General features: G+C 68.1%; 99 protein-coding genes, 2 pseudogenes and 1 riboswitch (1 of these 102 running past the window's edge). Of the genes and pseudogenes, 64 read left to right on the top strand and 37 right to left on the bottom strand.

Going from position 1 to position 102,277, the window contains the following annotated elements:
- Nucleotides 1-91: pseudogene (locus EV657_RS07940) on the top strand (IS5/IS1182 family transposase); the annotation flags it as partial.
- Between the two features lie 151 nt (nucleotides 92-242).
- On the opposite strand, the gene EV657_RS07935 reads toward EV657_RS07940, so the two are convergent.
- From EV657_RS07935 to EV657_RS07875, 13 genes are all read right to left on the bottom strand, one after another.
- Nucleotides 243-806, bottom strand: a complete 564-nt coding sequence (locus EV657_RS07935; protein ID WP_113670818.1) for a chemotaxis protein CheD — start codon at nucleotides 804-806, stop codon at nucleotides 243-245.
- Complete coding sequence (locus EV657_RS07930) at nucleotides 803-2,092, bottom strand: CheB methylesterase domain-containing protein (RefSeq protein ID WP_134077574.1); 1,290 nt, start codon at nucleotides 2,090-2,092, stop codon at nucleotides 803-805. The genes EV657_RS07935 and EV657_RS07930 overlap by 4 nt, the downstream gene beginning before the upstream one ends.
- 143 nt (nucleotides 2,093-2,235) lie before the next feature.
- Nucleotides 2,236-2,583: a hypothetical protein gene (locus tag EV657_RS07925; protein ID WP_134077573.1), complete on the bottom strand. Its 348-nt coding sequence runs from the start codon at nucleotides 2,581-2,583 to the stop codon at nucleotides 2,236-2,238.
- A 17-nt stretch (nucleotides 2,584-2,600) separates the two neighbouring features.
- Nucleotides 2,601-2,987 (bottom strand): response regulator, encoded by a 387-nt coding sequence (locus tag EV657_RS07920; RefSeq protein WP_134077572.1) that lies wholly within the window; start codon nucleotides 2,985-2,987, stop codon nucleotides 2,601-2,603.
- A gap of 31 nt (nucleotides 2,988-3,018) precedes the next feature.
- A complete protein-coding gene (locus tag EV657_RS07915; RefSeq protein WP_134077571.1) occupies nucleotides 3,019-3,888 on the bottom strand; it encodes a CheR family methyltransferase in 870 nt (289 codons plus the stop codon).
- Nucleotides 3,885-4,352 (bottom strand): chemotaxis protein CheW, encoded by a 468-nt coding sequence (locus EV657_RS07910; RefSeq protein WP_075787114.1) that lies wholly within the window; start codon nucleotides 4,350-4,352, stop codon nucleotides 3,885-3,887. The genes EV657_RS07915 and EV657_RS07910 overlap by 4 nt, the downstream gene beginning before the upstream one ends.
- On the bottom strand, nucleotides 4,327-6,501 hold the full coding sequence (locus EV657_RS07905; protein WP_134077570.1) for a chemotaxis protein CheA: 2,175 nt from the start codon (nucleotides 6,499-6,501) through the stop codon (nucleotides 4,327-4,329). Before EV657_RS07905 ends, EV657_RS07910 begins: the two co-directional genes overlap by 26 nt.
- A 3-nt stretch (nucleotides 6,502-6,504) precedes the next feature.
- Nucleotides 6,505-6,873 (bottom strand): response regulator, encoded by a 369-nt coding sequence (locus EV657_RS07900; RefSeq protein ID WP_075787116.1) that lies wholly within the window; start codon nucleotides 6,871-6,873, stop codon nucleotides 6,505-6,507.
- Nucleotides 6,870-7,163 carry an STAS domain-containing protein gene (locus tag EV657_RS07895; protein WP_075787117.1) on the bottom strand — a complete coding sequence of 98 codons (294 nt, stop codon included), beginning with the start codon at nucleotides 7,161-7,163 and terminating at the stop codon, nucleotides 6,870-6,872. The genes EV657_RS07900 and EV657_RS07895 overlap by 4 nt, the downstream gene beginning before the upstream one ends.
- Before the next feature lie 293 nt (nucleotides 7,164-7,456).
- The gene (locus EV657_RS07890; RefSeq protein ID WP_081382223.1) at nucleotides 7,457-8,335 is read right to left on the bottom strand and encodes a transglutaminase family protein; all 879 of its coding nucleotides are present in this window, start codon (nucleotides 8,333-8,335) and stop codon (nucleotides 7,457-7,459) included.
- A gap of 19 nt (nucleotides 8,336-8,354) precedes the next feature.
- Nucleotides 8,355-10,757, bottom strand: a complete 2,403-nt coding sequence (locus EV657_RS07885; RefSeq protein ID WP_075787118.1) for a circularly permuted type 2 ATP-grasp protein — start codon at nucleotides 10,755-10,757, stop codon at nucleotides 8,355-8,357.
- A 1-nt stretch (nucleotide 10,758) separates the two neighbouring features.
- Entirely contained in the window at nucleotides 10,759-14,157 is a 3,399-nt protein-coding gene (locus tag EV657_RS07880) for a transglutaminase family protein (RefSeq protein WP_134077569.1), read from the bottom strand.
- 158 nt (nucleotides 14,158-14,315) lie between these two features.
- The gene (locus EV657_RS07875) at nucleotides 14,316-15,944 is read right to left on the bottom strand and encodes an FAD-dependent oxidoreductase (protein WP_113670681.1); all 1,629 of its coding nucleotides are present in this window, start codon (nucleotides 15,942-15,944) and stop codon (nucleotides 14,316-14,318) included.
- A 192-nt stretch (nucleotides 15,945-16,136) separates the two neighbouring features.
- Here EV657_RS07875 and EV657_RS07870 point away from each other — a divergent pair, with 192 nt between their 5' ends.
- Genes EV657_RS07870 through EV657_RS07860 form a run of 3 tightly spaced genes read left to right on the top strand, consistent with a single transcriptional unit; the run spans nucleotide 16,137 to nucleotide 19,284 of the window.
- Nucleotides 16,137-16,664 carry a TRAP transporter small permease subunit gene (locus EV657_RS07870; RefSeq protein ID WP_075787121.1) on the top strand — a complete coding sequence of 176 codons (528 nt, stop codon included), beginning with the start codon at nucleotides 16,137-16,139 and terminating at the stop codon, nucleotides 16,662-16,664.
- On the top strand, nucleotides 16,661-18,199 hold the full coding sequence (locus EV657_RS07865; RefSeq protein WP_134077568.1) for a TRAP transporter large permease: 1,539 nt from the start codon (nucleotides 16,661-16,663) through the stop codon (nucleotides 18,197-18,199). Before EV657_RS07870 ends, EV657_RS07865 begins: the two co-directional genes overlap by 4 nt.
- A 20-nt stretch (nucleotides 18,200-18,219) precedes the next feature.
- Nucleotides 18,220-19,284, top strand: a complete 1,065-nt coding sequence (locus EV657_RS07860) for a TRAP transporter substrate-binding protein (RefSeq protein ID WP_075787123.1) — start codon at nucleotides 18,220-18,222, stop codon at nucleotides 19,282-19,284.
- Nucleotides 19,285-19,384: 100 nt separating this feature from the next.
- On the opposite strand, the gene EV657_RS07855 is transcribed toward EV657_RS07860, so the two are convergent.
- Nucleotides 19,385-20,284: a UTP--glucose-1-phosphate uridylyltransferase gene (locus EV657_RS07855; protein ID WP_134077567.1), complete on the bottom strand. Its 900-nt coding sequence runs from the start codon at nucleotides 20,282-20,284 to the stop codon at nucleotides 19,385-19,387.
- A gap of 186 nt (nucleotides 20,285-20,470) precedes the next feature.
- On the bottom strand, nucleotides 20,471-21,322 hold the full coding sequence (locus tag EV657_RS07850) for a glycosyl hydrolase (protein ID WP_134077566.1): 852 nt from the start codon (nucleotides 21,320-21,322) through the stop codon (nucleotides 20,471-20,473).
- 346 nt (nucleotides 21,323-21,668) lie between these two features.
- Here EV657_RS07850 and EV657_RS07845 point away from each other — a divergent pair, with 346 nt between their 5' ends.
- From EV657_RS07845 to EV657_RS07815, 7 genes are all read left to right on the top strand, one after another.
- Nucleotides 21,669-22,367 (top strand): paraquat-inducible protein A, encoded by a 699-nt coding sequence (locus EV657_RS07845; protein ID WP_113670675.1) that lies wholly within the window; start codon nucleotides 21,669-21,671, stop codon nucleotides 22,365-22,367.
- A 14-nt stretch (nucleotides 22,368-22,381) separates the two neighbouring features.
- The gene (locus tag EV657_RS07840) at nucleotides 22,382-22,990 is read left to right on the top strand and encodes a paraquat-inducible protein A (RefSeq protein WP_113670674.1); all 609 of its coding nucleotides are present in this window, start codon (nucleotides 22,382-22,384) and stop codon (nucleotides 22,988-22,990) included.
- Complete coding sequence (locus tag EV657_RS07835) at nucleotides 22,987-25,071, top strand: MlaD family protein (protein WP_134077565.1); 2,085 nt, start codon at nucleotides 22,987-22,989, stop codon at nucleotides 25,069-25,071. The genes EV657_RS07840 and EV657_RS07835 overlap by 4 nt, the downstream gene beginning before the upstream one ends.
- Nucleotide 25,072: 1 nt before the next feature.
- The gene (locus EV657_RS07830; protein WP_134077564.1) at nucleotides 25,073-25,645 is read left to right on the top strand and encodes a PqiC family protein; all 573 of its coding nucleotides are present in this window, start codon (nucleotides 25,073-25,075) and stop codon (nucleotides 25,643-25,645) included.
- 80 nt (nucleotides 25,646-25,725) lie between these two features.
- Nucleotides 25,726-27,102: an aminotransferase gene (locus EV657_RS07825; protein WP_134077563.1), complete on the top strand. Its 1,377-nt coding sequence runs from the start codon at nucleotides 25,726-25,728 to the stop codon at nucleotides 27,100-27,102.
- Complete coding sequence (locus EV657_RS07820; protein WP_134077562.1) at nucleotides 27,099-27,581, top strand: aminoacyl-tRNA deacylase; 483 nt, start codon at nucleotides 27,099-27,101, stop codon at nucleotides 27,579-27,581. The genes EV657_RS07825 and EV657_RS07820 overlap by 4 nt, the downstream gene beginning before the upstream one ends.
- A gap of 92 nt (nucleotides 27,582-27,673) precedes the next feature.
- Nucleotides 27,674-27,916 (top strand): FmdB family zinc ribbon protein, encoded by a 243-nt coding sequence (locus EV657_RS07815; protein ID WP_113670670.1) that lies wholly within the window; start codon nucleotides 27,674-27,676, stop codon nucleotides 27,914-27,916.
- A gap of 15 nt (nucleotides 27,917-27,931) precedes the next feature.
- Here the strand turns inward: EV657_RS07815 and EV657_RS07810 are convergent, their stop codons facing one another.
- The 5 genes from EV657_RS07810 to EV657_RS07790 all read right to left on the bottom strand — a co-directional run bounded on the left by EV657_RS07810 (nucleotide 27,932) and on the right by EV657_RS07790 (nucleotide 31,792).
- Entirely contained in the window at nucleotides 27,932-28,156 is a 225-nt protein-coding gene (locus EV657_RS07810) for a hypothetical protein (RefSeq protein WP_075787131.1), read from the bottom strand.
- Nucleotides 28,157-28,227: 71 nt separating this feature from the next.
- Complete coding sequence (locus EV657_RS07805) at nucleotides 28,228-28,551, bottom strand: phosphoribosyl-ATP diphosphatase (protein WP_075787132.1); 324 nt, start codon at nucleotides 28,549-28,551, stop codon at nucleotides 28,228-28,230.
- Nucleotides 28,548-29,309: an imidazole glycerol phosphate synthase subunit HisF gene (gene hisF, locus EV657_RS07800; RefSeq protein WP_075787133.1), complete on the bottom strand. Its 762-nt coding sequence runs from the start codon at nucleotides 29,307-29,309 to the stop codon at nucleotides 28,548-28,550. The genes EV657_RS07805 and hisF overlap by 4 nt, the downstream gene beginning before the upstream one ends.
- Nucleotides 29,310-29,514: 205 nt before the next feature.
- Nucleotides 29,515-30,768, bottom strand: coding sequence for an acetate/propionate family kinase (locus EV657_RS07795; RefSeq protein WP_113670668.1), 1,254 nt, complete (start codon nucleotides 30,766-30,768; stop codon nucleotides 29,515-29,517).
- Between the two features lie 112 nt (nucleotides 30,769-30,880).
- Nucleotides 30,881-31,792, bottom strand: a complete 912-nt coding sequence (locus EV657_RS07790; RefSeq protein WP_075787134.1) for a DUF7973 family transport facilitator — start codon at nucleotides 31,790-31,792, stop codon at nucleotides 30,881-30,883.
- 755 nt (nucleotides 31,793-32,547) lie between these two features.
- Between EV657_RS07790 and EV657_RS07785 the strand changes: the two genes are divergently transcribed.
- The 19 genes from EV657_RS07785 to EV657_RS07695 all read left to right on the top strand — a co-directional run bounded on the left by EV657_RS07785 (nucleotide 32,548) and on the right by EV657_RS07695 (nucleotide 50,913).
- Nucleotides 32,548-33,108: a DJ-1/PfpI family protein gene (locus EV657_RS07785; protein ID WP_279587385.1), complete on the top strand. Its 561-nt coding sequence runs from the start codon at nucleotides 32,548-32,550 to the stop codon at nucleotides 33,106-33,108.
- Nucleotides 33,109-33,167: 59 nt separating this feature from the next.
- Complete coding sequence (locus EV657_RS07780) at nucleotides 33,168-35,705, top strand: glycyl radical protein (RefSeq protein WP_134077560.1); 2,538 nt, start codon at nucleotides 33,168-33,170, stop codon at nucleotides 35,703-35,705.
- A 132-nt stretch (nucleotides 35,706-35,837) separates the two neighbouring features.
- Nucleotides 35,838-36,956: a 1-propanol dehydrogenase PduQ gene (locus tag EV657_RS07775; RefSeq protein WP_075787137.1), complete on the top strand. Its 1,119-nt coding sequence runs from the start codon at nucleotides 35,838-35,840 to the stop codon at nucleotides 36,954-36,956.
- An 87-nt stretch (nucleotides 36,957-37,043) separates the two neighbouring features.
- On the top strand, nucleotides 37,044-37,334 hold the full coding sequence (gene pduA / locus EV657_RS07770; RefSeq protein ID WP_075787138.1) for a propanediol utilization microcompartment protein PduA: 291 nt from the start codon (nucleotides 37,044-37,046) through the stop codon (nucleotides 37,332-37,334).
- Nucleotides 37,335-37,363: 29 nt separating this feature from the next.
- Nucleotides 37,364-38,185 carry a propanediol utilization microcompartment protein PduB gene (pduB, locus tag EV657_RS07765; RefSeq protein ID WP_075787139.1) on the top strand — a complete coding sequence of 274 codons (822 nt, stop codon included), beginning with the start codon at nucleotides 37,364-37,366 and terminating at the stop codon, nucleotides 38,183-38,185.
- 21 nt (nucleotides 38,186-38,206) lie between these two features.
- On the top strand, nucleotides 38,207-38,944 hold the full coding sequence (locus EV657_RS22855) for a BMC domain-containing protein (RefSeq protein ID WP_134077559.1): 738 nt from the start codon (nucleotides 38,207-38,209) through the stop codon (nucleotides 38,942-38,944).
- A 155-nt stretch (nucleotides 38,945-39,099) separates the two neighbouring features.
- Entirely contained in the window at nucleotides 39,100-39,768 is a 669-nt protein-coding gene (locus EV657_RS07755) for a phosphate propanoyltransferase (protein WP_237399668.1), read from the top strand.
- 31 nt (nucleotides 39,769-39,799) lie between these two features.
- On the top strand, nucleotides 39,800-40,639 hold the full coding sequence (eutJ, locus tag EV657_RS07750) for an ethanolamine utilization protein EutJ (RefSeq protein ID WP_134077558.1): 840 nt from the start codon (nucleotides 39,800-39,802) through the stop codon (nucleotides 40,637-40,639).
- Nucleotides 40,639-41,430, top strand: a complete 792-nt coding sequence (locus EV657_RS07745; protein WP_134077557.1) for a hypothetical protein — start codon at nucleotides 40,639-40,641, stop codon at nucleotides 41,428-41,430. Before eutJ ends, EV657_RS07745 begins: the two co-directional genes overlap by 1 nt.
- Before the next feature lie 11 nt (nucleotides 41,431-41,441).
- Nucleotides 41,442-41,708, top strand: coding sequence for a EutN/CcmL family microcompartment protein (locus EV657_RS07740; protein ID WP_075787144.1), 267 nt, complete (start codon nucleotides 41,442-41,444; stop codon nucleotides 41,706-41,708).
- Nucleotides 41,709-41,721: 13 nt separating this feature from the next.
- Complete coding sequence (locus EV657_RS07735) at nucleotides 41,722-42,204, top strand: GlcG/HbpS family heme-binding protein (protein WP_134077556.1); 483 nt, start codon at nucleotides 41,722-41,724, stop codon at nucleotides 42,202-42,204.
- A gap of 37 nt (nucleotides 42,205-42,241) precedes the next feature.
- Complete coding sequence (locus tag EV657_RS07730) at nucleotides 42,242-43,927, top strand: aldehyde dehydrogenase family protein (RefSeq protein WP_113670662.1); 1,686 nt, start codon at nucleotides 42,242-42,244, stop codon at nucleotides 43,925-43,927.
- Between the two features lie 88 nt (nucleotides 43,928-44,015).
- Nucleotides 44,016-44,279 (top strand): BMC domain-containing protein, encoded by a 264-nt coding sequence (locus tag EV657_RS07725; protein ID WP_237399667.1) that lies wholly within the window; start codon nucleotides 44,016-44,018, stop codon nucleotides 44,277-44,279.
- Nucleotides 44,280-44,327: 48 nt separating this feature from the next.
- A complete protein-coding gene (locus EV657_RS07720; RefSeq protein ID WP_075787147.1) occupies nucleotides 44,328-45,245 on the top strand; it encodes a glycyl-radical enzyme activating protein in 918 nt (305 codons plus the stop codon).
- Between the two features lie 36 nt (nucleotides 45,246-45,281).
- Nucleotides 45,282-46,424: a methionine adenosyltransferase gene (gene metK / locus EV657_RS07715; RefSeq protein ID WP_113670661.1), complete on the top strand. Its 1,143-nt coding sequence runs from the start codon at nucleotides 45,282-45,284 to the stop codon at nucleotides 46,422-46,424.
- A gap of 107 nt (nucleotides 46,425-46,531) precedes the next feature.
- Complete coding sequence (locus EV657_RS07710; protein WP_075787149.1) at nucleotides 46,532-47,758, top strand: sensor histidine kinase; 1,227 nt, start codon at nucleotides 46,532-46,534, stop codon at nucleotides 47,756-47,758.
- A gap of 27 nt (nucleotides 47,759-47,785) precedes the next feature.
- Nucleotides 47,786-48,865, top strand: coding sequence for a response regulator (locus tag EV657_RS07705; protein WP_134077555.1), 1,080 nt, complete (start codon nucleotides 47,786-47,788; stop codon nucleotides 48,863-48,865).
- 176 nt (nucleotides 48,866-49,041) lie between these two features.
- Nucleotides 49,042-50,145, top strand: coding sequence for a glycerophosphodiester phosphodiesterase family protein (locus EV657_RS07700; protein WP_134077578.1), 1,104 nt, complete (start codon nucleotides 49,042-49,044; stop codon nucleotides 50,143-50,145).
- Between the two features lie 60 nt (nucleotides 50,146-50,205).
- Nucleotides 50,206-50,913, top strand: a complete 708-nt coding sequence (locus EV657_RS07695) for a VPLPA-CTERM sorting domain-containing protein (RefSeq protein ID WP_166673673.1) — start codon at nucleotides 50,206-50,208, stop codon at nucleotides 50,911-50,913.
- Between the two features lie 52 nt (nucleotides 50,914-50,965).
- Here the strand turns inward: EV657_RS07695 and EV657_RS07690 are convergent, their stop codons facing one another.
- The 6 genes from EV657_RS07690 to EV657_RS07665 all read right to left on the bottom strand — a co-directional run bounded on the left by EV657_RS07690 (nucleotide 50,966) and on the right by EV657_RS07665 (nucleotide 57,276).
- A complete protein-coding gene (locus EV657_RS07690; protein WP_134077553.1) occupies nucleotides 50,966-52,285 on the bottom strand; it encodes an acetamidase/formamidase family protein in 1,320 nt (439 codons plus the stop codon).
- Between the two features lie 95 nt (nucleotides 52,286-52,380).
- A complete protein-coding gene (locus tag EV657_RS07685) occupies nucleotides 52,381-53,298 on the bottom strand; it encodes a hypothetical protein (protein ID WP_075787154.1) in 918 nt (305 codons plus the stop codon).
- A 36-nt stretch (nucleotides 53,299-53,334) separates the two neighbouring features.
- Nucleotides 53,335-54,648, bottom strand: coding sequence for a TRAP transporter large permease (locus EV657_RS07680; RefSeq protein WP_134077552.1), 1,314 nt, complete (start codon nucleotides 54,646-54,648; stop codon nucleotides 53,335-53,337).
- Nucleotides 54,648-55,196, bottom strand: coding sequence for a TRAP transporter small permease (locus EV657_RS07675; protein WP_134077551.1), 549 nt, complete (start codon nucleotides 55,194-55,196; stop codon nucleotides 54,648-54,650). Before EV657_RS07675 ends, EV657_RS07680 begins: the two co-directional genes overlap by 1 nt.
- A 71-nt stretch (nucleotides 55,197-55,267) precedes the next feature.
- Entirely contained in the window at nucleotides 55,268-56,242 is a 975-nt protein-coding gene (locus EV657_RS07670; RefSeq protein WP_134077550.1) for a TRAP transporter substrate-binding protein, read from the bottom strand.
- A 167-nt stretch (nucleotides 56,243-56,409) separates the two neighbouring features.
- Nucleotides 56,410-57,276: a formate/nitrite transporter family protein gene (locus EV657_RS07665; RefSeq protein ID WP_075787158.1), complete on the bottom strand. Its 867-nt coding sequence runs from the start codon at nucleotides 57,274-57,276 to the stop codon at nucleotides 56,410-56,412.
- 148 nt (nucleotides 57,277-57,424) lie between these two features.
- On the opposite strand from EV657_RS07665, the gene EV657_RS07660 reads away from it, so the two are divergent.
- Complete coding sequence (locus EV657_RS07660) at nucleotides 57,425-58,930, top strand: bifunctional aminoglycoside phosphotransferase/ATP-binding protein (RefSeq protein ID WP_134077549.1); 1,506 nt, start codon at nucleotides 57,425-57,427, stop codon at nucleotides 58,928-58,930.
- Here EV657_RS07660 and EV657_RS21865 read toward each other — a convergent pair.
- Nucleotides 58,923-59,999 (bottom strand): methylglyoxal synthase, encoded by a 1,077-nt coding sequence (locus EV657_RS21865; RefSeq protein ID WP_113670653.1) that lies wholly within the window; start codon nucleotides 59,997-59,999, stop codon nucleotides 58,923-58,925. The genes EV657_RS07660 and EV657_RS21865 overlap by 8 nt on opposite strands.
- 11 nt (nucleotides 60,000-60,010) lie before the next feature.
- Nucleotides 60,011-60,811 (bottom strand): pyridoxal kinase, encoded by an 801-nt coding sequence (locus tag EV657_RS07650; protein ID WP_166673672.1) that lies wholly within the window; start codon nucleotides 60,809-60,811, stop codon nucleotides 60,011-60,013.
- A 481-nt stretch (nucleotides 60,812-61,292) separates the two neighbouring features.
- Here EV657_RS07650 and EV657_RS07645 point away from each other — a divergent pair, with 481 nt between their 5' ends.
- From EV657_RS07645 to EV657_RS21530, 15 genes and pseudogenes are all read left to right on the top strand, one after another.
- Nucleotides 61,293-62,726, top strand: a complete 1,434-nt coding sequence (locus tag EV657_RS07645) for a serine/threonine-protein kinase (protein ID WP_075787162.1) — start codon at nucleotides 61,293-61,295, stop codon at nucleotides 62,724-62,726.
- A gap of 46 nt (nucleotides 62,727-62,772) precedes the next feature.
- The gene (locus EV657_RS07640) at nucleotides 62,773-63,633 is read left to right on the top strand and encodes an FHA domain-containing protein (RefSeq protein WP_243628108.1); all 861 of its coding nucleotides are present in this window, start codon (nucleotides 62,773-62,775) and stop codon (nucleotides 63,631-63,633) included.
- The gene (locus EV657_RS07635; RefSeq protein ID WP_166673671.1) at nucleotides 63,617-64,567 is read left to right on the top strand and encodes a PP2C family protein-serine/threonine phosphatase; all 951 of its coding nucleotides are present in this window, start codon (nucleotides 63,617-63,619) and stop codon (nucleotides 64,565-64,567) included. Before EV657_RS07640 ends, EV657_RS07635 begins: the two co-directional genes overlap by 17 nt.
- Nucleotides 64,564-65,694 carry a P-loop NTPase family protein gene (locus tag EV657_RS07630; RefSeq protein WP_134077546.1) on the top strand — a complete coding sequence of 377 codons (1,131 nt, stop codon included), beginning with the start codon at nucleotides 64,564-64,566 and terminating at the stop codon, nucleotides 65,692-65,694. The genes EV657_RS07635 and EV657_RS07630 overlap by 4 nt, the downstream gene beginning before the upstream one ends.
- A gap of 138 nt (nucleotides 65,695-65,832) precedes the next feature.
- Nucleotides 65,833-67,902, top strand: coding sequence for a dynamin family protein (locus EV657_RS07625; protein WP_166673670.1), 2,070 nt, complete (start codon nucleotides 65,833-65,835; stop codon nucleotides 67,900-67,902).
- Between the two features lie 39 nt (nucleotides 67,903-67,941).
- Nucleotides 67,942-69,231: a dynamin family protein gene (locus EV657_RS22145; protein ID WP_243837509.1), complete on the top strand. Its 1,290-nt coding sequence runs from the start codon at nucleotides 67,942-67,944 to the stop codon at nucleotides 69,229-69,231.
- Between the two features lie 141 nt (nucleotides 69,232-69,372).
- On the top strand, nucleotides 69,373-69,804 hold the full coding sequence (locus EV657_RS07615; RefSeq protein WP_113670646.1) for a hypothetical protein: 432 nt from the start codon (nucleotides 69,373-69,375) through the stop codon (nucleotides 69,802-69,804).
- 1 nt (nucleotide 69,805) lies between these two features.
- Nucleotides 69,806-70,672, top strand: coding sequence for a hypothetical protein (locus EV657_RS07610; protein ID WP_134077543.1), 867 nt, complete (start codon nucleotides 69,806-69,808; stop codon nucleotides 70,670-70,672).
- Nucleotides 70,669-70,870: riboswitch (cobalamin riboswitch) on the top strand. It overlaps the preceding gene by 4 nt.
- Before the next feature lie 140 nt (nucleotides 70,871-71,010).
- Entirely contained in the window at nucleotides 71,011-72,876 is a 1,866-nt protein-coding gene (locus EV657_RS07605; protein ID WP_166673669.1) for a TonB-dependent receptor plug domain-containing protein, read from the top strand.
- Entirely contained in the window at nucleotides 72,863-73,717 is an 855-nt protein-coding gene (locus EV657_RS07600; protein ID WP_243837508.1) for an ABC transporter substrate-binding protein, read from the top strand. Before EV657_RS07605 ends, EV657_RS07600 begins: the two co-directional genes overlap by 14 nt.
- A gap of 89 nt (nucleotides 73,718-73,806) precedes the next feature.
- On the top strand, nucleotides 73,807-75,267 hold the full coding sequence (locus EV657_RS07595; protein ID WP_134077540.1) for a cobyric acid synthase: 1,461 nt from the start codon (nucleotides 73,807-73,809) through the stop codon (nucleotides 75,265-75,267).
- Nucleotides 75,268-75,361: 94 nt separating this feature from the next.
- Nucleotides 75,362-75,646, top strand: a pseudogene (locus tag EV657_RS22690) (glycosyltransferase family protein); the annotation flags it as partial.
- A 299-nt stretch (nucleotides 75,647-75,945) separates the two neighbouring features.
- Nucleotides 75,946-76,374 carry a hypothetical protein gene (locus EV657_RS07585; protein WP_134077539.1) on the top strand — a complete coding sequence of 143 codons (429 nt, stop codon included), beginning with the start codon at nucleotides 75,946-75,948 and terminating at the stop codon, nucleotides 76,372-76,374.
- Nucleotides 76,375-76,449: 75 nt separating this feature from the next.
- A complete protein-coding gene (locus tag EV657_RS07580; protein ID WP_134077538.1) occupies nucleotides 76,450-76,770 on the top strand; it encodes a hypothetical protein in 321 nt (106 codons plus the stop codon).
- Between the two features lie 89 nt (nucleotides 76,771-76,859).
- Nucleotides 76,860-77,171, top strand: coding sequence for a hypothetical protein (locus tag EV657_RS21530; protein ID WP_166673668.1), 312 nt, complete (start codon nucleotides 76,860-76,862; stop codon nucleotides 77,169-77,171).
- 32 nt (nucleotides 77,172-77,203) lie between these two features.
- On the opposite strand, the gene EV657_RS21525 is transcribed toward EV657_RS21530, so the two are convergent.
- Nucleotides 77,204-77,443, bottom strand: coding sequence for a hypothetical protein (locus tag EV657_RS21525; RefSeq protein WP_166673662.1), 240 nt, complete (start codon nucleotides 77,441-77,443; stop codon nucleotides 77,204-77,206).
- On the opposite strand from EV657_RS21525, the gene EV657_RS07575 reads away from it, so the two are divergent.
- From EV657_RS07575 to EV657_RS07535, 10 genes are all read left to right on the top strand, one after another.
- Nucleotides 77,335-78,291: a glycosyltransferase family 2 protein gene (locus EV657_RS07575; protein WP_166673667.1), complete on the top strand. Its 957-nt coding sequence runs from the start codon at nucleotides 77,335-77,337 to the stop codon at nucleotides 78,289-78,291. The two genes, EV657_RS21525 and EV657_RS07575, sit on opposite strands and share 109 nt — an antisense overlap.
- Nucleotides 78,176-78,622 carry a hypothetical protein gene (locus tag EV657_RS07570; RefSeq protein ID WP_134077536.1) on the top strand — a complete coding sequence of 149 codons (447 nt, stop codon included), beginning with the start codon at nucleotides 78,176-78,178 and terminating at the stop codon, nucleotides 78,620-78,622. Before EV657_RS07575 ends, EV657_RS07570 begins: the two co-directional genes overlap by 116 nt.
- A 204-nt stretch (nucleotides 78,623-78,826) precedes the next feature.
- Nucleotides 78,827-78,976, top strand: a complete 150-nt coding sequence (locus tag EV657_RS21520) for a hypothetical protein (RefSeq protein WP_166673666.1) — start codon at nucleotides 78,827-78,829, stop codon at nucleotides 78,974-78,976.
- 655 nt (nucleotides 78,977-79,631) lie between these two features.
- Nucleotides 79,632-80,351, top strand: coding sequence for a class I SAM-dependent methyltransferase (locus EV657_RS07565; RefSeq protein ID WP_134077535.1), 720 nt, complete (start codon nucleotides 79,632-79,634; stop codon nucleotides 80,349-80,351).
- Nucleotides 80,345-80,812: a hypothetical protein gene (locus tag EV657_RS07560; protein ID WP_134077534.1), complete on the top strand. Its 468-nt coding sequence runs from the start codon at nucleotides 80,345-80,347 to the stop codon at nucleotides 80,810-80,812. The genes EV657_RS07565 and EV657_RS07560 overlap by 7 nt, the downstream gene beginning before the upstream one ends.
- A 64-nt stretch (nucleotides 80,813-80,876) precedes the next feature.
- Nucleotides 80,877-82,016, top strand: coding sequence for an ABC transporter substrate-binding protein (locus EV657_RS07555; protein WP_134077533.1), 1,140 nt, complete (start codon nucleotides 80,877-80,879; stop codon nucleotides 82,014-82,016).
- Between the two features lie 58 nt (nucleotides 82,017-82,074).
- Entirely contained in the window at nucleotides 82,075-82,983 is a 909-nt protein-coding gene (locus EV657_RS07550) for a branched-chain amino acid ABC transporter permease (RefSeq protein WP_371412632.1), read from the top strand.
- A gap of 3 nt (nucleotides 82,984-82,986) precedes the next feature.
- Complete coding sequence (locus EV657_RS07545; protein WP_134077532.1) at nucleotides 82,987-83,970, top strand: branched-chain amino acid ABC transporter permease; 984 nt, start codon at nucleotides 82,987-82,989, stop codon at nucleotides 83,968-83,970.
- On the top strand, nucleotides 83,963-84,718 hold the full coding sequence (locus tag EV657_RS07540) for an ABC transporter ATP-binding protein (RefSeq protein WP_134077531.1): 756 nt from the start codon (nucleotides 83,963-83,965) through the stop codon (nucleotides 84,716-84,718). Before EV657_RS07545 ends, EV657_RS07540 begins: the two co-directional genes overlap by 8 nt.
- Nucleotides 84,715-85,404 carry an ABC transporter ATP-binding protein gene (locus EV657_RS07535; protein ID WP_075787181.1) on the top strand — a complete coding sequence of 230 codons (690 nt, stop codon included), beginning with the start codon at nucleotides 84,715-84,717 and terminating at the stop codon, nucleotides 85,402-85,404. Before EV657_RS07540 ends, EV657_RS07535 begins: the two co-directional genes overlap by 4 nt.
- 6 nt (nucleotides 85,405-85,410) lie before the next feature.
- On the opposite strand, the gene EV657_RS07530 is transcribed toward EV657_RS07535, so the two are convergent.
- The gene (locus tag EV657_RS07530; protein WP_207802487.1) at nucleotides 85,411-86,184 is read right to left on the bottom strand and encodes a phosphoadenylyl-sulfate reductase; all 774 of its coding nucleotides are present in this window, start codon (nucleotides 86,182-86,184) and stop codon (nucleotides 85,411-85,413) included.
- A gap of 241 nt (nucleotides 86,185-86,425) precedes the next feature.
- On the opposite strand from EV657_RS07530, the gene EV657_RS07525 reads away from it, so the two are divergent.
- Nucleotides 86,426-87,205 (top strand): HAD-IIB family hydrolase, encoded by a 780-nt coding sequence (locus EV657_RS07525; protein ID WP_337248279.1) that lies wholly within the window; start codon nucleotides 86,426-86,428, stop codon nucleotides 87,203-87,205.
- An 89-nt stretch (nucleotides 87,206-87,294) separates the two neighbouring features.
- Nucleotides 87,295-88,527 (top strand): glycosyltransferase family protein, encoded by a 1,233-nt coding sequence (locus tag EV657_RS07520; protein ID WP_134077530.1) that lies wholly within the window; start codon nucleotides 87,295-87,297, stop codon nucleotides 88,525-88,527.
- Between the two features lie 4 nt (nucleotides 88,528-88,531).
- On the opposite strand, the gene EV657_RS07515 is transcribed toward EV657_RS07520, so the two are convergent.
- The 4 genes from EV657_RS07515 to EV657_RS07500 form a co-directional block, all read right to left on the bottom strand.
- A complete protein-coding gene (locus EV657_RS07515; protein WP_113670632.1) occupies nucleotides 88,532-88,951 on the bottom strand; it encodes an NUDIX hydrolase in 420 nt (139 codons plus the stop codon).
- 6 nt (nucleotides 88,952-88,957) lie between these two features.
- Nucleotides 88,958-90,724 (bottom strand): sugar phosphorylase, encoded by a 1,767-nt coding sequence (locus EV657_RS07510; RefSeq protein ID WP_075787185.1) that lies wholly within the window; start codon nucleotides 90,722-90,724, stop codon nucleotides 88,958-88,960.
- 112 nt (nucleotides 90,725-90,836) lie between these two features.
- Nucleotides 90,837-92,123, bottom strand: a complete 1,287-nt coding sequence (locus EV657_RS07505) for a glycerate kinase type-2 family protein (RefSeq protein WP_134077529.1) — start codon at nucleotides 92,121-92,123, stop codon at nucleotides 90,837-90,839.
- Between the two features lie 76 nt (nucleotides 92,124-92,199).
- Nucleotides 92,200-92,637 (bottom strand): RrF2 family transcriptional regulator, encoded by a 438-nt coding sequence (locus EV657_RS07500; protein ID WP_075787187.1) that lies wholly within the window; start codon nucleotides 92,635-92,637, stop codon nucleotides 92,200-92,202.
- Nucleotides 92,638-92,779: 142 nt separating this feature from the next.
- Between EV657_RS07500 and cydD the strand changes: the two genes are divergently transcribed.
- From cydD to EV657_RS07470, 6 genes are all read left to right on the top strand, one after another.
- The gene (gene cydD / locus EV657_RS07495) at nucleotides 92,780-94,483 is read left to right on the top strand and encodes a thiol reductant ABC exporter subunit CydD (protein ID WP_243837507.1); all 1,704 of its coding nucleotides are present in this window, start codon (nucleotides 92,780-92,782) and stop codon (nucleotides 94,481-94,483) included.
- Nucleotides 94,480-96,144, top strand: coding sequence for an amino acid ABC transporter ATP-binding/permease protein (locus tag EV657_RS07490; protein ID WP_134077528.1), 1,665 nt, complete (start codon nucleotides 94,480-94,482; stop codon nucleotides 96,142-96,144). Before cydD ends, EV657_RS07490 begins: the two co-directional genes overlap by 4 nt.
- 200 nt (nucleotides 96,145-96,344) lie before the next feature.
- Nucleotides 96,345-97,943 carry a cytochrome ubiquinol oxidase subunit I gene (locus EV657_RS07485; RefSeq protein WP_113670628.1) on the top strand — a complete coding sequence of 533 codons (1,599 nt, stop codon included), beginning with the start codon at nucleotides 96,345-96,347 and terminating at the stop codon, nucleotides 97,941-97,943.
- A 6-nt stretch (nucleotides 97,944-97,949) separates the two neighbouring features.
- A complete protein-coding gene (gene cydB, locus EV657_RS07480; RefSeq protein ID WP_075787191.1) occupies nucleotides 97,950-99,101 on the top strand; it encodes a cytochrome d ubiquinol oxidase subunit II in 1,152 nt (383 codons plus the stop codon).
- A 15-nt stretch (nucleotides 99,102-99,116) separates the two neighbouring features.
- A complete protein-coding gene (cydX, locus tag EV657_RS07475) occupies nucleotides 99,117-99,242 on the top strand; it encodes a cytochrome bd-I oxidase subunit CydX (RefSeq protein ID WP_075787192.1) in 126 nt (41 codons plus the stop codon).
- 213 nt (nucleotides 99,243-99,455) lie between these two features.
- A complete protein-coding gene (locus EV657_RS07470) occupies nucleotides 99,456-100,439 on the top strand; it encodes an SLAC1 anion channel family protein (RefSeq protein ID WP_134077527.1) in 984 nt (327 codons plus the stop codon).
- A gap of 5 nt (nucleotides 100,440-100,444) precedes the next feature.
- Here EV657_RS07470 and EV657_RS07465 read toward each other — a convergent pair whose 3' ends face one another.
- The 3 genes in view from EV657_RS07465 to EV657_RS07455 are tightly spaced (each overlapping or abutting the next) and all read right to left on the bottom strand, a layout consistent with a single transcriptional unit that may run on beyond the window.
- Nucleotides 100,445-101,230 (bottom strand): metal ABC transporter permease, encoded by a 786-nt coding sequence (locus tag EV657_RS07465; protein WP_113670625.1) that lies wholly within the window; start codon nucleotides 101,228-101,230, stop codon nucleotides 100,445-100,447.
- The gene (locus tag EV657_RS07460) at nucleotides 101,223-102,011 is read right to left on the bottom strand and encodes an ATP-binding cassette domain-containing protein (RefSeq protein WP_134077526.1); all 789 of its coding nucleotides are present in this window, start codon (nucleotides 102,009-102,011) and stop codon (nucleotides 101,223-101,225) included. The genes EV657_RS07465 and EV657_RS07460 overlap by 8 nt, the downstream gene beginning before the upstream one ends.
- Nucleotides 102,008-102,277, bottom strand: partial view of a Fur family transcriptional regulator gene (locus EV657_RS07455; protein WP_113670623.1) — the 3' portion only. The gene runs 219 nt beyond the window's last position; only the last 270 of its 489 coding nucleotides appear in the window; its start codon lies beyond the right edge, outside the window; it ends in the stop codon at nucleotides 102,008-102,010. The genes EV657_RS07460 and EV657_RS07455 overlap by 4 nt, the downstream gene beginning before the upstream one ends.

Genomic DNA, 102,277 nt, shown 5'->3' with positions numbered 1-102,277 from the left:
CGCGACCCGCTACGACAAGACCGCTGAGAGCTTCCTCGGCTTCATTGACATCACGTCGATCCGTCTCTGGGTCCGCCATTTGTCAACATGACCTAAGAAATCTGGGGCACATCAGTTAGAGGACCGCAACGCCCGCAGCCCTGTCAAACCCGCCGCGTGATCCTGTCCACCCGGAAGGGCGCACTCCAGATGGGCGTCATTTTTGCATGCCGTTCTGCACACTGGCGCCAGACGTCGGAAACTCAGAACAGAGTGATATCAGTATCCGGCTTCGGCTTGGGCGCGGGAACGCGACGCTCGGGCGGCGCCTCGGTGGGCGGAAGCAGGACCAAACGAGCGGCGCCAGTCACTGGGCGAAAATGCAGGCGTCGCGCTTGCGTGCCGCCCAGGCTTTCGGACACGACTTCAAAGCCCTCTCTCCGGATGTAGGATCGGGCGAAATCGACATTTCGCGCCCCGATATCGCGGAAGGCGCCGCTGACGCGCGCGCCTCCGAACAGCTTCACCTTGAGGTCGGACCGCCGGGCTCCGGCCTTGAGAAGCTCGTTGATAAGGAGTTCCATGGCCATGGCGCCATACTTCAGTTCGGTCGACCCGGATTCGGCATCCCCCGGCAGAAGGAAATGGTTCATGCCCCCGATGGCGGCATTGATGTCGTAAACACAGGCCGCGACGCAGGAACCCAAAACCGTCGAGAGCACGATGTTCGCGTCGCGCGAAACGTGATACTCGCCCTGAACCACAGCATGGACGCGGGAGGGCCAGACATCTTTTTCGGGCGCCCGAATAGGCGTTTTCTGAGTCATGCCGCGCTCCTCCGACTACAGTTTTCAAGAACCGCCCGGCCAATGGCGTCAAGCGGCAGTCTTTCGCGGACTCCGCCAAGCTCAAAGGCCGCACGCGGCATCCCGTAGACCAGCGAGGTCTTTTCGTCCTGTCCGATGGTATAGGCACCGGCACGGTGCAGCGCGAGCATACCCTCGGCTCCGTCGCGGCCCATTCCTGTCAGAATCGCCGCACAGACCCGAGAGGCGACCGGAACCGCAGACGCAAAAAGCGCATCCACTGACGGACGATGACCCGCCTGTAGCGATCCCTCTCTCAGACGGCAGCGCAAGGCACCGGTTGCGGCGACCTCCAGGTGGTGCGTCTTGCCTGGGGCAAGAAGAACCCGGCCCGGCACCAATGGCTCCTGGTCCTGGGCCTCGACCACCGTCGCAGCACAGTTCCGATCAAGCAAACGCGCCAAGCCCGAACTGAAAGACTCGCTGGTGTGCTGTACGATGAGAGTTGGAGGACAATTCGGAGGAAATGCCTCAAGGACCTTGACCAGCGCATCGACACCGCCCGTGGACGCGCCGAGAAGGATGAGGCGTCCGTGCTGGAAAGACATGGCGGATTCTGCCTGAGGAGCCGGAACGTCCCTAGCGGCTCTGCCGAGGTGGACTCGCAGAAGGCATTGCCGCAAATCCTCGACCGAGGCGTCGCTATGGGTCACCGCCACGCCCTCACGGATCAGGGACGACGGCAGGCGCGCGATATTGGCTTCGGTTTCTGCGACAACCACACAACGGATGCCGAGAGCCTTGAAGAGCATCAGAAGAACTTCGAATTCCGCCAGCCGCGCCAAGGCTTCAGCCACGATCACGGCTTGCGGCGGCCGACTTTCCGCAATGTGGTAGGTTTCGCTAAGGTTCGAGACGCACGCACCAAGAGAAACGGCCCGCATTTGCTGAACCGCAGCGGCAAGCCTGTTCCTGGTTTCCGTCCGTTCGTCCGCGATCATCACACGCATGAACCCAATCCTTAACTCATGCTTCCAGAGGTCGGCCCAGCGCCAATCGAGACCCGATGCCATTCCACCTCGGAGAAGAAACGCCCTGCGCGCCTTTCTTTCCCCCTGGAACAGAAGAAATCCCTCAAATACTGCCCATTCCGACCAGAGACGGATCGAAAACAGACACTTGCGAAGCTGGAATTCAGTGGGAAGGCTTCGATCATCGATCCAGTCCTCATTCTCGCCCAGGCAACCGAAAACCGAGTGAAATTGTTTTGCTTCACGCGGGCAGGTGCGACACGCACCGAATTTCACTCGACTGACTGCCGCTAGGGCCGAAATCCGGCCGAAGGCCTTTGCCCCGGCCCCACCGAATTCACATCACGGCGCTCACTTGGAGCCAATCTTTACGCGGACATATTGACATAGCATTACAGTCTCCCAGGACAGCGCGCGCCCTAGAACACGTCGATATCGCCGCCCGAATGTGGCGCATCGCGTTTTTCCGCTGTCGACATGACCGCCCGCAGCTGGTCCAGCCGAAGCTGCTCGATCAGGCTGCCCGGAACCTGCGCATCCACGGGCACAAGCTTGGCCAGTTCCTGACCAAAGGGTGCCATATCTTCGAGAATCTGGATGACCAAGTCCACCAGTTGCAGTTCGCTTGCGCTTCCCATTCGTGCGGGATGCGCAGCCCGCCTTTCTAGCACGGCCTTTTCGTACCGCCGGAGAAGCTCGGCGGCGTGCAGCAACTCATGGCCAAACGTCGTCATCACGCGTTGAAGCCGAGGGCCATCTGCAACCATCTGAAGGTCGTGATGCGTCAAAGGCGCCCCACCACGGCTTCGATCGCCTTCTTCATGGTCGCCGTCGTGAAGGGCTTGCGCACCATGTTGTTGAGCCCCAACTGTTGACCTTTCTGGATGAGGTCGGGGGTGGGCGTTCCGGTCACCAAGATGTAGCCGATTCGCTGTGTGGAACGATTACGGCGGAGACCTTCGAGCAGCTGCAACCCATCCATGCCAGGCATGTTGTAATCTGCAAGCACGAGATGGACCGGGTCCGCCGCCAGCCGCGAAAGCGCCGCACGTCCGCTTGCTTCGGTTGCGACGTGGAAAATGCCGAGTTCCTCCAACGCCTGGGTTACAAGGCCGCGACTGACCGTCATGTCGTCGACAACCATGATCCGAAGACTGTCTTTGAGTGACATCCGTTATTCCTTTCCTAATGTCGCTTCGCGGTCACGAAGCGGAGCGTTTTCTATAGGCAGTCACCCCGGCCGCCTCGAGCATTCCCGTGGCGGGTCCGGAAACCCGCTCAGAGTGGCCGATGAAGAGCATGCCTCCGGGAACAAGTTGTTCCGCAAGTCTGCGCCAAAGGGTCTGCTGGGTCTGGTTATCGAAGTAGATCGCCATATTCCGGCACATGATCACGTCAAAAAGGCCAGACATTGGCCAATTGCCGTTAATGTTCAGCTGCCGGAAGGACACGAGGGATCTAACATCCGCCCGCACCCGGAAATCGGTCTTTGCACCGCCGGATTTCTCGAACACCTGGTTCGCCCATGACCCGGGCGGAATCTTGGCTTCCTCGTCGCTATAGACCGCCGCCTCAGCCCGCCGAAGTACAAACGGATCGATATCTGTCGCGAGAATCCTGACATTGAGCTTGGGCGCCTCGGGACAAAGCAGAATCACGCTGCCTGAAAGGGAATAAGGTTCGGGCCCAGACGAACAGCCGGCCGACCAGAGCCGCACACGTCCACCGGATCGCGCCCGCTCGACAAGGCGCGGCAGCACTTCCGACTGAAGCTGTTCGAAGTGGTGCTTTTCGCGGTAGAAATTCGTGACGTTGGTTGTCAGCGCCGAGATGAAGTGATCGCTTTCAGTGTCGAGATTGGCGCGCAGGAATTTGTCATATTCAGTAAAACCATCGAGATTCAGCGCTACGATCCGCTTCCCGAGGCGGGAATGGATCATCGCTTTCTTCGACGGCTCGAGATGAAGCCCGTATTCGGATTTCGCGAACGCCGCAATACGCTGGAAATCGCTTTCTCCGAAGGCGATTTCGGAGCGCCGCCGAGGCGTCAGGGATGATGTCGGAGCGTTCATGCCGCATCCGTCAGGCCGCGGGGCACCAGAATCTCGGGTGCCAGAATGCGCGACATCCCTTCCTCGATCGAAATGAGGCCAAGGATGCTGTTGGGAACGTCTCCGCCTCCCATGGTCGGCGCTTCGCAGATCTGACTTCCTTCGACCGTGAGGATCTCGGACACCGAGTCCACCAACAACCCGATCGTCTTGGAGCCGATCGCAACGACGATGATCACATGCCGAGGAGAGGCCTCGCATTCGCCAAGCCCCAGACGCGCTGCAAGATCGATGATCGGAATCACCGCACCGCGCAGGTTCATCACGCCCAGCACAGCCTCTTCCGCATGCGGGAGAGCTGTGACCGGTGTCCATCTACGGATTTCCCGGATCTGGGTGATCTCGATGCAGAAGCTCTGCCCTGCGGCCTTGAGAGTGACGAATTCCAGGACGTCATCATCACCCCATTGTTGCGGTCTGGGCATAGTCCATCTCCTCTCTGGAGGCCATTTCCCTGCCGTAGTGGCCGGCGAGGGACAGGATGGCGTCAGTGTCGATAATCAGAGCGATCCGGCCATCGCCCAGAATGGTTGCGGCAGAGATCCCTTCGATCGCGCCATAGTTGCCTTCGAGACTTTTGATGACAACTTGTCGCTGGTCCGAAATGTCGTCGACCGCTAGGGCCACAAGCCCGGATTGCTCGGACCGGATCAGGATCAAGATGTTGTCCGAGGTGATCTCCGCTTCTGTCGGGAAGCCGAGAAGCCTGGCCAGATTGACGATCGGCACATACGTGCCTCGGATTGACAGAAGCCGACCGTCTCGACCGAAAGGAAGGATATCCTTGGGCTTGGGGCGGATCGTTTCCACTACGCTGGAAAGTGGGGCAACCAGGGTTTCGCCGGCAGCATGGATCACCATGCCGTCCATCACCGCCAGCGTCAGGGGAAGGGCGATCGAGAACTTGGTGCCCATCCCCTGGCGGCTGCTGATCGAAATCCGGCCGCCGAGGGAGGTAATCGCGGTCTTAACCACATCCATACCGACACCGCGACCGGACAGGTTGGTCACCTTCTCGGCCGTCGAGAACCCCGCCATGAAAAGCAGGTTGTCGATTTCAGAATCGGCCATCTTCGCGTCGGCCGCGACCATGCCCTGGCTGACCGCTTTCTCGAGGATGCGTTTCCGGTTGAGACCGGCCCCGTCGTCGGAGATCTCGATCAGCACGTCGCCCGAGCAATGGGCGGCCGAAAGCTTGATCGTGCCTTGCGCCGACTTTCCGGCGGCCGCACGCTTCTCGGGGCCCTCGATGCCGTGGTCAACCGCGTTCCGGATCATGTGAGTCAACGGTTCGGCGAGCCGTTCGACAAGAGTCTTGTCGATTTCGGTGGCCTCACCCTCGGTGACCAGGGCGACGTCCTTTCCGAGACTGTAGGCCGCCTCGCGCACAATTCGCTGCATCCGCTGGAAGAGCGGTTTGACGGGCTGCGCTCGGATCGCCATCACACCTTCCTGCAGCTCGCGAGCCAGGTATTGGTAGTCGTCGAGATCGCTCATGATGTCGGAATTCGACGCCATGCCGGAGGCCACGAGCTTCTGCGTGATGACCGCCTGGTTGATGATGAGCTCGCCCACCGTGTTAATCAGCCGGTCGACCCGTTCCGGATCGACGCGAAGCGTGGTCTGGGGGATCGAGGCGGCGGGCTTTGCCGCCTTGGATTTCTCGGCCGCAGCCGGCTCGGACGTCGAAGACGCCACAGCGGCCGGTTCTGCCGCAGCTTCTTCAGCTGCGACCTGCGGCATGGAAGGCTTTGAGGGCTCGGCAGTGGTCATCGGACTGTCCTCGGGTTCGATCCCGGGAAGGTCGAGAGCCGGACCGGCCGATCCGCCGGAGACCTGTTCGATCTCGCAGATGTCATCAAGGAAGACGAAGGCGTCGCGGATGCTGACCTCTGTCATCGAGCCGGTAAGCGTAAGTTCCCAGGAAAGGTAGCAGCGGTTCGGGTCGAACTCGTCCGACACAGGCAACGCAGACGCGTCGCAAGAGACATCAAGCTGTCCGAGACCGACCAGTTCGGCGAACAGCAGGAAGGGATCGTGGCCGTTCCTGAACAGATCCGCGATCGCGGGCACGCGGATCTTGTAGACATCTTCCGCGTCCTCGCCCGGCTCGTCAAACGACAACGGCATGAAGGAGACGGCCGTGAATTCGAAGGCTTCGTCAGGCTCGGGCGCCCCCGGTCCGTCTTCTTCGGACCCGGAGAGACCGACCAGCAGCTCGATCAGTTCGGCCATTTGCGACGGTTCCTCGTCGCTTTCGGCCTGGGCCAGTTCGACCAGTTCGGCCAGCATGTCGCCCGAGCGCAGGATCGTCTGCAGGGCATCGGGGTCGAGCACCAGAGAGCCGGAGCGCAGACGGTCGAGAACGGTCTCGAACCGGTGCGCAAACTTGACCAGCGTGTCGAGCGCGAAGGCACCCGCCGCCCCCTTGATCGAATGGACCGCCCGGAAGATGGCGTGAACCGTCTCTTCGGTAGCCGTGCCTGCTTCCAGTTCGCCGGTCCCTTCCGAGAGCTGGTCCAGCAGGTCTTCGCACTCGGCGAAGAATGTGGCTTTGAGATCGTCGCGCGACATGGCTCAGCGCGCCCCCGTGACGCGGCGGATCACGCTGATCAAGCCCTCGTCCTGGAACGGCTTGACGATCCAGCCGGTCGCACCGGCGGCGCGGGCTCGTTCCTTCATCGCGCTGCCGCTTTCGGTTGTCAGCACCAGAATCGGCACACGGGCATTGGTGCCGCCGCCGCGGATGTGCTCGATCACGCCGAACCCGTCCATCTTGGGCATGTTTATATCGGTGATCACCGCGTCGTAGCGGTCCTTCACGAACTCGTCGACACCGGCCTGCCCGTCATTCGCCGTGGTGACAGCGAAGCCCGCCGAACTCAGCGTCTCCCGTACCATCTCGCGGATCGTGAGCGAGTCGTCGATGGCAAGGATATTGATCATTGCTGGACCTCCGCTGTGCCAAGGATCAAGTCATGCAGGCCGAGAAGGCTCAGTCCTTCGGAGAAGGCCGGCGAGGCGTCGGCGACCGAGAAGGTCCCGCCGACCGATTCGACATGTCGTCTGAGAAAAAGAAGAAGCTGGGCCGAAAGCGCGCTCTGGGCCGGGGCCTCGGCCGCCTGAACCCGGATTTCCTTCGGGGCCGCCTCAAGGACGGATTTCACGACACCACCGGCATCTTCGGACCAGGCCGGGTCGGTGATGTCGAGGTCATACTGGCATTCGGGTTCCATTCCGATCCCTCGAGTTCCTGCAACGTACGCTCTGCTCAAGATTGAATAACCCTGCGGAGCCTAAGAAGTGGTGAATGGCAGACGTCAGGATTGTCTGGCCTGTCGTCGCGAACGCCCTGCCGTCGGCTCGGGCCTACAGACAGGCGGCTCTGGCCGGATTTCTTCCGGAGCGCGTCGACGCCCGCGTATGGCGAGTCGAATCGTCGAAAATTGGCCGTAACGGCGGCGGGTTTGGGCAAGGCTTCGGGCGACGGGTCGCGACGAACCCAGAGTCGGCCCCGTCTGGGCCCGGATCAGAGCGGGATCACATCCACCCGGTGTTCGGTGCGGTGCGACCCCGAGGTGCGCGAAGAGCCCTTGACCGGCGCCACATCGGCATAATCGCGCCCGATCGCGATTGCGATGTGATCGGCGCCGACCAGCATGTCGTTGGTCGGGTCGATCTCGACCCAGCCGGTTTCCATCCCGCACCAGGCACGCACCCAGGCATGCATCGCATCGGCCCCTTCCAGACGCGGCTGGCCGGGTGGCGCCACGGTCCGGAGAAACCCGCTGACATAGCCCGCGGGAATGCCGACAGAACGCAGCGCCGCGATGGTAACCTGACTGATGTCCTGACAGACGCCACGCCGGTTCTGGAACGCCTCGATCGGCGTGGTCGAGACCTCGGTCGCCCCCGGATCGAAGTCGAACCGGTCGTGAATCGCGTGGGATACCGCCTGCAGGGCCGCCATGACCGACATGCCGGGCGCGGTCACCTCTTCGGCGAAGGCGGCGATTTCGGGTTCATGCCGGATGCGTTCGGAGTCGCCCAGAAAGTGATGAGGCGACATCGGGGTGATGCTCTGGATCCCCTGTATCTCGGCCCCAAGCGCCGCCAGCCCGCAAGAAAGATCCAGCGTCGTGCCGCGTGGAATGCGCCGAACCCGGCCCTCAAAGCGGAACAGGAACTCGGTCTTGCCCGCGTCATGGGCGATCTCGGTCGTGGCATTGCCGAAGAAATCCACCCCGTCGCGGCGGAAATCCGGAACCGGGTCGGCCGACACCAGCCCCGTGATCAGCGTCTGCTCGCCATTGGTCAGCGGCAGCATGCGCAAGAGCGTCCGCGTCGAGGCGGCCGGGCTGTCGTAGAGATAGCCGATTTCGAGGCGGATGTCGTATTCGATCGGCACGCGGGGGCCCTCCCGGAGCTCAGCTCAGATAGCGCTGGGTCAGCAGCGTCGAGATTTCGCGGATTTCGCCCTGAAGCCCGAAGAGCCGTTCGGTTGTAATATCTTCGGGCACCGCCACCGACAGTTCGGTATGCAGAAGCAGGATCGCGCGCGCCAGGTCGGACATCGGATCGGCGGCGGCATTCTGCGTCAGCAGCCGGTCCTGGTCGCGCAGCATGTCGATCTGGAAGAAGACCGACCGCGGGTTGCCCGCGTCGAGCGCCAGAAGGTCGATCACGCTGCTGCGGCTGGTATGCACGGAATACCGGCGGCGATGGGTCATCACGCTGTCGCCGACCTCGATCGCCACGTCGAATCCGCCACCGGGCTGGGCGGGATCGGCGAAGGCCGCCAAAAGCGAAATGGTCTGGTCGGCCCGTTCCAGCGCGCGTCCCATGGTCAGGAACCGCCAGCCGGACGAGCGGTACATGTTCTCGTGCACGAGCCCCGAGAACCCGGCCAGCTTGCGCAACAGCTCGCCCATCGCCTTGACCGCCTGATCGCCCGGATGCACCCGGCTGAAATGCCCCCGCGCGGTGAAGGCCAGATCGGTCAGCGCTTGCCAGCCATCGGTCGAAAACCGGTCGCGGACCTTGCCGGCGCAACCCTGGGCCGCATCGAAAAGCTCCAGCACCACGGCGGGAACCGGTTCGTCGATATCGACGCCGAATCCCTCGATGAAAGCGCCCAGACGTGCCACCAGCGGCAGAGACGGGTCGCCGCTTTCCGACAGCCGCAGGTGATAGGCGCGCAGCTCGCGCACCCGCGCCTCGGCCCGTTCGACATAGCGCCCGAGCCAGAAAAGATTGTCGGCGGCACGGCTTGGCAGCAGTCCCGGCCCGCGCCGGATGAACGGCCCCTCGGGCTCGCCGGTCAGCGTTTCAGGCTCGACCGGTCGATCTCCGACCACCCAGACATCGGCGACCGAACCGCCGTTCTTCATCGACAGCGCGGTCGGATCGCCCGACCGCCCGATCCTTGCATAACCGCCGGGCATCACCGTCCAGCCCCGGGACGTGCGGGTGGCGAAGACCCGGATCAGCGCCGGGCGCGGCAGCAGCTGGCCATCGATCATCGCGGGCGTGGTCGACAGCGTCACTGCCTCCTGCCCCACCAGATTGGGGCCGTCGCGGTCCAGCCATTCGCCGATCGGGCGCCGCGCGGTGCCGCGGAAATCGCCGCCAAGCGCGGTCAGGGCATCGACCTCGAAGGGCAGGTCCGACGACAACGCCCGGCCGATCATCATCCGGTGCAGATTCTCGTAGACATAGCCCCTTTCCAGATCCTGCCCGCACCACCAGGTGGCGATGTTGGGCAGCTTCAGCGGCTCGCCCATCAGTTTTTCGCAGATCCTCGGCAGGAAGGCCATGAGCGCCCGGGCCTCCAGCACGCCCGAGCCCAGACAGTTCAGCATGGTGACATCCTGCGCGCGCAGCGCCGCCACCATGCCCGGCGTGCCCAGCGCCGAGTTCTCGTCGAGTTCCAGCGGGTCGGCAAAGCGCGAATCGAGCCTGCGCCACAGCACGCTGACCGGCTGCGGGCCATGGATCGTGCGCACCATCAGCCGCCCGCGCTCGACCTTCAGATCCTCGCATTCCAGCAACAGCAAACCCAGATAGCGCGCGATATAGGCATGTTCGAAATAGGTGTCGGAATGATGCCCGGGCGTCAGGATCGCGACCTTGCCATCCCCGCCCGCATTCAGCGCGGTCATCGCGCCGCGATGGGCGCGGAAGAACCCGGCCAGCCGTTCAACATTGGACGTCGGGAAGAGATCCTGGAACACCCGGCTGGTTGCCATCCGGTTTTCCAGCGCGAAGCCCGAACCCGAAGGCGCCTGGGTGCGGTCGCCCAGAACCAGCCAGGACCCGTCCGGCGACCGCCCGACCTCGAAGGCCAGGAAATGCAGGAAATGGCCCGAGCGCGGCCGGATGCCCACCATCGGACGCAGCCATTCGGGGTTTCGCGCGATCAGTTCGGCCGGCAAGAGCCCGTTCGCCACCAGATCGCCCATCCCGTAGAGATCGGCCATCACCTTTTCCAGAAGCTCGGCGCGCTGCACGATGCCCTCGGCCAGCTCGCGCCATTCCTCCTCGGCGATGACCACCGGCACATGCGACAGCGGCCAGTCGCGCAGCGTCGACCCGCTCTGGGTGTGCTGGCGGTAATAGACGCCCGCGTCATGCAGGTACTGATCGCCCCGCGCGAAGCGTTCGGCCATCTCTTCGGGGCTTTGCCGCGCCAGAAGGTCGATCAGCGGCCGCCAGACCGGACGCAGTCTGCCATCGGGGCGCAACAACTCGTCGGCCACGCCGTTCGGCGGGCTGTACTCCTGCAGAAGCGCCAGAACCGGATCCTCGGCGATGTCGTCGGGCGAAGTCATGTCAGATCCCGGGTGGGCGGCGCAGATCGAGGGTCATCGGAAACTCGGGATGCGGGACCTCGAATGGGGGCCGGTAGGCGCCGGCATGATGCCCCATCTTCTCGAACCGCGCGAGCCGCCTTGCCTCGGCCTCGTTGGCATTGACCGGGAAGGTTTCGTAGTTGCGCCCGCCCGGATGGGCCACGTGATAGGTGCAGCCGCCCAGCGCCCGGCCCGACCAGGTGTCGTAGATGTCGAAGGTCAGCGGCGCGTTGACCGGCAGCACCGGGTGGAGCGCCTCGGCCGGCTGCCAGGCCTTGAAGCGCACGCCCCCGACCCGCACGCCACTTGTGCCGGTCTCGGTCAGGGGCACGGTGCGGCTGTTGCAGGTGACCGCATAGCGGCCCGGGTTCAGCGTGGTCAGCTTGACCTGCATCCGCTCGACCGAGCTGTCGGTATAGCGGACCGTGCCGCCAATGGCGCCGCGTTCTCCCAGCACATGCCAGGGCTCCAGTGCCTGACGCAGTTCCAGATGCACGCCCTCGTACTCGACCTCGCCGCAGAACGGAAAGCGGAACTCGGCCTGGGCCTCGTACCAGTCGGGGCGGAAGGCAAAGCCATGGTCCTGCAGGTCGCGCAAAACGTCCATGAAATCGGTCCAGACGAAATGCGGCAGCATGAACCGGTCATGCAGCGTCGTGCCCCAGCGCACCGGATTGCCCTTGACGGGATCGGCCCAAAGCCGGGACAGGATCGCCCGGATCAGCACCTGCTGGGCAAGGCTCATCCGCGCATCGGGCGGCATCTCGAAGCCGCGGAATTCCACCAGCCCCAGCCGTCCGGTCGGCCCGTCGGGCGAAAAGAGCTTGTCGATGCAGATCTCCGAGCGGTGGGTGTTGCCGGTCACGTCGATCAGGATGTTGCGCAACAGCCGGTCCACCAGCCAGGGCGGCGGCGCCGCGCCCTCGCCCGGATCGGGAAACTGGCTCAGCGCGATTTCCAGCTCGTAAAGACTGTCATGGCGGGCCTCGTCGATCCGGGGCGCCTGACTGGTCGGGCCGATGAAGAGCCCGGAGAAGAGATAGGACAGGCTCGGATGCCGCTGCCAGTAGAGGATCAGCGAGCGCAACAGGTCGGGCCGCCTGAGGAAGGGCGACTCCATCGGCGTGGCGCCGCCCACGACGACGTGGTTACCGCCCCCCGTGCCGCAATGCTTGCCGTCGATCATGAACTTGTCGGCGCCCAGCCGGGTCTGCCGCGCCTCTTCATAGACCCCGAAGGTGATGTCCTTGCAGTCCTCCCAGCTTTGCGCGGGATGGACGTTGACCTCGAGCACGCCCGGATCGGGTGCGACCCGGATCACGTTCAGCCGGGAATCGTGGGGCGGCGTGTAGCCCTCGACATGGATCGGCAGGCCCAGCGCCTCGGCGGTCTCTTCGGCGGCGGACAGCAGGTCGAGATAATCCTCTAGCCGCTCGACCGGCGGCATGAAGAGGCAAAGCCGCCCGTCGCGCGGCTCGACCGCGATGGCGGTGCGCACCGTGCTGCCCGCCGGATCGACGCCCTGTTCCATCAGGCGCTGGCGGGGACCCGCGTCTTTCGGCTCGGACACCGGCTGCGACCGCCCCGGCGTGGTTTCAGGCATCTCCCGCGCCTCGTCCTCGGCGGCGATGCGTTCGAACTCTTCCATCAGCGCGCGGCGGCGATCCTCGCGGGCGGCGTGGAAATCGGGCAGCGGCCCGACCGCGACCGAGGTATCGGCCGGGTAGACATAAGGAAAGGCCGAAGGCGGCACGAAGGGCAGCGCGCCCAAAGGCAGGCGGAAGCCCACCGGGCTGTCGCCGGGCACGAGAAACAGATGCCCGCGCCGGGTCTTCCAGTGTTCCGACCGCCAGCGCGCCCCGGCCGCCTTCGACTGCCAGCGCTGAACGGGAAGGATGAAACCCGCGGGCCGGTCGAGCCCGCGATTGAAGACCCGCGCGATCCGGGCGCGCGTCTCGGGGTCTTTCAGCTTGGAATCCTCGGGCGTGACATTGACCGGCAGGTCGGCCTCCTTGAGGATCCATTCGACCGGGTCCTCATAGGCGGCATGGACATAGTCCGCGCCCACGCCGATGGCATCGGCAAAGCCCGACAGGAACCGCTCGGCATCCTCGGCGGTGGCCCCGGTCTGGTTCTCTTCGGCGATCAATTCGGGGTTCTTCCAGACCGGCCGCCCGTCGCGGCGCCAGTACAGCGAGAAGGTCCAGCGCGGCAGGGTCTCGCCGGGATACCACTTGCCCTGGCCATAATGCAGAAATCCCCCGGGCGCGAAGCGGTCCCGCAGCCGCCGGATCAGCCGGTCGGCAAGCCCGCGCTTCATCGGGCCGACGGCGCCGGTGTTCCATTCGTCGGCCTCGAAATCGTCGATCGAGACGAAGGTCGGCTCGCCGCCCATGGTCAGCCGCATGTCCTGCGCCGCGATCTGCGCATCGACCTTGTGGCCGAGCGCATCCAGCGCCGACCAGGCCTCTTCGGGGAAGGGCCTGGTGATGCGGGGATGCTCGGCCGTGCGCCGCACCTCCATATGGAAGTGGAAATCGACCTCGGCCGGGCTGGCCATGCCGCTGATCGGCGCGGCGTTGCGATAATGCGGCGTGGCGGCCAGCGGGATGTGGCTTTCGCCGGTCAGAAGCCCGCTGGTCGGGTCGAGCCCGATCCAGCCCGCGCCGGGCAGGAACACCTCGGCCCAGGCATGCAGGTCGGTGAAATCGTGATCGGTGCCCGCAGGCCCATCGAGCGCCACCAGATCGGGTTTCAGCTGGATCAGGTAGCCCGAGACGAAGCGCGCGGCAAAGCCCAGATGGCGCAGCACCTGCACCAGCAGCCAGCTGGTGTCGCGGCAGGACCCCGAATGCAGCCTCAGCGTGTCATCGGGGGTCTGCACCCCGGGCTCCATCCGGATCAGGTAGTCGATCTCGCGTTCGAGCCGGGCATTCAGCCCGACCAGGAAATCGACCGTGCGGGTCGCATTGCGCGGGATCGTCGCAAGGAAAGCCGACAAGGCCTCGCCCGCGGGTTCGGGGCGGCGGTAGATCGACAGATCCTCGGTCAGCTCTGCCGGGTAGTCGAAGGGCCAGTCCTCGGCGGTCTCGTCGACGAAGAAATCGAACGGGTTGTAGACCGTCATGTCGGCGACCAGATCGACCTCTATCTTCAGTTCGCGCACCGGCTCGGGAAAGACGAAGCGCGACAGCCAGTTGCCGTAAGGGTCCTGCTGGTGGTTCACGAAATGCCCGCCCGGCGAGACCTTCAGCGAATGGGAAATCACCCGGGTCCGGCTGTGCGGCGCCGGGCGAAGGCGGATCACCTGCGGACCGAGGCTGACGGGACGGTCATAGCGGTAATGGGTCAGGTGCCGGATGGTCGCGGTGATCGCCATGGAGGATCCAAACTTTAACGGTACTGTCCGGCAGCAAAGACGGTTTTCGACGTCCTGTAAACACGGGCGCTCGCCCCGGGGTTCCCGGGGGACCGCCCCGCAGTAGCCTTCGGGGGCAGAGCCGCCTTGCCAAGCTGTCCTTTCAGACGGGTAACGGCCTATCTGCCCGTGTCTTCATCTCCGCCGGGAAGTGTCACGCCGCGTTTGTCCATGTAGGGCCGGAAATACTCGCGAAAAGCCGAAAAGCCCTCGGCCAGCATCAGGAACTCTTCGCGGTTCATCACCAGGACCTTGCAATCCTCCTTGGCGCGCACGGTCGTCTTGCGACGGGTGGCCCCGAGGATCAGCCGTTCGCCGAAATGCCCGCCCGGGCCGATGACGCGGAGCGTCGTCTCGCCGGTCTCCGGATCGGGCCGCTCCATCTCGACCGAACCCGAGATCACCGTATAGAAACCGTCCGACCTGTCGCCCGCGTTGTAGATCCGGTCGCCCGCGCGGTAATAGACATAGCGCAGCGGCGGTTTGCCGTAGAATTTCAGCTGCACCAGGCTGCGCGCGCCCAGCATGTCGAGCGACCAGTTGATCATCACCCGGATACGGGTGCCGATGCCGGGCAAGAGCGCCAGATAATAGGACCGCCAGATGAACCAGGCGGGAAAGCCCGTGATGTTGTGGCCGAAGACATTGGCGACGCCGCGCTTGGCGCCCAGAGAGGCCAGCGCCCCGCGCGAGGCATAGGCGAAGGGCTTCAGATCGCGCCCCCGGACGGCGGCGGCGATGTTGGCGGCAACCCGCTTGGCCTCGCGCACCGCGAATTGCGCGGTCGGAGGGGCGAAATCGATCCGTTCCGAGGCGCCCTCCTTCAGCGGGATCAGCGCGCAGTCGCCCAGCGCCCAGACATTGTCATGGCCCGCGACCCGCAAGGTCCGGTCGACAGGGATCCGCCCCTTGTCAAGCGGCAGGCCCATCCGCTGCACCACCGGCAGCGGTGCGTTGCCGATTGTCGCAACGATGGTCCGGGTGTCGATCACCTCGCCGTCGGTGGTCACAAGCTGGCGGTGGGTCGCGCTTTTGACGCCTGTTCTCAGCTTGATCTCGATGCCGTGACGCTCCAGATGGCCGACCGCGTAATCGGCCAGCGGCTCGGGCATCTCGTTCAGGATGCGGGGCGCGAACTCGATCAGCTGCACCCGTACCTCGGAGGGGTCGATCTTGGGATAGAAGCGCAGCGAGCGGTCGATCATCTCCTTCATCTCGCCGACCGTCTCGACCCCCGAGAAGCCGCCGCCGACCACGGTAAAGGTCAGCGCGCCGCGCTTGGTGTCAGGCAGTTCGGTGACCTGGGCATGTTCGAGCTGTTCGATGATATGGCCGCGCAGACGCCGCGCATCTTCCAGCGTCTTCATCTTCAGCGCGTGTTCCTCGAGCCCCGGCATGCGCGAGAAATCGGTGCCCTGCCCCAGCGCGATCACCAGATGGTCGTAGGGTACCTCGGTCGGGCGGCGCTGGATGCCCTGAAAAACGGTCACCACCTTGCGCTCGAAATCGACGCTGTCGACCACCGCCTTGCGGACGAACACCCCGTCAAGCACGAAGCGCAGCGGCGAGACCGCATGGGCGGGCGTGATCGAGCCGCCCGCCACCTCGGGCAGAAGCGGCTGGAAAACGAAATAGTTCTGGGCGTTGATCACCTCGATCTCGGCCTTGCGCCCGAACCGGCGGCGCAGCGCGCGGGCCGTGTACATGCCCCCGAAACCGCCCCCCAGAACCACTATCCTGGTCGCCATCGCGCTCTCCTGTGCTGCTCGGTCCTGCCTGGCTTGTGCGGCGATGCAGCATAACGCATCGCCCGACCGCCGCCAGACGGTATATTGTCCCTGCGTGCAGATCCCGGGGCAGGATCGAGGGGATGCGGGGGCGGCCTCCTGTCCAGATGTCCAATTGCGGATCGGGACGGACTGTGGCAATGCCCCTGACCAATGACACGCGCCGGCCCCATATCCGCCTATCTCAAGCTTTGCCACTGGCTCGACCGGGCCGCTCTGGCCTATTGCGTGGCGGCGGCGCTGTTTCTGACCGGCGCCACGCTGGCCATCGTCATCCTGCGCTACGGCTTCGGCACCGGGTCGATCCAGTTCCAGAACGCGGCCGACTATGCCTTCGCCAGCCTTCTGGTCTTCGCCATTCCGGTCACCCTGGCGCGCGGCGGCCATGTCCGGGTCGAGGTCATTTCGGAACGGCTCTCGCCCCGCTACATCCGCATCGCCGACATCCTCGCCGTGCTGATCTTCCTGATCCCGGTCTTCGGGCTGATGATCCGCGCGTTCTGGCCGGACCTGTCCTATTCCTGGTCGATCCGGGAAGGCGCCGTTGAAACCGGAGGGCTGGGCGGCGTCTATATCGTCAAGACCGCCCTGCCGCTGGCCTCGGCGCTGATGATCCTTCAGGGCCTCGCCATGATCCTGAAACCGGCCGAAAAGCGCAAAGACGTGCAGGAAATCCTATGACCGGCGAAGAGGGCGCCCTGCTGGTCCTGCTGCTGGGGCTGTTCGGCGGCATTCTCAGCGGCATCCCGGCGATGCTGGCGATCGCGGGCGTGCCGCTGATCACCGCGCTGATCGCCTCGGTCTTCGGGCTGTTCGACCTGAGTTTCCTCAACTTCTTCCCGGGCCGCGTCTGGGGGGTGATGTCGAACCGGCTGCTGATGGCGGTGCCGCTGTTCGTGCTGATGGGGGTGCTGCTGGAACGCGCGCAGCTGGCCGAGCGGATGCTGGGCGTGCTGGGCAAACTGACCCGGGGCTCGCCGCGCGGCATGGGGCTGAGCGTGCTGGCCTTCTCGACGCTGATCGCCGCCTCGACCGGCATCATCGGCGCAACCGTCGTGATGCTGGTGCTGATCTCGCTGCCCGCGATGCGTCAGGCCGGGATCGACAAGCGGCTGGCGGCGGGGCTGATCTGCGCCTCGGGCACGCTGGGTCAGGTGATCCCGCCCTCGATCATCCTGGTGCTGCTGGGCGACCAGATCGGCAATGTCTATCTCGAGGCGCAACAGGCCGCGGGCAATTTCGCGCCCGACCCGGTCTCGGTCGGCGACCTCTTCGCGGGCGCGCTGATCCCAGGGCTGCTGCTGGTCGCGATCTATGCCGTCTATGTCGCCCTCCGGCTTGGCCCCGCGCCCGAGCCGCGCCCGCCGCGCGAACCGGTGCCCGCCTCGGAGATCCTCTTCACCTTCCTGCCGCCGATCCTGCTGATCCTGGCGGTTCTGGGCTCGATCCTCGCAGGCGTCGCCACCACGACCGAGGCCGCGGGGCTTGGCGCCGTCGGCGCGCTGCTGATGGCCGCGCAAGCCGCCAAAGGCGGCCGCGCCGGGCGCTGGCTGATCGCCTCGGCGGGGCTGGCCGCACTGGTGCTGGTCGGTATGGGCATGGCAGGCCTCGGCCGGGCCGCGCCGGGCACCCTGCCCGGCCTGCTGGCGACGGGCGCGGCCGCGCTGATCGCGGCGGGCACGCTGATGGCAGCGCTGCGCACCTGGCGGGCGGGGCTCTTGCAGGGCGCGCTGACCGATACGGTGCGGATCTCGGGCATGGTCTTTGGCATCGTGGTCGCGGCCTCGCTGCTGTCGCTGGTGTTCCGCGGCTTCGGCGGCGACCATCTGGTCGAGGAGCTGATGGCCAGCCTGCCCGGCGGCGGCATGACCGCGATCTTCCTGGTGATGGCGGTGATCTTCCTTCTGGGCTTCATCCTCGAGGCGGTCGAGATCATCTATATCGTGGTCCCGCTGCTGGGCCCGCCGATCTTGGGCACCGACATCTCTCCGGTCTGGTTCGCGATCCTGATCGCGATGAACCTGCAGACCTCGTTCCTGACGCCGCCCTTCGGCTTTGCGCTGTTCTATTTCCGCTCGGTCGCGCCGCCCGACATCACCACGCTCGACACCTACCGGGGCGTGGTGCCCTTCGTCCTGCTGCAACTCGTGGCGCTGGGTGTTCTGGTCGCGCTTCCCGAGCTTGCGACCTGGCTGCCGCAGGCGATATTCCGGTAAGCGCAACGCAAGAGGACATCATGCATCGCAGAACCTTCCTGAAGACCGGCGCCGGGGTCGCGGCGGCAGGCACGCTGGCCAGCCCGGCGCTTGCCTCCGGCAAGATCCACTGGAAACTGCCGACCGCCTTTCCCAAGATGGCCCCCGCCGTCGGCACCAATGTCACCAATTTCGCCGAACGCGTCGCCGCGATGTCGGATGGCCGCCTGACCTTCACCGTCTATGGCGCGGGCGAGCTGGTTCCGGCCTTCGGCGTCGAGGATGCGGTGCAGGCGGGCAATGCCCCGGTCGGCCACGGCCCCACCTATTACGCCGCGGGCAAGAACCCCGCGCTGCACTGGTTCACCGGCGTGCCCTTCGGCATGACCTCGACCGAGCATACCGCGTGGCTGCGCTGGGGCGGCGGGCAGGAGGTCTGGGACGAGATCTATGCCCAGCGAAACCTCAAGCCGATCTATTCGGGCAACTCGAACACCCAGTCGGCGGGCTGGTTCAAGAAACCCGTCGACAGCGTCGAGGACCTGAAGGGCCTGAACATGCGCGTCGCGGGTCTGGCGGGCGAGGTTTACCGCAAGCTTGGCGTGAACGCCGTGCTGATGCCCCCGCCCGAGATCTTCCAGGCGCTGCAATCGGGCGCCATCGACGCGGCGGAATGGGTGGCCCCCTATCTGGACCAGGCGTTCGGACTGCAGAAGATCGCCGACATCTGCTACCTGCCCGCCTTCACCGAACCGGGCGCCGGGCTGGCGGTGGTGTTCAACAAGGATGCCTGGGCCGAACTGACCCCGGACCTGCAGGCAATCTGCGAAAGCGCGGCCTGGAGCGCGGCCTACGAGGTGCAGGCGCAGTTCGATCATTTCAACGCCAAGTCGATGGCCGAGCTCAAGGCCCAGGGCGTCGAGTTCCGCAGCTTCTCCGACGACGTGGTCGCGGCCCAGCGCGCCGCCTGGACCGAGGTGCAGGACGAACTGACCGCCGCCAATCCCGATGTGGCCAAGGTGCGCGAAACCTATGACGTCGCGCTGGCCGAGGCGCGCGACTATTCCCGCGCGATGGCGCTGCCGCTGCTGGCCGGACGGGTCTGAGCCGCAGCACCGCGCGCGACATGGACGAATGCAACGGGGCCGCCTGTCCGGGCGGCCTCTTTTTTGTCGATCAGTTCTATCCGCTGGCGCCAGAGGCCTCCTATTCTGCCGCGATCGGCAGTGTCGCCTCGGCCCGCCACTCGGCCAGCACGTCGGCATAGTCCGGATCGCGGCTGGCCACCGCAAGGGTCGCCTCCAGCATCCCCGCCTTCGAGCCGCAATCGTAGCGCCTGCCCGAGAAGGCGAACCCCGCCAGCCCCAGGCGTTCGGTGTCGCGCGCGATGGCGTCGGTCAGCTGGATCTCGTCATGGGCGCCCGGCCCCTGGCTCGCCAATGTCTCGAAAATCGCCGGATGGAGGATATAGCGCCCGACAACCGCCTTCAGCGAGGGGGCCTCTTCGGCGGCGGGCTTTTCGACCATGCCGCGGGCGCGGGTGATCGCCCCCTCCTGCCCCACCGGGTCGAGCACACCATAGCGCGACACCGCTTCCGGCGTCACATCCATCGCCGCCACCATATGCCCTGCGCCGCAGCGCGCATACGCCTCGACCATCTGGGCCAGGCAGCCCGGCCGGGACAGGATCAGATCGTCGGGCAGCACCACCGCGACCGGCCCGGGCAGCACCAGATCGCGCGCGCACAGAACCGCATGACCCAAGCCGCGCTGTTCGTGCTGCATGGTGAATTCGACCTCGTGTTCGTCCTCGTCCAGCGCCGCCGCCTCCAGCGCCTCGGCGATCCGCGCCTTGCCGCGCGCCCGCAGCGTCTCGATCAGGTCGGCATCGGCCCGCACATGACGTTCGATCGCCGTCTTCGAGGGATGGCTGACGAACACCATGCGTTCCACACCCGCCTCGCGCGCCTCGTCGATGGCGAACTGGATCAGCGGGGTGTCGATCACCGGCAACAATTCCTTGGGCGTCGCCTTGGTCGCGGGAAGAAAGCGGGTTCCAAGCCCAGCCACGGGAAAAATTGCGGTCCGCACGGGCGATGGGATCATATCTGGCTCCTGAAAATGACGAATGCACCTGCAGCATAACCGCGTCAGGAGCGGAAAGTTTCATCCAATGTCGAAATCTTCGCCACTCCCCCGCTGACACGCCTCGCGCGACCGCACAGAAGGCCCTTGCGGCGCATGCGACGGGGACACAGGGACAATGCGACAGTGTCAGGGTCAGGGACAGGGTCAGTTGGCCGAGGCGATCTCGCGGCCGCCAAGCTCGGACAACACGCGCCGGAAGGTCTCGCCCATGGGCGTCGGTTGCATCCGGTCGTCGACGAGATTGATCTTGGGAACCGTGCCCTGCCAGGGATAGGGATTGGCGGCGAACCAGGCGTGCCGTTCGACGAAGGGCAGACCGTCCATCATCTGCGCCGCCCGTTCGAAGAAGGCCGCACTTTGCCCGTAGCTGGCGGCGCCCGGGCGGTCCCAGTCGACAAGGGCGTATTCGGTGACCCAGATCGGACGGCGATATTCGCGGTGGACCGCCTGCAACCAGCGCCGGAAGGCCGCCACATCGCCGTCTGTCGAATAGTAATGCACCGCCATGAAGTCGATGCGATAGCCGCGCCGCTCGGCCTCGGTCATGAAACGCCGCTGCCACGAGCCGGGGCCGAGGGTTTCGGCCTGGGTGGTGGCCGGACTGCCGATCCGCAACCCGCGCCCCTTGGCCTCGACGCGCGGCCAGAGCGCCAGCGCACGCTCGACCGACAGCCCACCCTGATGCGATCCTTTGCCGTCGGGTTCGTTGAACGCCATCAGCGCCCGCACCGGGCGATCCGACGTGATCGGCTTGGCGAGGTCGCCCTCGGAATGGATCATCGGCACGAATTCGACGGTGCGCGAGGTGGGTCCCCGGGCCCAGAGCTGGTCGGTGCGCCAGGTGTAGTACCAGCCCAGCGCGGGCTGATCCTCGACCCAGTGGATCGTGGTGTAGCGGCTGTTCTCCCAGGCGCCGACCCCGGCCTTCTGGGCCAAGGCGGACTGCGCCAGAGACAACAGGAATACCCACAGGAAAAACAAGGTTTTCCCCACCATTGGCGCTCCCCTCGCAGGACGCTGTCTGTGCGATATCCCCAGTCTAGGGCCGACCGTGGATCAGAATATGGCCGGGCTCGTGATTTATTAAGGAATTGGCCGGGCCATTGGTTCCCGAGGCAGGAACGATCCACAGTGCCTCGCCCGGATTGTTTGCCAGACGCCTCGAAACGACCCACAAAAGGCGCCCTGAAGCGCTGTCAGGTCCGATCCACCTGCCACAATTCGGCCCCCTGCCGAAACCGCGACGGGGGCCCGCCGGACAGTGCGCACGGGACAAGACGCTGGAATAGGCGGGGCACAGGACTATGCTCTGGCATCGATTCAAGGGCCGCGACGTGACCGAATGACCGATACCCCCTCAGACCCGCGAGCCTCAGCCCCCGGCGCGGGTTCAGGCCCAGCCTCCGGCCGCGTCGCGAACCGTGTCGCGGGACGCGACCTTGCCTCGCTGATTGCCTGCCCGCATTGCGACGCGGTCTACCGGGCCGTACAGCCCGCCCCCCGCGCGCGGGCGGTCTGCGCGCGCTGTCACAAGGTGCTGATCGCCCCGCACCGGCAGGCCGGACAGCGGCTGATCGCGGTGGCGCTGGCGGTGGTGGTGCTGATCGGGGCCGCGACGCTGACGCCGTTTCTCAGGGTCGAGGCGGGCGGGATGAGCAACGCGACCTCGGTTCTGGGCGCGGCGCTGGCCTTCAGCGCCCGGCCGATGCTGATGGCGCTGGCGCTGGCGGTGGCCGCGCTGATCGTCTTCGTGCCGGTGTTGCGGGCGCTTCTGATCCTTTACGTGCTGACGCCCATCGTGCTCGACCGCCCGCCCGCGCGCCATGCCCGCGCCGCCTTCCGGCTGTCCGAGGCGTTGCGCCCCTGGTCGATGGCCGAGGTCTTCGCCATCGGCTGCGCCGTTGCGCTGGTCAAGATCTCGGACCTGGCCCAGGTCGAGTTCGGCCCGGCCTTCTGGATGTTCTCGGCCCTTGTCATCCTGATCGTGGTGCAGGACACCTTCATGTGCAGGTATTCGGTATGGACGTCTCTGGAGAAGTGAAAAGCGCACGCGACATGGGCCTTGTGGCCTGCACCCGCTGCACCCGGGTCTGGCCTGCGGGCACGCGAAGCTGTGCGCGCTGCGGCCAGCGGCTGCACCCGCGCGCGCCGCTGTCGCTGCAGCGGGTCTGGGCCTGGTGGAGCCTCGGACTGATCGCCTATGTGCCGGCGAATATCTACCCGATGCTGGAAACCCGGACGCTGGTCAGCACCCAGGACAACACCATCGTCGGCGGCGCGGTCGAAATCGCCCGCCATGGCAGCTGGGGCATCGCCGCGGTGATCCTGACGGCTTCGGTGCTGATCCCCATCGGCAAGTTCCTCGCGGTGGCGGGGCTCGCGCTCAGCGTCGCGCATGGCAGCCGCGTCAGCCGCGCCCGGCGCCAGCAGCTCTACGAGGTGGTGGAATATATCGGCCGCTGGTCGATGATCGACGTCTTCGTCGTTGCCATCCTCTCGGCGCTGGTGCAACTGGGCGCGGTGGTCTCGATCAGCCCCGGCCCGGCCAGCCTTTTCTTCGCGGTCTCGGTGATCGCCACCATGCTGTCGGCGCAAAGCTTCGACAGCCGCCTGCTTTGGGATGGTCCCGATCCGTCCCCCGCCTCCCGGAGCCGTCTGGCATGACCGATCTTCCTCCCGAAACCCCGGTCGAACCGGCCGGCCGCAGCCTGCTGGACCGCATTTCCGTCGTCTGGGTGATCCCGGCGGCGGCCTTGGCCATCGCGCTGGGCGTGGCCTGGCACAGCTATGCCGAACGCGGGCCTCTGCTGGAACTGACCTTCGAGAATGCCTCGGGCATCAAGGCGGGCGAGACCGAGCTGCACTATCGCGACGTGACCGTGGGCCTGGTCGAAAGGGTGGGCTTTACCGACAGTCTCGGCGAGGTGCTGGTCTCGGTCCGGCTCGACAAGGCGGTCGCGCCCTATGTCGATGACAGCGCCGATTTCTGGGTGGTCCAGCCCGAGGTCAGCGCGCGCGGCGTGACCGGGCTGTCGACCGTGCTGTCGGGGGTCTTCATCCAGGGCATCTGGAACGACCGACCCGACGGCTTTGTCGAACGCCACCAGGGCAAAAGCGCGGCACCGCTGAACCGCGAGGGCCGCCCGGGCCTCAGGCTGCGGCTGCGCGCCGCCACCGATGCGGGCCTGACCGAAGAGGCGCCGATCCTTTATCGCGGCATCGAGGTCGGGCGGATCGGCAAGGCCGAGGTCAGCCAGGACGGCTCGACCGTCGAGGCTGATGCCATCGTCTTCGCCCCGCATGACCGGCTGATCTCGACCTCGACCCGGTTCTGGGACAGCTCGGGCTTTTCCTTCTCGCTCGGGCCAGGCGGCGCGCGGGTCGATTTCTCGTCCGTCGCGGCGCTGCTGTCGGGCGGAGTGACCTTCCAGAGCGTGGTCTCGGGCGGGCGCGAGGTCCAGCCCGAGACCCGGTTCGAGGTCTATCCCGACGAATCCACCGCCCGGGCCAGCGTCTTTGCCGCCGATGAGGGCACCGCCCTAACCCTGACCGCCTATTTCGAGGAAAACGTCGAAGGGCTTTCGGTCGATGCGCCGGTCACGCTGGGCGGGCTCCGGATCGGCCGCGTCGCATCGCTGAACGGCATCGTCGATGCCGCGCGCTTCGGCGACGACCGGGTGCGGCTGTCGGCGACACTGGCGATCCAGCCCTCGCGACTGGGCATCGAGCAGAACGCGACGCCCGAGGACGCACTCGACTACCTCGCGGGCCGGGTGCGCGAAGGGCTGCGGGCGCGGCTGGTGACCGCTTCGATCCTGACCGGCGGGCTCAAGGTCGAACTGGTCGAGACCGCCGAGACCTCGCCGGCCGAAATTGACCGCGACGCCGACCCGAACCCGGTGATCCCGACCACGGCCAGCGACATTTCCGACGTCTCGGCCACCGCCGAGGGGCTTTACAACCGCATCAACGATCTGCCCATCGAGGACCTGATGCAAAGCGCCATCGACGCGCTGAACAGCGTCAGCACCCTGGCCGGCAGCGACGAGATCCGCGCCGTTCCGGGCGAGGTCAAGGCGCTGGTCGGCGAGGCGCGTGGCATCGTCGGCTCGGACGAGATGCAGGCCCTGCCCGGCCGCATCGACGGGGCCGTCGCCGCCATCGAGACGCTGACCCGCCAGCTGGCCGAGGCCGATGCTGCCTCCCGCCTGACCGAAGCGCTCGACGCCGCCGCCGGGGCCGCGCAAAGCATCGACGCCGCCGCTGCCGGTCTGCCCGATCTGGTCGCGCGCCTGAACGCGGTGGCCGATCAGGCGGCAACGCTGCCGCTGAACGAGCTGGCCGACCGGATCTCGGCGCTGCTCGACAGCACCGACCGGCTGATCGACACCGATCAGGCGCGCGATCTGCCGACCGATCTTTCCGCCGCCCTGCGCGAACTGGCGGCGATGCTGGCCGAGCTGCGCGAGGGCGGCATCGTCGGTAACGCCAATGCCACCCTCGCCTCGGCGCGGTCGGCCGCCGACGACATCTCGACCGCCGCGCGCGATCTGCCCGACCTGCTGGACCGGGCCAAGCGCATTCTGGGCCAGGCCTCGGCCACCATCGAGGGCTATGACGCCTCGCGCGGGATGGGCCGCGAGATCGACGCCGCACTCCGCGAGATCCAGCGCGCGGCCCAGGCCGTGACGACGCTGTCGCGGGCGCTGGAACGCAACCCCAACTCGATCCTGTTCGGACGCTGACATGAAACCGCACCTGCTACTTGCCGCCCTCGTCCCCTCCGCCCTGGCGCTGGCCGCCTGCAGCGGCAGCCCCGACCGTTACACCGTGCCCGACACGGCCGTCGCCGGGCCGCGCCTGCCCGTCGCCTGGCGCAGCGTCGCGATCCGCGAGGTGTCGCTGCCGACCTATGCCGCGTCCGAGGAAATCTACAGCCGCAGCGCCAGCGGGGCGCTGACCTCGTCCTCGGACGTGCTTTGGGCCGACGACCCGACCCGCGCCATCACCCAGGATCTGGCGCGCCTGCTGACGCAGATGACCGGCGCCCAGGTCGCCGCCGAGCCCTGGCCCTTCTTCAACCGCGCCCAGGCGACGCTCGAGATCCGCGTGGCCGACATGCTGGCCGAGCCCGACGGGACCTTCCGCCTGACCGGCCAGTTCTTCGTGGCCCCCGATGCGGGCGGGCGGAACCGCAGCGCGCCCTTCGCGATCGCGGTGCCCATCGCCGCCCCCGCCGGTCCCGCCGAAATCGCGGCGGCGCGCGGCGCGGCGCTGCGCGAGCTTGCGACCCAGATCGCCCGGACCGGGCTGCGCTGAGCCGCCCCGCGCCAAAGCCCGATTGCGCCCCGATCGTCGCGGCGCTAGCCTCTGCCCGCCACCGCCCCAAGGAGCCCAAGATGCCCGAAACCGCCCCGAACAGCTGGAAAGCCCGCGCCGAGTCGTCCAGTTTCTATGGCTTTACCGATCTGCCCTCGGTCAAGGCGCGCGGAACGGTGGTGCTGACCCATGGCGAAGGCCCCTATGTCATCGACACCGAAGGTCGGCGCTATCTCGACAGCAATTCGGGGCTCTGGAACATGGTCGCGGGGTTCGACCATGCCGGGCTGGCCGCCGCCGCCAAGGCGCAATACGACCGCTTCCCGGGCTATCACGCCTTCTTCGGGCGGATGTCCGACCAGACCGTGATGCTGAGCGAGAAGCTGATCGAGGTCTCGCCCTATGATCGCGGCCGGGTTTTCTACACCAATTCGGGCTCCGAGGCGAATGACACGCTGGTCAAGATGCTGTGGTTCCTCGCCCGCGCCGAGGACCAGCCCCAGCGCCGCAAGATCCTGACCCGGAAGAACGCCTATCACGGCGTCACCGCGGTCTCGGCCTCGATGACCGGCAAGCCCTATAACGCGCTGTTCGGCCTGCCGCTGCCCGATTTCATCCACCTGACCTGCCCGCATTACTGGCGCGAGGGCCAGCCCGGCGAGACCGAGGCCCAGTTCACCGCCCGCATGGCGGCCGAGCTGGAAGAAGTGATCGCGCGCGAGGGCGCCGAGACCATCGCGGGTTTCTTCGCCGAACCCGTGATGGGCGCGGGCGGCGTGATCCCGCCCTCGGCGGGCTATTTCGAGGCGATCCAGCCGATCCTCAAGAAGCATGGCATCCCGCTGATCTCGGACGAGGTGATCTGCGGCTTCGGGCGCACCGGCGCCGTCTGGGGCTGCGAGACCTATGATTTCGTGCCCGATGCCATCATCTCGTCCAAGGCGCTGACGGCGGGCTACTTCCCGATGGGCGCGGTGATCCTCGGCCCCGGGCTGGCCGACCGGCTGCACAGGGCCTCCGAGGCGGTCGAGGAATTTCCGCACGGCTTTACCGCCTCGGGCCACCCGGTCGGCTGCGCCATCGCGCTGAAGGCCATCGACGTGATCCTGAATGAGGGGCTTCTGGAAAACGTCCGCCGCCTGACCCCGCTTTTCGAAGAGGGCATGAAGCGGCTGGCCGAAAACCCCAATATCGGCGAGTTCCGCGGCAAGGGGCTGATGGGCGCGCTGGAAGCCGTCGCCGACAAGCCGACCAGGACGCCCTTCCCCTCCAACCTCTCGGTCAGCGAGCGGATCGCCAATACCTGCACCGATCACGGCCTGATCTGTCGGCCGCTTGGCCAGTCCATCGTGCTGTGTCCGCCCTTCATCCTGACCGAACCGCAGATGGCCGAGATGTTCGAAAAGCTCGAAGCGGCTCTGACCGAGGTCTTTGCCGGGCTGAAGGCGGGGGCGTGAGCACCGCCACCCCCGCGACCCAGGCGCTGCAACGCGCGGGCGTCGCGTTTTGGCCGATCGAATACGCCTATGTGGCCGGTCAGGACCGGATCGGGCTGCATGCGGCCGAGGCCATCGGCGCCGATCCGGGCCGGGTGCTGAAGACCCTGATGGTCGAGGTCGACGGCAAGCCCGCCTGCGCGGTGATCCCCTCGGACCGCACCCTGTCGATGAAGAAGGTGGCAGTGGCCTTCGGTGCCAAATCGGCCCGGATGATGCCGCCCGACAAGGCCGAGCGGCTGACCGGCTTTCATACCGGCGGCATCAGCCCCTTCGGCCAGAAGCGCCGCGCGCCGGTGGCCTTCGAGGCCAGCGCGCTGAGCGGGGCCGAAATCGTTCTGAACGGCGGCCGCCGCGGGCTGATGGTGGCCCTGGCCCCGGACGATGCGCTGGCCGCCGCCGGAGCACAGGCGGCCGATCTTTGCGCCGAGCACGCCTGAGGGAAGGGCGCGGCACCGGCGCGGATTGACCCCGGCCGCGAAGCCGCCAAGATGAACCCGACGCCCAGACGCCCGCGCGAGAGGACCCGACGATGCCGATGTACAACTACTGCTGCACCGCCTGCGAAGCCGAATTCGAGCTTCTGCGCAGCCTCAGCGATGACAGCGCCCCCGCCTGCCCCGACTGCGGCAGCCCCGAGGTCAGGCGCCTGCTGTCGCGCGTCGTCGCCACGGGCGACAGCGCGAAACTTATCAAGGGCGCGCGCAGCCTCGCCAAGAAGGAAGGCCATTTCAGCAACTATTCGAAGAGCGAGCGCAAGAAGGGCGGCGTCTGACCGCCCGCTTTCGGATCAGTCCTTGTCCTTGCGCCGCTTCTCGCGGTACTCGATCCCGAAGATCGCCGCCTGCGCGGCCAGAAACCCGAAGAAGACCGCCGCCGCGATCGAGGTCACGGTATGGACCGGGCCCGCCGTAAGATAGCCCCAGTCGGTCATGAGAACGGTGATCAGCGTCACCGCGATGCCCACGCCCCAGACGATCCGCCCGGTCGGAGGCTTTTTGCTGTCGTTTTCCATGCGCCGGAAAGTGGCACCGCGGCGGTCCGCAGGCAAGCGCGGCTTGCGGTCGCGGCCGGGCCGGGCCGACCTCAGCGCGACGCCTTCTCGGCGATCCCGCTGACGCCCTCGCGCCGCGCCAGCTCCGCCGCGACATCGGCCAGGGTCACGTCGCGGGCGGCAAGCATCACAAGCAGGTGATAAACGACGTCCGCCGCCTCGGAGGTCAGCCGGACGCGGTCGCCCCGGACCGCCTCGATGATCGCCTCGACCGCCTCCTCGCCGAATTTCTCGGCGCATTTCTCGGGGCCTTTCGCGAACAGCTTGGCGGTCCAGGACGTATCCGGATCGGCGCCCTTGCGCGCCTCGACCGTGGCTGCAAGACGCGCCAGCGCCTCGAGATCGGATGCGGTCATGTCAGCCTCACGGGGATGCCGGCGGCGGCCATATGCGCCTTGGCCTCGCCGATGGTGAATTCGCCGAAATGGAAGATCGAGGCGGCCAGTACCGCGCTGGCCCCGCCCTCGGTGACCCCCTCGACCAGATGGTCGAGCGTGCCGACCCCGCCCGAGGCGATCACCGGCACATCGACCGCATCGGAAATCGCACGGGTCAGCGGCAGGTTGAAGCCCGCCCGCGTCCCGTCCCGGTCCATGCTGGTCAACAGGATCTCGCCCGCGCCCTTGGCGACCACCGTCCGCGCGAACTCGACCGCGTCGATGCCGGTGGGCTTGCGCCCGCCATGGGTGAAGATCTCCCACTTGCCGGGACTGACCGTCTTGGCGTCGATGGCGACCACGATGCACTGGCTGCCGAACTGGTCGGCCGCCTCGTGCACCACATCGGGGTTGGCGACCGCCGCCGAGTTGAAGCTGACCTTGTCGGCGCCTGCCAGCAGCAGCGCGCGCACATCCTCGGCGGTCCGCACCCCGCCACCCACGGTCAGCGGCATGAAGCACTGCTCGGCCGTGCGTCGCACCACGTCGAACATGGTGCCGCGATTTTCATGAGTCGCGTGGATGTCGAGAAAGCACAACTCGTCCGCTCCGGCCGCGTCATAGGCCTTTGCGGCCTCGACCGGATCGCCCGCATCGACGAGATTGACGAAATTGACCCCCTTGACCACGCGCCCCTCGGCCACGTCGAGACAGGGGATGATACGGATCTTCAGCATGGCGGCTCCTTTCGCGCCCTCTTAGCGCGGGCGGGCGTCCGAGGAAAGACGCCCGAGAACAGCCAGCGGAAGGCCCCGGGCCGCGCCCCCGAAGGGGCACCGATGCCGGGGCCTTCGGACTGGAGCCGCCGACGACGTGCCGGGCCCGCGGAAGACAACGCTTCCGCTGCTCCCCGACACGCCGCCGGACGACGGCAGGGACGGCCTAGAGCGGCCGCGCCTGTTCGTAGCCGCGCGCAGAGACGCCGCGCGGCGTTGTCAGCAGGTGATCGGGGGTCAGACGCAGGGTGTCCATCGCGATCATCCGCTCTTCGTCGGTGGGCACGACAAGGGTCGCGACCGACGCATCGGCAGCGCTGATGTTCGGATAGCCGTCGCGCGCCACCTCGTTCGTTGCCTCGTCGATCCGGACGCCCAGGACGCCCAGCCCCGAACAGATCCGGGTCCGGATCTCGGCGCTGTTCTCGCCGATGCCTGCTGTGAAGACCAGCGCGTCGAGCCCGTTCATCGCGGCCGCATAGGCGCCGATGGTCTTCTTGATCTGATAGACGAAGATCTCGACCGCCAGCCTGCACCGGTCGTCGCCGTCAGCCGCCCGCGTCGTTACCTCGCGCATGTCGTTGCTGACGCCCGAGACGCCCAGAAGCCCGCTCTTGTGATAGCAAAGCGTCTCGACGTCCTTCAGGCTCATTCCCAGCTGGTTGACCAGATGGAAGATGATCGACGGGTCGAAATCGCCCGACCGGGTGCCCATGGGAACGCCCCCGAAGGTGCCGAACCCGATCGAGGTATCGACCGACCTGCCGCCATCGACCGCAGTCAGCGTCACGCCGTTGCCCAGATGGCAGATCACCATCTTCATGTCCTCGATGGGCCAGTTCAGCAGATCGGCCGTGGCCTGGCTGACATAGCGGCAGGACGTGCCGTGAAAGCCGTATTTCCGGATGCCGCTCTTGGCATAAAGCTCGTAGGGCAGCGCATAGACATGCGCTTCGGGCGGCACGGTCTGATGGAACGCGGTATCGAACACCACGATGTTCGGAACGCCCGGGAACAGACGCATCGCGGCCTCGATACCGGCGATGTTGCAGGGATTGTGAAGCGGCGCAAAGCCGACGCAGGCCCGAAGCTGGGCCATGACCTCGTCATCGACCACGACCGAGTCGACGAAAACGTCGCCGCCATGAACCGCGCGATGGCCGATGGCCGTGATCGCCGCCGGGCAGTCGATCACGCCGTAGTCGGCATGCATCAGGCTGGCCAGCATCAGTTCAAGCGCGGTCTTGTGGTCGGGAACCGGAAGCTCGACCTTCTCGCCGCGGCCTCCGGCCTTGTGATCCGAGTAGGAGCCGTCCTCGCCGATCCGGGCGATCAGACCCTTCGCCACGACTTCGGACAGATCGGTCGTGTAAAGCTGATACTTCAGGCTGGAACTGCCGCAGTTGATGGTGAGGATCATGGTGTCGTCCTTTCTTTGAAACGGCAAGGACGGGCGGCGCGACGGGGGGGGAGGGTGGGAGGAGGGTGTCGCGCCGCCCGTTCGGGGTGCAGGGTGTCGGTCTGCCCCCGGATCACACCGGCAGTGGGAGGAGAGCCCAGAAGCCGATGGAAGTCAGTACGTTGAAGACCAGCGTCATGGCCGCGATGGTGCAGGCCGGCGGGTCGATATGGGTATCGCCGCGGTCAAGGAAGACCCGGGCGAAGAACTCGCCCACGAAGGCGCAGACCAGCCCGGCAATGGCGGCCCAGAGGATGCTGCCCGAGGCCACGCCGACGATCGCGGCCGGAAGGGCGATGTGGTGGGTCACCGGGGTCAGAACGCCGACCGTCAGGAACAGCAGGCTCGCGGCGGCGATGCCGAAGGCCAGAAGCGCGCCAGCGGTGCCGTAGGTCACGCCCAGCCAGCCGCCCAGCAGTCCGACGCCGATGCCGATGACGGCGATCTGGCCGAAGCTGCTCTGGAACACCAGCCATTTGGTGGCATCGGTCGGGTGGAAGAACCGCTCGCCCTCGGGCGTTTTCCCGCACAGGCCGCAGGTGCCCCAGAGAAAGCGCACGATGAAGGCCGAGATCACGACGCTCATGCCGGGATAATCGGTCCAGGGCAGGCCCGGGCCCACATCGGGCACCATCGCGACGCCCCAGCAGATCACGTAGCCGACGATCCCGAAGATGCCGCCGACCAGCAGCACATCGGGGCTGTTCAGCCCCATGCCCGCCGTCACGATGTTGCGGCCGCTGTCAAGCTTGCCCTTCGAGGCCGCATAGGCCGCGGCGGCGACGCCCGAGGCGAACCCGCCCACATGCGGGCCGAAGACGCCGAACGGGATCCCGAAGAAGTCGGTGGCCGCGGGTGCGACCGCCAGCTGGATCGCGACGCCCGCGATCGTCAGGATGCCCACGAAGGCGAAGGCCGGCAATGCGCCGATCGCCGCCCCGAAGATGCCGCCCCCGAAGGCGACCAGTAAACCGAGTGCAGTCATTTATTCCTCCTTGCAACGCAATCGACATTCCTCACGCGAAATCCTCGAATGGGATTTACGCGTTCGCTTCGATTCCGCTTCCAAGTTCGCATGTCGATTTTTTCGGTTTCCGCTTGCTTCGCACCCGCGTCCGTTTTTCGAAACGCAGGTTGCCGTCTCCGGAAAAGCCGAAGGCCCTCCGGTTGGTTCAAACTGCATCCCCCGATATGTGATATCGAAAGCGAGTCCCGAATTCGGGTGCGTCGTCACAAATAATGTTGATCGAATTGGCACAGCCGGTCAACGCGGGGAACTTGGCCTCCGGTGGTAATTTCTTGCCGGAGTCGGACAAGACCCGGAATTCGCCCTCCAGAGGCCCCGGAATCGGCCCGCCAGGGCGAAAGCCGTCAAATTTTCTTGTTTTATTACTAGGCCTTACGAAGGCACCATGAGTCCTCCGCCACATGCCGAAGGCCCTGTCCGACACACCCCTGCGCGGTTCTGACCGAGGATGCCTTGTCCTCCCGATGACAAGTTTCTACCCGTCCGGGTAATTTTTTGTCATCGCGCCCGATTGCACCTCGCCGTCGCCCGGCGCCAAACCCCTTGTTTTCAAGGGCGACGCGCCCGATTTGCTGCCGTCGTCAAGGGATTACCCGTCATTGTCAAACCCTTCGCGTTGCTGATGGCCCCTGCAAAACCCTATTCTCTCTTCAACGACGCGGCCAATCGCGAAGGAAATGGAAATGTCCGGTTCCTCGAAAAAGAAAGTCCTCATGATCGTCGGCGACTATTCCGAAGATTATGAAGTGATGGTCCCCTTTCAGGCGCTCGGAATGATCGGTTTCCAGGTCGACGCGGCTTGCCCGGGGAAACGCTCGGGCGACACTGTCAGGACCGCGGTCCACGATTTCGAGGGCGACCAGACCTATAGCGAAAAGCCCGGTCACCTCTTTCAACTGAACACCGCCTTCGGACTGATCGAGGCGGACGCCTATGACGGGCTCTACCTCGCCGGGGGCCGGGCCTGCGAATACCTGCGGCTCGACGAGGACGTGCTGGCGCTGACCCGCACCGTCATGGAGGCGGGCAGGCCGGTCGCGGCGATCTGCCATGGCCCGCAAATCCTGGCCGCTGCCGGCGTTCTCGCCGGTCGCCGCCTGACGGCCTACCCGGCCGTCGCCCCCGAGATCCGCGCCGTCGGCGGCACCTATGTCGCCGTCGCGCCGGAAGACACCGTGATCGACGGAAACCTCGCGACGTCCCCGGCCTGGCCCGGACATCCGGGACTGCTGCGCGCCTTCGCGCGCCAGGTGGCCCCCGACCTCGCGATCTGAAGCAATCGGCGCCGGCGGGCCGCGAGGGCTCGGCGGGGCATCACAGCCTGGAGGAAATCATGATTGAGAAGGGCTTTACGAAACCGACGGACCGCGTGATGCGGCTCAAGTCCCAGATCATCCACGCCCGGCCCTATGTCGAGTCCGAGCGTGCGGTTCTGGCGACCGAAGCCTACAAGGCAACCGAAGGGCTGCCTGCGATCCTGCGGCGCGCCAAGGTGGCCGAGAAGATCTTCAACGAGCTTCCCGTGACCATCCGCGACGACGAGCTGATCGTCGGCGCGATCACCAAGAACCCGCGCTCGACCGAAATCTGCCCCGAATTCTCGTTCGACTGGGTGGAAGCCGAGTTCGACACCATGGCGACCCGCGTGGCCGACCCCTTCGAGATCCCGAAGGAAACCGCCGCCGAGCTGCATGAGGCCTTCAAGTACTGGCCGGGCAAGACGACCCAGGCGCTTGCCGCGTCCTACATGTCGAAAAAGGCCCATGATTGCATGGCCAACGGCGTGTTCACCGTCGGCAACTACTACTTCGGCGGCGTCGGCCACGTCTGCGTGGACTACGGCAAGATCCTCAAGATCGGCTTCCGCGGTGTCATCGAACAGGCGATCAAGCTGCTTGAATGCCTCGACGAGAAAGACCCCGGCTTCATCAAGAAGAAACAGTTCTACAACGCGGTCGTGATCTCCTACAACGCCGCGATCAACTTCGCCCACCGCTATGCGGCGAAGGCCGAAGAGCTGGCCAGGCAGGAATCGAACCCGAGCCGCAAGGCCGAGCTTGAACAGATCGCCAAGAACTGCCGCCGCGTTCCTGAAAACCCGGCCACGACGTTCTGGGAAGCCTGCCAGACCATGTGGTTCGTCCAGTGCATGCTGCAGATCGAATCCTCGGGCCACTCGATCTCGCCGGGCCGGTTCGACCAGTACATGAACCCCTATCTGCAAGCCGACAAATCCATCAGCCGCGACTTCGCGCAGGAACTGGTCGACTGCATCTGGATCAAGCTGAACGACGTCAACAAGACCCGCGACGAGGTGTCGGCCCAGGCCTTTGCCGGTTATGCGGTGTTCCAGAACCTCTGCGTCGGCGGCCAGACCGAAGACGGTCTCGATGCGACCAATGACATGTCCTACATGTGCATGGAAGCGGTCGCCCATGTGAAGCTGCCCGCGCCGTCCTTCTCGATCCGCGTCTGGCAGGGCACGCCCGACGAGTTCCTGTTCCGGGCGGCCGAGGTCGTGCGCCTCGGGCTGGGTGTGCCGGCGGTCTACAACGACGAGGTGATCATCCCCGCGCTGCAGAACCGCGGTGTCTCGCTGGCCGATGCCCGCGATTACGGCATCGTCGGCTGCGTCGAACCGCAGGCGATCCACCGCACCGAAGGCTGGCACGACGCGGCGTTCTTCAACGTGGCCAAGGTTCTGGAAATCACCATGAACAACGGCCGCGTGGGCGACACGCAGCTGGGGCCGAAAACCGGCGAGATGACCGACTGGAATTCGCTTGACGACTTCTATGCGGCCTTCAAGACGCAGATGGCCTTCTTCGTCAAATACCTGGCCGAAGCCGACAACTGCGTCGATCTCGCCCATGCCGAACGGGCGCCCCTGCCCTTCCTGTCGGCCATGGTCGATGACTGCATGGGTCGCGGCAAGTCGGTCCAGGAAGGCGGCGCGATCTACAACTTCACCGGTCCGCAGGCCTTCGGCGTCGCCGATACCGGCGACTCGGTCTACGCGATGAAGAAATTCGTCTTCGACGAAAAGAAAGTGTCGATGACGGATCTGAAGGACGCGCTGGACGCCAACTTCGGGGTCGCGCTGGGCGAGAGCGCCCAGACGTCGGGCGGCGGCACGCCGAGCGAAGAGGAAGTCTACGCGGCGGTGCGCAAGGTGCTCTCCACCAACAGCTCGGTCGATGTGGCCACGCTGAAGGACGAGGTCTACCGCACGCTGGCCGCCAAGGACACGCCGCAGTCGGGGTCGTCAAAATATGACGGCATCCGCCGCCTGATGGACTCGGCCGAGTGCTTCGGGAACGATGACGACGAGGTCGACCTGATCGCCCGGAAATGCGCCCGGATCTACTGCCTCGAGGTTGAAAAGTACACCAACCCGCGCGGTGGCCAGTTCCAGGCCGGGATCTACCCGGTGTCCGCGAACGTGCTCTTCGGCAAGGACGTGGGCGCGCTGCCCGACGGCCGTCTCGCCAAGAAACCGCTCTCGGACGGCGTGTCGCCCCGGCAAGGCAAGGATGCGAAGGGCCCGACGGCCGCAGCGAACTCGGTGGCCAAGCTTGACCACTTCATCGCCTCGAACGGCACCCTCTACAACCAGAAGTTCCTGCCTGCGGCGCTGGCCGGTGACCAGGGGCTGCAGAACTTCGCCTCGCTGGTGCGGTCGTACTTCGATCACAAGGGCATGCACGTGCAGTTCAACGTGATCGACCGCCAGACCCTGCTGGACGCACAGAAAAACCCGGATGCCCACAAGGACCTCGTGGTCCGCGTGGCCGGCTACAGCGCCCAGTTCGTCGTCCTCGCGAAAGAGGTGCAGGACGACATCATCAGCCGGACGGAACAGACGTTCTGATCCAGCGATTGGCCGGTCCCCGCATCGCAGCACGCGGGGGCCGACCGGGGAGAGGCGCGGGCGGCGGCCCCTGACATCCAGCCGCCCGTGTCCGCCCCACCCGACCGACCCGCGAAAGAACAGGTGACCCGAATGACCCGCTATCAAAGCTTCCATCCCAGGACCGAGATCGTCTTCGGCCCGGGCCTGCTGGACCGCCTGCATGCCTATCGCGGTCAGAAAGTCGGCATCGTCACCGACGCCTTCATGGCCCAGTCGGGTGCGCTTGACCGGGTGAAAGCCTCGCTGAAGGGCTGCGACGTGCTGGTCTTCGACGAAGCGATCCCCGAGCCGCCGCTCGACACCGTCTCCAGGGGCGCCCGCCTGCTGGCCGATTTCGGCCCGGACGTGATCCTAGCACTGGGCGGCGGCTCGCCGATCGACGCCGGCAAGGCGATCCTTGCCATCGTCCGGCAGATGGCCGAGGGCCGTTACATCCCGTTCGTGGCAATCCCGACGACCAGCGGCACCGGGTCCGAAGTGACCTCGTTCGCGGTGATCTCGGACCCCGCCAACGGCCGCAAGTTTCCCCTGATCTCGGAAGAGCTCGTCCCCGACGTGGCGCTTCTGGACCCCGAATTCGTGCGCACCGCGCCGCCGAAGGTGACCGCCGATACCGGCATGGACGTCATCACCCACGCCATCGAGGCCGTGGTCGCGACCGGTGCCAACCATTTCACCGACGCCTTCGCCGAAAAGGCGCTGGCTCTGGCCTTCGCCTTCCTGCCCCGCTGCTTCGCCAATGGCGACGACATCGAGGCGCGGGACGCGATGCACCAGGCGTCCTGCCTGGCCGGGCTGGCGTTCAGCGCGGCGGGGCTCGGCATCAACCACAGCCTCGCCCATGCCCTCGGCGGGCGGCTCCATGTCGTGCACGGCCGCGTCAACGCGGTTCTGATGCCGCTGGTGATCGCCTGGAACGCCGAAGAGCCCGAGGCCGCCGAACGCTACGCCCGGATCGCCCGTCTGATCGGGCTCGACGTGCCCAGCACGCGCGCCGGGGTCGGCGCCCTGATCCACGAGATCCAGGGCCTCAATGCCAGGTTCGGCATCCCGTCATCCCTCCGGGGTCTCGGGACGGACATGGAAGAATTCAGCCATGCCCGATCCCAGATCGCGGCGGCAGCGCTGGCCGATGCCTGCACGACCAGCAACCCACGCAAACCGTCCCAGGCAGACCTGGACGCCCTGCTGATGCAGGTCGGCGGTTAGGAGACGAGGGAGGATGCAGCAGAGCAAGAAGCGCGAAGACCCTAAGGCAAACTTCATCAACGAAACATCGTGAGCAAGGAGAGAGCGATGCAACAGGAAGCACTGGGAATGGTCGAAACCAAAGGTCTGGTCGGCGCCATCGAGGCGGCGGATGCCATGGTCAAATCGGCCAACGTGACGATGATCGGCTACGAGAAAATCGGCTCGGGCCTCGTCACCGTGATGGTGCGTGGCGATGTCGGCGCGGTCAAGGCCGCCACCGATGCGGGCGCCGTGGCGGCCGGCAAGGTCGGCACCGTGGCCTCTGTCCACGTGATCCCGCGGCCGCATACCGAGGTGGAACGCATTCTGCCCCATCCCGCCCCGGCCGCCGAATAACCCCTGATTAAGGACAAGGAGGATCGGTCATGAAAGACGATCTTGTCGAACAACTGATGGGGGAAGTGATCCGGAAAATGGGGGGGAGCGACAGCTCCTCCTCCTCCGAACCCCAACCCCAGGCCAAGGCGGCTCCCGCCAAAGCCCCCAAGGCGTGCCAGCTGACCGAATTCGTCGGCACCGCGATCGGCGACACCATCGGCGTGGTCATCGCCAATGTCGATCCGGCCCTGCACGAAGCGATGAAAATCGACAAGAAATACCGGTCGATCGGCATCGTCGGCGCGCGGACCGGGGCCGGTCCCCACATCTTCGCGGCCGATGAGGCGGTGAAGGCCACGAACAGCGAAGTCCTGGTCATCGAACTGCCGCGCGACACCAAGGGCGGCGGCGGCCACGGCTCGCTGGTCATCTTCGGCGCAGCCGACGTTTCGGACGCCCGTCGGGCGGTCGAGGTGATGCTCGGCGAACTGGACCGCACCTTCGGCGATGTCTACGGCAACGACGCGGGCCACCTGGAGTTCCAGTACACCGCCCGGGCCAGCTTCGCGCTGAACAAGGCCTTCGGGGCACCGGTCGGCCAGGCCTTCGGCATCACCGTGGGCTCGCCTGCCGCGATCGGCGTGCTGATGGCCGATACCGCTGCCAAGGCGGCAACCGTCGATGCGGTCGGCTACGCGACGCCCGGCAACGGCGGCACCAGCTACTCGAACGAGGTGATCTACATGTTCAGCGGCGACTCCGGCGCGGTGCGCCAGTCGATCCACGCCGCGCGCGACGTGGGCAAGCAGCTTCTGAGCACGCTTGATCCGACCACCGAGCTCAAGTCGACCACCACGCCGTACATCTGAGCGTGAAAGAGGATGACCGTCATGACCGAGCAAAGCCTTGGATTGATCGAAACCATCGGCCTGGCCGCTGCCGTTGAAGCCGCCGACGCTGCGGTGAAATCGGCCAATGTCCAGCTGGTGGGCTACGAACTGACCAACGGCGACGGCATGACGGTCGTCAAGCTTCGCGGAGAAGTGGGCGCCATCAAGGCCGCGGTCGCGGCTGGCGCCGTGGCGGCCGAACGCGTGAACCGCGTCGTGTCGACCCAGGTTATCGCGCGCCCGGCGCGGGATGTGTCCTTGCTGGTGGACAGTCCCGCGACCGTGGGCGTGGTCCCGGCGGAACCGGTTCCTGAACCGGCCGCCGGAACGGCCGCGGCGTCCGAGCCTGCGGCCGAGGTCGAGGCAGGGACCGCCAGCGCGGCTGAAGCCGCGTCGGAGGTCCCTGCCCCGGCCGAGGCCGTCTCACATACGGCCGAGGACGCCGAAGCCTCGTCGGACGCCGCTGGGACACCGGCGTCCGACGAAACCCCCGCCCCGGCTGAACCGGCGGACCCGGAAAGCGCCGCGGCCGACATGCCCGCAGCCAAGCCCGACGCCGACGACGAGACACAAAGCACAGAAACACCCTCCGAGGCGGCGGCGGCTCCCGCGCCTTCGGAGGCTGCCGCCGGACCCTCCGGTGAGACGGCAGCGACCGGAGCCGGGGCGTCTGGCGCAGGACGGCGAAATCGCCGGCGGCCCGGCCCGGCCGGAAAGCCCGGCGGTAAAGGGCGCTGAAACGAACAGCCCCCGCCGAACCGGCGGGGCAAGGACGGGAAACGGCCGGAGCCCGGGCGCGACGCGCGCCCGGGACCGGGATCCCACCGGCGCCGGAACGGCGGGGCGGGGCGGGCCGAGAAGAACAGGACAGGACGATGCAGGTGACTGGGAACATGATTGATCGGATCGTAGCCGAGGTGCTGGCCCAAGGCCGCGCCGCGGCCAAGGAGGCCGCGGCCCCGACGGCGGCTGCCGGCCCCGAGGCCGATCCCGCTCTGGTGCCGATCGGCGTGTCGAACCGGCATATCCACCTGTCGCGTCAGGACATGGACGCCCTCTTCGGCCCGGGCGCCATGCTGACCCGCAAGAAAGCGATGAAACAGCCCGGCCAGTACGCCGCCGAGGAAACCGTCATCATTCGCGGCGCCAAGGGCGAGATCGGCAAGGTCCGCGTGCTCGGGCCGCTGCGCAAGGACACCCAGGTCGAGATTTCCATCGCCGACGGCTTCGTGCTGGGCGTCAAGCCGCCGCTTCGGATGTCCGGCAAGCTGGGCGACACGCCCGGCATCGAGATCGTCGGGCCGCAGGGCACGGTCCGCAAGGACTCGGGCGTCATCGCCGCGATGCGCCACATCCACATGCTGCCCGAAACCGCGGCCCGGCTGGGTCTGGCCAATGGCGACGAGGTCAGCGTGCTGGTCGGCGGGCCGCGCGGCGGGATCATGCATCACGTCGTGATCCGCGCGGCCGAAGCCTCGGCCACCGAAATGCATATCGACGTCGAGGAGGCAAACGCCTTCGGGCTGAGGAACGACGACCTCGTGCGGATCCTCAGGGACTGATCCGGACGACGAGCGAGACGGAGACGGAACGATGAGCACCGACAGGACATTGCGCGACTTCGCCGAGCTGATCCGCTCGGGGTCTGTGGTGCCCGCCGAGGCCTGGGCCAAGGGTCCGCTGAAGGTCGGCGTCGACCTCGGCACCGCGAACCTGGTGCTGGCCGTGCTCGATGCGTCGAACCGCCCGGTCGCGGGCATCACCCACCATTCGACGGTGGTCCGCGACGGCATCGTCGTCGACTATATCGGCGCGGTCCGTGACGTGACCGCGATGAAGGCCGAGCTTGAAAAGCGGATCGGCCGGCCGCTGCTGAAAGCCGCCGCCGCGATCCCGCCCGGGGTGCATCCCGGCAGTACCAAGGCCATCGGCAATGTCGTCGAGGCCGCCGATTTCGAACTGGCCGAGATCGTCGACGAACCCGCCGCCGCCGCCCGCTTCCTGGGCGTCTCGGACGGGGCGGTCGTCGATGTCGGCGGCGGCACCACCGGCATCAGCGTGCTGAAGGACGGCAAGGTTCTCGCCTCCTTCGACGAGGCCACCGGCGGCACCCACATGACCCTGGTCCTGGCCGGTGCGCGTGGCCTGCCCTTCGACGAGGCCGAGGCCGAAAAGCTCGATCCCGCGAATGAACGCATGGTTTTCGCGGTCGTCCGCCCGGTGGTCGAGAAGATGGCCAGCATCGTCGAACGTTTCCTGCAGGCCCATCCCGATGTGGACACGGTCCATGTGGTGGGCGGCGCCTGCACCTTCAGCGAGTTCGAAAGCGTCTTTGCCAAGCAGACCGGCCGCCGGATCGTCAAACCGGCCGAGCCTCTGCTGGTGACGCCGCTTGGCATTGCCATGTTCCCGCTGGCGACAGGAGACAAGTGATGGACCGCTCCGCGCTCGACACGCTTCTGAACCGGGCCCTGCTGGACCTGCTGTCGGACCGCATCGTCGCCCGGCTGAAGGCGCGCGAACGCTCGGCGCTGCTGCTCTTTTCGGGCACCGATCTGGGGCTCGACCCGGCGCTGAAATCGCTGTCGAAACTGACCGATGCGGGCTGGAGCTTCGAGATCCGCCGCACCCCCGACGCCGCCGGGCTTCTGACCCCGGAACGGCTGCGGCTGCTGGGCGGCGCGCGGGCGATCCCGCCGATGGCGGCGCCCGGGGAAACCGATATCGACGGCGCGCTGGGCCGCAACGGCCTGGTGGTGGTGCCCGCGCTCAGCGTGGCACTGGCCGCGCGCGCCTCGCTCGGCATGGCCGAGGACGAGGTCTCGTCGCTGCTGACCGGCGCGCTCGAACGCGGCCGCCGGGTGGTGGTGGCGCGCGACGGCGTCTGCCCCGCAAGCCGCGAGCGCAACGCACGCGGGCTGACCGGAAACGCGGCCTTCCGCGAGATGCTGGCCGGACATCTGGTCCGACTGGAAAGCTATGGGGTCGAGCTGGCCTGGGCCGCGAAGCTGGGCGATGCCATCGCGTCCCCGCGGCCGGGCGACCGGGGGCCGGGCCCGGGCCGGAGGACTGCGACACCCTCCGCGCCCGGGTCGCGGGTCTTCGGCCGGAGCGAGGCCCAGACGCTGGACTCGACCGAGTTGCGGATCGGGGCGGACGTGCTGATCACGCCGCTGGCGGCGGAAGAATTGCGGGCCCGGCATGTCCGGGTCGTGCGAGTGTAAGGAGAAGGGCGATGCATCTGGGACGTGTGATCGGAACCGTCGTCTCGACCAGCAAGGACCCCAGCCTTGTGGGCTCCAAACTGCTGATCGTGGCGCGGCTGACCCCGCAGCTGGACCCGACCGGGTTCACCGAAATTGCCGTCGACACGGTCGGCGCGGGCTATGGCGAGACGGTAATCGTTTCGAAGGGCAGCGGCGCGCGCATGGCGGGCACGCTGGGCAAGTCGGTCTCGGATGCCTCGATCGTCGGCATCGTCGACACCGTCGAGACCCATTGAGGGAGACCCGGACATGCACTGCGATATCGACGCCCAACTGATCGAACGGCTGGTCACGGCCGCGCTGGAACGGCGCGCCCTGCCCGCCGCCCCGACCCCGTCGCTGACCCTGGCCGAGGCCGAGGCCATCGCGGCCCGCGCCCAGGCCGCCTCGGCGGCGATGGGCGTGCCGATGGTGATCGCGGTGGCCGACGCGACCGGCGCCCAGATCCTCTTCCACAGGATGGAGGGCAGCCTGCCCGCCAGCGCGACGCTGGCCCCAGGCAAGGCCTGGACCGCCGCCGCGTTTCGCATGGGCACCGACGAGCTGGGCCGCCAGGCCCAGCCGGGCGGGATGCTCTTCGGGGTCGAGGCGACGCTCGACGGCCGCGTCGTCCTGTTCGGCGGCGGGCTTCCGGTCCGCCGCGGCGGCACCGTGATCGGCGCCGTCGGGATCAGCGGCGGCACCGTCGACGAGGACATGGCCATCGCGCGCCAGGCCCTGAACGGAATTTGAACGGATTGGGGCTCGGCCCCGAAGAAGGAGCGGAAAGATGAACGACAAGGATATCAGCGACGCCGTGGCCCAGGTGCTGAACGGCTATGGCAGCGCGGCGGCCAATATCGGGGCGGGCACGCCCCCGGCCCAGCCGAAAAGCGGCAAGCCCATGTCCGACCTCGTGGCGCAGATCCTGGCCGAAACGGGCTCTGCCCCGGCGGCGGCAGAGGCGGCGCAACCGGACTACGTGCCCGGCTCGAAACGCTGCTGCTGGTCCAAGGCGCATCCCTCGGACGATCCGCTCGACGATATCGTCAACGGCCTCGTCGCCCGCGCGCTCGGCGACAAGCAGCCATGCACGGTCTGTCCGCATTCGGCCGGGTCCGAGGCGGTCGCCGTTTCGGACGAGGAGGCGACTACGCTCGGCGACGGCGTCTTCGCGAGCATGGACGAAGCCGTCGCGGCGGCCGAACTGGCCCAGCGGCAGTACCTCTTCTGCACCATGGCCGCCCGCAAACGCTTTACCGACGGCATCCGCGAGGTGATCCTGTCGAACGGCACGCTCGAGCGGATCTCGCACATGGCGGCCAACGACACCGGCATGGGCAATGCCGCCCACAAGATCATCAAGAACCGGCTGGCCTGCGAAAAGACCCCGGGGATCGAGGATCTGACGACCGAGGCGCTCAGCGGCGACGAGGGCCTGACGCTCGTCGAATATTCGCCCTTCGGCGTGATCGGCGCGATCTGCCCGACCACCAACCCGACCGAGACCATCATCTGCAACGCGATCGGCATGCTGGCCGCGGGCAACGCGGCCGTCTTCAGCCCCCACCCGCGCGCCAAGAAGGTCTCGCTTCTGGTGGTCAAGCTGATCAACCGCAAGCTGGCCACGCTCGGGGCACCCGCGAACCTCGTGGTGACGGTGCAGGACCCCTCGATCGACAACACCAACGCGATGATGGCCCATCCGAAGGTGCGGATGCTGGTCGCGACCGGCGGCCCGGGCATCGTCAAGACCGTCATGTCGACCGGCAAGAAAGCCATCGGCGCCGGTGCGGGCAACCCGCCGGTGGTGGTCGACGAGACCGCCGACATCGAGAAGGCGGCGCGCGACATCGTCAACGGCTGCAGCTTCGACAACAACCTTCCCTGCATCGCCGAGAAGGAAGTGATCGCGGTCAACCAGATCGCCGACTACCTGATTTCGGAAATGCAGAAATGCGGCGCCTACCTGATCAAGGACCCGGCGGTCATCAAGCAGCTTGAGGGCGTGGTCATCAACCAGAAGGGCGGGCCGCAAACCTCCTGCGTCGGCAAGAGTGCCGCGCATCTGCTGGGCCTGATCGGCATCACCGTCGGCGAGGACGTCAAGGTGATCCTGACCGAAGCCGACAAGGACCATGTCTTCGTGCAGGAAGAGCTGATGATGCCGATCCTGCCGGTGGTCCGCGCGCCCAGCGTCGACGATGCCATCGACCTGGCGGTCGAGCTGGAACACGGCAACCGCCACACCGCGATGATGCACTCGAACAACGTGCGCAAGCTGACCAAGATGGCGAAGCTCATCCAGACCACGATCTTCGTCAAGAACGGGCCGTCCTATGCCGGGCTCGGTGTCGGCGGCGAAGGCTACGCGACCTTCACGATCGCGGGTCCGACCGGCGAAGGGCTGACCTCGCCCAAGTCGTTCGCCCGCAAGCGCAAATGCGTGATGGTCGAGGCGCTGAACGTCCGCTGAGGCGGGCGTCGGCAGAAACTTTGGGGAAGAGATCAGGGGAAACGGGACCATGAACACGAGGATCATCAACGCGCCGCAAGAGAATATCATGGATATGCTCACCCGGCGCATCGCCCCGCATACCCGGAAATGGATCGAGGCGAATCCGATCTCTGCGATGGGGCTCGTCCAGACCAGCGTCCCTGATCTCTTCTACTTCGCTGACGTGGCCGGAAAGGCGGCCAACGTCTACACGGTCGAGCTTTTCGGGTCCTGCCCCCAGACCACCACGACGCTGGCGATCCTGGGCGAGACCTCGGCCGTGCGGGCGGCGATGGCGGCAATCGAGGCGGCGCAAGGCCCCGCCTTCTGACCAGCCGCCCAACGCAGCGGCGGCAAGACAAACGGAAGGGACAAAAAGATGTCCGACATCGATTTCGACAAAGAAGGCACGGTCTTCGACATCCAGCGCTATTCGATCCATGACGGCCCGGGCCTGCGCACCATCGTCTTTCTCAAGGGCTGCCCGCTGCGCTGCCGCTGGTGCTCGAACCCCGAAAGCCAGAGCCCCGAGCCGGAACTGTTCTTCCGTGCGTCGAGCTGCATCAAATGCGGCCAATGCGTGCCGGTCTGCCCGACCCAGGCGCTGGCGCCCACGAATCCGGGCTTCGTCGACCGGGACAAATGCGTCAAATGCGGCACCTGCGCCGGGGTCTGCCCGACCCAGGCGCTGACCATCTCGGGCAAGAAGATGACCGTGGCCCAGGTCATGCAGGAACTTCGCAAGGACGCGATCCACTATCGCCGCTCGGGCGGCGGCGTGACGCTGTCGGGCGGCGAGCCGCTCTTTCAGCACCAGTTCGCCAAGCATCTGCTGATGGCCTGCCACGAGCAGGGCTGGAATACCGCGATGGAAACGACGGGCTACACGACGCGCGAGATCGTGCGCGATGTGATCCCCCATGTCGATCACGTGCTGCTCGACATGAAGGCCATCGACCCCCAGGTGCACGTCGCCCAGACCGGTGTGGAAAACCGGATCATCCTGGAAAACGCGCTTTGCATCTCGTCGCTGACCCACACCGTGGTGCGCATCCCGGTGGTTCCGGGCGTCAATGACACCGTCGAGGCGGCCGAGGCCGTGGCCTGCTTCGCCAAGCTGATGCCCGGCGTCGATACCGTGCACCTGCTGCCATACCACTCGTTCGGCGAGAACAAATACGCCCTGCTCGGCCGGTCCTATCCGATGGGCAACACGCCGAACATGAAACCCGAGGAAGTGGCCCCGCTGGTCGAAAAGATCGAAAGCCACGGCCTGAAATGCGTGATCGGGGGCTGACCCCGGCCGCGCGCTACAGCGAAGAAGGCGTCGGACATGTCGTACACAAGCTCTGAATCAGTCACCGAAGGCCACCCGGACAAGGTCTGCGACCAGGTCTCCGACGCGATCCTCGATGCCTACCTGACCCGGGACCCGATGGCGCGCGTCGCCGCCGAGGTCCTGGCGTCGGGCAATACCCTGCATATCGCGGGCGAGATCACCTCGACCGCCCATGTGGACGTGGCCGCCGTGGCCCGCGGCGTGCTGCGCCGGATCGGCTATGACGATCCCGACCTCGGTTTCGATGCCGAGGGCTGCTTCATCCTGACCGACCTGCACGAACAATCGCCCGACATCGCCATGGGCGTGTCGCGCGACGCCGAACTGGGCGCGGGCGATCAGGGCATCTTCTACGGCTTCGCCTGCGACGAAACCCCGACGCTGATGCCCGCCGCGATCCATTATGCCCACCGGCTGACCGAGACCCTGGCCGAGGTGCGCCATTCCGGCCGCCTGCCCTGGCTGCGTCCCGACGGCAAGGCCCAGGTCACCTTCGAAAACGACGCCGACGGACGCCCCGCGATCCTGCGCAGCCTGGTCCTGTCGGCCCAGCACGACCCCTGCGTCACCCGCGAGGACATGCTGCGCGGCCTGATCGAAGAGGTGGTCGCGCCGGTGATGGGGCACTGGCTGCGGGCCGATACGCGGGTGCTGATCAACCCCACCGGCCGGTTCGTGCTGGGCGGGCCCGCCGCCGATACCGGGCTGACCGGCCGCAAGCTGATGGTCGACACCTATGGCGGCATCGGGCGCCACGGCGGCGGGGCGTTTTCCGGCAAGGATTCGACCAAGGTCGACCGCACGGCGGCCTACATGTGCCGCTATATCGCGAAAAATATCGTCGCAGCACGGATCGCACAAAGTTGTGAAGTATCGCTCGCATTTGCGATAGGTCAGTTACTTCCCGAGATGGTAGGGATTACCTTACCTTCTGGCTGCGAGACAGATCCGGACAAGCTTGAAAAAGCGGTCCGGTCGGTCTTCCCGCTTTCGGTGGCGGGAATGATCGAAACCTTGGAGCTTCGTCGGCCGATCTTCGAAAGAACGGCGGCCTACGGGCATTTTGGGCGGGACACAGAGGGGTTCCCATGGGAGCGGACGGATCGGGCGGTCGCCTTGCAGAAGGCTTGCAACTGACATCCGAGCCCCGTCCGAATTCATGCATAAATAATACACCTTCCCCCCGCGGCGGCGGCGAGACCCTCGAAGCAAAAGCCGCCCGCCGCCAGCGCCTTGCCGACCTCATGAGCGTCGACATGCTGCAGAAGGTACAGGACAACTTCAGCGCGGCGGTGGGGGTGGCGATGGTGATCGTCGACCCCGAAGGCGAGCCGGTCACAAGGCCAAGCGGGTTCAGTTCCTTCTGCGACACGATCCGGCACCATCCGAAATGGCGCGAGCGGTGCTATCACTGCGACGCGGTGGGCGGGCGCACGGCGCTGTCGACCGGCGATCCCTCGATCTACAAATGCCATGCGGGCCTCGTCGACTTCGCCGCGCCGATCATCATGCGGGGCGAATATCTGGGCGCGGTGATCTGCGGCCAGGTCAAGATGCGGCCCGGCGAGATGGCGCCCGACCTGGTGGACCTGTCGGGCCTCTTCCCGGTCGAGGCGTCCTGGCGCGAGGACCCGCGCCTGATGGCGCTTTACCATGACATCGGCGAGATTTCCTACGGGCGGCTCCGCTCGGCGGCCTATTCGCTGTTCTACATCGCCTCGCATATCGTCGAGGAAAGCTATTCCAGCAGCGTCACCCAGGAGCTTTACGCCAAGAACCTGCGGCTGATGGAGGAATCCAAGCGCCGGGCCGAACTGGAACGTTCGCTCCGCGAGGCGGAACTGCAGGCCCTGTCCTATCAGGTGAACCCGCATTTCCTGTTCAACGTGCTCAACACCATCGGTCGGCTCGCGCTGATCGAGGACGCGGCGCAGACCGAAAACACGGTCCATGCCTTTGCCGACATGATGCGGTATATCCTCAAGAAAAGCGGCACCCAGTTCGTGCCGCTCGCGACCGAGGTCGATCACGTCAAGAACTACCTGTTCCTGTTGCGGCTGCGGCTGGGCGACCGCTTCACCTTCTCGATCGACCTGCCCGCCGATCTGGCCGAGGTGACCTGCCCCTTCATGGTCCTGCAGCCGATCGTGGAAAACTGCATGAACTACGCGATCGAACCGCGCGAAAGCGGCGGTCTGATCGATATCACCGCCTATCGCGACGGCCATGACGTGATCGTGGACATCGTCGACAATGGCGACGGCATCCCGACCGAACGGCGGATCCAGGTTCTGGCGGGCGTTGCCGACCGCAGCGGCCGCAAGAGCATCGGGCTGCACAATGTCGACAGCCGGATGCGGCATTATTTCGGCGATGGCCACGGGCTGGAAATCGTCAGCCCGTTCCGCGGCGGCCGCGGCACGCTGGTGCGGCTGCGCCTGCCCACCGATTTCGACGAGGCCGCGGTCTAGGCCCGCGAGCGACAAGGAAGCGGAAAGATGTTCGACATCGCGATCATCGAAGACGAAGAGCTGGAACGCCGCGCCCTGCGCAGCATTCTGGAAAAGAACCTCGACGGCGCGCGGATCGTCGGCGAGGCCCGCAACGGCACCGAGGCCATGGCCCTGATCGACGGCCAGCATATCGACCTGATGCTGATCGACATCAAGATCCCGCGTCCCAACGGGCTCGAGATCATCCAGTCGGTGCGCGACCGCGGCCTGGCGACCAAGGTCATCATCCTGACCGCCTACGATTATTTCGAGATCATGCAAACCGCGATCCATCTCAAGGCGGACAATTTCCTGCTGAAGCCCATTCGCACCGACGATCTGCTGAAGGCGGTTCACGAATGCCTTGCCACGCACGAGCCGATGGCGGCCCGGGCTGCGGGGTCCTGGACCGTGACCGCCCCTGCCCCCGATGCGATCCGCGTCCCCGAACCGCCGGTTGGCGACCGCATCGCAGGCCTCGTGGATCACAGCGCCTATCGCGAATGCCTGGCTCTGGTTCGCCGTCATCTCGAAGCCATCTATGCCCAGCGCGAGGCCTCGCCGCGCCGCGCGGTGCTGGAATTCCTGCGCATCATGCTGCAGGTGGTCGAGGCGCGCGGTCTTGCCCTGCCCCCGACGCTGGCCCGCCAGGTCGAGACGCTCGAATCCCGGCGGCTCGACCTGCACAGCCATTTCCAGGTGCAGGAAGTGCTGTGCCAGCTCACCGACGTGCTGTTCGAGGCCAGCGAATCCGGCGGTGCCCATGCCTCGGGCCGCATTCAGGACGTTCTGAACTACATCGAACGGAACCTGCACAAGGGCGTCACGCTGGAAGATGCCGCGGATTTCGCCCAGATCAGCCCCTGCTATCTCAGCCGGCTGTTCCGCAAGGAGATGGACGTGACCTTCATCTCCTACCTCAAGACCCAGCGGATCGAGCGCGCCAAGGAACTGTTGCAGGACAGCGATCTGCCGATCACCAACGTCTCGCTCGACCTCTCCTTCCAGGACGCCAACTATTTCTGCAAGGCGTTCAAGAAAGAGGTCGGCCTGTCGCCTTCGGAATACCGACGCCGGTTCCGCTAGGCCGGACCCGAAGCAAGATCACCGAGAGCCGCACTGGCAGCCCACGCGCCGCAACGGCGGATGCCATGCCATTGATTAAAAATGTCATGATCCTGTGATCCGGGCAGCTTAACCGACACGGGGTCCGCACCCCCGCGGGCACGATCTGCGCCCACTTCGCAATCAGGAAGGACATCATGAAGCTCGTTTCGAACGGCGCCCTTGTCGGTGCGCTGCTGACTGCGCTTTGCCCGCTGCTGGCGCCCCCGGTCGCCCAGGCCGCCACGCTCGACTGGCAGACCCTGTCCGGTCAGGCCCCGAAGGTGATCGGCCATCGCGGTGCGCCCAACTATCTGGCCGAAAACAGCCTGCCCGGCTACGAACTGGCGGGCGATCTTGGCGCCGACATGGTTGAGACCGACGTTCAGGTCAGCAAGGACGGCGAGCTGATCGTCATGCATGACGGCACGCTCGAACGCACCACCGACATCGCCGCCAGGTTCCCGCCCCGGAACGGCGGCTACAGGGTCGCCGATTTCACCCTGGCCGAGATCAAGCAGCTGACGTTGCTGCCGACCGGCTCGGCCTCCTACAGCCATCCGGGCTTCACCCCCACCACCGATTTCAGCGTGCCGACGCTGGGCGAGTTCCTCGACACCGTGAATGCCTACAATGCCACTCACGGCACCGATCTGGGCGTGCTGACCGAGCTGAAATCGAGCTACACCCCCGAGGTCAACGCCAAGGTCGTGGCCGAGATGCTGGACAAGGGCTTCGGCGAGACCGGCTCGAACGGCGCGGTGCAATCCTTCAGCGTGACCAACGTGCGCGAGATGTCGGCGCTGTTCGATGCCGCCGGGGCCGATGTCTATGTCGATCTCCTGGGCTATGGTGGCGTGCAGACCGCCGAGGGCTGGGCGCTGGGCCTGAACGGGTCGGGCACCAGCTACGAGTTGCTGAGCGAACTGGCCGGTTACGCCGATGCGGTGGCCAGCAGCTACAGCTACATCACCGAAGATTTCGTCGCGGCGGTGCATGCGGCCGGGCTCGAAATCTATGCCTGGACCCTGCGCCCGACCGACGAGGCCTCGGCCGCAGCGCTTCTGGCCGATTTTCTGGCCTGGGGTGTCGACGGCTTCATCACCGACAACGCCGATTATGTGAACGCCGCCCTGGCCAACAGCGGCTATGACGTGGCGCCCGCCCCGGTGCCGCTTCCGGCCGCGCTGCCGATGCTGCTGGCTGGCATGGCCGCACTTGGCGGCCTCGCGCGCCGCCGTCGCCCGGCCCTCGCGGCCTGAGCCGCTGTCTTTTGCGGCCGGCATCCCCGGCCGCCCCTTCCCTGTTCCATGAGGACCCCCATGTTCACCGCCCTGTTCCGCTCTCTCTTCGCGCCCGTCCTGCGCCGCGCGCTGCCCGCCGTTCTGCCCGCCGTTCTTCTGGGTGCCCTGGCCTCGCCGGTCGCCGCCGCCAGCCTGATCGTCAACGGCACCTTCGACAACACGACCGACGGCTGGGAAGGCACCTACCGGCTGCGCTCGACCGATCCCTGGATCGACACCGGGTCCTATTTCTTTGCCGGGCCCGGCACCTTCAGCGCGATCTCGCAGACCTATGACCTGACCGGCGACGACCTCTCGCGGCTCGGCACGACCGGGCTCGACTACACCATGTCCGCCGATCTCTTCGGCTGGCACACCCAGGAAGACCGGGGCGTCATGTCGGTCTTCTTCTTCGGCGCCGACGACACCCAGCTGGGCAGCGACGCCCTGCTGTCGAGCACGCTTTACAGCGGGTCCTGGGACACCCGGGTCACCGCGGGCGGCAAGTACTATCAGGAAACCTCGGGTGCGGTGCCCCTCGGCACCGCCTACCTGACCTTCGTGCTCAGCTCGACCCGGATCAGCGGCGGCACGAACAATGACGGCTATATCGACAACGCCTATTTCGCCTTCGCCGACCCGATCGCGCCCGCGCCGGTGCCGCTGCCGGCCTCGGCACTGATGCTGCTGTCGGGCCTGGCCGGGGTGGCCGGGCTGCGCCGCCGTACCGCGAAAAAATCGGCCTGAGGAGGCCGAACCAAACCCGGAGGGCGGCACTCCCGCCCCCCGGAGCCGATCCTCACAGACCGTATTGCTCGCGCGCGTAATCGCCAAGCCCGGCCGCATCCAGCCGGTCGAGCGGCGCGAGGAAGGTGACCTGGATCACCCCCGGCGCCCGGCCGATCTCGATGGCGCCGTTGATCGTGGCGCGGTTGCGGATCTCGGCGACCGGCAGGTCCAGAAGTTTCGCCGCCCGCTCCAGCCCGTTCTCGATGGCGATGTTCAGGTTGGCCCCGGTGCCGATGACCGACACCGGCGCCACCTCTTCCAGCGCCGCCACGTCCCAGCGCCGCGCCAGCCGCTCGCCGCGCGCCTTTTCCTCGGCGGTGAAGGGCCGCGCCATCGGCGGCAGATCCTCGGCCAGCGGGAACAGCACCGGCCCGTCGATGGGATAGTCCTTCACCACCTCGACCTGCAGCGTCACGCTGCCCGCCACGTCCATGGTGTGGCCCGCGATCTCGCCATCGCCCTGGCCCGCATGCATGTCGCCCATGTAAAGCCCCGCGCCCTTCACCTTGACCGGGCAGACCAGAATGGCACCGGGACGGACCGCGTCGATATCCATATGACCGTCGGTCTTGTGCTCTGCGAGCTCCTCGGGGCTCAGCGCATAGGGGTGCGGCGCACCGACCAGGAAGGCGCCGAAATCGCCCGCATTGTGGCTGTCGGGCATGGCCTTCGACGGGCAGGTGCCAAGCTGGCCCAGGAAGGGACGCATCCGGACCAGCGCGCCCGGCATGTCCGAGGGCGCATAGACCAGGATCGAGTGCTGGCGGCTGGCATCGGGGAGCGCCGCGTAATGATCCGCGTCATGGGCGATGGTCTCGGCCGCGGCCTTGGGCAGGGTCAGGCCCACGCTGCGGGTATCGTCGAAGGTGACGGTATAGCCATGGACGATGGCGAAGGGCGTCACCGCATTGCCGCAGACATTGCAGCGCACGGCCTCCTGGCCGATCCCCTCGACATGGGTCTCGGGCCAGAGCGCGTCGCAAGTGGGGCAGCGCGCCGCGACATAGGGATCGCCGAGGCAGAACCCCTCGGGCGAGCTGTCATGGCCCGAGGCGGTCGCGACCGAGGTCACGGTGATGTCGCGAATGCGGATGGCGATGGCATCGCCCGGTTCGGCGCCCTCGACCGCGACCGGGCGGGTGACCTCGTGGCCGCCGCGCAGGCTGGGCGTGATCATCGGCCCCCAGCATCCGGGCGCTGTATTGGCGATCACCGTCCCGCCATTCTCGACCGGCCCCAACATCGGCGCGTCGGGGTCGAGCACGCTGTTGGTGAACCCGTTCACGACGAGGCTGCGGCACGCGCCGCCGGTCCTGCTTCCATCGGCCATTTCGGCTGTCTCCTTGTTGTTCGCCCCCGATACCTAGCCGCGCGCCCGCCCGTGTCGAGACCGCCGCGCCGCGGTCCGTCCCCCGACGGCCCGGCCTAGCCGCCGCGCCGTCGCCGCAGAAGCGGGGTCAGGTACATCGGCACCTGGTAGCAGGCGATGAACAGCAGCAGCGGGTCGGTCGTCTCGGGCGGCAGTGCCACCAGAAAAAGCGCGATGTTGCGGTTCCCCGCAGCAACCGACAGCGGAAGGCGCTGGTCCCTCAGCGGCCCCCGCGCCAGCAGCCGGTCGGCCACGATCTGCACCCCCAGATTGGCCGCCAGCGCCACCGCCAGCCAGCCCGCAAGCTCGGTCGGACGGGACAGAAGGGTCGGCCCGGCCTCGGCCATCAGCCCGATCACGACGATGGCCATCGCCAGCGCCGAAAGCCCGTCGAGCGCCGAGATCGTCTCGGGCCGCGGCGCCCTCAGCCAGGTCGCGCGCAGCAGGAAGGCCGCCCCCGCCGCCAGCAGGATCACCGCCAGAAGCCGCCCCGCCGCGGCCAGAACCGCCGCCGGACTGCCCAGCCCCCCGGCAAGCAGGAAGACCGGCAGCACCGTGACGGGCAGAAGCGCAGTCGCCACGATCAGCAGCCGCAGCGCCGGGGCGGGGTCGCCGCCGCTCAGGACCGTCAGGCTGGGCGCGCCGGCAATGGGCGAGGCCGCCGCCATCAGGATCAGCGCGGTCGCAACGGCGGTGCCGCCCAGACCCAGCGCCGCCGCCCCGCCCGCCACCGCCAGCGGCAGCGCCAGTTGCAACAGCAGCGCCAGTGCCAGCACCCGGGGCAGGTCGCGCACCGCGCCCAGCGCCTGGCGTGGCCCGATCCTGAGCGCCGCCAGAAACATCAGCCCCGCCACCATCTCGGGCAGCCAGGGCCGCATCGCCTGCGCCAGCGGCGGCAGCAGCACCCCGGTCGCAAGCCCCGCGACCAGCAGATAGCGCCCCCGCGCGGCCAGCGCGCCCAGAAACCGGATCATGCCGTCCCCCGACGACGTGTGAAGCTCATGCCCGCCTCAGCCCCCCGGCCGCTGGCGCAGGCTGTCGGGCAGCCAGGTCGCCAGCCCGGGCACCGCGATCAGCACGAAGACCATGACCACCATGATCAGGAACATCGGCAGCGCCGCGCGCGCGATGAACCCCATGCCATGCCCGGTCATGCCCTGCAGCACGAAGAGGTTGAAGCCGATGGGCGGCGTGATCTGCGCCATCTCGACCACCACGACGATGAAGATGCCGAACCAGATCAGGTCGATCCCGGCCGCGCGGATCATCGGCTCGACCACCGCCATGGTCAGCACCACCGACGAGATCCCGTCGAGAAAACAGCCAAGCACGATGTAGAAGACCAGCAGCGCCAGGATCAGCTGAACCCGCGACAGATCGAACCCCGCGATCAGGTCGGCCAGCCCGCGCGGGATGCCGGTGAACCCCATCGACAGCGACAGGAAGGCCGCCCCCGCAAGGATCAGCGCGATCATCGCCGAGGTCCGGACCGCGCCCATCAGGCTCGCGCCGAAGCTTGCCGCCGACAGCGAGCCCTGAGCAGCCGCCAGCGCCAGCGCGCCCAGCACCCCGAAGGCCGCGGCCTCGGTCGCGGTGGCATAGCCCAGATACATCGACCCGATCACCACCACGATCAGGCACAGCACCGGCAGCAGATGGCGCGCCGCCTTCAGCCGATCGATCAGCGACAGGGCGGGCTCGGGCGTGGGGGCAAAATCCTTCGACAGCCGCGAAGCCAGCCCGACATAGGCCATGAACATCAGCGCCAGCACCAGCCCCGGCACCACCCCGGCCATGAAAAGCCGGGTGATCGACTCGTTGATGGTGACGCCATAGACGATCAGCGTCAGCGAGGGCGGGATCATCAGCCCCAGCGTCGCCGCCCCGGCCAGCGTGCCGATCACCATCGGCTCGGGATAGCCGCGGCGGCGCAGTTCGGGGATCGACATCCGCCCGACCGTGGTCAGCGTTGCCGCCGACGAGCCCGAGACCGCCGCGAAGACGGTGCAGCCCACGATATTGGTATGGATCAGCCCGCCCGGCAGCCGCGCCATCCAGGGCGCGAGGCCGCGGAACATGTCTTCGGACAGCCGCGTCCGGTACAGGATCTCGCCCATCCAGATGAACAGCGGCAGCGCGGTCAGCGTCCAGGAGGACGAGGCCGCCCAGATCCGGGTGATCATCGCATCGCCCGCCGGGCGCGCGGTGAACAGCTCCATGCCGACATAGGCCACGCCCATCAGCGCCAGCCCGACCCAGACGCCGGACCCGAGCAGCAGGAAAAGGACGAACAGGAAAATCGCGATCGGGGCCAACTGCTCCATCAGCGCGGCCCCGCCGGAAGGTCTTCGGCCTGCTCGCTGCGAATGCCGTCATGGCCTGTCGCGATCAGCCGGATCAGATGGTCCCAGAAGCAGATCGCCAGAAGCACCGTGCCCGCCGCCATCGACAATTGCGGGATCCACAGCGGCGTGCGGTCGAGCCCCTGGCTGACATCGCCCAGTTTCCAGGACCAGTAGGTGCCCTTGACCGCATAGCGCGCGAAGAAGGTGGCGGTCACGGCGCCGACCGCCATCGCCCAGATCTCGGCCCAGCGCCGGTGCCGACCGAGCACCGTCAGCAACAGCCCCACCCGGATATGCGCGCCCCGGTCCAGCGCATGGGCAAAGGCGAAGAACGAGGCCGACGCCATGCAATAGCCCGCATAGTCCGACGCCCCCGGCACCACATGCCCGGTCCAGCGCGCCACCATCTGCGCCACGATCAGTCCGAGGATCGCCAGCAGGAAACCCGCCGCGATCACGCCCCCCGCCATATAGAGGGCATCGAGGAGGCGCCGAAGCGCCCTCAGCCCTGCCGCTGCCCGTGCCATCCGAGGCCCCCGCCGGTTCGTGCCGGACCCGCGCGCAAAGCGCGGGCCCGACCTGCCTTGTCTGCCTTGCCTCACATGCCCTGACGATAGGCCTCGACGATGGCGCGGCCCTCGTCGCCCGCCCGGTCGAGCCATTCGGCGGTCATCGTCTCGCCGATGGCCTTCAGCCCCTCGACCAGCCCCTCGGGCGCGCGGCCGACGGTCATGCCGCCCTCCTTCAGCCCCTCGACGGTGACGGCGGTATAGGCTTTCGACCGGTCCAGCCCCTCGGCCTGCGCCTTGGCGGCACAGTCGCTGACCGCCGACCGGGTCGCCTCGTCAAGCCCGGTCCAGGCGTCGAGATTGGCAAAGACCGCGTTGCGCGGCAGCCAGGCATCGACCTCGTAGAAATGGCTCAGATGTTCCCAGACCTTGCGGTCATAGCCGGTCGCGCCCGACGAGACGAAGCTTTCGGCAACGCCGGTGGCCAGCGCCTGGCTCAGCTCGGCCGCCTCGACCTGCACCGGGATCATGCCGGTCAGTTCGGCCATCCGCGCCGTCGCCGCCGAATAGGACCGGAACTTGACGCCCTTCAGATCCTCGACCGTCTCGACCGGCTTGTTGACGTAAAGCCCCTGCGGCGGCCAGGGCACAGAATAGAGGTAATGCAGGTTGTCCTCTGCCAGCGCGGCGGCGACCTTGGGCTCGGCGATGGCCCAGAGCCGTTCATGCTCGTCGAAGGACGACACCAGGAAGGGGATCGAATCCACCCCGAACAGCGGGTTCTCGTTCTCATGCGCCGACAGCAGCCGTTCGCCGATATTGGCCTGCCCGGTCTGCACCGCGCGCTTGATCTCGGCCCCGCCGAAGAGCGCGCCCGAGGGATGGGTGACGATCTCCAGCGCGCCGCCCGTGGCCTCGCCCACGCATCGGGCGAAGTCCGCGCCGACCTCGGAATGGAAGTTCGAGGCCGCATAGGCCATCGGCATGTCCCAGGTCTCGGCCGTCGTTGCGGTCGACATGGCGCAAAGCGTGGCCGCGGCCAGGGCGGTCGTCAGCATCTTCATGGATTGTCACTCCCCGTTTTGCGGCCCGCGCGGGACGGGCCTTGTCTTGTCCCGCCATGGAACCGTCCGGGCGCCGGGGAGGCAAGCGTTAACTGTCGCGACACAGGGCCCGCCTGTCCGCGGGGACCAGTCCGACCAGCAAGCGGGCAAAGCCCGCGCGCCGGAGCCTAGCGGCGCCGCGCCCGCTCGGGCGCTGTGTCGCCGACCAGTTCGCTGCGGATCTGGGCATAGGTCAGCAGCGTGAAGAAGACTGTGCCGCCGAGGATGTTGCCCACCAGCGCGGGCAGAACGAAGCCGCCCAGCGCGGCCGCGACACTCATGCCGCCGGAATAGACCATCACGGCGGCTTCGGTGGTGCCCGCGACCACATGCGAGAAATCCGCAAGCGCGATCAGGTAGGTCACCAGCACGATCAGGAACAGCTCGGAATTGCGCGCGTTCGGCTTGACCCAGACCAGCGCCGCGATCAGCCAGCCCGCGCCGATGCCCCGCACCGCCGTCTCCCACCAGCCGTAAGAGGTCGCGTGGTCGGACAGGGTAACGACCGCATTGCGCAACTCGGGCTCGTAAATCGTCCCCGCATGCAGCACCCAGCCAAAGGTGGCCGCCCCGATCAGGTTGGTCGCCAGCACCAGCGACCAGAGCCGTGCAAGGCTGGCAAAGACCCGTGGCCGGGGATCGTCCAGAACCGGGCAGACGGCGGTGATGGTATTCTCGGTGAACAGCTGAAGCTGGCCCAGGATCACCAGCACGAAGCCCACGGAATAGCCCAGATTCTCGACCAGCGGGCGCCAGGGCGCGTCGGGCAGATGGGTGCGCAGCAGCGCCTCGGACAACACCGAGAACCCGATCGCCAGACCCGCGGTCAGCCCCGACAGGGCCAGCGCCGAGGCCGGGCGGTTCAGTTCGTGCGCGCCCTCGCGGCGGATCGATTCAAACAGCGCCAAGGCCCGGATCGGCGCCTTGGACTCGATGGCCTCGCGCTGGTGTTCCGGAATGCGGTCTTCGTATTTCTTCTGCGTGGTCGCGGCCATCGGCTCTCCTGTCCTTTGGGCCGGAGCGGCCCCACATCCTTGATCTAGCCGCCGGACGGGCCGGGCCAAGGGCGCCGCCGCCGGGGCGCATCTGTCCCCTGTTCGGACCCAGAACCGGGGGCTAGGCTTGGCCCGGAGGAGAGCGCCCATGATCCTGGACGACCAGAGCGAGGTCACAGACTTTCTGCGCAGCCAGCCCTGCGGGCCCGGGCGGGAGGGCGAAACCGTGCGCGAGATCGAGACCCATATCTCGCGCATTTTCCTGGCCGGAGACCGCGCCTTCAAGCTCAAGCGCGCGGTGCGCCTGCCCTATGCCGATTTCTCGACGCCCCAGATCCGGCTTGAGACCTGCGAAAAGGAATTCGCTCTGAACCGCCCGACCGCGCCCGGCATCTATCTGGGCGTGCGGCGGATCACCCGGCAGGCCGGGGGGCTTGCCTTCGACGGCGACGGGCCGCTGGTCGATGCGGTGGTCGAGATGGCGCGCTTTGCCCAGGACGACATTCTCGACCGGGTGGCCGCGGCAGGCGGGCTGACCGAGGCCCATGCCGAAAGCCTGGCGCGCACGGTCGCCGCCATGCATGCCCGCGCGCCGGTCGTGCGCCGCCCCGGCGGCGGCGCGCTGATGGAGGGCGTGCTCGACATCAACCGCGCGGGCTTCGCCACCAGCCGGGTCTTCGCGCCCGAGAAGGTCGCGGCGCTGGACGAAGCCTTCCGCCGCGCCTTCCGGCGCCATCGCGGGCAGCTTGATCGGCGCGGCGCGCGGGGGCTTGTGCGGCTTTGCCATGGCGATCTGCATCTGGCCAATATCGTGCTGCACGAGGGCCGCCCCGAGGTGTTCGACGCCATCGATTTCAACGACGGGCTGGCCACCGTCGATGTCGCCTACGATCTTGCCTTCCTGCTGATGGACCTCTGGCATCGCGGGCTGCCCGACCTCGCGAACCGGGTGGCGAACCGCTATTTCGACACGGCGGGCGCCGAGGACGCGCAGGGGCTTCTGCCCTTCCTGATGGCGGTCCGGGCCGAGGTCCGCGCCCATGTGACCGCCACCGCCGCGACGGACGACCCGGACCGCGCCGCCATGGCACAGGGCTATTTCGACCTGGCCTGCGACCTGCTGGCGCCCGAGCCCGGCCGGGTGGTGGTTCTGGGCGGGCTGTCGGGCAGCGGCAAGACCACGCTCGCCGAACGGATCGCGCCGCATCTGGGGCCCGCGCCGGGCGCCCGGATCGTCGAAAGCGACCGCACCCGCAAGGCCATGTTCGGCGTCGAGGCGACCGAACATCTGCCGCAAGAGGCCTATGCCCCCGGCGTCTCGGATGACGTCTATGCCCGGATTGCCGCACGCGCCCGGGCGCTGGCCGAGGGCGGCGCCACGGTCGTTGTGGGCGCGGTCTTCGACAGCGCCGCGCACCGGGCCGAGCTGGACCGTCGGCTGGCGGGCCTCCGGGTCGATGCGGTCTGGCTGGAGGCCGCGCCCGACCGGCTGCGCGACCGGATCGCAACCCGGGGCGCAAGCGCCTCGGACGCCACGCTCGACGTGCTGGAAACCCAGTTGTCGCACGGGCCGGGCCGGATCGGCTGGCCCCGGATCGACGTCAACGGCACGCTCGAGGCCACGCTGGCGCGGCTGTGCGCGCGTCTCAGCTAGGCGCCTGGCCCGGCAAGAGCGCCGCGACCAGTGCATCGGCGGCGCTGGGGCTCAGGGCAAGCGGGGTGTCGTGCAGGATCGCCAGCCGGGTCAGCGCCTGCAGATCGACATCGCCCGGATGGCTCAGCGGATCGGCGAAAAAGATCACCGCGTCGAGTTCTCCCGTCGCGATCAGGGCGCCCAGTTGCTGGTCGCCGCCCCGCGCGCCGCGCTGCAGCCGCTGCACCGAAAGGCCCGGCAACGACGCGGCGACCATCGCTCCGGTCCCCCCGGTGCAGATCAGCCGGTGGCCCGCCAGGGCACGGGCATGGCGCCCGATCCAGGCCCGAAGCTGGGCCTTGCGCGCGTCATGGGCGACCAGCGCCAGCCGCCGCGGCGCGGTCGATTGCGCCCGCGCCCGTGCCGCCAGCGCCAGGATCGCGCGGACCTGACCGGCAAAGCCCGCCGCCTCGGCCGGAAAGGCCCCCGCCAGAGCCGCCGTGCCCACGGTAAAGCCCGCCGTCCCGGCCTCGGCCGCCGCCTCGATCCGGGCCGCGCGATCGATGCTGCCCGCGACGATCACCGGCTTGGCGACCGCCGCGCAGACCGCCGCCATCAGCCCGGGCACATCGCCCGCGAAGCGATAGGCCAGCAGGTCGAGCCCGTGCACATGTTCGAGATCGGCGATTGCCCGGGCCGAGTCGACAATGGCCGCCGCCGGGCCTTGCAGCACGCTCGGATGGCCGGTGACCACGCCCGGAAAGGGATAGTAACGCAGCGGATGGTCGCGGGTGACCGCGGTCACCTCGGCCGCCCGGGTGCCGCCCAGCAGGCAGTCGACATCAAGCGCGGCCGCCGCCCGGGCCGAGGCCAGTTCGCTGTCGCGGTCGAGGCTGACCACCTCCAGATAGGACCGCGCGCCCGCCGCGCGGATCGCGGCCGCGAGGCCGCAGAGATCGGCCACCGGCAGGCCCACATCCTTGAAGCCGATATGCCGGACCCCGCCCTCCAGCGCCTCGTCAAGCCGGGCGCGGGCGTCGGGGATGGTCCGGTCGTTCTCGGTCAGCATCAGGATGAAGTCGAAGGCCATGGCGTCGCCTGTCAGACCTGCGATTCAGGGCCGATCGCCGGGGCCGCGACCCAGCGCGGTGCAGAGGTGGCAATCGCCAGATGCGGGGCACCAATGCTGCACAGCACCAGCGCGTCGAGCCGCCCCAGCGCCTCGCCCGGCGCCATCCCGGCCGCGATCATCGCGGCGAAGGAATCGCCTACCCCATGCGGCACGCCGCCCCGCCGCAGGGTGCGAAACAGCGCGCTTCGCCGGCCGCGCACCGCCAGAAGTCCGGTGACCTCGGCCCCCAGCGGCGGCGACGTGACCAGCACCTCGGGCGCGAGCGGCCTCGCCGCCTCAAGGGTGGCGGCCAGATCGGGCAGCGCCCGGCCGGTCAGCCAGCCCAGTTCGAAATGGTTGGGTGTCAGCGTGTCGGCCAGCGGCACGAGCCGCTCGCGCACCGCCCGGGCCACCGCCTCGGGCACGTAAAGCCCGCCCGGCGCATCGCCGAGGATCGGATCGACCACGATCCGGGGCGCGGGGTCCATGGCGCGCATCTCGGCCACCAGATCGGCCGCAAAGGCAACGTGATCGGGGCTGGGCAGATAGCCGACCAGCACCGCGTCATGGTCTTCCAGAAGCCCGTTCGCGCGCAGCGCCCCGGCCATGTCGCGCAACTGCGACACCGGCAAGGGCCCGCCCGCCACATGCGCCCAGCCCAGGTGGTTCGACAGAACCACCGTCGGCAGCCCGGTGACGCCATGGCCCAGCGCCTGCAGCACCGCGCCCGAGGCCGAAAGGCCGACATGGCCCGAGGCCACATAGCTTGAAACGATCAGGACGCGCGCCATCCCCTGCCCCTGTCTTGCTCCGCCCAACTGGCGGGTCCTCCTTCTATAGACCGGCCTGCGGAACATGTCGAAACCCCCGTCGCAAACGCGCGCGGCAGCCCCGAGCATGGCAGCCGAAAAGCCACCGCCGGGCAGATTCAAGACCGGCCGACGGCCGCGGTCGCGCGGATGTTTCGGCATCGGCACCGGTCCATGCGTTCCGCGGGGTTTGACCTTGCGTTCACGGGAAAAGACCGGCGGACGATCTGGGAAGCGACCGGCACATTGCCTCGAATTTGCCAGAATGCGGCGGTCAACATCCATGTTTTGGTCCAAGTTTTCCGTGACAGTTCAGCCCGAGCCGCCCCGCAATCCGCAGGGCCTCGGCTGGCCGCATGGGCTGCCTGCCGCAGGCCCGGCCCGAAGGGCGGCCGACCGCCGCACGAGACCGCAACCAGAAACCGCAGACCGCAACCGCCTCCGGAAGCCACGGACCGACCGCATGACCGCTGCTCTCGACATGCACAGCCCGACGCCCCCCGAGGGCCAGATGGAAGAGCTGCGACCGGGCACAGACCTGCTGCGCGGCCAGTACCGGATCGACCGGTTCCTAAATTCCGGCGGGTTCGGGCTGACCTATCTGGCGCGCGACAGCCTGGGTCGCCGGGTGGTCATCAAGGAGTGCTTTCCCGATACGCTCTGTACCCGATCGGGGCTCGACGTGCAGGCCCGCAGCCGCGCCCACGGCCCTGAATTCGAGGCCATCGTCGAACTTTTCATCGACGAGGCGCACCGTCTGGCCTGGCTCGATCACCCCAACATCGTCGGCGTGCATCAGGTCTTCACCGACAATTCGACCGCCTACATGGCGCTCGACTTCGTCGACGGGAAGACCCTGCTCGAGATCATCGAGGATGCGCGCGAACGACCGAGCCCGGCGCAGATCGAGGACATGCTGCGCAAGCTGCTCGACGCGGTCGCCTTCGTCCACGACCGCAGCCTGCTGCATCGGGACATCTCGCCCGACAACATCCTCATTCAACGTGACGGCAATCCGGTGCTGATCGATTTCGGCGCCGCCCGCGAACGCGCGACCCGTACCAGCCGCGTGCTGTCGCGCATGCAGGTGGTCAAGGACGGCTACTCGCCGCAGGAATTCTACGTGGCCGGGATCCGTCAGGGGCCCGCCTCGGATCTTTACGGTCTCGCGGCGAGCTTTCATCATCTGATCGCAGGCACGGCCCCGCCCAACAGCCAGATCCGGACCGCCGCGCTGGCGGCGGGCGATCCCGACCCCTATCAGCCGCTCGCGGGCCGGATCGACGATCTGCCTTTGGCCCTGCTGGCCTCGATCGACCTGGCGCTGAACGTGATCCCGCGCGACCGCCCGCAATCGGCGCGGGACTGGCTGGCCCTGCTGGATGCCGCCCCGCCGCAGCCCGCCGCCGGTCCCGCACCCGCCGAGGCCTCCGACAGCGTGCTCGACAGCGCGACGCGCAGCGTTATCTCGCGGCTGGTCGACGAAACCAACCGCGCCGTCGCCGAAGCGCGCCGCCTCGCCGAGGAAGAGGCCCGGTCCCGCGGCCCGGCCGAGCCGCCGCGCCCGCCCGCACGCCGCCGTCCCTTTGCCTGGCGCACCCTCGACGACGAGGACGAAGCAACCGCCAAAGACCCCGGCCCGGCCACGCCCACCCCCGACCGGGCGCCCGATCCCCTGCCCGCCGAGCCGAACGCCAGCCCCGGCAGCGCCCCGGCGGCCCGGCCGGTCAGGCGCCTTGCGGCCTCGGCACCGCAAGCCGCGCCCCAGACCGCCCGGGCCGACGCGTCGGCCGAGCCCGACCCCGCCCCGGAGGGTGCGGCCCCTCCGCCCGGCAGCGGATTGCTCGGACGGTTCGCGTCCGGCGCCCTGACCCGCCGCACCAGGACCCGCCCGTAACCGGCCCGCGATGGGCCTGCACACCGCCGCACGGAGAAGGCACGCGATGGACTTCCTGAGACCCAAGCCCGAGGCCGAGGACGGCCCTGCCATCCGGCGCGAGGCCGGGCTGCTCGGCGCTCCCGACCCCTGGGGGAGCGATCTTGACACCGACGCGCCGATTTTCGGCACCGTCATTCCCGAGAGCCGGCTCGAAAGTGGCCTGACCGATCGTGCAGCACCGCCCGCAGGCATCCCGCCGCGAGGCAGCGACCGGCCGATGACCCGCCTGCACAGCATGGTCGAGCCCCCAGTTCCGCACGATCCGCAGCCCCGGTCCCTGCCGCCGACCGGACCGGCCGACCGCACAGCGGACCCGGCCGATCTCTCTGCGCTGGCCATGGCGGCCCCCGCCGCGCCGCAGGGTCCTCGGGTCCGCACCCGGTTTCTGGGCTTCGGCGCGCCGGAGGCCGAGACCGCCGATCCCTTCGCCGGGCATCGCCTTGCGCCGACCAAGGCCGAGACGCCCGCCGACCGTCCCGATCTCCGGCGGTTTCCGGTCGGCTGGCTGGTGGTGACCGCCGGGCCGGGGCGCGGCGCCCATTTCACGCTTTTTTCCGGCGTCTCGCAGATCGGGCGCGGCCCCGATCAGGCGGTGCGGCTCGATTTCGGCGATACCGCCATCTCGCGTTCGGGCCATGCGCTGCTGGCCTATGACGACGAACAGGGCCTCTTTTACCTCGGCAGCGGCGGCAAGGCGAACATCGTCCGCCTGAACGGCCGTCCGCTGCTGTCAACCGAAGAACTTTCCCATGAGGACGAGATCCGGCTCGGCGAGACGCGCCTGCGATTCATCGCCCTTTGCGGGCCGGGTTTCGCCTGGACCGCCCCTCAGACCGGACCCGACGCCGATGCCCGCACACGCTGATCTCAGGCTCGACACCGCCTCGGGCATCGCGCAGGGCCGGCGCGCGCATCAGGAAGACACCATCGTGTCCGACTTCCCCATCGGCGGACGCGTCGGGCTGGTGGTGCTGGCCGACGGCATGGGCGGGCACGCGGCGGGCGATGTCGCCAGCCAGATCGCCGTGACCGAAGTGTTCCGCGCGCTGAAATGCGGCGCGGGCGACCCCGACCGGGTGCTGGCCCACGCGCCCCGGCTTTTGCGGCGCGCGGCGGATACCGCCAACACCTCGATCGCGGTCCACATCCGGCGCCATGCCGAAACCTGCGGCATGGGCACCACGCTGATCGCGGCCATCGTCGCCGGAGACCGGCTGTTCTGGCTGTCGGTCGGCGACTCGCCTCTGCTGCTGTTGCGCGACGGTGCCTTGCAGCGGATCAACAAGGACCATTCGCTGGCACCGCAGATCGACGGCATGGCCCGGATCGGCCTGCTGACCCCGGAAGAGGCGCGCCGCCATCCCGACCGCAACTGTCTGACCTCGGCGATCTGCGGCACCGAGATCACCCAGATCGACTACCCCGAAACTCCGCTGGAGCTTGCCAAGGGCGACATTCTGGTCGCCGCCAGCGACGGGCTGGCCTATATCGGCCTCGACCGGATCCGCGCCATCCTTGAAGAGAACCGGACCCGGTCCAGCGCCGAGATCGCCGACGCGCTGTTCCGGGCGATCGAGGACGTCGCCGATCCCGAACAGGACAATGTCTGCTTCAGCGTGATCCGCGTGCTTTGCGCGGCCGGGCAGCCGACGGTACAGGCGCATCCGCCGCTGCGCCTGCTCGGCGCCCCCGCGAAGACCGGGCCGCGCCCCGACTGCCCCTGTGCCACAGCCCCGCGTTCGCGGTTCGGCGCGCTGGCGGCCCGCTGGCTTCCGGGCCATCGGGGGGGCCTGTCGTGAGCGACGCCCCCGAAGACGACCTGATCGCCCGGATCGACGCGGTTCTGGCGGCGGGAACCCTGCCCGATCCCGGGCGGCGCCAGGGCATGCGGCTGCGCCAGCGCCTGTCGCAGCCGGTGCGGGTGGCAGTCGCGGGGCCCGCCCGGACCGGCAAGTCGTCGCTGATCGCGCTGCTGGCCGGATGGGATGCCGATGCCGGCCCGGTCGCGGACGCGCCCCCCGCAGGCATTCCCTCGGATCTTTTCGACCGGATGCTGCTGCTGGAATGCCCTCTGGCGCCCGACGAGACGCTGCCCTGTGGCGCGGGGATGCCCGATATCGTGCTCTGGACCAGCCAGAGTTTCGAGGCCCCCGAAAGCGCCGCCTGGGCGCGGGTGCCCGAGAGCCTGAAGGACCATTCCTTTCTGGTGCTGACCAAGGCCGATTTGCTGATCCGCGAGGCTGTGCTGCACGACCGGCTGGACCGGCTGCGCCCGCTTGTGGGGGTCGAGTTCCACGCGCTTTTCCCTCTGGCCACCACCGAGGCGCTGGCCGCCGATCGTGGCCCCGTGCCCTGCATGCCCGCCGAACACGGGCCAAGCGGCGCCAAGGCCCTGTTCGCCGCGCTTGAACGGATGCTGCGGCAGGGATTGGATGCCGACCGCGACCTGGCCGAGACCTTCCTGCACCGCTATGGCAGCCATGGCCGGTTCGCAGGCCCGGGTCCGCGTCGCGGACAACCCGCCACCGGCACCCCGTCGCCCAGCCCCAGGCCCGAACCGCCATCGCCCCCCGGCCCCACGCCGTCCGATGCTGCGCCCACACGCCGCTCTGCCGGCGCGGACGACCGGACCCTCTGCGAACGCGGGCTTGCGGTTCTTGCCCGGGCGGCCGCCGCGCTTCCCGAACGGGTCGAGCGTCGCGATGGCATCGCCGGGGTGCTGGCGATCTGCGCCGACACCGCGCTTGGCCTCACCGACCTGCTGGGCGAGGTGCGGGATGTCTGCCCCGATCTTGACGAGGACATCCTCGATGCCTCCGAGATGCTGCAGCTTCTGGCGGTCGAGGACGATCCGGCCGCAGCCGCCGATGCCGTCACGCTTTTGCTGCAATTGCGGCGCGGGTTCGAAACCCGGCTGAGCGCCTGAGGAACGCCGCGACGACGCCATGCAATGGCCATTTTCGGGCGCATAATTGTTTCAGATGCCACAACAAAACACCTGCTTCCGCCGGGCTGGCGCAGTCCCGGGCGGGTTGCAGACAAGCAAATGGGGGTTGGACCCGTGATGCAGGATGCATCTGCCTCCGCGCGCCCCGAGGCCGCCCGGCCCGCTGCCCGTCACCCGGATCTGCTGGGAGAGGGGCTTGACGGGTTTGCGCCGATCACGGAGCGTCGGGCCACCCTGCGCGCGGCGCTGGCCGATCTCGGCCGGGTCGGCGACGCGACCGCCGCGCGCGGCGCGCTTCGGCTGACGGCACAGCTTGACGCGCTCGAACCCTGCGTGACCTTCATCGGCCAGGTCAAGGCGGGCAAGACCTCGCTGATCAACGCCATGGTCGGCTGGCCCGGCCTGCTGCCCGAAGATGTGAACCCCTGGACCTCGGTCGTGACCTCGCTCCATCTGGCGCCCGCCCCTCAGACCCTCGCGGGCGAGGCAAGGTTTCGCTTCTTCGACCGCGAGGAATGGGCCCGGCTGGTCGAAAAGGGCGGACGTCTCGGCGAACTGGCCAGCCGGGCCGGGGCCGAGGACGAGCTCGACAAGGTCCGCCGCCAGGTCGAGCGGATGCGCGAGAAATCCCAAGGCCGCCTCGGTCGCCGGTTCGAGCTGCTGCTGGGCCAGGAGCACCGCTATTCCGCCTTCGATCTGGGGCTCGTCGAACGCTATGTCTGTCTCGGCGACGATTTCGCCGACGACGAGCACGGCGCCGATGCCCGGTTCGAGGCTGCGGGCCGTTTCGCCGACATCACAAAATCGGCCGATCTGCAGGTCGATCATGCGGCGATGCCGTTGCGGCTGTGCCTGCGCGACACGCCCGGCGTCAACGACACCTTCCTGATGCGCGAACAGATCACCATCGGTGCGATCCGCGAAAGCCGGCTCTGCGTGCTGGTGCTGTCGGCGCATCAGGCGCTGTCCAGCGTCGACATGGCGCTGATCCGGCTGATCGCCACGGTCAAGGCGCGCGACGTTGTGATCTTCGTCAACCGCATCGACGAGCTTTCCGATCCGGTCCCGCAAGTGGCCGAAATCCGCGCCGCGATCCGGGCCACGCTGCAGGCTCAGAACGGCCCGGTGGACGCGCCGATCCTGTTCGGAAGCGCAATCTGGGCCGCCCATGCGCTGGGCGGAACCCTGCCCGCCCTGCCCGAAGACAGCCGCCGCGCGCTGCAGCGCCTGGCCCGCGAACGTTTTGCGGGCGGCGAGGACCCGCAGACCCAGCTGCGCGGGGTCTGGGACATGTCCGGCCTGCCCGCGCTGTACCGCACGCTTGCCGAGCGTCTCAACGAAGGCGCGGGCCGCGAGGCGCTCGACCGCATCGCCCGCAGCACCGCCAATCTTGCCCGCAGCATCGGCGCCGCGCAGGGCACGGCCCTGCCCGCAGGCGCGCGGCCGACGGTCGGCCGGGCCGAACTCGAGGCCCGGATCATGACCCTTTCGCATCGCGCCGAAGAGGCCCTGGTCCGCGTCATCGACCGCGAACAGACAGAGTTCCGGACCCGGCTGGAACGGTCGCATCGCAGTTTTCTCGACCGCGCCACCGCGGCCCTGATCGCCCATCTGGAAACCGAGGGCGAGGACACCGTCTGGACCTACGAACCGACCGGTCTGCGAATGCTGCTGCGCACCGCCTGCCAGCTTTTCGGCACACGGATGCAGGCCGCGGCGCGGAGCGTTCTGGACGAGCTCGCGCGCGATGTCGCCGCTGTCTACCGCAATGCGCTTGGACTTGACGGCGCGTTCACGGTCGAGGCCCCCGACCCGCCGCGGATCGGGCCGCCGGTCGACATCGCTTGCACCATCGCGCTGGACGTCAAGGGCAGCTGGTGGCGCCGCTGGTGGACCCGCCGCCGCGGCCATGGGGCCTTCGCCGCCGATTTCCACGCGATGATCCGGGACGACACCCTGCCGATCCTCGACGCCCTGCGCCACGACCATGCCGAACGGGTCCGCGCCGACCTGATGGCGACATTGGCCGGTTTTGTCGAAGACCAGCGCGAAATCGTCGAGGCGCTGACCTGCAAGGATGAGGTCGCGCCCGACGCTCTTGACGTGGCGCTGCGGAGGAAGGCCCGGCAGGATCGCCTGCAGGCCATCGAAAGCGCGATGACGACGATGCTGAAAGAGGCGGCCTGAGATCCGCCGACGTCCGGGACCTGCGGAAGAGACTGTAAGATGAGCGACCCCTACGACCTTGATATCCGGGCGATGCTGGAACGGGCCCGGGCGATGGACGCGGCACCGGCCCGGCCGCGCCCGGCCGAAGGCGGCGCGAGCCGTCCGGCGCTGCCCCCCGAAGAGGCGGTGCGCGCGCAATTCGGTGGCCGGGACCGGTCCGACGCCCTGGAAGCCACGCCCGACGCCGACGCCAGCTCTGACCGTCCCGCGGCAGATCCGGACAACGCGGTCGAGACAGGTGCGGAGCAGATCCCGCACGGGAGCACGGAACCGCCTCAGACGGACGCCTCTGCCCCCCCGGTCGAGGCCGCACCGCCCGAGGCCGACGCTGAATTTGAACCTGAAGAGGACGTCTTTGCGGCCGACGCCGGTCCAAGCCCCTCCCGCGCCCCGGTCGAGGTCGAGGTTCGCCCGCATCTGCCCGCCTTCGCCGCACACCCGGACCTTGCAGATCTGCCTCCCGGGGCACGGCCCTGCCTCGCGCTGATGGGCGAATTCAGCGCGGGCAAAAGCACGCTGATCCATCTGTTGATCGGCCAGTCGCCGCTGCCGGTGAAGGTAACCGCGACCCAGCTGCCGCCGGTGCGCCTCTCCTACGGTTCCGCCCCCGCCCGGCGCGAGGATCGCTTCGGCCGCATCGAACCCGTGGAGATGGCCGACCTTCCCCGACTTTCCCCCGCCGAGACCCGGCTGATCCAGATCCATGCCGAAGCCGAGATCCTCAAGCTTTGCGACCTGATCGACATGCCCGGCATCTCGGACCCGAACATGGGCTCGGAGGTCTGGGAAAGCGCCATCAGCCTTGCCGACGGAGTGATCTGGTGCAGCCATGCGACCCAGGCCTGGCGCCAGTCCGAAGCCGCCGTCTGGGACATGTTCGCCGACCGGCTGGGCGAAACAAGCCTGCTGCTGCTGACCCGGTTCGACAAGCTGGTGACCGACCGCGACCGCACCCGGGTGTTGCACCGGGTGCGGCGCGAAACCGAGGGGCTTTTTGCCGATGTCTGCCCGATCGCCCTGACCGATGCGCTGGACGCGCAGGACGATCCGGCGCGCTGGGCTGCCAGCGGCGCCGGGGAGTTTGGCCGCGCGCTGCGGCAGGTGCTGCGGCGGCTGGGCGCGACGGCAAACGATCACGAGGCGCCGGTTGTGCTGGACCCCGACTGGCGCGTCGGCGGGGCGGGCATGCCCGTGCGTCCGCGGCGGGTGCAGATCGACGAAAGCCGCAGCCGAAGCCCGCGGCCGGTGCGCGCGCAAAGACCGGGCGCCAGCCCGCCTGCGGCCTGACGGCGCACGGCCCGGTCCATCGCCCGGTCCATCACCTGGCGCGGCGCGCGGCCCAGTTCCGTTGCGCCCCGTCGCCCACGCCCCCGGCCCGTGCGCTATTGCCAGTGGCCGCCGCCGGAAATTCGGATAAACTCGGGCACGATGCCGTTGACGGTCACCATTCAGGCGCTCCGACGGGCGATTCCCGATTGCCGGGTAATCGCATTCGTCGACCTGTCGGCGCGGCTGGTGCTGCGGGCCGAGGCCGAGCATTCTCAGCCCCAGGAATTCTACGATGCGCTTTGTCTGCGCGGAGCGCTGCTTCTGGGCGGGCAGGCCGCCGCCGCCTCGACCGAAGTGTTCGGGACCGATCAGGCGCCCCCCGAGGCGGTGCTGCTGCACGAGGGCCGGTTCGAGCTTTTCGTGCGGGCGCCGCGCGACCCGGACGAGGCACTTTGCGCGGTGATCGGAGGCGAGGCCGATATCGCGGCCGCGCTTGCCGCCATGCGCGCCACAATGGCCGAAATCGTCGAGATCGTCGATGCCGCGCCCCCGGCCGCTGCGGCCGGCGGGTCGCAGGACCGGGGCCGCTGAGATGGCCGGGCTCGAGCGTCTCAACGCCGCGCTGGCCAAGCTGAGGGGCGCCGAGGCCGCCGCCGAACGCACGGTGCCCGGGGGCGTGGACGGGATCGTCGAGGTGCTGCTGACCGAGATTTCGGAAACGATCCTGCCGCGCGAAATGACCATCGGCGACGGGGCCGGTCAGGAAATCCGGCTGCTGGCGGCCCGCCGCCGCCTGTTGCGGGTGGGCCGCACGGGGCCGGTCACAGCGGACGCGGCGCCGATCCCGGCCGAGCCGCCAGAGGCCACCGGCGATCCCGCCGAGCCCCTGATCGCCGCCTTTCACGGCCGGGTCCGCCCCTTCGTCGCCAAGGCGGCCGAGCTGTCGGTCGCCGCGAGCCGCCCTCCCTACCGGGTCGATCCGACCGAAGCCGGCTGTTCGGTCGAGGCTCTGCGCGCGGCCGCAGACCGCGGCTGGACCGCGCCTGCGGCCAGCGCCCCCGCACCCGAGCCCCGCCCGGACCAGGCCGGAGAGACCGCCACGCCGCCGCCCGATCCGGTCGGCACCTGTCTCGCCCGGGCGACGGCCGGGCTGCGGCTGCGCGAGGGCCAGATTGTCGCGATGCAGGGCGATGCCGAATTTGCCCACCGGCTGACCGGGTTCACCGGGCTCGGGCTCGGCGCGATGACCAAAGCCGCCGGAGACGGCCCCGGGACCACCTGCGCGATCCTGCGCGCGCCCGCGCCGTCGAACCTTCTGCTGGTGCGTGTCGCCCACGGCCGGGACGCCGCGCTTTTTCTGAGCCCCAGCGAAGAGCTTCCCGCGATCCTCGCCCTCTGCCGCGCGACCGGACCGGCCGCAAGGAGCGCGCCGCTTGACAGGGCCGGGAGCCCGGATTAACCGAAACTTGTCTTGGTTCGCCCGGAAACGGGCGATGAAAAGGGAACGCGGTGCGGCCTTCATGGGGTCAATTCCGCGGCTGCCCCCGCAACTGTAAGCGGCGAGCGCGGCTGATCGTGCCACTGGGGGTCCTCCCCGGGAAGGCCAGCCAAGCGAGGACCCGCAAGCCAGGAGACCTGCCAGGGCGATCACCTAGCCTGACCGCGGGGCGCGGCGCAGGCGGCGGACCATCCGCAGTGGTGACGCATCACCGTCTGCGGAAGGCATGTCTTTCCAAGGACCCCATGACAGGACGGACCGCCCGCCGCGGCGGTTCCCGAGACCGGAACGGAACCGACATGACAAGACCCACCCTTTGCCTCGGGCTCGGCCTCGCCGCGCTGAGCCCCCTGCCCGCCCTGGCGCAGGAGGTGCAGTCCAGCCTGATGCTGGACGAGATCACTGCCAGCGCCAGCCTCACGCCCATCGCCACCAACCGGACCGGCGCGACGGTCGAGACCGTCGAGAGCGGCGAGATTGCAGCGGGCGGACAGAATCTGGGCCAGACGCTTGCCACCCTGCCGGGCGTGTCGATCACCCAGAATGGCGGGCTCGGGCAGACCGCCACGCTTCGGATTCGCGGGCTTGGAAACGGCTATATCGCGACCCGGATCGACGGAATGGACTTTGCCGACCCGTCGGGCACCCCTGCCGCGCTCGACTTCGGCACCCTGACCGCCGGCCTGCCCTCCAGGATCGAAGTGCTGAAGGGCTCGCAATCCGCGCTTTTCGGGGCAAATGCCATCGCGGGCGTTGTCGACATCACCACCTGGAGACCGGAGAAACTGGGCTTTTCGGGGCGGGCGACGGTCGAAACCGGCACCTATGGCAGCTACTCTGCCGGTCTGAGCCTTGGCCAGAAGACCGAACGCGGCGAAGTGTCGGCCACGATCTCGCATGTCGAAACCGACGGCTTCTCGACCCTGTCGGGCAATGACGAAGCGGACGGCTTCGACGAGGATTCGGTCTCGCTCAATGCCGCCTACGATCTGACCGACACCCTTCGGCTGGGCTTCTCGGGTTTCTATTCCGACGGAAACTCGGACTATGACAGCGACGCGACCGACACGAACCCGATCACCCGATCGGAGGCGACACGGAAAGGCCTGCGCGCCTTCGCCCAATTCGCGATCGGGACGGTCGACAACGAACTGTCGCTGGCGCGCACGCAGACCGAGCGCAGCTACCGTTCGAGTTTCGGGACGTCCTCCTATGATGGCACCAGCCGCGCCGCCAGCTATCTCGGGACGGCCTCTCTGGCGGCCGGGACCGACCTCTCCTTCGGCGCCGACTGGAAACAGGACGAGGCCAAGCTTGACGGCGAGACCTATTCGGTCATCAACCGCGCGCTCTTTGCCGAGCTTCGCCAGGCCGCGACCGACGACATCGATCTGTCGCTTTCGCTGCGCTACGATAATTATTCCAGCTTTGACGATCAGGTGACCGGCCGAGCCGCGCTGGCCTGGCGGCTCCAGCCCGACCTGATCTTCCGCACCTCTCTGGGCACCGGCTATCGCGTCCCCGCGCTTTACGAACTTTACGGCACCATTACCGGCGACACGGTCGGCAACCCGGACCTCAACCCCGAAACCAGCACCAGCTTCGACATCGGGCTTGAGAAACGCCTGTCGGGCGACGGGTTCCTGAAGGCCACCGCCTTCTTTGCGGAAATCGATGACAAGATCGACTATGGCGCAGCCGACCCCGCCATCTGCAGCTATGCTTGGGGCTGCTACCGCCAGCTCGACGGAACCACCCGCAGCCAGGGCCTGGAACTGTCCGGCCGCCACGAGATGACCTCCGCCATCGCGCTTTACGGCAGCTACACCTATACCGACGTCCGCTGGAAGGGCGACCGGCTCGACCGCGTGCCGCTCCACGATCTTCTGCTGGGCGTCAGCAGCGAGGTGACGCCGCGGCTCACGGCCGATGTCTCCTACCAGTATCTGGCCGGACGCCTCGACCCTTACGGCTCTCTGCCCGATGCCGGGCTTGCCGCGGCCCAGATCACCTACGCGCTGGACAACGGCACCGAGGCCTATGCAAGGGTCGAAAACCTCTTCGACGAGGAGTTCTACTCGGCCGTCGCCTATGGCTATGGCGGCGCCTATCACTACAACACCACGGGCCGGGCGCTCTATGTGGGGCTGCGTGCCTCCTTCTAGCGCGATCGGTCTCGCCGCGGCCCTGGCCCTTGCCGGGGCCGCGGTGCTGGCCGACCCGCCCGCGCGGGTCGTATCGATGAACCTCTGCACCGACCAGCTTGCCATGCTGGTCGCGGCGCCGGGTCAGCTGGTCTCGATCAGCGACCTGGCCGCGAACCCGATGAACTCGGCCATGCCCGAGGCCGCCCGCGCCTACCCCGCCAATACCGGCGGCGCCGAGGAAATCTTTCTGATGCGCCCCGATCTGGTGTTGGCCGGCACCTATTCGAACCCGGCGACGGTCGCCATGCTGGAACGGCTCGGCATCCGGGTCGCGCGGATCGGGCTGACGACGCGGCTCGACGAGGTGCCCGAGCGGTTGCGCGAGGCGGGTCGGCTTCTGGGCCGCGAGGCCCGGGCCGAGGCGCTCGCCCAGACCTTCGTCCGGGATCTCGCCCGGCTCACGCGCAGCGGCCCGCCCCGGCCGCTGGCCGCCTTCTTCTATGCCAACGGCTACACCCAGGGCAAAGGCACGCTGTCGGACGATATCCTGACCCATGCGGGCTTTAGCAACCTCGCGGGCTCCGGCCAGGCGGCGCGCGGCCGCAGCGGCGGCTTCGATCTCGCGCTCGAAGAGCTGGTGATGGCCGATCCCGACCTGCTGATCCTCTCGCGCCCCTATCCGAAAACCTCCCGCGCCGAAGAGATCCTCGCCCATCCCGCGCTCCGCGCCCTGCCCGCCGCCGCCGCCCCGGCCCTGTCCGGCCCCGACTGGGTCTGCGGCACCCCCCTCGTGCTGGACGCCCTGGCCGAAATGACCCGCCGCCGCGATGCCCTCACCGCGCCCCCCGGCCAGAACTGACACCCGATGCGCTTGCGGCTTCTTCTTGGTCCAAATACCCAGGACGCAACGCCCGCCACGGGCCCAAGCTCCGAGGAAAGCCCCTCCCGATGACACGCGCACTCATGCTGCAAGGCACAGGCTCGAACGTGGGCAAGTCGCTTCTGGTCGCCGGGCTCTGCCGCGCGGCGCTCCGGCGCGGGCTAAGTGTCGCGCCGTTCAAGCCGCAGAACATGTCGAACAATGCCGCGGTGACCGCCGATGGCGGCGAGATCGGCCGGGCGCAGGCGCTGCAGGCCCGGGCCGCGGGGATCGAACCGCTGACCGATATGAACCCGGTCCTCTTGAAACCCGAAACCGATACCGGCGCCCAGGTGGTCGTGCAGGGCCGCGCCCGGGGCGCGCTGCGCGCCCGTGCTTTCGCCGCCGAGAAACCGAAGCTGATGGCCCCGGTACTGGAAAGCTTCCACCGCCTCGCCGCCGGACGGGACCTGATCATCGTCGAGGGCGCGGGCAGCCCGGCCGAGGTCAACCTGCGCGCGGGCGACATCGCCAATATGGGCTTTGCACAGGCCGCGAATGTGCCGGTGGTGCTGATCGGCGATATCGACCGGGGCGGCGTGATCGCCCAGATCGTCGGCACGCGCGCGGTGCTCGACCCGGGCGATCTGGCGATGGTGCGGGGCTTTGCCATCAACAAGTTCCGCGGCGATCCGCGGCTTTTCGACGACGGCTACCGGCTGATCGCGGACCGCACCGGCTGGCCCGGCTTCGGCGTCATCCCGTGGTTTCCAGACGCCTGCCGCCTGCCCGCCGAGGATGCGGTCGATCTGGGCGGCGCGGGCCGGGGCGCCTTTCACGTCGTCTGCCCGATGCTGTCGCGGATCGCCAATTTCGACGATCTCGACCCGCTCAAACTGGAACCCGGGATCCGGCTGACCATGATCCCGCCCGGCCGCGCCCTGCCCGGCGATGCCGATCTGGTGATCCTGCCCGGCACCAAATCGACCCGGGGCGATCTGGCCTTCCTGCGCGCCCAGGGCTGGGATATCGACCTTGCCGCGCATCTGCGCCGGGGCGGGCGGGTGCTGGGGCTTTGCGGCGGCTATCAGATGCTCGGCCGACGCATCGCCGATCCGCACGGGCTCGAAGGGCCGCCGGGCCTGACCGAGGGGCTCGGCCTGCTCGAGGTCGAGACGGTGATGCATGCCGACAAGACCCTGACCCGGGTCGCGGCCACCCATGCCGCCACCGGCGCCGCGTTTTCCGGCTATGAGATCCATATCGGCGCGACCGACGGTCCCGACCGCGCCCGCCCCTTTGCCCATGTCGCGGGCCGCGCCGAAGGCGCGGTCTCGGCCGACGGGCGCGTTGCGGGCAGCTATCTGCACGGGCTTTTCTCCGAAGACGGCTTCCGCCGCGCCTGGCTGGCCCGGCTCGGGGTCGAGACCGGCACCGAAGGCTACGGCCAGGCGGTCGAGGACACGCTCGACGCGCTGGCCTCCCATCTCGAAGCCCATCTCGACATTGACGCGCTGTTTACCCTCGCCGGTGTCGTCCCCGCAAACTAGCCCCCCGCCGGGGGCACAGGCGGCAAGAAGGCCCGCCGCTGCGCGCGCGTCCTGATCGTCACGACGGCCCGGAACGAGGGCCCGGAACGAGGGCCCCTATCCGCCGGACTGGCTCGCCCATCCTCTGGGCGCGGGCGCGGACGGCATCATCGTCGTGACCGACGGTTGCGACGACGGCACCGACAACATGCTCGACCTGCTCGACACCGCCGGTCTGGCGCCCCATCTGCAGAACCCCGCGCGGCCGGGGCAAAAGCCTGCAATGACAGGCGCTGAAGGCCGCCCCCCCCCCGCGCGGCCGGGGCCGACTGGATCCTCGGCATCGACCTCGACGAATATCTCAACATCCACGTCCCCGGCCACGATCTGGCGGCACTGATCGCGGCCCTGCCCTGGCGGCTTTCCGGCGGCAACGGCGAAACCGGGATCCCGACCAACCGGTGACCGAGGTCTTCACCGCCGCCATGCCCCCCGATGCCGCCTTCCCGGTCGCGGCAAGCTTCTTCAAGACGCTCTACCGTATCGAGGCCTTCGGCCGGATCGGCATCCACCGCCCGCGCCCGGTGCCCGGACGGGCCCCGCCCCGCTGGGTCGATGGCAGCGGCACGCCCCTGCCAGAACGCTTCGCGGCACACCCCGGGCGGCTCTCGCTCTGGGGGGGGGCAGGCCGGGCGGGCATTGGCCGAAATCAACCATTACGCGGTGAAGTCGCCCAAGGCCTTCGTCGTCAAACGCGCCCGCGGCCTGCCGAACCGGACGGACCGCGCGGTCGATCTGGGCCATTGGGTCGAACGGAATTTCAACACCGTCGAAGACCGCTCGATCGCCGCGATGGCCCCCGCCACCGCCGCGGTGCGCGCGCGCCTCACCGCCCTGCCCGGGCTGGCCGCGCTGCAGGAGGCCACGCTTGACTGGCATCGGGCCGAGGCCGCGCGCCAGATCGCCACGCCCGAGCGCCACGCCTTCTACAGCCAGCTTGTGCTGGCCGGGGGCAGCCGGGCGTTGCCGCCCGACCGGGCCGCCGCCATCTACGCACTGTATCCGCGTGGCGCGGGGGAGGCTCTGAGCCGATGGCCCCCGGTCCCGAGATCCTGCCCGTCGCGCTAACCGCCCGGCCGCTTGGCCGCGATCTGCCTGGACACGGTCGCCACGCCCGCAGGCAGCGGACGAGAGGTCACAGCGATGCTGGCCGGAACCGCGCCGCCGGGCGCCGTCGGTCCGGCGGGCGAGACGACGGCCACCACGCTTCGCACGGTCGCGGGCGCGACGCTTCTGACGTTGACCTGCGGCAGCGACGAAGGCCCGGTTCCGCTGACGCTCGACGGCGGGGCCGTCATGCCTGATCCGCGCCCGGCCCGGACCCACCTTTTCGCCGGGCTCAACGTTCTGGTCGCGCTTCGGAACGGCGAAACCGCAGACGAGGCCGCAGACGGGGCCGCAGACGGGCCCCCAGACTGGCTGGCCTTTTACCGCCGCCCCCCAAGAAGCTTCAGGCCGCGCTGATCGTCGAGCGCGCCCCGCCCGGCCCCGAGGCCGACAGGTTCGCCGAGGCGCTGGCCGTCCTTCGCCCCCGGCTCGACGGGCTGACCCGGGTGCTGCTGGTCGGCTTCGATCATCCGCTTGGCCCCCCCGGCGCGGCCCCCGAAAGCCATCCGCTCAATGTCCCCGAGGCCCCGGGCAAGGCCCGCATGACCCCGCCCGCCCCCGACCGCTGGCGGGCGCCGCTGGGCGAGGGGCATCTGTACGAATGGCTGCCCCATGCCTGGCTGGCCGGGGCACACGCGGTCGCCGCGCTCGACCTTTGCGACCTGCTGTGCCCCGCCCCGTACGGCACCACTGTCTTCGAGACCGCCCGGGCCTCGGGCGCGCTGGCGCTGCTGGGGCGCCATGTCTTTCCGTGGTAATCCCGCGACCCGGCCCGGCCGGGCTTTGCCGATCACGGGTGCCTCCAGTTCGACCGGCCGCGCGGGCTGCGCCGCTGGTGCGTCGTGCCGGCCCAGATGCCCGACAATCGGCCCTGGCGCGCGCACCGGGCAGGCGAGGCCACGGCCGAGGCAGTCTTTTCCTTTGCATCGGTATGCGCCATCGCGGCCATCCGGTCGGCCGGATCGTGCCCAGGACAAGCCTTGCGGCCGCGCTCGCGCTGGCCGATCCGGTCGCCCGCGAATTCGGCCATGCCCCCGCAGTTCCGCGCTCCGCCCCGACACGGGCCGCCGCCCACCAAGGCCCCGACCCAAGCCCCGGGCGCGTGGCCATCGTCACGACCATGAAGAACGAAGGCCCCGTCAGCCTCAATGGCTGGCCCATCACCGCGCCATCGGCGTCGACGACATTCTGGTCCACACCAACGATTGCACAGACGGCACCGACCGGCTGCTGGCGCGTCTTGACAGCAAGGGACTGGTGCAGCACCGGACGAACCCCTACCGCGCCACCGGGCTGAAGCCCCAGCATGCCGCGCTGCAGGCAGCGGAGGACGAGCCCGCGATCCGCGAGGCGGGCTGGATCGTCTGCATGGATGTCGACGGGTTCATCACCATCACGACCGGCGACGGCACGCTGGCCGCGCTGTTTGCCGCGACCCGGGGCGCCAACCCGATCTCGATGACCGGGCGGCTGTTCGGCAATGCCGACATCGACGGCTACGAGGATCGCCCGGCGATGGCCCAATTCACCCTCTGCGCGACCAAGATGACGCGCAAGCCGCATCAGACCCGGGGGGTCAAGACGCTCTTTCGCAATAAGGGACTTTTTCGCAAGCTGGGCGTCCACCGCCCCAGGGGGCTGGAACCCGGGCGGCTGAACGAGATCCGCTGGGTCAATGGCTCTGGCCGGCCGCTGCCGCCCCAGATGTACCGCACCGCCTGCCGCTCGCCCGCCCGGAACGGCGGGCTACGATCTGGTGCAGATGTACCATTTCGCCCTGCGCTCGGCCCAGAGCTTTCTGGTCAAGCGCGACCGCGGCCGGGTCAACCATGTCGACCGCGACCAGGGGCTTGGCTACTGGTTCCGGATGAACCGTAACGCCGAAGACGACCTGTCGGTCCGGCGCCGCCTTGCGGCGATGGAGGCCGAGCGGGCGCGGCTGATGGCCGATCCCGAAATCGCCGCCGCTCATTTGACCTGCGTCGCCGCCCATCGCGCGCGCATCGCCGACCGGATGGCCGCGCCCGAGCCCGCAGCCTTTCATGCCGAGCTGACCCGCGAGCGGCTGCGGCGGCTGTCGCGGATGCTGGCGCATTTCTGGCCGAGCGTCTTTCTCGCCGGGCCGGGCGCAATCCCCGACAGCCTGCTGCAAACCGATCCGCCCGCCGATTTCTTCTTTACCGTCCCGCCAGGCGAAGCCCGGCATTGACCCTAGTCCCGGCTCGCCATGGGCCGATGGCCCCTTGCGGGCAATTAAAGGGAGACGGCAGCGATGCCGCTTGCATGGGTCGGCACGCTCTGGATCGGCCCGGCGCTTGGCTGACTCGAACGGCTGTGCCTGACCTCCTTCGTCGATCTGGGACACGAGGTCACCGTCTTCGGCTATGCACCCATCGAGGGCCTGCCGCCCGGCATGCGGTTCGAGCGGGCCGAAGAGGGTTTCGCAACCGACCGCATGCTCTGCCACGCCAAGTCCGGCAGTCCCGCGCTTCTGTCGGACCGGTTCCGCTATCGCCTGCTGGCCGAGTGCCCGGGCATGATCTGGGCCGATACCGATGCCTAGTGCCTGCGCCCGTACGAGACCGAAACCGGCTATCTTCCGGGCTGGCAGACAGACCGCCACATCAATGGCGGCGCGCCGGGGCTGCCGCCCGACAGCCCGGCGCTGGCGGCGCTGCTGGCCTTTACCGAACAAAACGACCCGTCCCGCGCTTCTATCCGCATGCGCGCCAGGCCGACCTCAGGGCCTGGGCAAAGGCGGGCGCCCCTGTGCATGTCCGCGACCTGCCCTGGGGGGCTGGGGGCCGGATGCGCTGACCCATTTCCTGACCGAAACCGGCGAGGCCGGCCGCGCCTTCCCGCCGCCGGTTCTTTACCCGATCCCGTTTACCCGCGCCGCACTGCCGCTCCGCCCCGCCCGCCAAGCCGGGGCCGAGGCGCGCGACGGTCCCGAGACGCGCTCGATGCATTTCTGGGGGCGGCGGTTTCGCAATGCACCGGACACGATCGGCGGGCAGCCCCCCAGGCAGCCTTTCCGCCGCGCTGCTGGACCGTCACTGGATCGCCACGGCCCCTTTGGCGCCGCACCGCAAAGCCCGGCCCGACTTTTCGATGTTCGACGAGGCCGATGTCGCGAACCTGATCCTGCAGCGCAGCGCAGCGCCATCGCCGAAGCCGGACCCGAGAGCCGCACCTGGAAGGCAGGCGACGACGCCCCCTTGCGGGCGCTGGCCCGCGCGCGGCGGGACGAAATCCTCGACCGAGCCCTGACCGAGGCCGAGACGGCCGCCCGGCTTCTGGGCGACGCGCTGGCCGAGCCGCCGCCCACCCGGCTTGCCGATATCGGCTGCGGGTCCGGGCTGGTCGATCTATTCCTGTATCGCCGCTTCGGCTGCACGCTTGACCTGATCGACATCGAAACGACCGAGGCCCGCCATTTCGGCCTGAAGGATACCGGCGCGGGCTTTGCCGATCCTGCCCGCACCCGCGCCTTCCTTGTCGCCGATGGCGTGCCCGAAGCGATGATCGTAACCTTCACCCCCCGCCATGACGATCTGTCGGACCTCGCGCCCGACGCAGCGATCAGTCTGCTCTCCTGCGGCTATCACTACCCGGTTTCGACCTATGACCGGCTGTTCCGCCGGGTGATCGCGGCGGGCGCTACGCTGATCGCCGACATCCGCAACGGCTCGGGCCGGCTGGCCGACCTGCGCCGGATGGGGCAAACCCGCGTTCTGGCCACCGGGCCCAGGCACCGGACTGTCGCCCTGCGCCCCGCCCCCGACGCCGCGCCAAAGCCCCCGCTCCCGCTTCCGCGCGCCGGTCTGCCGACCGCTGGACGGGCGTCGCCCGCGACCTTGCCGGGCCTTGGGACAGCTTTACCGATTGCGGCGCCCATTGCTTTCTGGTCGTGCCGCGGGGGCCGGCCCTTGTGGTAACCTTCGACAATCTGGAACTGGCGCTGGAAAAGCGCGAAGGCCGCCGCCCCCGGGGCTTCGACGTCATCGCCCGGAACGGCTGGTCGATGCTGGGGGTGATGACCGTCGGCTGGACCTGGTTTCGCGACCCGGCCGTCGCGGGCGAATTCGGCCGCCTGGCGACCTCGGGCTTCTTCGCCCGGTTCGAGAGGGTGGTGTTCTGCGGCGCCTCGATGGGCGGCTATGGGGCCGCGGCCTATTCCGCTGCGGTGCCGGGCGCCACGGTGGTCGCGATCAGCCCGCAATCGACGCTTGATCCGCGCCTCGTGCCCTGGGAAACCCGCTATGGCCGCGTCGCGCGGACCCGCAATTTCACCGGCCGCTATGGCGATGCCGCCGAGGCCAGCCGCGCCGCCGCCGCCGGGACCGCCCCGCCTCGGGTGGCCATTCGCCGCTTGCCGCAGGACGCAGGCCCGGCTTAGCATGCCCGCCAACCGGCCGGGACCAGGGGGCCCAGAAGCCGGGCAGAGAACGGGGAAGACGACAATGGCATTCAAGGCAACGCTTCTGGCGGCCGGGGCCGCGCTTGCGCTGGCGGGGTCCGCCGCCGCCGATCCGGTGAAGGTCGGCATGATCACCACGCTTTCGGGCGGCGGCGCGAGCCTCGGGATCGACACGCGCGACGGGTTCATGCTGGCGGTCGAGGCCGCCGCCAATCCCGACCTGACGGTCGTGATCGAGGATGACCAGCAGAAGCCCGAAATCGCCGTGCAACTGGCCGACAAGCTGATCCAGTCCGACAAGGTCGATGTGCTGACCGGCATCGTCTGGTCGAACCTCGCCATGGCGGTGGTTCCGGCCGCGACCGCGCAGGGCAAGACCTATCTCTCGACCAATGCCGCGCCCTCGCAACTGGCGGGCAAGGGCTGCAACCCGGGCTATTTCTCGGTCAGCTACCAGAACGACAACCTGCACGAGGCGGCCGGGGCCTATGCCGCCACTGCAGGTATCAAACGCGCCTTCATCATGGCGCCGAACTACCCGGCGGGGAAAGATTCGCTGAGCGGGTTCAAGCGGTTCTACGAGGGCGAGGTGGTGTCCGAGGTCTATACCCAGCTCGGCCAGACCGATTATGCCGGCGAGATCGCGCAGATCCGCGCCTCGGGCGCCGACGGGGTCTTCATCTTCCTGCCGGGCGGCATGGGGATTTCCTTCGTCAAGCAATACGCCGATTCCGGCGTCGGCCTGCCGCTGATCGGCCCGGCCTTCAGCTTCGATCAGTCGATCCTTCAGGCGATGGGCGATGCTGCCGTGGGCGTGCTGAACGGCGCGAACTGGTCGCCCGATCTCGACACTGCCGCGAACGCGACCTTCGTCGAGAGCTTCCGCGCCGCATACGGGCGCCTGCCCTCGGTCTACGCCGCCTATGGCTATGACACCGCGAACCTGCTGCTGTCGGCCATGGCCAAGGCGCCGGTTTCGGATGCCGAGGCCTTCCGCGCGGCTCTGAAAGAGGCCGATTTCGCCTCAGTCCGCGGCAAGTTCAGCTTTGCCCCGTCGAACCACCCGATCCAGGATCTTTACGTCCGCGAGGTGGTGAAGGAGGGCGACATCTACACCAACAAGATCGTCGGCACCGCGATGACCGATCGCGGCAATCCCTACGAGGACGCGTGCAAGATGTGACCCAATGGCGGGCGGCACAGCGCCGCCCGCCCCGCCGGAGACAGGCCCCTTGTCCGCGATGCTTCTGATCGAGCAGGCCCTGAACGGCCTGCAATACGGGATCATGCTGTTCCTGATGGCCGCCGGGCTGACGCTGGTCTTCGGGGTCATGGGGCTGATCAACCTTGCGCATGGCTCGCTTTACATGCTGGGCGCCTTCGCCTGCGCGGCCGTTGCCGCCGCGACCGGCAGCTTCTGGCTGGGCCTGGTCGCCAGCCTTGCCGCCGCCGCCGCCGCGGGCGCGCTGATCGAGCTGTCGGTGATCCGCAGGCTTTATGCGCGCGACCATCTTGACCAGGTGCTGGCGACCTTCGCGCTGATCCTGATCCTGTCCGAGGGCACGCGCTGGCTTTTCGGATCGTTTCCGCTGTATCTCGACATCCCGGCTGCGCTGTCGGGGCCGGTGCGGCTGCCCGGCGGCATCGACTATCCGCTGTACCGCCTCGCGCTGATCGGGTTCGGGCTGGCGGTGGCGGCGGGGCTGTTCCTGCTGATCGGCAGGACGCGGCTTGGCATCCGCATCCGCGCGGGCGAGGCCGACCGCGAGATGATCGCGGCGCTCGGCGTCGACATCTCGCGGCTTTACACGCTGGTCTTCGCGCTGGGCGCGGCGCTGGCCGGGCTGGCGGGCGCGCTGGTCGGCGCGCTGCAATCGGTGCAGGTCGGCATGGGCGAGCCGGTGCTGATCCTGGCCTTCGTGGTGATCGTGATCGGCGGCATCGGCTCGATCAGGGGGGCGCTGTTCGGTGCGCTGCTGGTCGGGATGACCGACACGCTGGGGCGGGCGCTTTTGCCGGTTGCCTTCGCGACAGTGCTGCCCCCGGCCGAGGCGGGCTCGGTCGGCGCGGCGCTGGCGTCGATGCTGATCTACATCCTGATGGCGGGTGTGCTGGTGATCCGGCCCGGCGGCCTTTTCGGACGGGCCTGAGCGATGCGGCGCGAACCCCTTCTGAACGCCCTGATCCTGCTCGCGCTGCTGGCGGTGCCGCTGGCCGCCCAGGCGCTGGACGAACCCTTCCTCGTGACGCTGGCGACCAAGGCCGCGATCCTCGCGCTGGCGGGAGTCGGGCTGAACCTCGCGCTGGGGCTCGGGGGGATGGTCTCGCTGGGCCATGCCGCCTTCTTCGGGATCGGCGGCTATGCCATGGCGGTGCTGGCAGCCCCCGTGCAGGCCTATGAGCCGCTGATGACCTGGCCGATGGACTTGCCGGGCACCAAGTCGATGCCCGCGATCTGGCTGGCCGCGATGGCGGCGGGGGCGCTGGCCGCGCTGGTCATCGGGGCGCTCAGCCTGCGCACCGGCGGGGTCTATTTCATCATGATCACGCTGGCCTTTGCCCAGATGCTTTACTATTTCGCGGTCTCCTGGCCCGCCTATGGCGGCGAGGACGGGATCTCGATCTATGTCCGGAACGGCTTTCCGGGGCTCGACACACTCGATCCGTTGCAGTTCTTCGGGCTCTGCCTCGGCGTCCTGCTGCTGGCGCTGGGGGCCATGCACCTGATCGCGCGCTCGCGCTTCGGGCTTGCGCTGGACGGCGCGCGGCAGAACCCCGAGCGTGTGGCGGCGCTGGGGCTGCGCCCCGCCCGGCTGAAGCTGATCGCCTTCGTCGTCTCGGGCGCGGTCACGGCGCTGGCGGGGGCGCTCTTCGCCGATCTGAACCGCTTCGTCAGCCCCTCGATGCTGCATTGGCAGACCTCGGGCGAGATCATGGTCTTTGTCATTCTGGGCGGCGCGGGGCGCCTTTTCGGGCCGGTGGCGGGGGCCGCGATCTTTGTGCTTCTCGAACATCTTCTGGGCGGGATAAGCGACTACTGGAAGCTTTTCCTTGGGCTTGCGCTTCTCGGGATTGTGCTTTTCGCACGCGGCGGGCTGATCGGCGCGCTGGCGGGACGGGCGGTGGCGCATGACTGAGCCTGTACTGGACGTTCAGGACCTGCACCTCGCCTTCGGCGCGCTGAAAGCTACCGACGGCGTGTCGCTGACCCTCAGGCGCGGCGAGATCCATGCCCTGATCGGGCCGAACGGCGCCGGCAAGTCGACCCTGATCGGACTGATCGCCGGCACACTGCGCCCCGATGCCGGACAGGTGCGTCTGAATGGCCGCGACGTGACCGGTCTTGACGCCGCCGCCCGCGCCCGGGCCGGGCTGGCCCGCACCTTTCAGGTCACGACGCTGGCGCCCGAGCTGACCGTCCTGCAGAACGCGATGCTGGCCGTCGCAGGCGCAAGCGGCGCACCCTACCGCTTTCTGCGCCCCGCGCTGTCGGACCCGGCACTGGTCGAACGGGCGAGCGGTTATGTCGCCCGGGTCGGGCTGGCCGGGCGCCGCGCGGTGCGGGCGGGCGATCTGGCGCATGGCGAACGGCGACGGCTCGATCTGGCGATGGCGCTGGCACTGGCGCCCCGCGCCTTCGTGCTGGACGAGCCGATGGCGGGGATGGGGCCGGACGGTGCGCGCGAGATGACTGTGCTGCTCGATCTGCTCAAGCGCGAGGCGCCGATCCTGCTGGTCGAACATGACATGGATGCCGTCTTCCGGCTGGCCGACCGGATCAGCGTGCTGGTCTCGGGCCGGATCATCGCCAGCGGCCCGGTCGAGGCGGTGCGGGCCGACAAGGAGGTGCAGCGCGCCTATCTGGGCGAGGAGCGTCTGGCGTGACCTTGCTGCAGCTTGAGGGCGTGACGGCCTTCTACGGCCCGGCGCAGGCGCTTTTCGGGGTCGACTTCTGCCTGGCCGAGGGCGAGGTCGTGGCGCTGATGGGCCGGAACGGCATGGGCAAGTCGACCACGATCCGCAGCATCTGCCGCCTCTCGCCGCATCGGGGAGGCTCGATCCGCTTTGCCGGGCAGGATCTGGCCGGGATGCCCGCCCATCGCGCGGCGCGGCTGGGGCTGGGGCTTGTGCCCGAGGGCCGGCGGGTCTTTCGCGGGCTCAGCGTCGAGGAAAACCTGATCGCCGCGGCGCGGCCGGGGATCTGGGATCTGGCGCGGGTCGCGGGGCTGTTCCCGCGGCTTGCGGAACGGCGGCGGCAGGAGGCCGGGTCGCTGTCGGGCGGCGAGCAGCAGATGCTGGCCATTGGCCGCGCGCTGATGACCAATCCGCGATTGCTGTTGCTAGACGAGGCGACCGAGGGGCTCGCGCCGCTGATCCGGGCAGAGATCTGGGCCGCGATCCGGCAGCTGAAGGCCGAAACCGGGCTGGCGATCCTGGTGGTCGACAAGTCGCTGACCGAACTGGTCCGCATCGCCGACCGCGCGGTCATCCTGGAAAAGGGCGCCAGCGTCTGGACCGGGCCCGCGGACGGGCTGACGCCCGCGCTGGTCGATCGCTATCTGGGCGTCTGACCCGCCTCAGACCGGACGGCGGCGCACGAACCGCCCGTCGGGGCCAAGATGGATGCCGCATTCGGTCTTTTCGGGGTTGTCGGCCCAGCGCCCGGCCCGCGCATCCTCGCCCGGCCGCACCGCCCGGGTGCAGGGCTCGCAGCCGATCGAGCGGAACCCCGCGGCCTCCAGCGGATGGCGCGGCAGCCGGTGCGCGGTGAAATAGGCCGCGATATCGGCCTGGGTCCAGAAGACCAGCGGGTTGACCTTGAGATGGGCGCCGTCGCGCTCGATCGCGGGCAGGGCCGCGCGGGTCGAGGCCTGAAACCGCTTGCGCCCGGAAATCCAGGTATCGAACCCGTCCAGCGCATCGGCCAGCGGGAAGGTCTTGCGCAAGAGGCAGCACATGTTCGGGTCTTCATGGGCCAGCCGGTGATGCGGGTCCTCGGCGGCGACGGTCGCCGGGTCGGGCCGCACATCGACGAGGTTGAGATCGAGCCGCCGGGCCAACTGGTCGCGATAGGCGAGCGTCTCGGCGAAATGCCGCCCCGTCTCGATGAACAGCACCGGAATGCGCGGAAAGATCCGGGTCACGTAGTGCAGAAGCACCGCGCTTTCGGTGCCGAAGGACGAGACCAGCGCGCGCTTGCCCAGCCGAGGGTCAAGCAACAGCCCCACCATGTCGACATGGCCCAGATCGGGCATGTGGTCGGCCTGCAGCGCCTCCAGCAGCCGGTCCGCGCCGCCCGGGGGCCAGGCGTTTTCAGAGGCGCGTTTCGCATCGGAGACGGGATCGGACATTCTGACATTCCCTTGCGCGGCAACGGTCCAGAAGTATCACCCTAAAAGAGTCGGGAAAACCCGCGGCGCAGGGACCGAAGGCCGCGCGACACCGCTGCGTGATTTTTCGCCACTCTCCGACATGTGCCTGTCACATTGGCATGTCTGGGCGGACGGTTCCGCGACCCGGCTCTGGCCATGGGCGCGCGGGCCGCGTATCCCGGTGCCAAGCGTTCCCACGTCTTGTCCTCGAAGGATGCCGATGCCCCGCCCAGTCCTGCTGATCTTCACCGACCTCGACGGCACGCTGCTGGATCACGAAACCTATTCCCACGAAGCCGCCGCCCCGGCGCTGGAGGCGCTGCGCGGGGCCGGGGTGCCGGTCATCCTCGCCTCGTCGAAGACCGCCGCCGAAATCGCGCCGCTGCGCACCGAACTGGGCCTTTCCGCGCATCCGGCCATTGTCGAGAACGGCGCGGGCATCCTGGAACCGGGCGCCGAGGCCCCCCGGACGGGCGGCCGCTATCGGGCGCTGCGCACAGCACTCGATCAGGTGCCCGCCCCGCTGCGTCAGCGGTTCCGGGGGTTTGGCGATGGCGGCGCGGACTGGATCGCCGACGCGACGGGGCTGGCGCCCGGGGCCGCCGCCCTGGCCGCGCAACGGCTTTATTCCGAACCCGGCATCTGGTCGGGCAGCGAGACCGAGAAGACCGAGTTTCTGGCAGCCCTCCGGGCGCAAGGCGTCAGCGGGCGCGAGGGCGGGCGGTTCCTGACCCTGTCGTTCGGCGCCAGCAAGGCCGGGCAGATGGCCGAGATCGCGGCGCGCTATTCGACGCCCTACGTCGTTGCACTGGGCGATGCGCCGAACGACCGCGAGATGCTGGAACAGGCCGATCAGGGCTTCATCATCGCCAATCCGCATCGCGCGCCGATGCCGCCCCTCGATGGCGAGGAAACCGGCCGCATCCAGCGGATCGCCGCAGCCGGGCCGAAAGGTTGGAACCAGGCGGTGCTGCAGGTTATTGCTGATTTCGGGATCTGACGGTCCCGACCCTGACTGTCCCCGGGGCGCCCCCGCCCCGGCCCTGTCTTTCTTCGGGACGGTCCCTGTCCCGGCAAGGAGCCGCGCCCATGGCCGATTTTCACCAGAACGGCAATGTCGCCACCCTGCACAACCTGCGTTCGGCCCCGGCCGAGCTTCTGGTGCACGAGCTGACGACCTTTGCCCAGACCCGCAGGATCAGCCTGATCCTGCCCTCGCTGTTCTCCGAGCTTGAAGGCGACGCGCTGCCGAAGATCCTCGACGAACTGGCCGAGGTGCCGTTCCTGCACCGGATCGTCATCGGGCTCGACCAGGCCGACGAGGCGCAGTTCGCGCATGCGCTGCGCTTCTTCGGCCGGTTGCCGCAGAACCATGTGGTGATCTGGCAGGACAGCCCGCGGATGCAGGCGATCCATGCCCGGCTTGACGTCCACAACCTGACACCGGGCGACCCCGGCAAGGGCCGCAATGTCTGGTTCTGCATGGGCTACCTCATGGCCTGCAAGGACAGCGCGGTGATGGCGCTGCACGATTGCGACATCGTCACCTACACGCGCGAGATGCTGGCGCGGCTGGTCTATCCGGTCGCGAACCCCAATTTCCCCTATCAGCTGGCCAAGGGCTTCTATCCCCGGATCGGCGAGGGCAAGCTGAACGGCCGGGTCAGCCGTCTGCTGGTCAGCCCGATCCTGCTGGCGCTGAAGAAGACCATCGGCGACCGCGATTACCTCGATTACCTCCGCTCCTTCCGCTACCCGCTGTCGGGCGAATTCGCGCTCAGGACGGCGCCCCTGCCCGACCTGCGCATCCCCTCGGACTGGGGGCTGGAAATCGGCGTGCTGTCCGAGGCCTGGCGCAATCTCGCGCCGCGCTCGGTCTGTCAGGTCGAGATCTCGGACGCCTATGACCACAAGCACCAGCCGGTCTCGCCCGAGGATGCCTCGCGCGGGCTGTCGCGGATGTCGGTCGATATCTGCAAATCGATCTTCCGCAAGCTGGCGGCCGATGGCACGGTGTTTTCCGAAGAGATCTTCCGCACCCTGAAGGCCACCTATTACCGCGAGGCGCTGGACCTTCTGGACTGCTATTACAACGACGCGCGGATGAACGGGCTGAGCCTCGACCGCCATGCCGAGGAGAACACCATCGAGATGTTCGCCCAGAACATCACCGAGGCCGGTCGGGTGTTTCTGGACAACCCCGCCGAAACCCCCTTCATCCCGACCTGGAACCGGGTGCATTCGGCCGACCCGACCCTGATGGACGACATGCTGGCGGCGGTGGCGGCGGACGCGGCCGATTTCGGGCCCTCGGGCGACTGAAAGCTCATCCGGCGGCCAGCCGGGCCACCCGGGTGACGTCGGCGCTTTGCGGGGCCAGCGCCTCAAGCTCGTCCAGCGCGACCCAGCGCGCCTCGAGCGCGTCGTCGGCCGCGACAGGCGCGCCCGACTGCCAGAGGCAGCGAACCGCGACCAGCACGAAATGCCCCAGCACCTGCCCGTCCGGGCCGCGGTCGAGCGCGTCGAGCGCGGTCAGCACCGCCTGCGGCTCGGCCCGGATGCCGGTCTCCTCGAACAGCTCGCGGGCGGCGGCGGCCAGCAGCGGCTCGGCGAACTCGACCTTGCCGCCGGGAAAGCCCCAGAAGCCCGCATCGGGCGGGTTGGCGCGGCGCACCAGCAACACCTGGCCCGCGCGGATCACCACGGCCAAAACCGCGACCAGCGGCCTCTGCCCCTCCGCCGTCATCGCCGCCTAGCCCGCGCCCGGCCCGGCGCCGTCGCGGTTCGAGATCCAGCGACACTGATAGGGCGCAAACGGGATTTCGGTGCCGGTGGGCGAGATCCGTTCGCCCGACAGCAGGTCGACCCAGTCCTCGCCGCCGATGAGGTTGATCGCCATCGGCGAGACCGACAGATCCTCTGCGCTGACATTGTGCAGCGCGAAGACCGACTGGTCGCGCTCGAGGCTCTGGCGCCAGAGCCCGAACAGGCGGTGGTCGAGATGCAGCGTGAACTGGGTCGCGTTCGGATGGAAGGCGGGCTGGCGGCGGCGAATGCCGATCCGCCGCTTCATCTGCCGCAGCACCAGCGCCTGCAGACTGGACGGATCGTCCAGCAAGGCCAGCAAGGCCGGATAGTCCCAGCGGTGCCGGTTGATCGCGCGCTTGACCCCCGTCTTCTCGACCCCGGCATGATCGTTCGGCGTCGCCAGCAGCGAATGCACATAGAAGGCCGGGATCCCTTCCAGCGCCATGACGATGGTCTGCGAACAGAGGAACCGGTCGACCTGCCACTGGTCCTCGCCCGCGAAGGTGCCCTTCATCGCCTCGAACCAGGTGATGTTCAGCTCGTAGGCGGCCTCGCCGCCGCCAAGGGTGGTGCGCATCGACACCTCGCCGCCGAAGGACCGGATCGCGCCGATGATGTCGCCGATCTGCTCTTCGGGCAAAAGCCCCTCGACCGGGCGCATGCCGATCCCGTCATGCGAGGCGGTGAAATTCAGGTAGGCACAGCCCAGCTGCGCGGGCGGCATCGTCGCCTGCCAGCGGTGCAGGTATTCGGCCGTGCCCGACAGGAGCGCATGCAGGATCAGCGGCGGCAGCGAGAAGTTGTAGACCGCATGGGCCTCGTTCCGGTTGCCGAAATAGCTGAGGTTTTCGTGGTTCGGCACATTGGTTTCGGTCAGCAGCACGACCGGCTCGACCGCGAAATCGCACAAGACCCGCATCAGCTGAACGATGGCATGGGTCTGGGGCATGTGGATCGAAGGCGTGCCGGGTTCCTTCCACAGGAAGGCCACCGCATCGAGCCGGACGATGCGCACGCCATTGTCCACATGCAGCCGCATGATCCGCAGGAATTCCAGCAGCACCTCGGGGTTGCGGAAATCCAGATCGACCTGATCGTGGCTGAAGGTGCACCAGACATGGCGCGGTCCGTTCGCGGTCTCGACCTCGCGCAACAGCGGGCTGGTGCGCGGGCGCACCACCGGGGCCAGATCGTCCTCGGGCGAGGCCTCGAAGAAGAAGCGGTCATAGGGCGGATGGCCCTGCCGGTATTCGCTGAACCAGTGCGACTGGCTGGACACGTGGTTCAGCACCAGATCGGACATCACCCGGAAGCTGCCCGCGATCCGCTGGATATCCTCCCAGTCGCCGAGGTTGGAATTGACCATGCGGTAATCGGTCACCGCAAAGCCGTCATCCGAGGTGAACGGAAAGAAGGGCAGGATATGCACCCCCCCGACCGTGCCCTCGAGATGCCGGTGCAGGAAATCGTTCAGCAGATCGAGCGGCTTGTGCTGGCCATCGGTGAAGCTGTTGCCATAGGTGATGACCATCGAGTCCTCTGAGGACCACAGCCGGTTCGACGGCATCCGGGCGCGGCGGCGGGGGCGCGCACCCTCGGGCCAGAACGCCTCGACGATCCGGTCGATCAGAAGCTCGCGGTCCTGATCCGGGTAGATCCGGCCAACGAGGCCGGCCAGCTTGATGCGCAGGGTCTGCGTCGTGTCTGTCATGGCGTCCAGGCGTTTCCCGATCTTGTTTGTTGCCCGCGCGCGGCAGGCTTGCAAGCCCGTGCCGCGCCGGACGGGCCGCGGACCGGGTCAGTGCCCAGGATTTGGGCGCCGGTCACGGCTTGGGGCGGATCAGGATGGCGCGGAAGTCGTTCACATTGGTCAGGGTCGGGCCCGGCGCCACCTGCGCGCCCAGCGCCGCGAAGAAGCCATGGCTGTCATTGGCCGCCAGCGCCGCCGCCGGGTCGAGCCCAAGCACCGCCGCCTCGGCCAGCGTGTCCGGGCCGATCACCGCCCCCGCCACCTCGGCCGCGCCGTCGACCCCGTCGGTGTCGCAGGCGATGGCGTCGATCCCGGGCGCGCCGCCCAGCGCGACCGCAAGGGCCAGCGCATATTCGGCATTGGGGCCGCCGACCCCGTCGCCCCGCCGCGTCACCGTGCATTCGCCGCCAGACAGCAACAAAAGCGGCCGATCGCCCGGCGCCATCGCCGCCTGCCGCGCCAGGGCCAGCGCCGCCTGGGCCTCGGCCAGTTCGCGGGCCTCGCCTTCCAGCGCATCGCCCAGGATCTCGACCGCCGAGCCCGCGGCGCGCGCGGCCTCGGCGGCGGCCTCCAGGGATCGGGCGGGCGCCGCGATCACCAGATTCTCGACCCGGCCGAGGCGCGGATCGTCGGGGCGAACCGGATCACCGCCCGCCTCGAGAAAGCTCTGCACCGAGGGCGGCGGCACCACGCCCCAGCGCGCCAGCGCCGCCAGAGCCCGGCCCGCGTCGCCCCTGTGCCCGACCGTGGGGCCGCTGGCGATGTCGGCCGGGTCGTCGCCCGGCACGTCGGAAATCAGCAGGCCCAGCACCCGCGCCGGAAAGGCTGCCGCCGCCAGCCGCCCGCCCTTGACCGCCGATATTTCCTTGCGGATGCCGTTGATCTCGCCGATGGGGGCGCCCGAGGCCAGAAGCCCCGAGGTCACCAGCCGCTTTTCCTCCAGCGTGATCTGCCCGGCAGGCTGCACCAGCAGGGCCGAGCCCCCGCCCGAGATCAGCGCCAGCACCAGATCGTCCTCGCCCAGACCGTCCAGCAGGCGCACCATCCGCCGGGTCGCGACCTCTCCGGCGGCATCGGGCACCGGATGCGCGGCCTCGACGATCTCGACGCCCGCGCAGGGACGGCCATGGCCATAGCGGGTGATCACCAGCCCCTCGCAGGGGCCCCAGGCGGCCTCGACCGCCTCGGCCATCCGCGCCGAGGCCTTGCCGGCCCCCACCACCACCACCCGTCCCGCAGGACGGGGCGGCAGAGCGGGCGGGACGATCCGCATCGGATCTGCCGCGGCGACAGCCAGGTCGAAAAGCGCCCTGAGAAAGCCGGAGGGCTCGGTCGGGTCGACGGAAAGCGAAACTGTCATGTCGAAAAGGATGGGGCGTCCTCGGCCGCTGGCAAGAGCCCCGGGCGGATGTGACCCAACGGCATGGGCCGCGATCTCAGGACGCCAGCGCCAGCGCCTCTTCCAGATCGCGGTTGCCCGCCACCAGATCGGCCAGGGTGACGCCGTCGAGCGTGGCATAGAATTCGGCCAGCGCCCGCTGCAGCGCGCCCTTCAGCAGGCAGCAGCAGGAAATCGGGCAGGTATTCGTCGCCGGATCGAAGCATTCGGCAAAGGGCACCCCCGATTCGAGATGCCGGAAAACTTCGCCCACGGTGATGTCCTCGGGGGTCCGCTTGAGGGTCAGACCGCCGTTCCGGCCGCGCGTCGTCTTCACCAGCCCGTGATGCGCCAGCGTGTTGATGACCTGCGCCATGTGGTTCTCGGAGGTGTTGCAGGCGGAGGCGATGTCCGACTTGCGAACCGTGCGCCCGCCATTCACAGCGCAATACATCAGCGCCCGCATCGCGATATTGGTCCGGGTGGTCAGACGCATCGGGGTTCTCTTTTCCAGTCCTGGGGGATAATGATCTATCTCACATACGGGTTCAAACGAGAATAGAGCCTGTTAAAGATCACGCAAGCCCTTCGCCGATCCCGGATGCGGGGCGCTTCAGAAACGGGTGACGGGGCGGGACTTGAGCCGTAAATGCGCGAAGAAGGACGATCCGGCCGCCAGGCGGCTTTCCCAGATGACGGCCCCGGTGATGAGCCTGCTGGAGCGCGCGGGGGCGATGGCCACCGCAGCCTCGCTGCTGTGGCTGATCCAGGCCGCAGCGGTGGCATTGGCTCTGGGCCAGATGCTGCAGCCAGAGACCGCCTGGGGCCCCACCTGGGCCTTTGCCCTCGTCTTCGTGGCGGTGGGCGTCGGGCGCGCGATGCTCGACCATCAGGCAGGCGCGCTGTCGTTCCGCGCGGCCGATATCGTGCTGGCGCTGGAACGCGCGCGCCTCGTCACGCGGGAATCGCGCCGCGCGACCGACGACCCGGCCCGCCCGCCCGCAGCGGTGACCGCGACGCTGGCCGCCGAAAAGCTGGCCGCGCTGACACCCTTCCTCACCCGCTATGCCCCGGCCAAGCGCCGCTCGACCTTCGTGCCGCTGGTGATCCTCGGCGTCACCTTCTACTTCTCATGGGCAATCGGGCTCGTTCTGCTGTTCGCCGGGCCGCTGATCCCGATCTTCATGGCGCTGGTCGGCATCGCCGCCAAAAAGGCCAGCGAGCGGCAGATGGAAGAGCTGTCGAACATGAACGTGCTGCTGCTGGAGCGGCTGACGGCGCTGGTCGACATCCGCCTGCTGGACGCCACCGAGCGCACGGTCGACAGCTTCCGCTCGGCCGCCGACCGGCTGCGCCGGCGCACCATGGAGGTGCTGCGCGTGGCCTTCCTGTCCTCGACCGTGCTTGAACTTTTCTCGGCCATCGGCATCGCCATGGTCGCGGTCTATGTCGGCTTCTCGCTGCTGGGCGAGCTGACTTTCGGCGCCTGGGGCACCCCGCTGACCGCAACCGAAGGGATCTTCCTGCTGCTGCTGGCCCCCGATTATTTCCAGCCCCTGCGCGATCTGGCCGCCGCCTGGCATGACAAGGCCGACGCCAATGCCGTGGCGCGCGAACTGGCCGAACTCGAGGCGCAGGAAGAAACCACCTTCCTCGGGCTCGGCGCCTCGGCGCGGCCGCTCGAGACCGCCGACGCGCTGTCGGTCAGGGGCCTTGCCTACCGCCCGCCGGGCGGGCGGCTGATCCGGTTCCCGGATTTCGATCTGGGCGCTGGCGAGACGCTGGCGATCACCGGCCCCTCGGGCATCGGCAAATCCTCACTCTTGCGGCTGATCGCGGGCATGGCGATCCCCGCCGAGGGCGAGATCCGGATCGGCGACACGGTCCTGTCCCCCGAGACCGCCGATGCCTGGCGCGCGCGGCTGGGCTGGCTGCCGCAGCAGCCGCGCTTCGTGTCGGGGTCGCTGCGCAAGAACCTGACGCTGGCGCTGCGGCCCGGGCATGAGCTGCCTCTGGACACCGCGCTGGAACTGGCGGCGGCCGACGGCGTGGTGGCGCAGCTGCCGCGCGGGCTGAACACCCGTCTGGGCGAGACCGGGGTCGGCGTGTCGGGCGGCGAGGCGCGGCGGCTGATCGTGGCGCGCGCGGCGCATGCCCATCCCGACCTGCTGCTGGCCGACGAACCGACCGCCGATCTGGACGAAGAGACCGCGACGCTGGTGACCGAGGGGCTGCTGGGCCTCGCGGCGGGCGGTGTCGCGCTGATCGTCGCGACTCATGACCCGGCGCTTGCCGCGCGGATGGATCGCCAGATCGCCATCAGACCGGAGCATGCGGCATGAGGGATATCCTGCAGATCCTGCGCCTGACCTGGCGCGCCCAGCGCGGCCCGCTGATCCGGGGTACCGCGCTTGCGGTGATCGTTGTGGCGATGGGGGTGGCGCTGCTGGGCCTTGCGGGCTGGTTCATCACCGCCGCGGCGGCGGCCGGGCTTGCGGGCATCGGCATCGCCTTCAACGTCTTCCAGCCCTCGGCCTCGGTGCGCTTTCTGGCGCTTGGACGGACCGCCGCGCGCTATGGCGAACGGCTGCTGACCCATGACGCGACGCTGAAGGCCCTGACCGATATTCGCGTGGCTCTGCTGCGCGGCGTGCTGGCGCTGCCGTTCCAGACCCTGTCGCGGCTGCGCGGCGCCGAGACCATGAACCGGCTGGTGGCGGATGTCGATGCACTTGACGGGGTGGTGCTGCGGCTCTTCATTCCGGCGGTGACCGGGGTCACCCTTTATGTCGCCGCCTTCCCGCTTTTGTGGTGGCTGACCGATGTCACCCTGGCCCTCTGGATCCTCGCCAGCTTCACGCTGGGCTGCGGGATGGTGCTGGTCTGGGCCGGGCGCCATGCGCTGGCCCCCTCGCGCCGGGCCGAGAAGGCGCTGCAGGCCTTCCGCATCCGGCTGATCGACCTGCTGCGCGCCCGCGACGATCTGGTGGTCTATGGCCGCCTGCCTGAACAGACCGAAGCCGTGCAGCTGGCCGAGGCCCGGATGCGCGAGAACCTCGGTGCCATCGACCGGCTGGAACGCCGGGCGGGGCTGGCGCTGTCGCTGACCACCACGCTGGCCACCGGTACGGCGCTGGCGCTGGGGGGCGTGCTCGTCGCCCGGGGCGCGATCACGCCCGCGCAGGCGGCGTTGGGTTTCTTCGTGGCGCTGGCCCTGTCGGAAACCGTGCAGCCCCTGCGCCGGGGCCTTGCCGATCTGGGGCGGATGCTCGATGCCGCCCGCCGCGTGACCCGGCTCTTGCCCGACGAGGCCGCGGCCGGGGTGCCCGCCCGTCCGGCTTATGCCAGCGCGCCTGAGGCGGCGAGCCCGGCTCTGGAGATGACCGACATCGCCTACCGCCATCCGGGCGCCGAGGCGCCGGTGCTGCAGGGCTTTTCGCTGACCCTCGCCCCCGGCGCCTGCGTCGCGCTGACCGGGGCCTCGGGCAGCGGCAAAAGCACCGTTCTGGCGCTGGCCGCCGGTCTGATCCAGCCCGAGGCGGGCACCATCCGGCTTGCAGGCCGCCCGATCGACGAACTGTCCGAAACGCGGCTGCGGGCCGAAATGGCCTACCTGCCCCAGCGCAGCATGCTTCTGGGCCAGAGCTTCTTCGACATGCTGGCGCTGGCAGATCCCGATCTCGACGAACGCGAGGCGCTGGATCTGCTCGAGGCGGTGGCGCTGTCCGCGACGGTGGCCGCACGCGGCGGGCTGCACGCGGCCCTGAAGGAAAACGGCGCCGGGCTTTCCGGGGGCGAACAGCGGCGCCTGGCCCTGGCCCGGGCGCTCCTGCGCCGGCCGCGGCTGTTGCTGCTGGACGAACCGACCGAGGGGCTCGACCGGCCGACCGCGACCCGGGTCCTGGGCGCGATCCGCGAGATCCTGCCCGAGACCGCGATCCTGACCGCCTCGCACCGCAAGGCCGAGCGCGACTGGGCCGACCGGCTGATCGCCATGACCTGACGGTTCCGCCGCCGTCGCGGGGGCCGGGACCGTCGCACGTCCGAGACGCATCGCAGTTATGCCGTATTGGCATGCCGCGCCACTGCATACAAAGGTATATCTGGAACACGTCTAATATGCCCACCCTCCACCGTTAACACCAACGGCTTGGGATCCGCGCATATTATGTAATTAGGGGAAAGGGCCAAAGGAGGCCATCAATGGAACTCGACATCGTCGAGCTGTCCCGGCTGCAGTTTGCCATGACAGCCATGTATCACTTCCTCTTCGTGCCGCTCACGCTTGGTCTGTCGATCATCGTTGCGATCATGGAGACGGTCTATGTGATGACCAACCGCCCCGTCTGGCGCCAGATGACGAAATTCTGGGCCACGCTCTTCGGCATCAACTTCGTGCTGGGGGTCGCGACGGGCATCACCATGGAATTCCAGTTCGGGATGAACTGGAGCTATTACAGCCACTATGTCGGGGACATCTTCGGCGCTCCGCTGGCCATCGAGGGGCTGATGGCCTTCTTCCTCGAGGCGACCTTCGTGGGGCTCATGTTCTTCGGCTGGGACAAGCTGTCCAAGGTGGGGCATTGCGTGGTCACGTGGCTCGTGGCGATCGGGTCGAACTTCTCGGCGCTCTGGATCCTGATCGCGAATGGCTGGATGCAGAACCCGGTGGGGGCCGAGTTCAATCCGATGACCATGCGGATGGAGATGACCTCGTTCTTCGAGGTGATGTTCAACGAGGTGGCGCAGGCCAAGTTCGTGCATACCGTCTCGGCGGGCTATGTGACGGCCTCGATCTTCGTTCTGGGCGTGTCGGCCTGGTACCTGCTGAAGGGCCGCCATGTGGAACTGGCGCGCCGGTCGATCGCGGTCGCAGCCAGTTTCGGGCTTGCAGGCGCGCTGTCGGCGGTGGTCCTCGGCGACGAGTCGGGCTATAACGCCACCCATACCCAGAAGATGAAGCTCGCCGCCATCGAGGGCATGTGGGAAACCCACGAGGCGCCCGCGCCGTTCAACCTCTTCGGCATTCCCGACCAGGCCGACCGCGAGACCAAATACGCGATCGAGGTGCCGGTGGTGATGGGCCTGATCGGCTCGCGCTCGCTGACCGAGGAACTGCCGGGCATCAACCAGCTGGTGGACGAGGCCGAGGTCCGCATCCGCAACGGGCTGATCGCCTATGACGCGCTGATGCAGATCCGGGCCGAGCGGGGCGCAGCCGCGCCCGAGCTGACCGCGCAATTCGAGCAGCACAGCGCCGATCTGGGCTTTGCCTTCCTGCTCAAGCGCTATCTCGACGACCCGCGCCTGGCGACCGATGACCAGATCGCCATGGCGGCGCAGGACACGGTGCCGGGCGTCCTGCCGCTGTTCTGGGCGTTCCGGGTGATGGTGATCCTGGGCTTCGGCTTCATCGCGCTGATGCTGTTCTTCTTCATCCGCGCCAACTTCTACGGCATGCGCTTTCCGCGCTGGGCGCTGCGCACGGCCGTGGTGGCGATCCCGACGCCCTGGATCGCGGCCGAGATGGGCTGGTTCGTGGCCGAATTCGGCCGTCAGCCCTGGACCGTCGACGGCGTGCTGCCGACCGCGCTGTCGGTCAGCCAGCTCAGCGTGGCCCAGGTCGCCTTCACGCTCGCGGGCTTCATCACCTTCTATTCGGTCCTCTTCGTGATCGAGATCGGGCTGATGCGGAAATACATCCTCAAGGGGCCCTATATGGACGTCGCCGAAACCGACGACTGGACCCGGCGCCATACCGACCGCCTGACCGGCGGCCGCGGCTTCGAACCGGCGGAGTAAAGACCCATGATCCTGCATGAATTCGTGGATTTCGAGATCCTTCGGGTGATCTGGTGGGGGCTTCTGGGCGTCCTGCTGATCGGCTTTGCGCTGACCGACGGCTTCGATCTGGGGGTCGGCACACTGCTGCCCTTCGTCGCCCGGACCGATATCGAACGGCGGGTGGCGATCAACACCGTCGGCCCGGTCTGGGAAGGCAACCAGGTCTGGTTCATCCTGGGCGGCGGCGCCATCTTCGCTGCCTGGCCGCCGCTTTACGCGGTCAGCTTCTCGGGCTTCTACATCGCGATGTTCCTGATCCTCGCCGCGCTGATCCTGCGCCCGGTGGGCTTCAAGTACCGTTCGAAGCGCGAGGACGAACGCTGGCGCGCGGCCTGGGACTGGGCGCTTTTCGTGGGCGGCTTCGTGCCTGCGCTGGTCTTCGGCGTCGCCGTGGGCAACGTCCTTCAGGGCGTGCCGTTCCGGCTGACCGAGGACCTCATGTCGATCTATGAGGGCTCGTTCTTCGGGCTTCTGAACCCCTATGCGATCCTGGCCGGGCTGGTGTCGGTCTCGATGCTGGTGATGCATGGCGCGGCCTGGCTGCAGCTCAAGACCGAGGGCATGGTGGCCGACCGCGCGCGGACCTTCGGCGCCTGGGCGGCCATTGCCACCATCCTGACCTATGCGCTGGCCGGCCTCTGGCTTGCGGGCGGGATCGACGCCTACAGCTTTGCGGGCGCGGTCGCGACCGACGGACCGTCGAACCCGCTGATGAACGAGGTCGTCCGGGGCGGGTCCTGGATGGCGGCCTATGAGGCGCGGCCCTGGATCGTCGTCGCCCCGGCGCTGGGGATCCTTGGCGCGGCGCTGGCCTTCCTCGGCTTCAGGACCGACAAGGAGGGCTGGACCATGCTGGCCTCGAAACTGTCGATCCTCGGCATCATCGCTTCGGTCGGGCTGACCATGTTCCCGTTCATCCTGCCGTCCAGCATCGACCCCAACTCGTCGCTGACGGTCTGGGACAGCTCGTCCTCGCATCTGACGCTGTTCGTGATGCTGGTCTCGGCGGTGATCTTCGTGCCGCTGATCCTGGCCTACACCGCCTGGGTCTACAAGGTGCTCTGGGGCAAGGTCACGGCCTCGGACGTGGTCGACAAAAGCGACTCGGTCTACTGAGAAAGGAGCCCGAAGATGTGGTATTTCGCCTGGATTCTCGGCCTGCCGCTGGCCGCGCTCTTCGCCGTCGTCAACGCGATGTGGCTGGAGCTGAACGCGGATCGCACCATGATGGACGGCAAGCCGCGCCACGACCGCTAGGCCGGTCGCCGTCCTGAACCGGGGCCCTGCCCCGACCCTGCAAGGCCCGTGCCCCCGGCGCGGGCCTTTTCCATGCCCCTCGGGTCCGGCCGGACTATGGCAGCCTTAAAGATGAGTCTTTGACATCTTATTTGAGTCGGCCCTATATGGCGCAGGACACATGCACTTTCTTGCATGTCTTGGGACCAAAGCCGCACAGGAGGCGCGACCGACATGAGCACGACCGCAGAAACCCAGCCGGGCAGCCACGAAAGCCGGCTTGCGCATTTTCCCGTCACCTTCTTCGCCACGGTCATGGGGATGATGGGGCTGACACTGGCCTGGCATGCGGGCGAACAGGCGCTGGGGCTGACCCTCCCCGTCTCGCATTACCTGCTCTTTGCCTCTTCGGCGCTCTTGGCCGCGGTCGCGGCGCTTTATGCGACAAAGCTTCTGACGCGCTTCCCGATGGCCGCGGCCGAATGGCATCACCCGGTTCGGCTGGCCTTTTTTCCTACCGCCTCGATCTCGCTGATCCTGCTGTCGGTGGCGTTGCTGGGCCAGTACCCCGCGCTGGCCGAGCCGGTCTGGATCGCAGGGACCGCGCTGCAGGGGCTCTTGTCGCTTCTGGTGATCGCCGACTGGATCGGGCACCGTCCCTTCCAGCCGATCCACCTGAACGCCGCCTGGTTCATCCCGCCGGTCGGCAACATCCTGGTGCCCATCGCGGGCGTGCCGCTGGGCCACCCGGATATCTCGTGGCTCTTCTTCTCGGGCGGTGCGCTGTTCTGGATCGTGCTGCTGACGATGGTCATGAACCGGCTGACCTTTCACGATCCGCTGCCCAGCCGGTTGCAGCCGACACTGGTGATCCTGATCGCGCCCCCCGCCGTCGGCTTCATCTCGTGGATGCGACTGAATGGCGGACTAGACTCGCTGGCGATGTTCTTTCTCAACGCCGCCTATGTCTTCGCGCTGATCGTGGCGACGCAGCTGCCGCGCATCCTGCGCCTGCCCTTCGCGCTGTCCTTCTGGGCGCTCTCTTTCCCGCTGGCCGCGCTGACCATCGCCACGTTCCTGTACGCGACCACCACCGGCTCGGCCGTCCATCTGTGGCTGGGCGGCGGGCTTCTGGCCTTTCTCAGCCTGGTGATCGCGGGGCTGGTCGGGCGTACGCTGCTGGCGATTGCCCGGAACGAGATCTGCCAGCCGGAATAGGGGCCTCAGCCCCGCCGGGGGGCGGCCAGGCTGAGCGCGAAGGCACAGCTTGCCGCGACCACGATGCTGGGTCCGGCGGGCGTGTCGAACTGGTACGATCCCCAAAGCCCGGCCAGGGCCGCGGCCGCGCCGATGCCCGAGGCGATCAGCGCCATCGCCTCGGGGGTGCGCGCCCAGGGCCGGGCGGCGGCGGCCGGGACGATCAGCATTGCCACGATCAGAAGCGCCCCCACCACCTGGATCGCCACCGCGACCACCAGCGCCAGCGCGACCGTCAGCACCAGCCGCTCGCGCCCCGGATCGATCCCCGAGGCCGCCGCCAGTTCCTCGCTGACCGTAACCGTCAGAAGCGCCCTCCAGCGCCAGCCGATCAGCGCCACCACTGCCAGCGCCCCCGCCCAGATCACCGCCAGATCGGTGCGGCCGACCGCCAGGATGTCGCCGAAGAGGTAAGCCGAAAGATCGACCCGGACCCCGCTGAGAAACGACACCGAGACCAGACCGACCGCCAGCGCCGCATGGGCGGCAACCCCCAGCGCGGTATCCATGGCAAGCCTCCGCCCAGACAGCGAGGTCACGGCCAGCGCCATGGCCAGCGCGGCCCCCAGCGTGCCCGCGAAGATCGAGATCGAAAAGCCCAGCGCGATGGCCACGCCCAGGATTGCGGCATGGGCCGTGGCCTCGCCGAAATAGGCCATCCGCCGCCAGACCACGAAGGCCCCCAGCGGCCCGGCCGCCAGCGCGACTGCGATCCCCGCCAGCGCGGCCCGCACCAGAAAATCGTCAAGCATCGGCCGCCTCCGGTTTTGCGCCCTGGGCATGGGGATGCGCCTCGGCCCCGGCCGCCGCGTCGTGTCCGCAGCCGTCATGGGCATGATCGTGTTCGTGCTGATAAAGCGCCATCGTGCCATGGGTGCCATGGCCGAACAGCGCCCGGTATTCGGGCGCGGCGGTCACCACATAGGGTTGGCCCTGACAGCAGACATGACCGTTGAGGCACAGCACCCGGTCTGTCGCGCTCATCACCACATGCAGATCGTGGCTGACCATCAGCACCGCTGTACCGGTCTCGCGCCGAAGATCGACGATCAGCTGGTAGAAGGCCGCGGTGCCCGGCTGGTCGAGCCCCTGCGTCGCCTCGTCGAGGATCAGAAGTTCTGGCCCGCCCAGCAGCGCGCGGGCCAGCAGCACCCGCTGGAACTGCCCGCCCGACAGCGCGGTCAGTTGCCGGGTCTCAAGCCCGGCCGCGCCGACCCGATCAAGCATCGCCGCGACCTCGGCCGCCCCGTGCCTCTCGGGCAACGACAGGAAGCGGCGGACCGTCAGCGGCATGCGGTCGTCGACGGCCAGCTTTTGCGGCACATAGCCGATCCGGAGCCCAGGTCGCCGGGTGACGGCGCCCGCCGTCGGCCGGACCGCGCCCAGCACAGCCCTCAGCAGCGTCGACTTGCCCGACCCGTTCGGCCCGACAAGCGTGACGATCTCGCCCGCGCCGATCTCGAAATCGACCCCGGTCAGGGCGGCGACACCGCCATAGCGCACTGTCAGGCCGCGCGCGGCGACCAGCGTCATGCCCGCGCCTCGCGGCAGGCGGGGCAGCGGCCGACAGCCTCGAGGCTCATCCGCTCGATCTCGAACCCGACCGCACCGGCTGCCGCGAGCATCGCGTCGGCGACGCCCGTGCCCGGCGCCTCAGCCACGGCCTGGCAGGTGTCGCAGATCAGAAAGGCCGGGCGGTGCGGCTCGCCCGGGCGCATGCACGCCGCAAACGCGTTGAGCCGCCGGATCCGGTGCACGAGCCCGTGATCGACCAGAAAATCGAGCGCCCGATAGGCCAC

Origin of the sequence: Rhodovulum visakhapatnamense (genome assembly GCF_004365965.1) — a bacterium.
Taxonomy (GTDB): domain Bacteria; phylum Pseudomonadota; class Alphaproteobacteria; order Rhodobacterales; family Rhodobacteraceae; genus Rhodovulum; species Rhodovulum visakhapatnamense.
This window is presented reverse-complemented; position numbering and strand designations above follow the sequence as displayed.

Bases quoted from the DNA above. Each gene is read 5' to 3' on its own strand.
- EV657_RS07935 (WP_113670818.1), bottom strand. From the start codon at position 806: ATGACTCAGAAAACGCCTATTCGGGCGCCCGAAAAAGATGTCTGGCCC.
- EV657_RS07925 (WP_134077573.1), bottom strand. From the start codon at position 2,583: ATGGTTGCAGATGGCCCTCGGCTTCAACGCGTGATGACGACGTTTGGC.
- EV657_RS07920 (WP_134077572.1), bottom strand. From the start codon at position 2,987: ATGTCACTCAAAGACAGTCTTCGGATCATGGTTGTCGACGACATGACG.
- EV657_RS07915 (WP_134077571.1), bottom strand. From the start codon at position 3,888: ATGAACGCTCCGACATCATCCCTGACGCCTCGGCGGCGCTCCGAAATC.
- EV657_RS07910 (WP_075787114.1), bottom strand. From the start codon at position 4,352: ATGCCCAGACCGCAACAATGGGGTGATGATGACGTCCTGGAATTCGTC.
- EV657_RS07905 (WP_134077570.1), bottom strand. From the start codon at position 6,501: ATGTCGCGCGACGATCTCAAAGCCACATTCTTCGCCGAGTGCGAAGAC.
- EV657_RS07900 (WP_075787116.1), bottom strand. From the start codon at position 6,873: ATGATCAATATCCTTGCCATCGACGACTCGCTCACGATCCGCGAGATG.
- EV657_RS07895 (WP_075787117.1), bottom strand. From the start codon at position 7,163: ATGGAACCCGAATGCCAGTATGACCTCGACATCACCGACCCGGCCTGG.
- EV657_RS07885 (WP_075787118.1), bottom strand. From the start codon at position 10,757: ATGACTTCGCCCGACGACATCGCCGAGGATCCGGTTCTGGCGCTTCTG.
- EV657_RS07880 (WP_134077569.1), bottom strand. From the start codon at position 14,157: ATGGCGATCACCGCGACCATCCGGCACCTGACCCATTACCGCTATGAC.
- EV657_RS07875 (WP_113670681.1), bottom strand. From the start codon at position 15,944: ATGGCGACCAGGATAGTGGTTCTGGGGGGCGGTTTCGGGGGCATGTAC.
- EV657_RS07870 (WP_075787121.1), top strand. From the start codon at position 16,137: ATGACACGCGCCGGCCCCATATCCGCCTATCTCAAGCTTTGCCACTGG.
- EV657_RS07865 (WP_134077568.1), top strand. From the start codon at position 16,661: ATGACCGGCGAAGAGGGCGCCCTGCTGGTCCTGCTGCTGGGGCTGTTC.
- EV657_RS07860 (WP_075787123.1), top strand. From the start codon at position 18,220: ATGCATCGCAGAACCTTCCTGAAGACCGGCGCCGGGGTCGCGGCGGCA.
- EV657_RS07855 (WP_134077567.1), bottom strand. From the start codon at position 20,284: ATGATCCCATCGCCCGTGCGGACCGCAATTTTTCCCGTGGCTGGGCTT.
- EV657_RS07850 (WP_134077566.1), bottom strand. From the start codon at position 21,322: ATGGTGGGGAAAACCTTGTTTTTCCTGTGGGTATTCCTGTTGTCTCTG.
- EV657_RS07845 (WP_113670675.1), top strand. From the start codon at position 21,669: ATGACCGATACCCCCTCAGACCCGCGAGCCTCAGCCCCCGGCGCGGGT.
- EV657_RS07840 (WP_113670674.1), top strand. From the start codon at position 22,382: ATGGGCCTTGTGGCCTGCACCCGCTGCACCCGGGTCTGGCCTGCGGGC.
- EV657_RS07835 (WP_134077565.1), top strand. From the start codon at position 22,987: ATGACCGATCTTCCTCCCGAAACCCCGGTCGAACCGGCCGGCCGCAGC.
- EV657_RS07830 (WP_134077564.1), top strand. From the start codon at position 25,073: ATGAAACCGCACCTGCTACTTGCCGCCCTCGTCCCCTCCGCCCTGGCG.
- EV657_RS07825 (WP_134077563.1), top strand. From the start codon at position 25,726: ATGCCCGAAACCGCCCCGAACAGCTGGAAAGCCCGCGCCGAGTCGTCC.
- EV657_RS07815 (WP_113670670.1), top strand. From the start codon at position 27,674: ATGCCGATGTACAACTACTGCTGCACCGCCTGCGAAGCCGAATTCGAG.
- EV657_RS07810 (WP_075787131.1), bottom strand. From the start codon at position 28,156: ATGGAAAACGACAGCAAAAAGCCTCCGACCGGGCGGATCGTCTGGGGC.
- EV657_RS07805 (WP_075787132.1), bottom strand. From the start codon at position 28,551: ATGACCGCATCCGATCTCGAGGCGCTGGCGCGTCTTGCAGCCACGGTC.
- hisF (WP_075787133.1), bottom strand. From the start codon at position 29,309: ATGCTGAAGATCCGTATCATCCCCTGTCTCGACGTGGCCGAGGGGCGC.
- EV657_RS07795 (WP_113670668.1), bottom strand. From the start codon at position 30,768: ATGATCCTCACCATCAACTGCGGCAGTTCCAGCCTGAAGTATCAGCTT.
- EV657_RS07790 (WP_075787134.1), bottom strand. From the start codon at position 31,792: ATGACTGCACTCGGTTTACTGGTCGCCTTCGGGGGCGGCATCTTCGGG.
- EV657_RS07785 (WP_279587385.1), top strand. From the start codon at position 32,548: ATGATCGTCGGCGACTATTCCGAAGATTATGAAGTGATGGTCCCCTTT.
- EV657_RS07780 (WP_134077560.1), top strand. From the start codon at position 33,168: ATGATTGAGAAGGGCTTTACGAAACCGACGGACCGCGTGATGCGGCTC.
- EV657_RS07775 (WP_075787137.1), top strand. From the start codon at position 35,838: ATGACCCGCTATCAAAGCTTCCATCCCAGGACCGAGATCGTCTTCGGC.
- pduA (WP_075787138.1), top strand. From the start codon at position 37,044: ATGCAACAGGAAGCACTGGGAATGGTCGAAACCAAAGGTCTGGTCGGC.
- pduB (WP_075787139.1), top strand. From the start codon at position 37,364: ATGAAAGACGATCTTGTCGAACAACTGATGGGGGAAGTGATCCGGAAA.
- EV657_RS22855 (WP_134077559.1), top strand. From the start codon at position 38,207: ATGACCGAGCAAAGCCTTGGATTGATCGAAACCATCGGCCTGGCCGCT.
- EV657_RS07755 (WP_237399668.1), top strand. From the start codon at position 39,100: ATGATTGATCGGATCGTAGCCGAGGTGCTGGCCCAAGGCCGCGCCGCG.
- eutJ (WP_134077558.1), top strand. From the start codon at position 39,800: ATGAGCACCGACAGGACATTGCGCGACTTCGCCGAGCTGATCCGCTCG.
- EV657_RS07745 (WP_134077557.1), top strand. From the start codon at position 40,639: ATGGACCGCTCCGCGCTCGACACGCTTCTGAACCGGGCCCTGCTGGAC.
- EV657_RS07740 (WP_075787144.1), top strand. From the start codon at position 41,442: ATGCATCTGGGACGTGTGATCGGAACCGTCGTCTCGACCAGCAAGGAC.
- EV657_RS07735 (WP_134077556.1), top strand. From the start codon at position 41,722: ATGCACTGCGATATCGACGCCCAACTGATCGAACGGCTGGTCACGGCC.
- EV657_RS07730 (WP_113670662.1), top strand. From the start codon at position 42,242: ATGAACGACAAGGATATCAGCGACGCCGTGGCCCAGGTGCTGAACGGC.
- EV657_RS07725 (WP_237399667.1), top strand. From the start codon at position 44,016: ATGGATATGCTCACCCGGCGCATCGCCCCGCATACCCGGAAATGGATC.
- EV657_RS07720 (WP_075787147.1), top strand. From the start codon at position 44,328: ATGTCCGACATCGATTTCGACAAAGAAGGCACGGTCTTCGACATCCAG.
- metK (WP_113670661.1), top strand. From the start codon at position 45,282: ATGTCGTACACAAGCTCTGAATCAGTCACCGAAGGCCACCCGGACAAG.
- EV657_RS07710 (WP_075787149.1), top strand. From the start codon at position 46,532: ATGAGCGTCGACATGCTGCAGAAGGTACAGGACAACTTCAGCGCGGCG.
- EV657_RS07705 (WP_134077555.1), top strand. From the start codon at position 47,786: ATGTTCGACATCGCGATCATCGAAGACGAAGAGCTGGAACGCCGCGCC.
- EV657_RS07700 (WP_134077578.1), top strand. From the start codon at position 49,042: ATGAAGCTCGTTTCGAACGGCGCCCTTGTCGGTGCGCTGCTGACTGCG.
- EV657_RS07695 (WP_166673673.1), top strand. From the start codon at position 50,206: ATGTTCACCGCCCTGTTCCGCTCTCTCTTCGCGCCCGTCCTGCGCCGC.
- EV657_RS07690 (WP_134077553.1), bottom strand. From the start codon at position 52,285: ATGGCCGATGGAAGCAGGACCGGCGGCGCGTGCCGCAGCCTCGTCGTG.
- EV657_RS07685 (WP_075787154.1), bottom strand. From the start codon at position 53,298: ATGATCCGGTTTCTGGGCGCGCTGGCCGCGCGGGGGCGCTATCTGCTG.
- EV657_RS07680 (WP_134077552.1), bottom strand. From the start codon at position 54,648: ATGGAGCAGTTGGCCCCGATCGCGATTTTCCTGTTCGTCCTTTTCCTG.
- EV657_RS07675 (WP_134077551.1), bottom strand. From the start codon at position 55,196: ATGGCACGGGCAGCGGCAGGGCTGAGGGCGCTTCGGCGCCTCCTCGAT.
- EV657_RS07670 (WP_134077550.1), bottom strand. From the start codon at position 56,242: ATGAAGATGCTGACGACCGCCCTGGCCGCGGCCACGCTTTGCGCCATG.
- EV657_RS07665 (WP_075787158.1), bottom strand. From the start codon at position 57,276: ATGGCCGCGACCACGCAGAAGAAATACGAAGACCGCATTCCGGAACAC.
- EV657_RS07660 (WP_134077549.1), top strand. From the start codon at position 57,425: ATGATCCTGGACGACCAGAGCGAGGTCACAGACTTTCTGCGCAGCCAG.
- EV657_RS21865 (WP_113670653.1), bottom strand. From the start codon at position 59,999: ATGGCCTTCGACTTCATCCTGATGCTGACCGAGAACGACCGGACCATC.
- EV657_RS07650 (WP_166673672.1), bottom strand. From the start codon at position 60,811: ATGGCGCGCGTCCTGATCGTTTCAAGCTATGTGGCCTCGGGCCATGTC.
- EV657_RS07645 (WP_075787162.1), top strand. From the start codon at position 61,293: ATGACCGCTGCTCTCGACATGCACAGCCCGACGCCCCCCGAGGGCCAG.
- EV657_RS07640 (WP_243628108.1), top strand. From the start codon at position 62,773: ATGGACTTCCTGAGACCCAAGCCCGAGGCCGAGGACGGCCCTGCCATC.
- EV657_RS07635 (WP_166673671.1), top strand. From the start codon at position 63,617: ATGCCCGCACACGCTGATCTCAGGCTCGACACCGCCTCGGGCATCGCG.
- EV657_RS07625 (WP_166673670.1), top strand. From the start codon at position 65,833: ATGCAGGATGCATCTGCCTCCGCGCGCCCCGAGGCCGCCCGGCCCGCT.
- EV657_RS22145 (WP_243837509.1), top strand. From the start codon at position 67,942: ATGAGCGACCCCTACGACCTTGATATCCGGGCGATGCTGGAACGGGCC.
- EV657_RS07615 (WP_113670646.1), top strand. From the start codon at position 69,373: ATGCCGTTGACGGTCACCATTCAGGCGCTCCGACGGGCGATTCCCGAT.
- EV657_RS07610 (WP_134077543.1), top strand. From the start codon at position 69,806: ATGGCCGGGCTCGAGCGTCTCAACGCCGCGCTGGCCAAGCTGAGGGGC.
- EV657_RS07605 (WP_166673669.1), top strand. From the start codon at position 71,011: ATGACAAGACCCACCCTTTGCCTCGGGCTCGGCCTCGCCGCGCTGAGC.
- EV657_RS07595 (WP_134077540.1), top strand. From the start codon at position 73,807: ATGACACGCGCACTCATGCTGCAAGGCACAGGCTCGAACGTGGGCAAG.
- EV657_RS07580 (WP_134077538.1), top strand. From the start codon at position 76,450: ATGCTGGCCGGAACCGCGCCGCCGGGCGCCGTCGGTCCGGCGGGCGAG.
- EV657_RS21525 (WP_166673662.1), bottom strand. From the start codon at position 77,443: ATGGCCGAATTCGCGGGCGACCGGATCGGCCAGCGCGAGCGCGGCCGC.
- EV657_RS07570 (WP_134077536.1), top strand. From the start codon at position 78,176: ATGTACCATTTCGCCCTGCGCTCGGCCCAGAGCTTTCTGGTCAAGCGC.
- EV657_RS21520 (WP_166673666.1), top strand. From the start codon at position 78,827: ATGCGGTTCGAGCGGGCCGAAGAGGGTTTCGCAACCGACCGCATGCTC.
- EV657_RS07555 (WP_134077533.1), top strand. From the start codon at position 80,877: ATGGCATTCAAGGCAACGCTTCTGGCGGCCGGGGCCGCGCTTGCGCTG.
- EV657_RS07550 (WP_371412632.1), top strand. From the start codon at position 82,075: ATGCTTCTGATCGAGCAGGCCCTGAACGGCCTGCAATACGGGATCATG.
- EV657_RS07545 (WP_134077532.1), top strand. From the start codon at position 82,987: ATGCGGCGCGAACCCCTTCTGAACGCCCTGATCCTGCTCGCGCTGCTG.
- EV657_RS07540 (WP_134077531.1), top strand. From the start codon at position 83,963: ATGACTGAGCCTGTACTGGACGTTCAGGACCTGCACCTCGCCTTCGGC.
- EV657_RS07530 (WP_207802487.1), bottom strand. From the start codon at position 86,184: ATGTCCGATCCCGTCTCCGATGCGAAACGCGCCTCTGAAAACGCCTGG.
- EV657_RS07525 (WP_337248279.1), top strand. From the start codon at position 86,426: ATGCCCCGCCCAGTCCTGCTGATCTTCACCGACCTCGACGGCACGCTG.
- EV657_RS07520 (WP_134077530.1), top strand. From the start codon at position 87,295: ATGGCCGATTTTCACCAGAACGGCAATGTCGCCACCCTGCACAACCTG.
- EV657_RS07515 (WP_113670632.1), bottom strand. From the start codon at position 88,951: ATGACGGCGGAGGGGCAGAGGCCGCTGGTCGCGGTTTTGGCCGTGGTG.
- EV657_RS07510 (WP_075787185.1), bottom strand. From the start codon at position 90,724: ATGACAGACACGACGCAGACCCTGCGCATCAAGCTGGCCGGCCTCGTT.
- EV657_RS07505 (WP_134077529.1), bottom strand. From the start codon at position 92,123: ATGACAGTTTCGCTTTCCGTCGACCCGACCGAGCCCTCCGGCTTTCTC.
- EV657_RS07500 (WP_075787187.1), bottom strand. From the start codon at position 92,637: ATGCGTCTGACCACCCGGACCAATATCGCGATGCGGGCGCTGATGTAT.
- EV657_RS07490 (WP_134077528.1), top strand. From the start codon at position 94,480: ATGAGGGATATCCTGCAGATCCTGCGCCTGACCTGGCGCGCCCAGCGC.
- EV657_RS07485 (WP_113670628.1), top strand. From the start codon at position 96,345: ATGGAACTCGACATCGTCGAGCTGTCCCGGCTGCAGTTTGCCATGACA.
- cydB (WP_075787191.1), top strand. From the start codon at position 97,950: ATGATCCTGCATGAATTCGTGGATTTCGAGATCCTTCGGGTGATCTGG.
- cydX (WP_075787192.1), top strand. From the start codon at position 99,117: ATGTGGTATTTCGCCTGGATTCTCGGCCTGCCGCTGGCCGCGCTCTTC.
- EV657_RS07470 (WP_134077527.1), top strand. From the start codon at position 99,456: ATGAGCACGACCGCAGAAACCCAGCCGGGCAGCCACGAAAGCCGGCTT.
- EV657_RS07465 (WP_113670625.1), bottom strand. From the start codon at position 101,230: ATGCTTGACGATTTTCTGGTGCGGGCCGCGCTGGCGGGGATCGCAGTC.
- EV657_RS07460 (WP_134077526.1), bottom strand. From the start codon at position 102,011: ATGACGCTGGTCGCCGCGCGCGGCCTGACAGTGCGCTATGGCGGTGTC.